The organism is Cytobacillus oceanisediminis (genome assembly GCF_022811925.1).
In the GTDB taxonomy this organism is placed as follows: domain Bacteria; phylum Bacillota; class Bacilli; order Bacillales; family Cytobacillaceae; genus Cytobacillus; species Cytobacillus oceanisediminis_D.
The window spans coordinates 288,357-403,699 of the sequence record NZ_CP065511.1; the positions used below are offsets into that span (position 1 = coordinate 288,357).

Consider the following 115,343-nt stretch of genomic DNA (forward strand, 5'->3'; position numbering starts at 1 on the left):
GAGCTGACGGATGAACTAATGAAAAAAGAAGAATCATCTATCGATATATTGGGGAAAGTCGGCGAGATTAAGGGACTTTTAATAAATTTATATATGTAAGTGAGTGATCGTTGTGGGAAAAACGTGGGAACAGCTGGAGGCCTTACAGCCAGTTGTATTGAAAATGTTTAAAAATAGCATAGTGAAGGATCGGCTGGCCCACGCCTACTTATTTGAAGGGATGAAAGGAACGGGAAAGCGGGAAGCAAGCATGCTTTTGGCGAGAAGCCGATTCTGTCTTGAGCCGCTTGAAGGGTATGTTCCATGTGAAACATGTTCAAACTGTAAGAGGATTAACAGCGGCAATCATCCGGATGTTCATATTCTCGAGCCGGACGGGCTTTCTATCAAAAAGAATCAGATTCAAAGCCTGCAGGAGGAGTTTTCAAAGACCGGGGTTGAATCAAAGCGAAAACTTTATGTGATTGTACATGCTGACAGAATGACAGTTAACGCTGCCAACAGTTTGCTTAAATTTCTGGAGGAACCCCATTCAGAGACGACCGCTGTGTTGACTACCGAGCAGTCTCAGCAGATGCTTCCTACTATTCTATCCCGCTGCCAGACCATTTCTTTTAAACCATTATCTCCTGCGGAAATGATTCAGCAATTAAAAAATAATGGAGTGGATCCTGCCCAGGCACCATTACTTGCACAAATTACCAATAATTTGGATGAAGCTTTGCAATATAGTTCTGATGATTGGTTTGTACAAGCACAAAAAATAGTGTTAAAATTATATGAAGTGGTGAAGAAGAATCCGCTTGAGGCGATGGTTGCCCTTCAGGAGGATTGGTTCTTGCACTTTAAAGAAAAAGAGCAGATTGATCGCGGCTTGGATCTATTACTTCTTATTTTTAAAGATTTACTATATATTCAGCTTGGGAAACAAGACCAGGTTGTCCATCTGAACGAACGAAATCGTTTAGAGCAGTTTGCGCTGCAATCTTCTACAAAGCGTCTGACGGAACAGATGACGGCTGTTTTGGAAGCCAAAAGAAAATTACAGGCAAATATGAATCCGCAGCTGTTGATGGAACAGCTTGTGCTAAAATTGCAGGAGGGATCTTCCTTTGTATGATGTAGTAGGAGTGCGCTTTAAAAAAGCGGGCAAGATTTATTATTTTGATCCCGGAGATCTCTCAATACAAAAGGATGACTTTGTCATTGTCGAAACTGTCCGAGGCGTAGAATACGGAAAAGTGGTAATTGCCCCGAAGCAGGTCGATGAGCATGATGTTGTCCTTCCATTAAAAAAGGTTCTTCGTATTGCAGATCAAAAGGATCGCATGATTGTCGAGGAGAACAAGCAGGCCGCCAAAGAAGCATATGAGGTCTGCTGTGAAAAGGTCCATACACATCAGCTTGATATGAAGCTGGTCGATGTTGAATATACATTTGATCGAAATAAGGTCATTTTCTATTTTACGGCTGATGGCCGGGTTGACTTCCGCGAGCTTGTCAAAGACCTCGCAGCCATCTTCCGGACAAGGATAGAACTTCGCCAGATTGGTGTGAGGGATGAAGCAAAAATGCTGGGCGGAATTGGCCCATGCGGAAGAATGCTCTGCTGTTCCACCTTCCTGGGTGATTTTGATCCTGTATCCATTAAGATGGCAAAGGACCAGAATCTATCGTTGAACCCAACGAAAATATCAGGTTTGTGCGGACGCTTAATGTGCTGCTTGAAGTATGAAAATGATGAGTACGAAGCAGCAAAAGAACAGCTCCCGGACCTTGGGGAATGGATTCAGACCCCTGATGGAGCTGGAAAAGTGGTAGGCTTGAATATATTGGAGCGTGTTCTGCAGGTCGATGTGAAAGAAGCGGAGCGCGTCCTCGAATATACATTGGATGAAATTTTAAAACAAGGTGCTGTATCAGTTCAGTCCACAGATTAAGAGGTGGAAGTCGTGGATAAAAAAGAAATCTTTGACTCAGTGAGTAATATGGAAACCCAAATTGGAGAGTTATATCAGCAGCTTGGTGAGTTAAAGCAGCATTTGGCAGAAATACTTGAAGAGAATAACTCTTTGAAGCTGGAAAATGAACATTTAAGACGCCATTTAGACATATCTGCGGAAAAGGAAAGCACATCGGCGAAAAAAGGCAAATCAGAGCAGTCTGCTGATGCTGCAGATGATGATAAGGTGATTGATATTGGCGAAGGCTATGATAACCTTGCCCGCCTTTATCAGGAAGGCTTTCACATTTGCAATCTCCATTTTGGCAGCCCTCGAAAAGAGGGAGACTGTTTGTTTTGCTTGTCTTTCCTGAATAAGAAGTAAATTTTAGCCTTCCTGATGATAGGAAGGCTATTTTTCCATAGAAGCAAAGAATCAGAGAAGCATGGAGGATCAAGAATGGATTTTTTAAAAGAAGGGGAGCGGCTGGACTATTTGCTGGCTGAAGATATGAGAATTATTCAAAGCCCGGCCGTTTTTTCTTTTTCACTGGATGCTGTCCTGCTGGCCCGGTTTGTATATGTGCCGATTCAAAAAGGCAATCTTATTGATTTGTGCAGCGGAAATGGCGTGATTCCGCTATTTTTAAGCACAAGAACAAAGGGGGTCCTTACAGGCGTTGAAATTCAGGAACGTTTGCATGATATGGCGGTCAGAAGCATTGAATACAATAATCTTCAAGACCGGATTAAGATGATTCACGGAGATATTAAAGAAATACATCAGGTTTTAGGATATGGAAAATTTGATGTTGTCACTTGCAACCCGCCCTATTTTCCTACTCCTTCCCGGGAGGAAATCAATGTGAATGAACATTTGGCGATTGCCCGCCATGAAATACTCTGTACATTGGAAGATGCGATTAAAGCGTCAAGCGGGCTTGCGAGACAGGGCGGCAAGGTGGCATTTGTACACAGGCCGGGAAGGTTCCTGGACATTGTGACGCTCATGCGCAAGTATAAGCTTGAGCCGAAAAGGGTGCAATTCGTCTATCCAAAGGCCGGAAAAGAAGCGAATACCCTGCTGATTGAGGCAGTGAAAAATGGCAATCCGGACCTGAAAATCCTGCCTCCTTTATTTGTATATAATGAAGAAAATGAATACACATCTGAAATGAGAGAGATTTTATATGGAGAATAGCCATTATTTTTACGTTCTCCATTGCCGTGATGGCAGCTTGTACGCGGGCTACACCAATGATCTTGAAAAACGGGTGAAGGCCCATAATGAAGGAAAAGGGGCGAAGTATACAAGAGGCAGAGGGCCGGTGGACCTGGTCTTCTCCCGATCCTTTTCTGAAAAGGGCGAAGCGATGAGAGCCGAATATGAATTTAAGCAATGGCCCCGGAAAAAGAAAGAAGAGTTTTTAATGAAAGAGACTGGTGGTACATATGTGGCAGCAAAAAAGCTTTGAACATGAAGAAACAAAAGGAATCCTTTATTTAGTCCCGACTCCAATCGGCAATCTGGAAGACATGAGCTTCAGAGCAGTTAGGATTCTGAAAGAAGCTGACTTTATTGCGGCGGAGGATACGCGCAATACAAAGAAGCTCTGCAATCATTTTGATATTGCAACACCCATCATCAGCTATCACGAACATAATAAGGAGGCAAGCGGACAGAAGCTGCTTGATAAAGTGGCCAATGGCGCAAAGATTGCCCTTGTCAGTGATGCGGGAATGCCTGCGATTTCAGACCCGGGCTTTGATCTTGTAGTGGCGGCTGCTGAAGAAAAATTGACAGTGGTGCCCCTTCCTGGTGCGAATGCTGCATTAACCGGCCTGATTGCTTCCGGCATTGATACACAGCCCTTTTATTTCTACGGTTTCCTGAACAGGCAGAAGAAAATTAAGAAACAGGAGCTGGAGAATCTCTCGAAGCTGAAAGCAACCATCATCTTATATGAAGCTCCCCACCGCCTGAAGGAAACCCTCTCGCTGATGTCGGATATTATGGGGAACAGGAATATCGCGTTATGCCGCGAACTGACGAAGAAATATGAAGAATTTATCCGGGGAACTGTAGGAGAAGCAATGGAATGGGCCTCAAACGGCGAGGTAAGAGGAGAATTTGTGATTATTATTGAAGGAACTTCCGAGGCTGTGCAGGATGAAGAAACAGCCTGGTGGGAGAATCTTTCGGTTGAAGATCATGTTAGACATTATATAGAAGAAACTGGACTCTCGAGCAAAGAAGCCATTAAGCAAACGGCAAAAGATCGGGGATTAAATAAGCGGGATGTTTATCATGCTTATCATATTGAGGAATAAAAAAAGCTTCTCACACGCGTGAGAAGCTTTTCTTCATTATTATTTTGCTAATTCAAAAGTGTTTTGAATTTCTTTTAACAGCTGTTCTGCACCGTCACGGCTTAGAATTAATTTGCCGTTAGCTAAAGAGATATTTTCATCAGATACTTCCCCAGTAACTTGGCAAGTCATGTTTGGCTTGTACTTTTTAAGGATGATTCTTTCGTCATCTACGTAGATTTCTAAAGCGTCCTTTTCAGCAATTCCAAGTGTACGTCTTAATTCAATAGGGATAACTACGCGGCCAAGCTCATCAACTTTACGAACAATACCTGTGGATTTCATAATAAAAGTCTCCTCTCAAATCTCCAATAATATTTTTCTCTATCTATGTTGTTTCGTCATTATTCGACAAAATCTTTATTACATTTATAATACCAGCCATTCCCATATACGTCAATTACTTTATTTTGAATTCAAATAGAAAATTTTAGGATATCACTTGAAGTGTTGATATGACAACGTTTTTAAGAAATAAAGAAGGTTTAATTAAGAAGAGGAAAGAACCATTCAAAAATTAGCGATATGACTCTTTTCGACATTTCGACAAAATTCTACAATTGTTATACTTTTACTATAATAATATTCGTAAGTTAATTTCCTTTTTTAGGGTAGAAAATAAAAAAATTTAATTTAAGAAGAATCCTGCCATTCCTTTCTGCCTATTGGTTGCACAATTTCAAGTTTTTAGGTATATTTTGATGGTATAAGAGGTTATGCTGACGAATATAACTTCTTGTAAAATATTGATATAGCAGGCCCAATAACGGCACGATTTTCTGATTGATACTCTCGTCCAAATTGGGCGGGATTTTTTTACAGAGATAAGAAAGTATAACTTTGAACTTCGATAACTGTCTAGCTCCAGCGCCTACCCCCTCGAGGTCACAAGCCAAGCCTCCCAAAAAGGTAAAGAACACCTTTCCGTGAGGCTCGTCTTGTGCTTGAGGCCCCCAGGATGGGGGTCATGCAGACGTTGCCACAGGACGTGGCGCTTTTAGTCTGCGTTCCATCGTGACCAAGGCGCTTGCGCTTTTCTTAGTATCCATTATGAGTCAGTCAAAAGCATAGCTGCATATATATATGCACCCCATGCTTTCTTAAAAAATGAGGGAGGGAATCTTGTGGAGAACAAATTAAAGACGTTTTATTTAACCACTCCAATTTATTATCCTAGCGGAAATTTACATATAGGGCATGCCTATACAACTGTTGCCGGTGATGCAATGGCGCGCTACAAGCGCATGCGCGGCTTTGACGTTATGTACCTGACAGGAACGGATGAACATGGACAGAAGATTCAGGAGAAGGCAGAAGAAAAAGGGGTAACACCGCAGCAGTACGTAGATGAAATTGTCGCCGGCATCCAGGATCTCTGGAAGAAGCTCGATATTTCCTATGATGACTTTATCCGTACTACTCAGGACAGACATAAGCAGATCGTAGAAAAAATCTTCGCTCAGCTTGTAGAACAGGGCGATATCTACCTTGGCGAATATGAAGGCTGGTACTGTACACCATGTGAGTCTTATTACACAGAACGCCAGCTTGTAGACGGAAACTGCCCTGACTGCGGACGTCCCGTTCATAAAGTAAAAGAAGAATCCTATTTCTTTAAGGTAAGCAAATATGCTGACAGACTTCTGCAGTATTATGAAGAAAATCCATCTTTCATACAGCCTGAGTCCCGCAAGAATGAAATGATCAATAACTTCATTAAACCGGGCCTTGAAGATTTGGCGGTATCCAGGACCACTTTTGACTGGGGAGTAAAAGTGCCGAATAATCCAAAGCATGTTGTGTATGTATGGATTGATGCACTATCGAATTACATCACAGCGCTTGGCTATGGAACCGATGATGATTCCAAGTATCTGAATTACTGGCCTGCAGATGTTCACCTGGTTGGAAAAGAAATTGTGCGCTTCCATACGATTTACTGGCCAATCATGCTGATGGCATTAGATCTGCCTCTTCCTAAAAAGGTGTTTGCACATGGCTGGCTTTTGATGAAGGACGGCAAAATGTCCAAATCAAAAGGAAATGTAGTGGATCCTGTTACCCTTATCGACCGTTATGGTCTTGATGCACTGCGCTATTACCTGCTTCGCGAAGTGCCATTCGGCGCAGACGGAGTGTTTACGCCAGAAGGTTTTGTGGAAAGAATCAACTTTGATCTTGCCAACGATTTAGGAAACCTTTTAAACCGTACGATTGCGATGGTTAATAAATATTTTGACGGTGTCATTCCGGCATATAAAGATTCAGACGGAGAGTTTGATCAGCAGCTGCTGCAAATGAACCGTGAGACGGTTTCCAAGTATGAGGAAGCTATGGAAAAAATGGAGTTCTCTGTTGCCCTATCTGCAGTCTGGCAGCTTGTCAGCAGAACGAATAAATATATAGATGAAACGCAGCCATGGGCTCTTGCCAAAGAGGAAGAGAAAAGGGAAGAGCTTGCGAGTGTGATGGCCCATCTGGCGGAATCCCTGCGGAGAATCGCGGTGCTTCTGCAGCCATTCCTGACACGTACGCCAAAAGAAATCTCCACACAGCTGAATGTAAATGAAGAAGCATTAACATCCTGGGAAAGCCTTGAGACATTCGGCCTGATTCCGGAAGGCACAAAGGTGTTAAAGGGAGAACCGATTTTCCCTCGCCTGGATATTAATGAAGAAGTCGACTTCATTAAAACCAAAATGCAGGGATCAGCTCCTAAAGAAGAAGCAAAGCCGGAAGCAAAAGCAGAGGAAAAACCGGATAGTGAGGAAATCTCAATCGATGACTTTATGAAGGTCGATTTAAGAGTGGCTCAGGTCATTCAGGCTGAACCGGTGAAAAAAGCTGATAAGCTCTTAAAATTACAGCTGGATCTTGGCTATGAAAAGCGCCAGGTCGTTTCCGGAATTGCCAAATTCTATAAGCCGGAAGACCTGGTCGGCAGAAAAGTCATCTGTGTAACAAACTTGAAGCCTGTGAAACTTCGCGGCGAGCTTTCAGAAGGAATGATTTTAGCAGGAGGAAAAGACGGCGAACTTTCCCTTGCCACAATCGCTGAATCTCTTCCATTGGGTGCAAGGGTAAAATAATATTATTTATTTCTTCTGTTAAACATAAAAACATAGAAGTGTTAAGCGTATACCGTGAGCATTTCTATGTTTTTTATTTTTGGAAAAAATTATTCTTGAAAAGTAATTTCTGGTGAGTTTATTAAATTTGAACCATACTGCCAGCACATTATTTTTGTTACATAGCTGACATAATAGTAATAGAAAAATAATATGAAGAAAAAGGAGTTTTTTGATGTTTTTCGACACACATGCACACCTTAATGCCGAACAATATAACGAAGATTTACAAGAGGTGATTGATCGGGCCCAGAATGAAGGGATTTCCAACATCGTGGTCGTTGGATTTGACCGGCCAACGATTGAAAAAGCGATGGAGCTGACTGAAAAATACGATTTCATCTACGCAAGTGTGGGATGGCATCCGGTTGATGCCATCGATATGACAGAGGATGATCTTCAATGGATCGAAGAGCTTTCCAGCCATCCAAAAGTGGTTGCACTGGGAGAAATGGGCCTGGATTATTATTGGGACAAGTCTCCGAAGGATATTCAACAGGAAGTCTTCCGAAAGCAGATCCGTCTGGCGAAAAAAGTTAAGCTTCCAATCGTTATCCATAACCGTGATGCGACAGCCGATATAGTCGAAATCCTTAAGGAAGAAGGAGCGGGAGAAGTAGGAGGCATCATGCATTGCTTTAGCGGCAGCCATGAAATTGCCAAAGAGTGTGTGGATATGAACTTTTTTATTTCACTTGGAGGCCCGGTGACATTCAAGAATGCAAAAAAGCCAAAAGAAGTAGCCGATGTTATTCCGCTTGAAAAGCTATTAATTGAAACAGACTGTCCATATCTTACCCCTCATCCATTCAGAGGAAAACGGAATGAACCTAGTTATGTCAAGTTAGTTGCAGAGCAGATTGCAGAAATAAAAGGACTTTCGGTAGAAGAAGTTGCACAAGCAACCACAGAAAATGCAAAAAAATTATTCGGCATAAACTGATATCTCTTTTTGTCGAAACCTGTTGGGGCTTGTCCAAATTTTTTCTGATTCTAAAAAGTTCTACATGTCTCCTTCTTCTCATAGGATAACCATGTCGATAAGTCTCTCTTTCCTTTCTCCTGTTTTTTTTGCATAATAGGAAATACGTTTACGAGAGAGCTTGCCATTTACTAGAAAAGCGGAAGCGCCTTGCCCACCCCCGACACCTCGAGAGGGTAGGCTGCTTGCGCTAGACAGTTAGAAAAAGGTGCTGTTCTAGCACCCCCTGCTGATCGAGCGGAGGGCGTTTGCTGCTAGTTGAGGAGCGTGACAGATAAAGAACCGGCAGTCTGAAGGCTTGAGGAACTTCCGGAATCGCTCCCGATTGCTGAACGCCTGGTCGGCAGAAATTAAGGGATTACCAAAAAGACGTAAAAATCCCTAAATCAAAAAAAGAAGGATTTTTCACATGAGTGTGGAAAAGTATAAATCCAAGGCAAGCATCATCGAAAACGGGGCATTTGCAAGAAGGCATGCATAGAGAGGAGCTGTCTTTCATACATAGAGATAGAGTGCAGTTCTATGGATACAGGCAATCATAGCCCGATGCCTGCATTCCGCCAGCCTTTCGGAAGCTGGAAAATTGAAAGAGTTGACAGTCGGCAAGATACTCTATATAATCACTCCGAGAGAAAAGGAGGCGTTTTTCATCGTGATTCAAAACATGAAAAACCTGTTATCCAAGTCTTTGAGTAAAAAGAAATTGGCCATTTTTTCTGCTAGTTTAGTAGTCTTTGCTGCTGCCTGTGGTTTCATTGCATATGAAACGACAAAGAAAACAGTAGCACTGACGATAGATGGCCAAGAGAAAGTCATCAAAACGCATGCATCAACGATTCAAGATATATTCGATGATCTAGATATTTCACTTCGCTCAGAAGATTATGTGTTTCCCTCGGTAAACACAGAGGTTAAGGACAATACAGAAATTGTCTATGAACCGGCTAAACAGGTGAAAGTTGTAACAGATAACGAGAAGAAAACGATTTGGACGGCTGCAAAGACGGTCGGGGACGTTTTAAAAGAACAGAATATTACTCTGACTGAACATGATAAGGTTCAGCCAAAGCCAGAGGATAAAATTAAAAGCAACCTGGAAATTCAAGTAGAGAAAGCATTCGCTTTAACGCTTAATAATGGCGGCAAAGAGAAGCAGGTTTGGTCAACTTCGACTACGGTCGCTGACTTTTTATCACAGCAGGGAATCAAGATCAATGATTTAGACCGTGTTGAACCAAAGTTGGAAGAGACAGTCAAAGCCAATGACAATATAAAAGTCATTCGAGTTGAAAAAGTCACCGATGTAGTGGAAGAACCAATTAATTTCGCAGTTGTGACAAAGAAAGATAATAGCTTGGCTAAAGGCACTGAAAAGGTGATGAATGCTGGAAAAGAAGGCCTAAAGGCGAAAGAATTTGAAGTCGTCCTGGAGAATGGCAAGGAAGTTTCCAGAAAGCTGATCAGTGAAAAGCAAGTGAAAGAGAAGCAGGATAAAGTCGTTGCTGTCGGAACAAAGGTGGCTGCAGCAACACAGGTGGTTTCCCGCGGAACAAGCAGCAAGGCAAGCGGAAAAGAAATATATGTATCGTCAACAGCCTATACGGCCAATTGCAGCGGATGCTCAGGCAGAACCGCTACTGGATTGGATCTGCGTGCCAATCCGGGTGCTAAGGTAATAGCTGTTGATCCAAGTGTCATTCCCCTTGGAACGAAGGTCTATGTTGAAGGCTATGGCTATGCCGTTGCAGCAGATACGGGCGGTGCTATTAAAGGTAACAAAATCGATGTATTCTTCTCTTCCAAATCAGAAGCTTACAAATGGGGAAGAAAGACCGTAAAGATTAAAATACTGAATTAATTTTTGTGATGCAGGGGCTTTCCCCTGCATTTTTTATTTCATTGCAGAGAAGGTTAATAATTAACATTTTTCATTTCTCAGCTGCATCATATATAATAAGAACTATTCTTTATTACTATATTCTTCTTACATCTATTTAGACGAATTACATTACAGAAATGTTTCAATTTTTTTTCAATTTTTTTATATTTTATTTTTTATGGAGGAAACATGAAGATCAAAGAAATTATCGTTGTAGAAGGCAAGGATGATACAGCAGCGATCAAAAGAGCGCTGGATGCTGATACAATTGAAACCAATGGATCTGCCATTAATCAGGAAACCATTGAAAAAATAAAGCTTGCCCAGAAAACCAGAGGGGTAATCGTGTTCACAGACCCGGACTTTCCCGGCCAAAAAATCCGGAATACGATCACTATTGATGTACCTGGATGCAAGCATGCCTTTATAGAAAAAGCGGATGCTCTTCATAAGCACGGCAGAGGAGTGGGCGTTGAGCATGCATCGCCTGAAATGATCCGCCAGGCATTAAAGGACGCCCAGGTTATGCAGGAAACCTATGAAGAAACCATTACCCAGGAAGACCTGGTAACCGCAGGCCTGATTGGCGGAGAGGGCGCCAAGGAAAGAAGAGAAAAGCTTGGCAGACTTCTCAAAATCGGCTACACAAACGGAAAGCAGCTTCATAAGCGCTTAATGATGTTTCAGATCAGCCAGAAAGATTTTGCTGAGGCAATCGAAGCTATTCGCAAGGAGGAACAAAATGCATAAAGATATTGCAACACCAGCCAGAACGCGGGCGATTTTGGATAAATACGGATTTTCTTTTAAGAAAAGCCTGGGACAGAACTTTTTGATCGATACGAATATTCTCCGGAGAATTGTCGATCATGCAGACCTCACGGAAGAGTCGGGCGCCATTGAAATTGGCCCGGGAATTGGGGCATTGACTGAACAGCTGGCCCGGAGAAGCAAAAAGGTGCTTGCATTTGAAATTGACCAGCGGCTGCTTCCCATCTTAGAGGAAACTTTATCGCCATATCCCCATGTATCCATCATCAATGAAGATGTACTGAAGGCAGATGTTAAGACAGCGATTGATCAGGAGTTTGAAGGCGTTGACGATATTATGGTTGTTGCCAACCTTCCGTATTATGTTACAACGCCGATTATCATGAAACTGCTCGAGGACAAGCTTCCGATCAGAGGAATCGTCTGTATGCTCCAGAAAGAGGTAGCAGACAGAATTTCAGCCCGTCCTGGAACGAAAGAGTACGGCTCACTCTCTATTGCTGTCCAGTACTATACAGAGGCTGAAACGGCCATGATCGTGCCGAAGACGGTCTTTGTGCCGCAGCCGAATGTGGATTCAGCCGTCATTAAACTGACAAAGCGCAAAGAGCCTGCGGTGGCGGTGAAAAGTGAATCCTTCTTTTTCCAGGTGACAAAAGCAAGCTTTGCACAAAGACGCAAGACTCTGCTGAATAATTTAACAAGCCAGCTTCCTGGAGGAAAACAAAAGAAGGAACAGATTCTCTCTGCTCTCGAACAAGCCAATGTCGAGCCGGGCAGAAGAGGGGAAACTCTATCCATCGAAGAATTTGCCCGATTGAGCGATGCCCTGCTGCCGCATTTTTCGTAATAAAGGCAAGCCCTGCTGAGAACAGCGGGCTTTTTTTTTTGCCTCAAATTTTGAACGTCGATAACTGGCTGGCACCACAAGGAACACCTCGTCAGCTTCATTATCTCACGACTAAAAGCATAGCTTTTAGGAGGAGCACCTGCCCCCTCGGGAAGTAGGGGGTGGGCAAGGCTTTTCCGCTTTTCTAATTCTACGCACATGTTTATAGACGAATGCATAATTTATGACATAAATAATAAATCACAAACAAGAGACCAGAAGCAGCCCGCGTTTACCCTCGGGCAATTGGAGTGACGACATTGACTATAAATACGATGGATATCGTCGGAAGAATTTCGTATCACTGTGATATTTTATTCCGCGTGATTGATATTAAAGAACAGGGCGGCAAAAAAATGGCCGTATTATTCGGAGAGGATATTCGTCTCGTTGCGGATGCTCCCTGTGAAGATTTAATCGTCATAAACCAGGCGCAGCGGATGAAGTTTGAGCAGGAGTATAGGTCGCTTGAGGAACAGTCTTTCCAGCTATTCAGGCAAGACCTCGCTCTTTTAAGGGAGAAGCAGGAGTATGAGGTGACTGACGGCTACAGCAAGACGCTTAACTATTTTCAGATACCAGGCAGGGTGCTTCACCTGGATGGTGATCCATCTTATTTAAAGAAATGCTTAAGTGTCTATGAAAAAATAGGCATACCCGTAACAGGAATCCATTGCAATGAAAAGGAAATGCCGATGAAAATCGGACAGCTCATCGATCATTACAGGCCTGATATCCTGGTTGTAACAGGTCATGATGCCTATTCAAAGGCAAAGGGGAAGAAATCGGATATCAATGCTTACAGGCACTCCAGGGAGTTTGTGCAGACGGTGAGGGAAGCACGCAAAAAAATACCGCACCTTGATCAGCTTGTCATTTTTGCTGGAGCATGCCAGTCCCATTTCGAATCGCTGATCCATGCAGGCGCCAACTTTGCCAGTTCTCCTTCTAGGGTGAATATCCATGCCCTTGACCCCGTATACATTGTTGCGAAAGTCAGCCTTACTCCATTTATGGAAAGAATCAATTTATGGGATATCTTAAGAAATACATTAACGGGTGAAAAGGGGCTCGGAGGAATAGAAACCCGGGGAGTACTGAGAACAGGAATGCCTTACAATGACGATGATTTAAACGAATCCTAATCAGCAGGCCGTTTGCGATATATAGCGGCTTGTTTTTTTATGCTTTTCCCGGAAAAATAAGAATTTATTAAGCATTTTTCGAGGAATTTCGCGCGGGTGAAATTCGACTATTTCCCAGGTAATGAAGGGCAGTCTGATAAGGCTTTCAAAAACTATACATAATCTTTGCCATTTAAGGCAATCCTAAAATTGTTGAAAATTAGAAGAAAAAGTAGAACAAAACATATTGACATTTATTTTTAAACACTGTTATAATTTATATTTTTGTTTGACAGTATTGTGTCAGTGTGATATACTTAACATAGTGAGGTGGACCGAATGGCAAAAACATTATCAGATATTAAAAAAGCTCTTGATTCAAATCTTGGGAAAAGGCTCCTGCTTAAAGCAAATGGCGGGCGCAGAAAGACCATTGAACGCTCAGGAGTTCTGGCAGAAACGTATCCTTCAGTATTTGTGATTGAGTTAGATCAGGATGAAAATGCATTTGAACGGGTATCTTACAGCTATGCAGATGTTTTAACAGAAACGGTTCAAATTACATTCTATGAAGACACATCAGGACAGGTTGCTTTAAGCTAATATATATGACAGCGGGCGGTGAACAAATTGTTTACTGCTTTTTGTTTGCCTTTTTTCAGAGCCGTCTAGCGTAAGCAGCCTACCTCATCGAGGTGTCGGGGGTCAACACTATGGATGGGCTTCCTTGGATACTCTTCGCACGAACAAGCGGTTTTGGCTTGTTCCGCGAAGTCGCTTTCGCTTTTCTTAATGAATGTAAGGCTCCTTTCACATACTATACATACCGCAGTGCGAAAGGGGATGTTAATGTTGGGCAGAAGACGGGGCGTTATGTCAGATGGTTTAAAAGAAGAAATTGCGAAAGAGCTTGGCTTTTATGATGTGGTCCAAAAGGAAGGCTGGGGCGGCATCCGTGCCAAAGACGCCGGCAATATGGTTAAGCGGGCTATCGAAATTGCGCAGCAGAACCTTCTTAACAAATAGCATTCGCACAGATTATGTTTAAGCATTAATATGCACTGCGTCAGCCGAAGCGTATGCTTCGGCTTTTCTGTTTGTCAAATAGTGATAACTTCTATTCCAAGCCACCTGAGCTTTTATGTTTATTTTGTGGTAAAATAGGACAAAAAATGGAGACGCTCTAGAAGAAAAGCACAATGCTGCCGCTTATTTCCGGTTAAAATAAAGTCAATACTGAATGATGGTATGGCTTTCCCTTCAGAATGAGCCGACAGGCCAAAGTGCTTCGCTTGTGGAGCTGGACAGGAGTCCGATTTATAGGAAAGAAGTAGGTGGAAATGTTGAAGGTCATGGTTAAGGCGCCTGCTAAGATCAATTTGTCATTAGATGTTTTGCATAAACGGAAAGATGGCTATCATGAAGTGGAAATGATAATGACAACGATTGATTTGGCAGACCGCCTGGAATTAACACTTTTAGATAAGGACGAGATAAAGATTATCTCTCATAACCGTTTTGTTCCGGATGATCAGCGGAATTTGGCTTATCAGGCTGCACACCTTCTTAAGGAACGGTTTCAAGTGAAAAAAGGTGTGTCCATTACAATAGAAAAAGCGATTCCGGTTGCTGCGGGACTTGCTGGAGGCAGCAGCGATGCAGCGGCAGCTCTAAGAGGTCTTAACAAGCTGTGGGATTTGGGGCTTTCATTGAATGAGCTTGCCGAAATCGGTACGGAAATCGGTTCAGATGTTTCTTTTTGTGTATACGGAGGAACTGCATTAGCTACAGGAAGAGGAGAAAAGATTCAGGAGCTTCCTGCTCCTCCAACCTGCTGGGTCATACTGGCTAAGCCGTTCATCGGCGTATCGACTGCTGATGTTTATAGAAGACTGGATGTAGAGCAGGTACAGCATCCGAATACTGCAGGAATGATCGAAGCGATAAATGCGGGCAGCTATGATGATGTCTGCCGGAACATGGGGAATGTTCTGGAGGATGTAACACTAAATATGCACCCCGAGGTGCTGCAAATAAAAGACCAGATGAAACGATTTGGTGCGGATGCTGTTCTGATGAGCGGCAGCGGACCGACCGTCTTTGGGCTTGTGCATCATGATTCAAGAATGCATCGGATTTATAATGGCCTTAGAGGGTTTTGCGACCAGGTTTTTGCGGTCAGAATGCTCGGAGAAAGACATAAGCTTGATTAAATCCGTATATTAATGGTATATTATCGTTAAAATATTCGGATTTAAATGGGGGTTCCACAATGAAATTTCGCAGAAGCGAACGGTTGATAGATATGACCAATTATTTATTGAACCATCCGCGTCAGCTGGTATCCTTAACTTTCTTTTCAGAAAGGTATGGTTCTGCCAAGTCTTCGATCAGTGAAGATCTCACAATCATCAAAGAAACATTTGAGCAAAGAGGAATAGGCACGCTGCAAACAGTTTCCGGAGCAGCAGGCGGCGTAAAGTTTCATGTTAAAGTAACCGATGATGAAGCCCGGCCATTTGTAGATGAGCTCTGCAGCTTAATTGCCAGTCCGGAAAGGCTTCTTCCCGGCGGCTATCTTTATATGACAGACATTCTTGGAGATCCTTTAATTGTACAGCGTGCAGGAAGGCTTTTTGCCTCAGCCTTTGCAGATAAGCCTGTTGATGTGGTCATGACGGTAGCTACAAAAGGGATTCCGCTTGCTTATGCTGCCGCTAATTATCTCAATGTGCCTGTTGTCATCGTAAGACGGGACAGCAAGGTGACAGAAGGATCCACGGTAAGCATTAACTATGTGTCAGGTTCCGCCAAAAGGATTCAGACCATGGTTCTTTCAAAAAGAAGCCTGGCAGAGGGATCTAATGTCTTAATCATTGACGATTTTATGAAAGCTGGGGGAACGGTTAATGGCATGGTCAGCATGCTGGAAGAATTCAAAGCAAACCTCGCTGGCATTGCTGTCCTGGTCGAGGCAGAAAAAGCAGAAGAACGGCTGGTTGATGAGTACCTTTCTCTTGTGCGTCTATCCGATGTTGACGTGAGGGAAAAGAAAATCAATGTAAGTGAAGGCAACTATTTTAAAAAATAATCATATTTTTTAGGGGGAGAATTCATGAAAGTCATTCAAACGAATCACGCGCCTGCAGCAATTGGGCCATATTCTCAGGGGATTACTGTAAATAACCTATTCTATAGCTCAGGGCAAATTCCGCTTACGGCAGAAGGCGTTATGGTTGATGGTGATGTAAAAGAACAGACGCATCAGGTATTTAAAAACCTTCAGGCAGTGCTTGAAGAAGCGGGCGCGTCATTAGATACCGTGGTGAAGGCAACGGTATTTATCAAGGACATGAACGAGTTTGCAGCCATCAATGAAGTGTATGGGGAATATTTCAGCACACACAAGCCTGCGCGCTCCTGTGTAGAAGTGGCACGCCTGCCAAAGGATGCATTGGTAGAAATTGAAGTAGTGGCCCTCGTAAATAAATAACCGCGTTTATTTCGCTCGTTCGTGTGAACGGGCGTTTTTTATTACAGAAAAGTGCTTTAGCAGTCAATGTTTTACTTTGAACAAAATATTCAAAAAATATTTTCTATCTAAGAAGGAGATTCAGGAAATATGTTGAATTTATACAATTAGGATTATATCTTCTCGAAAAGGTGGTGAACAGAATGGAAGTGACAGACGTAAGATTACGCCGCGTTAACACGGATGGACGAATGAGGGCAATCGCATCTATTACGCTGGATCATGAATTTGTTGTTCATGATATTCGTGTGATCGATGGGAATAATGGCTTATTTGTAGCTATGCCGAGCAAACGTACTCCGGATGGGGAGTTTAGAGATATCGCGCACCCAATCAATTCAGGAACGCGCGGTAAAATCCAGGAGGCTGTATTAGCCGAGTACCACCGTTTAGGTGAATTAGAAGTGGAATTTGAAGAAGCCGGTGCTTCCTAAGAAAATATATCAACAAGGGCCTACTACATAAGTAAGGCTCTTTTTTATTTTAACTGTGAAAAATTCAAGCTCTGAGACCCCTGTTACTGGCGGTGCTTAGGGCTTTTTTCTTTCTTGTTCATTACCCCTTCTGTAAAAATATTAAACCATTTCTTCAGAAAATACCGTTAATGGTAATGACAAATATATGTACTTTGTCATCATTTCTTGAAATAAGAGCCCATTTAAGATATATTCGTTATGGATAAAAAGGTTAAATTGGAGGCCTGTAAATGTCTAAACGATACGCGGTCATTTTAGCCGCAGGCCAGGGGACAAGAATGAAGTCAAAGCTTTACAAAGTCCTTCACCCTGTTTGCGGCAAACCGATGGTTCAACATGTTGTTGATCAAGTTACAAAGCTTAACATAAAAGAAATTGTCACCATTACTGGACATGGAGCGGAAATGGTGGAGCAGCAGCTTGGCTCAAGCAGCAAATATGCTCTTCAGGAGGAGCAGCTTGGCACCGCTCATGCCGTTATGCAGGCTCGCGATATGCTTGAAGGCAAAGAGGGCGTGACGCTCGTAGTCTGCGGAGATACACCGCTCATCAAACATGAAACAATGGAAGCGCTTTTCAAGCATCATGAAGAGCTATCTGCCAAAGCGACTATTTTAACAGCCCATGCGGAAAACCCATTCGGATATGGACGTGTGATCCGAAATGACATGGGGATGGTTGAAAAAATCGTTGAACAGAAAGATGCTTCCGAGGAAGAACGGAAGATAAAAGAAATCAATACTGGAACCTATTGCTTTGATAATAAGGCCCTGTTTGAAGCCTTAAACAAAGTTACAAATGATAATGTGCAGGGCGAATATTACCTTCCGGATGTGATTGAGATTCTGAAAAATGAAGGGGAAGTCGTTACAGCTTACCAAACGGCTGATTTTGGTGAAACCCTGGGTGTCAATGACCGGGTAGCCTTATCGCAGGCAGAATCCTTCATGAAACAGAGGATTAATGAAGAACATATGCGTAATGGTGTTACCATTATCGATCCGTCCAACACATATATTGGAGCGGATGTGAAAATTGGCTCTGATACAGTTCTTTACCCTGGAACAATCATTTCCGGCAATACAGTCATCGGTTCCGAATGTGTTATCGGACCTCATACAGAGATTTCTGATTGCCATATTGGGGAAGGCACAGTGATCCGCCAGTCTGCGGCACATGACAGCCATATTGGTTCACAAGTGAATATTGGGCCGTTTGCTCACATTCGTCCGCAATCAGATATTCATGATGAAGTGAAAATCGGCAACTTTGTAGAAGTGAAGAAATCTGTTTTCGGAAAAGGAAGCAAAGCCTCTCACCTGAGCTATATTGGCGATGCAGAAGTAGGCAAGGATGTTAACCTGGGCTGCGGCTCAATCACAGTCAATTATGACGGCAAAAATAAGTACCTGACCAAAATCGAAGATGGTGTATTCGTTGGATGCAACTCCAATCTCGTTGCACCGGTAACGATCGGAGAAGGTGCATATGTGGCAGCAGGATCGACGATTACAGAAGATGTGCCGGGAGAAGCCCTATCCATTGCCCGTGCACGCCAGGTGAACAAGGAAAACTACACGCAAAAATTAAACATTAAGAAATAAACCGAACTTTCTATATGTAAGAAATAAATCGATGGAGGCCCAAAATGTCAAACCAGTATTTAGATCCAAACTTAAAGGTGTTCAGTTTAAATTCAAACCGCAAGCTAGCTGCAGAAATCGCCAATGTGATTGGTGTGGAGCTTGGTAAATGTTCCGTAACGCGCTTCAGCGACGGCGAAATCCAAATTAACATTGAAGAAAGCATCCGCGGATGCGATGTATATGTGATCCAGTCAACTAGCTCTCCTGTCAATGAGCATTTAATGGAGCTTTTGATCATGATCGATGCTCTTAAGCGTGCATCTGCCAAGACCATCAACATCGTAATGCCTTATTATGGCTATGCCCGCCAGGACCGCAAAGCAAGAGCGCGTGAGCCGATTACAGCTAAGCTTGCAGCAAACCTTTTGGAAACTGCTGGTGCAACCCGTGTGATTACACTTGACCTGCATGCGCCGCAAATTCAAGGATTCTTCGATATTCCGATCGATCATTTAATGGGTGTGCCAATCCTTTCTGATTACTTTAAGAACAAAATGATGGATGGCGACATCGTAATCGTGTCTCCAGACCACGGCGGTGTAACACGTGCACGTAAAATGGCTGACCGCTTAAAAGCGCCGATTGCCATCATTGACAAGCGCCGTCCAAGGCCAAATGTCGCTGAAGTCATGAACATTGTAGGTAACATCGATGGAAAAACTGCCATCTTAATCGACGATATCATTGATACTGCCGGAACCATTACATTAGCAGCAAATGCCCTGATTGAAAACGGTGCATCAGAAGTCTATGCATGCTGTACGCACCCGGTTTTATCTGGACCTGCCATCGAACGAATTGAAAACTCAACAATCAAAGAATTGGTTGTGACAAACTCAATCACTCTTCCAGAAGAGAAGAAAACAGACAAGATTGTCGAACTTTCCGTAGCACCGCTAATCGGTGAAGCGATCATCCGAGTTCATGAAGAGCAATCTGTCAGCACTCTTTTTGATTGATCGGTAATTAAATAACTTATCCAGGCTTGCTGTAAAGCAAGCCTGGTCTGCGTTTTTTCTGAATAATAATAAACCTGAAAAAACAAAAACGTTTAGACTTCCTCATTTTAGGGCATTTTTTTATATAGACAAGAATTTTTCTAAATGAGGAAGGGGACGTATTTATGACAGCTGTATTGCAAGCAAAAGAAAGAAAAGGTTCACGCAACTCTAATTTAACCTCACTGCGCAGAGAAGGAAATATTCCGGCAGTCGTGTATGGTTCAAAGCTGCAGAGCAAATCCATCTATTTAAGCGAGGCGGATTTTCTTAAAACAATAAAAGAAGTAGGCAGAAACGGCGTGTTTTCATTAGATGTGGATGGCAGCAAACATGAAGTGGTGCTTGGTGACTACCAATCCAATCCGATTAAAAATGAAATTGTCCATGCCGATTTTCTTGCGGTGGATATGAATAAGGAAATGACTGCAGATGTACGCGTCATCTTGACTGGAGATGCAGCAGGAGTAAAAGATGGAGGCGTTATGCAGCAATCCATGCATGAAGTCTCTGTCACAGCGACACCGAATAATATTCCATCTTCTGTTGAAGTGGATGTAACGAATCTGCAGGTGAATGAGACCTTAACAGTCGCTGATATCAAGGCCGATCGAGGCTATGAAATCAATAATGAAGATGACGAGGTTATCGCTTCCATCCTTCCTCCAAGACAGGAAGAAGAAATCAACAGCGGTGAAGAACAGGAAGCAGGCACACCTGAAAATGAAGAAGGCAGAGAAACAACAGCAGATGAAGATAAAACAGGTGAAGAATAAGCTCGAGGGAAGCTATTCTTGCAGGGGCTTGGCAATTATGTCCAGCCCCTGTTTGCTTGGTATTAGAATAAGAAAGCAGTGTAAATGGGGGATTCAATGAGTCTGAACCCGGTACACCTTCCGACAGAAACTTCTTATCGAACAACACACTTTCTACTATAATGAAAAAGAGAATGAAAAAAGTTCAGAGCGCGCGTCTGGTTAATTACTAGACGTCTGCGCTTTTCGAATATGGGGTGAGAAAATGAAATTAATTGTAGGGTTGGGGAATCCCGGCAAGCAATATGATAAGACGAGGCACAATATTGGCTTTGATGTAATTGATGTTTTATCGGACCGGCTGAATATTCCTTTGAATCAGGCCAAGCTGAAGGGAGTATTTGGAACAGGCTATGTGAACGGAGAGAAAGTATTTCTGCTTAAACCTCTTACATATATGAATTTATCCGGAGAGTCCATTCGGGCTGTTATGGATTATTTCGAGATTAATGATGATGAATTTGTGGTCATTTATGATGATCTGGATCTTCCTGTAGGCAAGATACGGCTCCGCCAGAAAGGGAGCGCAGGAGGCCATAATGGGATCAAATCTACAATCGCGCATCTGGGAACACAGGAATTTAACAGAATACGAGTTGGCATCGACCGTCCGCCGAGCGGCATGAAGGTGCCGGACTATGTGCTGAGCCGCTTTACTAAAGAAGAACAGGCCATTATGGACGAAACGGCTAAAAAGTGCGCAGATGCCTGTGAGGAATGGTTCAGAAAACCATTTTTACAGGTAATGAACGATTTTAATCAATAATCTTCATATTTTATCAATCTTATCATAGTATAATGTATCTCTTATTGCCGGCAGCTGCGGGATGCATGAATAAGTTCCCTGCCCGAAGTCCATACTAGAATTATGGACAGTTTAACGGGAGGGACAGGCATGGCTATTCACTATCATTGCCGTCATTGCGGAACAAAGATTGGTTCTATAGAGAACAGCTCTGTTTATTCAGAGCAGCTTGGCTTCCATAAGCTTAACGATCAGGAACGCCAGGAAATGATTTCCTATGATCAAACAGGAGATATGCATGTGAAAGCAATCTGTGAGGATTGCCAGGAATCACTGGAACGCAATCCGGATTATCATCAGCAGGACTTCATTATTCATTAACAAGCTTTGGAGACGATCCAAAGCATTTTTCTATTTCTATTTTGAGGCAATCATTGTTTTTGATAGAAACCGTTCTATAGATTCTTGTTGCATCCATATTTAATTTAGTAAGATTAATGATAGTTAAAATGAATTTTGCAGACTGTCAGTTATCTGGCTCGATGGGCCTGGAATGGCATCTGCTTTTTGGCGGTTGAACTGCCTGAGCGCCATGTGCGCTTTTTAAGATAAAAATCCTTGTAACTTTGAACCTATTTAGCTCCAGCGCCAGTCCCCTTGAGGTGTCGAGGCGCTTGCGCTTTTAAAAGATAAAGGGAAACTTTGAACGTTGAGAACTGTCTAGCTCCAGCGCCTATCCTCTCGAGAAGTCGGGAGTGGCCAGGGCGCTTGCGCTTTTCGTATTAGGAGGGGCTTTCATGTTAGGTCTTAAAGAGATTATTAGCCGGCAGGATGATGTAAGTTCCATCTTGTCTGGCATAGAGGAAGGACTAAGGGAGCAGATGCTTGCCGGATTATCAGGATCGGCACGCACCTTGTTTTTGTCTTCCATATATGAGCAATCGGGAAGGCCGATGCTTGTTGTAACACACAACCTTCTGCAGGCACAGAAGCTATATGATGATATCGTCAATCTGGCAGGAGAAGCGGAAGTGTTTTTGTATCCTGCAAATGAATTGATTGCAGCGGAAATTGGGATTGCAAGCCCGGAGTTAAAAGCCCAGCGGATTGAGGCTTTAAATTATTGGAGCAAACATAAGACGGGAATCATGATTGTCCCAATGGCCGGGTTAAGAAAGATTCTCCCGCCTCCAGGCCACTGGAAGAAATACCAGCTGTCTTTAAAAATTGGCGATGAATTGACTGATGATCAATTAAAAAGATTTGTCCAGATGGGCTATGTCCGTTCTGAAATGGTTTCTTCGCCGGGAGAATTCAGTGTCAGGGGAGGAATCATTGATATCTATCCATTGACTGAGGCTGATCCGGTTAGGATTGAGCTATTTGATACAGAAGTTGATTCGATCCGGACTTTTTCTTTGGAGGACCAGAGATCAAAAGAAAAATTAAACGAGATTTCGATTGGGCCAGCAACCGAAATCCCTCTTGATTCAGAGCACTTCCAGACAATAATTGAAAAACTGGAAAAAGGTTTGGGATCAAGCCTGAAAAAACTGAAAGACGATAAAGCGAAAACACAGCTGGCCCAGAATGTTGGCTATGAATTAGAACAGCTGCGAATGGGAAACAAGCCTGAACAGCTTTTCAAATACCTATCGTTTGCCTTTGAGGAAGGAAGTAGTTTAGTAGACTATCTCCCTGCCAATGGCTTAATTTTCATTGACGAAATCAGCCGTGTTCAGGAAATGAACGACTCCCTTGATAAGGAAGAGGCCGAGTGGTATACAAGTCTTTTAGGTGAGGGCCAGATTATACATGATGTGAAGGTTTCCCACACCTTAAAAGAGTTTCTGCACCGTTCAAAGCATCCGATTACGTATATGTCGCTGTTCCTGAGACATGTACCGAATACAAATCCGCAAAACATCATTAATGTTACCTGCAAACAGATGCAGAATTTCCATGGACAAATGCATGTGCTGAAAAGCGAGCTGGACAGATGGAAAAAAGGCAGATATTCGGTCGTATTCCTGGGTCCAGACGAAGAGCGGATCAAAAAGCTGCAAAGAGTGCTTGAGGACTATGAGATTGAAGCGGCATTTGTGAATGAGGATGATAAGATTTTAACAGGGAAAATCCAAATTACAGAGGGTAGTCTGCAGACCGGCTTTGAGCTTCCAAGCCAAAAGCTGGCAGTTATTACGGAAGAAGAGCTTTTTAATAAACGCACAAAAAAGAAAGCCCGCAGGCAAAAGCTTTCGAATGCAGAAAGGATTAAAAGCTATTCCGAACTGAAGGTTGGAGACTATGTCGTTCATGTTAATCACGGGATCGGAAAATATTTGGGGATTGAAACTCTTGAGATTAACGGGGTCCACAAAGATTATCTCCATATCCGCTACCAGGGCAGCGACAAGCTGTATGTGCCAGTGGAACAGATTGATCTTGTCCAGAAATATGTCGGCTCCGAAGCAAAAGAGCCAAAAATTTATAAGCTGGGCGGAAACGACTGGAAGCGGGTTAAGAAGAAGGTTCAATCCTCTGTTCAGGATATTGCGGATGATCTGATCAAGCTATATGCAGAGCGCGAGGCATCAAAAGGCTATGCCTTCAGTCCGGATGGGGATATGCAAAGAGAGTTTGAAGCGGCCTTCCCTTACCAGGAAACAGAGGACCAGATCCGCTCCATCCATGAAATTAAGAAAGATATGGAGAGGGAGCGCCCGATGGACCGCTTATTATGCGGAGATGTGGGCTATGGGAAGACAGAAGTAGCCATCCGTGCCGCGTTTAAGGCGATTGCGGATGGAAAACAGGTTGCCATCCTCGTTCCGACGACCATCCTGGCTCAGCAGCACTTTGAAACAATGAGAGAACGATTCCAGGATTATCCGATCGAAATTGGGCTTTTAAGCCGATTTAGAACAAAAAAGCAGCAGACCGAAACCCTTAAAGGCTTAAAGGCAGGGACTATTGATGTAGTTGTTGGCACACACCGGATTTTATCAAAGGATATTCAGTATAGAGATTTAGGCCTGCTCATTATTGATGAAGAGCAGCGCTTTGGGGTAACACATAAAGAAAAGATCAAGCAGCTTAAGACAAATGTGGATGTCCTTACCCTGACAGCAACGCCAATCCCGAGAACCCTTCATATGTCAATGCTTGGCGTCAGGGACCTATCGGTCATAGAGACACCGCCTGAGAACCGATTCCCGGTCCAGACTTATGTGATGGAGTATAATGGTGCATTGGTTCGTGAAGCAATTGAAAGGGAACTGGCGAGGGATGGACAGGTCTATTTTCTATATAACCGGGTGGAGGATATAGAACGAAAAGCCGAGGAAATATCCATGCTAGTTCCAGATGCAAGGGTAACATATGCCCATGGGAAAATGACGGAAAATGAGTTAGAATCTGTTATGTTAAGCTTCCTGGAAGGCGAGTCCGATGTTCTCGTCAGCACAACGATCATTGAAACAGGCGTAGATATTCCAAATGTCAACACGCTGATTGTCCATGATGCAGACAAAATGGGTCTGTCCCAGCTTTATCAGCTTAGGGGCCGGGTTGGCCGTTCCAACCGGGTTGCCTACGCGTATTTCACGTATCGAAAAGATAAAGTATTAACGGAAGTAGCTGAAAAGCGGCTTCAGGCCATAAAGGAATTTACGGAGCTCGGTTCAGGTTTCAAAATTGCCATGCGGGATTTATCAATCAGAGGCGCCGGCAATCTGCTTGGAGCCGAACAGCATGGATTTATCGACTCTGTCGGTTTTGATCTGTATTCGCAAATGCTTAAAGAAGCGATTGAAGAACGGAAAGATAAGCTGGATGGTGTCGAGGAAAAACCGGCTAAAATTGAGATTGATCTGGATGTTGATGCCTATATTCCTGATTTCTACTTGTCTGATGGCCATCAGAAAATAGAAATGTATAAGCGCTTCCGCGGCATTTCTTCGCTGGAAGATGTGGAAGAGCTCCAAGATGAGATGATCGACCGTTTTGGCGAGTATCCGGATGAGGTGGGGTATTTATTTCAGATTGCCGAAATGAAGGCTTACGGTGAACTTGCCGGAGTCGAGACAGTTAAGCAATCCAAACAGGAAGTGCTGATTCTTTTATCGGAAAAGGCCAGCGAACATATAGATGGCCAGAAGATTTTCCAGATCACCAGCAAATACGGCAGAATGATCGGCCTGGGCATGGAAGGAAAGAAACTGAAAGCTGTCCTCCATATTAAAAGCGTCAAAACAAATGAATGGCTCAGCATTGCATATGAAGTGATCAAAGGAATGCAGGAAGCTAAAAAAGAACAAGAACATCCAACTGCGTAAATTTATGGAAATACCACTGTCAATAAAATGAAACAATAGAAATGTTTATCTCTTTCTGACGAGGGTAATTTTAAGTTGAAGGATCATTTGGAATGTTTATCCGATTTTGGAATGAATAACATCTATGAGAAAAAGTTTTTGTGCACGTATATAACTTTCCATATGAAAGATACTAAGTTCAAACATGGCGATGCATTCATTTTCTCCCAATTATGGATCATAGCCAAAAGAGGAAAGAGTAAGTGCTGTGCTGGAGAGAGAGTTGTCTAGCTCCAGCGCCTAGCCCCTCGAGTCATAAGCCAAATCACTCCAGAAATCGGGATTTCCTGCGTGATTCGTCTTATGCTTGTCAGGGCTGAGCAAGGCGCTTCCGCTTTTCTATTAAATCATCAGATGAAAGTGAGGCAACGTTGGATGAAAGCAACAGGTATAGTTCGTCGAATCGATGATTTGGGTCGTGTAGTCATTCCTAAAGAAATCCGCAGAACACTGCGTATTCGTGAGGGGGACCCGCTGGAGATTTTCGTAGATCGTGATGGAGAAGTCATCTTAAAGAAATATTCACCAATCAGTGAACTGAGCGATTTTGCAAAAGAATATGCAGAAGCATTATATGACAGCCTGGGAAATCCAGTGTTAATCTGTGACAGAGATACTTACATTGCTGTTGCAGGAGGTTCTAAAAAGGATTACTTAAACAAAAACATAAGCGATCTTGTTGAAAAAACAATGGAAGAGCGCAGTTCAGTCCTTGTTAACCAGTCAGGCGACATCTCGCTTGTTGACGGGAACACAGAATCTTCCTCCGCTTATACAATTGGCCCAATCATTGCAAACGGCGACCCAATTGGAGCAGTTATCATTTTTGCAAAAGAAGATTCACTGGGCGACGTAGAACAAAAAGCAGTTGAAACGGCAGCAGGCTTCCTGGCCAGACAAATGGAATCATAAAAATGGATACTTAATGAAAGGGGTAGCGGAATGCTGCCTTTTTTCTTTGGGCTGGGAGGTGCCGCGCGTAAACTGGGTTGAAGTGCGCGTAAAAGTCCTAGATCAGCGCGTAAACGAAAAATTAACGCGCGAAGACAAAGATTTCCCGCCCACAAGGTTAGGGAGCGCGCACAACCCAAGGATATCCGCGCACAAAAATACGAAAGGCGCGTACCCAAAAAACAACGCGCGCAATCCCGGTAAATCCGCGCACAAACAAAAATATCCGCACCAAACCCAAGCGTTCCCGCGCATATGGCCTCAATATGCTATAATACTGTCGAATTCAATTGGAAGGAGATGGGCAATTGAAGCCCGTTCAGACATCTGGCGATTTGTTTAAGGGTGCGTTTATCCTAACGATTGCTGCCCTGATTACAAAAATTTTAAGTGCTATTTACCGGGTCCCCTTTCAAAATATCGTCGGGGATGTAGGGTTTTATATATATCAGCAGGTTTATCCGTTCTATGGAATCATTATCGTGTTATCTACATATGGATTTCCTGTCATAATTTCTAAGCTCTATGCCGAGCATGCCGCTCTAAAGAAAGAGAAGGATATTCAGAACTTATTTGCCGTTGCTGCCTTTGTTCTTTCCATAATAGGTTTTATCGGGTTTTCCATTCTGTATTGGGGTTCGGACTGGCTGGCTGTCAGGATGGGCGATCCGCAGCTGGCGATTTTACTCAGAGTGGTGGCGGCCGTGTTTCTTCTTTTTCCGATTCTGTCCCTTTTCCGGGGATATTTTCAAGGCAAAGGAGACATGGTTCCAACCGCAGTTTCCCAGGTAGGTGAACAGCTTTGCAGAGTTATTACCATCCTGATTGCCGCTTATTTGCTTGTTAAGGGAGGAAATTCTCTTTACATGGTGGGAGGCGGGGCACTGTTTGGGGCCATAACCGGCGGACTTATTGCCATCCTGATTTTAATCACCTTCTTTTATATAAAAGAAAGAAAAAACCTGCCGTCCGCCATTGCCATCGATTTTAAAAAAAGCGGCAAGCTGGCTAAAACAATTATCATACAGGGATTTGCCATCTGCATCAGCAGTCTCGTGCTTATTTTCATTCAGTTGGCAGATTCGTTCAATTTATACTCGCTTCTATTAACGTCCGGAATTGAAGGGGAGGAAGCGAAGGCGCTGAAAGGTGTGTATGACCGCGGACAGCCGATTGTCCAGCTGGGCATTGTTGTGGCAACATCCATGTCCCTGTCGCTGGTGCCGCTCATTTCCAAAGAAAAAATGAGAAATCAGCCTGCATTCCTTCATAATAAAATCAGACTTGCCCTTCAAATCGGCATTCTTGTTGGAGCTGCAGCAACGGTGGGGCTTTGGAATATCATAAAGCCTGCAAATATTATGCTGTTTGAAAACTCGTCAGGATCGGATGTCCTAGCGATTCTTAGTCTGCTGATTTTGCTGAGCAGCCTGATCATCACAATCACAGGCATCCTGCAGGGACTGGGATTTATCTTTTTCCCGGCAGCGGCCATTCTGATGGGATTTGCAGCAAAACTTAGCCTGAACATCCTATTGGTGCCTAATTACGGCACAGCAGGCGCAGCGGCTGCATCGTGCCTGGCCCTTGCTGCCGTCTTAATTCTTCTTATCGTAAAGCTTCGGGTATATTTGAAAATATCATTGCTTTCTCTGCGCTTTTTATTGGTGGCCGGATTTGCTGCTTTAATGATGTCGATTGTTTTGCAGCTGTACCTTCAGGCCACAGCCATGCTGCCAATACCGGAACCGGGCAGAATGTTTGCCGCATTCCAGGCATTAAGCGGCGTAGCGCTTGGAGGCTTTACGTATTTGTATATTGTGTTTAAAGGCAATACTTTTAAAGAGGAAGAGCTTGCTCTGCTTCCGCTTGGAAGCAAACTCATGTTCTTGCTTCCCAAAAAGACTAGGAGATGAATCGCTTTATGAAAAAAATAACCATTCTCGGGCTTGGAGCAGGAGATTTGGATCAGCTTCCTTTTGGCGTATATCGAAAACTTAAACAGGCAGAGGTCTTGTACCTGCGGACAAAGGAGCATCCGGTTCTGCGTGACCTCGAACAAGAAGGACTGCCGTATCAGTCTTTTGATCATATCTACGAAAAACATGAGAAATTTGAAGAAGTGTATGAGGAAATTTGTGAATTTCTCCTGGAAGAAGCCCTTGCGAAAGAAATTACATATGGAGTTCCAGGCCATCCGCTGGTTGCGGAACGTACGGTGCAGCTTCTCATAGAGCGTGCCCCGCAGAGAGGCATTGAGATTATGATCGGAGGAGGACAAAGCTTCCTTGATCCTCTATTTCAGGCTTTGAAAATTGATCCGATTGAAGGGTTTCAGCTGCTGGATGGAACCGATCTAAAACGAGATGAGATCCAGGTGGCCCAGCACGTTATCATTGGACAGGTTTATGATCAGTTTGTTGCAAGCGACGTTAAGCTGACACTAATGGAAAAACTGCCTTACGATTACGAGGTTTATATTGTAACAGCTGCCGGCAGCAAGGAAGAGGTTATTAAAAAAGTGCAGCTGCATGAACTGGATCATAATATGGAGCTGAATAACTTAACTTCTGTATACGTGCCTCCTGTAAAAGATGATGCAGTTCTCTATAAAGATTTTTCAAAACTGCGGAGCATTATTTCGGAACTGCGGGGGCCAAACGGCTGCCCTTGGGATAAAAAGCAAACTCATGAATCATTGAAGAAATATTTAATTGAAGAAGCCTATGAGCTGATTGAAGCGATCGATAATGAAGATAGCGAGCATATGACAGAAGAACTGGGAGATGTCCTTCTCCAGGTGATGCTTCATGCTCAGATCGGCGAGGATGAGGGCTATTTTAGCATCGATGATGTGATCGAGGGCCTTTCGGAAAAAATGGTCCGCCGCCATCCCCATGTCTTTGGGGATGTCCAGGCTGAAGATGAAGAGGATGTGCTGAAGAATTGGCAGAGCATTAAGCAGGAAGAGAAGGGTGAAAAGCAGGAGTCCATGATGGATTCTGTACCGAAATCATTCCCGAACTTAATGAGAGCGGCAGAAATTCAGAAAAAAGCAGCAAAAGTCGGCTTTGACTGGAAGGAAGTTGAGCCTGCCTGGGAGAAGGTAAAAGAAGAGATTGCCGAATTCGAGAAGGAAGCCGTGAACTCCAGCCCCGAGATGGAGGCGGAATTTGGCGATATCCTGTTTGCACTTGTGAATATTGCACGTTTCTATAAAATTGATGCCGAAGAAGCTGCGAGAAAAACCAATGAAAAATTCATTCGCCGTTTTACATATGTGGAAGAACGGGTAATGATGAGCGGCAGAAATTTTGAAGACTTTACGCTTGAACAGCTCGATGAATTCTGGAATGAGGCAAAATCCAAGGGATACTAATAGAGGAGTGGCAATAGATGAGATTAGATAAATTTTTAAAAGTTTCAAGGCTTATAAAAAGAAGAACACTGGCAAAAGAAGTCTCCGATCAGGGAAGGATCTCCATAAATGGACAGCAGGCCAAAGCGAGTTCAACAGTTAAGGTTGGAGACGAGCTTCAGATCCGTTTCGGCCAGAAGCTGGTAACGGTCAAAGTGGAGCGCCTGCAGGAAACGACCCGCAAGGAAGAGGCAGCGGAAATGTACTCGATTGTTAAGGAAGAGAAAGTGGAGTAGCGGCCTGCACCTATGAAGATTGGCCGTTAAACTATCGGTTTTGGCCGATAAAAGAGCGAAATTGGCCGTAAAATTTCCGTTTTAGGCTGATAAAACCTTCATAATGGCCGTTAAATCTTGATTTAGCGGAATTTCGTCAGTATCATAGTTCCAAATTCAGCAGCACCTCCGCTTTTCCTATTGGCTTGTTCTATTTTAATTCCCCTTTTCATAAACATGTACAAAAAGGTTGTACTATGTTGATTGCGGGGGATGAATAATGAGTCAATATTATGAGTCAAGTTCGAACAAAACCAATACTCAGGAACATGATGTCATTATGAGAGGCAGAAGGCTGCTTGATATTACTGGCGTTAAACAGGTCGAAAGCTTTGATAATGAAGAGTTTTTGCTGGAGACGGTGATGGGCTTCCTGGCGATTAGAGGGCAGAATCTGCAGATGAAGAATCTGGATGTGGACAAGGGAATTGTTTCCATCAAAGGGAAGGTATTTGACCTTGTTTATATTGACGATCAGAATGGAGATAAAGCTAAAGGCTTCTTTAGCAAGTTGTTCCGATGACACTGACCACTCAATTTGTGACCATGCTGGCGATGATCGGCATGGGAAGTGTATTTGGGGCTGCCCTTGATACGTATAATCGTTTCCTGCAAAGGACCAAGCGGAAAAGCTGGCTTGTTTTTATTAATGATATTCTTTTTTGGCTCGTACAGGGCCTGGCAATCTTCTATATTTTATTTCTGGTGAATAAAGGCGAATTAAGGTTTTATATTTTCATTGCTTTGCTGTGCGGTTTTGCCGCTTATCAAAGTTTATTTAAGGAAATGTATCTGCGGGTATTGGAGATATCCATCCGGATGGCGATCTCCATATACCGCTTTTTCGTGAAGACCTTTACTTTACTCATCTATAAACCCATCCAGGGTCTTATTATGGCGTTAATTGCGATAGCCGTTATGCTTGGAAAAGGACTTTATTCCCTTTTAAAAGTCATACTTCGAGTCTTTTGGTTCATCTTGAAAGTGGTTTTTCTGCCTGTCAAATGGATTTTGTCACTTTTGTGGAAATTATTGCCGAAAAAGATTAAAAAAACAGTCGAGAAGTTATATAATAAATTGGCAGGATATTTACAGCAGATAAAGAATTATGTTTTAAAATGGATTGCAAAGTGGAAGAAACCTAAAGAGTAAGGAGGGAGTGCGGAAGTGAGTGTCACCAAGAAGAAAAATGTAGCCAAAATGGAAACCAGCTATGTCAAACAGCAGGAAGCAGCAGAGATCAGTGCGGGCCGTAAGAAAAAGCTATTATTTCGCAGATTAGCGGCATTTTTCACACTGGCAGCCGTCGTTTCATTTTTTATGATCTCCACACTCGTTTCGCAGTCTGCTGCTCTGGAAGAAAAAGTGGAAGAGAAAACCCGGCTGGACCAGGAGCTTTCTGACCTGAAGAAAAAGGAAGTCATGCTCGAAGAAGAGATTGTTAAGCTGAATGATGATGAGTATATCGCGAAGCTTGCCCGTAAAGATTACTTCCTATCTGACAATAATGAAATCATTTTTAACCTCCCTGAAGAAGAGACGGAAAAAGAAAAGAAAAAGGAAAAAAAGGCCGATTGACGCTATATTGACACTCTTTTTTTGATTTCTGTATAATATATAGTAAGTTTTGATTTAAATCTTTCAAGGAGGCAATTTTTTTAATGTCAATCGAAGTAGGCAGCAAGTTAAAAGGAAAGGTCACAGGCATTACAAAATTCGGAGCATTTGTGGAGCTGCCGGAAGGCTCAACGGGTCTGGTGCACATAAGTGAAGTCGCTGACAAGTATGTAAAAGATATTAATGAGCACCTCAAAGTGGGTGACATGGTTGAAGTGAAAGTCATTAATGTCGAAAAGGACGGCAAGATTGGATTATCCATCAAAAAGGCAAAAGACCGGCCTGAGCGTTCTGAAAGACCTGAAAGAGGCGACAGAAAAGAATTCAGACCTAATTCAAACTCTGGCCGACCTCGCCATAACAGATCAAACGACCATCGCCCTAAAGAAAACTTTGAAGCCAAAATGGCTCGTTTCCTAAAGGACAGCGAAGATCGTCTGTCATCGCTAAAACGCCATACTGAATCCAAACGTGGAGGAAGAGGCGCTAAACGAGGATAACTTGCTGCTGATCGATCTATATAGCAGAATGGGAAACAAGTCCGATTGGGCTTGTTTTTTTGTGCTGTTTAACGCTGTAAATTCTGCTGGTAGCTTATTAATAGTGAATTCTTGATATAGCGCGAAGTGACCGATATATCGGAAAAGTAACCGATAAATAAGAATGCTGACCGATAAACCGGAAAAGTAACCGATATATTGAAAATCTGGCCGATAAATCTAACAAAGTGACCGATAAACTGGAAAGCAATTAAAAAAGTTTAATCAATTGCTTGGTAACAGCTCATATTAAGTTCTGAAAGAAGAAAAATTCCTCCAAATCCATCAAAAAAACGCCAGCCTAAGGCTGACGCTCTTTTGAAATGACCCGTACGGGATTCGAACCCGTGTTACCGCCGTGAAAGGGCGGTGTCTTAACCGCTTGACCAACGGGCCGTGGAAAATAACATTCTAAGATGTCCAGCTTCAGCGCCTACCCCCTCGAGGTCACAAGCCGCTCCTCCCAAAAAGGTAAAGAACACCTTTCTGTGAGGATCGTGTTGTGCTTGTCGGGGGTGACCAACGCGCTTCCGCATTCTTTGATAGCGGCGGAGGGGATCGAACCCCCGACCTCACGGGTATGAACCTTACGCTCTAGCCAGCTGAGCTACACCGCCATATTTTAATAGATTTATAGATGTGCTCTGAAGTACAAGATTTATAATACAAATTTTTAAAAAGGAAGTCAATAAGATATTTAAAGAAATATGTCGTAAATCTCCCTTGCCTCTTCGTCAATTTCTTCCATGCTTCTCTTTCCGCAGAAAGCCGTCATTCTAAGGGTTTGTTTACTTTTTTTGTCAGAACCAAGCGGAACTTCAGGAAGCCCAATTTTAAATCTTGTTATCTATCCCCATATATAGTGGAAAACCGTCGAACGAAAAGCCGGGGCTTGTCCGCTATTTTGACAAACTTCTGGAGCGCTGGATTTTATAATTGTCAGCAACGATAAAAATATGGGGAGTGTAGTTTAATGGAAAAGGTAGAAAGGAATGTAATGGAGCCGATCGGGGAAGTACCCTTCAACAAACCGAAACTGGATTTTGCCAAAGGCTTAAAAAAACTCCACTCAGGGTTGGAGAATTTCTTTCTGAAAAAAGGCTATGTTCTGCTGATCATTGGCTTTTTGCTTGGAAGAGCCTTGATATTGGCGAAGCTTACCCCATTTAGCCTTCCGTTTTTTGCAGCGGTTTATTTCATACGTAGGGATAAGGCGCCCCTGGCACTAGTGGGATTAATGGCAGGTGCTGCCACATTGTCCATCTCCAATGCTGTATCCGCTTTTGGAATAACCTTCATCTTTTTATTTGCCTTCCGGGTCTCGAAAAAATGGCTGCATAATGAAATCAGGGCACTGCCTTTTTATGTATTCTTCACTCTTTTAGGAGGCAAGCTCCTGGAGGCATTCATTATGAAGGGCCAGCTGACTTTATATGATGGAATGATGGCCGGTGTTGAGTCAGGTCTTGGCTTCATTCTAACGCTGATTTTTCTGCAGGGGCTGCCGCTGCTTTCGATAAATAAACGCAGACAATCATTGAAAACCGAAGAAATCGTCTGCCTGATCATTATGCTGGCTTCTGTCATGACGGGAACAATTGGCTGGACGGTCTATGATCTTTCAGTCGAGCATATTATGTCACGCTATCTTGTCCTTCTCTTTGCCTTTGTGGCAGGAGCAACAGTCGGTTCTACAGTAGGGGTGGTAACCGGCCTGATCTTCTCCCTTGCGAATATATCGAGCTTTTATCATATGAGTCTGCTCGCCTTCGCGGGTCTTTTAGGCGGTCTTTTAAAAGAAGGCAGGAAGTTCGGTGTGGCATTCGGCCTTCTGATTGCGACACTCCTGATGGGCATGTATGGAGAAGGAAGCGGAAACCTCATGAAAACTCTGTCCGAAACAGGCGCAGCGATTCTCTTATTTTTATTAACTCCGCAGGCTTTAACGATGAAATTGGCCAAACACATCCCGGGAACGCCTGAATATGCCGCTGAGCAGCAGCAATATATGAGAAAAATGCGCGATGTGACAGCACAGCGTGTTGCCCAGTTCTCAAGCGTCTTCCAGGCCCTTTCCAAAAGCTTCTCCTCTCATGATGAGCCTTCTGAATGGGAGGAAGACGGTGACAGGGAAGTGGATTATTTTTTAAGCAATGTAACCGAAAAAACATGCCAGACCTGCTTTAAGAAGGATCATTGCTGGTCAAAGAACTTTAATACAACCTATGACTATATGATGGATATTATGCATGATGTGGACAACAATGAAGGTGCTCTTTCTCCAAAGCTTGCGAGGGATTGGGAAAAGTACTGTACAAGATCGAAAAAAGTGACAGAAGCTGTTCAGCAGGAGCTGACATATTTTAAGGCGAACCAAAGGCTGAAGAAGCAGGTTCAGGAAAGCAGAAGGCTGGTAGCTGATCAGCTGATGGGTGTTTCGGAGGTGATGGGTGATTTTGCCAAAGAAATCCAGCGAGAGCGGGAAAATCATCATAAACAGGAAGAACAGATTCTTGAAGCGCTTCAGGAGTTTGGCATTCATATCGAGCAGGTGGAAATCTACAGCCTGGAGCAGGGAAATGTCGATATTGATATGACCATCCCATTTTGCCAGGGGCATGGAGAATGCGAAAAGCTAATTGCACCGATGCTATCTGATATTTTGGGAGAAACGATATTAGTAAATTCAGAGGAATGCGCCGCGTTCCCGAATGGATATTGCCATGTCACATTCCGGTCAGCCAAGGCATTCGTGGTTGAAACAGGCGTTGCACATGCTGCGAAGGACGGCGGTTTAGTATCAGGGGACAGCTATTCCACTATCGAGCTGGGCTGCGGAAAGTATGCGATTGCCATCAGTGATGGAATGGGCAATGGGGAACGGGCTCATGCGGAAAGCCAGGAAACACTTCAGCTCCTGCAGAAAATTCTTCAATCGGGCATTGAAGAGCAGGTTGCCATTAAATCAGTCAATTCCGTTCTTTCTCTAAGGACCACAGACGAAATTTTCTCCACCTTGGATTTGGCCATGATTGATCTGCAGAATGCTGACGCGAAATTTTTGAAAATTGGATCAACTCCAAGCTTTGTTAAGAGAGGCCATAAAGTGATGAAAATTCAGGCCAGCAACCTCCCGATGGGCATCATCCAGGAATTTGATGTAGATGTGGTCAGTGAGCAGCTTAAAGCGGGAGATTTGCTGATCATGATGAGTGATGGCGTTTTTGAAGGGCCGAAGCATGTTGAGAACTTTGATTTGTGGATGAAGCGCAAGGTATCCGAGTTAAAGACGGACGACCCTCAAGAAGTAGCCGATTTAATTATGGAAGAGGTAATCAGGTCACGATCCGGAAATATTGAAGATGATATGACGGTGGTGGTGTCAAAGGTCAAACACAATACTCCTAAATGGACAAGCATCCCTGTACATGCCATCCGCCAAAAGGCCAACTGATTAATTTGCTCATAGTTAAATTACTCAATAAGGTCTCTGAAGTTAGGTAATTGTCCAGCTCCAGCACCTACCCCCTCGAGGTCACAAGCTTGTCTAGTTGCGGCTCTTAGGGACTCGAGACATAAGCCAATCCCTTTCAGAAGGAAAGAACACCTTCTTGCAGGGCTCGTCTTATGCTTGTCGTCCCTGGGCAGTCGCCTCACATTTCGGGCAACCCTCCCAGAAGGCAAAGAACGCCTTTCCGTGAGGCTAGTCTTGTGCTTGTCGGGGGTGAACAAGGTGCTTCCGCATTTCTTAGGTATAAATCCCCTCCTTTCAGTCGAAAATGCTAACAACTCAAATGTGGAGGGGAGTTTCAAATGAAAACAGGAACACTGAAGCAAATTTTATTGATAACGGATGGCTGTTCAAATCAGGGTGAAGATCCCGTTGCCATGGCGGCTCTGGCCAAGGAGCAGGGAATAACTGTGAATGTAATCGGAGTCATGGAGCAGGATGTCATTGATGAACAGGGAATGAATGAAATTGAAGGAATCGCTATGTCAGGAGGCGGAGTCAGTCAGGTGGTCTACTCTCAGCAGCTGTCCCAGACGGTACAGATGGTGACGAGAAAAGCCATGACCCAGACACTTCAGGGAGTTGTGAACAAAGAGCTCCAGCAGATCCTGGGCGGCTCAAAAACGATGGAAGACCTTCCGCCTGATCAGCGCGGGGAAGTGATGGAGGTCGTGGATGAACTGGGTGAAACGGTTGAACTTGAAGTGCTGGTTCTCGTAGATACCAGTGCAAGCATGAAGCATAAGCTTCCAACCGTTAAGGAAGCCTTGCTGGATCTTTCCCTAAGCCTTAATGCACGATCTGGTGATAACCGTTTTTCCGTATTCGTATTTCCCGGGAAAAAGAAAGATGTCGAAAAACTGCTGGATTGGACACCGAATCTTGAATCGCTGACCAGTATTTTCTCGAAGCTGACAACAGGCGGGATTACGCCTACAGGTCCGGCCATTCATGAGGCACTAAACCATTTTAAGAAAAAACGTTCATTAAGGAGTCTGCTTTCCCGTGATGATGAATCATTCTTTGAAGAGTCAGTGTAAAGTAAACCCTGGTACTGTGATTGAAGGAAAGTGGCACCGAAACCGATATACCATTATAAAGGAATTAGGGTATGGTGCTAATGGGATTGTTTATCTCGCCAAAAACCAAAATCAGCAGGTTGCTTTGAAAATGAGTGATAACGGGATGTCCATCACGTCTGAAGTGAACGTCCTTAAATCCTTTGCAAAGGTCCAAGGCTCTGCCCTCGGGCCTTCTTTGCTTGATGTGGATGATTGGGAAAGAAGGAGCGGAAAGGTTTCGTTCTATGTAATGGAATATATACAGGGCCCTGATTTGCTGACATTTATCCAGCAAAAAGGATCCTCCTGGACTGGTGTTTTAATCGTACAGATGCTGAACGATCTGGATTCATTGCATAAAGCGGGCTGGGTTTTCGGTGATTTAAAGCCGGATAATTTGATCGTAACAGGCCCTCCCTCAAAAATACGCACCATTGATGTGGGCGGAACCACCATTCAAGGCAGGGCGATAAAAGAATTTACCGAGTTTTATGATCGCGGCTATTGGGGATTGGGGACCAGAAAGGCTGATCCGGCCTACGATCTTTTTGCTGCAGCCATGATTTTAATCAATACGGCATACCCAAAAAGGTTTGCCAAGACAACAGGTGACCTCAAACAGCTCAAAATGATGGTCCGCCAAAAGAAAGAACTGCTGAAATACGAAGATGTTATTCTAACTGCCCTGCAAGGCAACTATAGCTCTGCTGGTGAAATGAGAAATGACATGCTCCAGCTCACTCGTTCAAATCCAGCGCTAAGGAGCACAGTAAACAGGAATGCCGGACAAACAGCCAGTCCTCAGCCTGCCAGCAGGCAAGTGTACAGGCAAAAAAAACAGAAAGGGAGCATCTTTGAAACCCTGCTGATTACCCTTATCGTGACGCTTCTTTATTTCATATATATTTATGGGCAGCTGCTTTAAATTTGAGAAAAATGAAACTTTCTTCTCCCTGATCCGTATAGTAAGCTTAATCCCTTTTGATATTTACCCTTTAAAAATGATATGCTTTTCTATATGAAGGATTATGCTGCCCTTTGCAGGGGTAGTATAAAGTGAAACTTCAATTAGAGGATAAGGTTTTTCCTCTGATTGTCAGCGATAAATATATTTCTATCGGATAAGGAAGAAGCCTATGCTCCAAGAGAAAGTGAGTGCTTTCCTTAAGAAAAAGGGACTGGATTTAAACAATAAGAAAATAGTAGTCGGTGTATCAGGAGGGCCGGATTCAATCGCCCTGCTCCATTATTTTTGGAGCCGGAAACAGCAGCTTCAAATCGAACTAATCGCCGCGCATGTTGATCATATGTTCAGAGGCGAAGAATCCTTTCAGGACGCCATGTTTGTGAAGGATTACTGCAAAGAGAAAGCCATTCCATTTGAAATGGAAAGAGTGAATGTACCTGAGTATATGGAGAATTCCGGGAAGAGTTCCCAGACAGCTGCAAGGGATTGCCGCTACAGCTTCTATCAAAGAACCGCCACGAAATATGGGGCAGACTTTATAGCGCTGGGACATCATGGCGATGATCAGGTTGAAACCATATTAATGCGGCTTACAAGGGGAAGCGCCGGCAGCGCAAGGGCAGGAATTCCCTTCATGCGTTCATTTAGCGATTATTTTATCATCCGCCCTTTCCTATGCTTGAATAGAGCCGAAATCGAAAGCTACTGCCTAAAAGAACGCTTGAACCCCCGGCGGGATCCAAGCAATGAAAAAGGAATATACAGCCGCAACCGATTCAGGCAGGAAGTGCTCCCATTCCTGAGAAAAGAAAACCCTCAGGTGCATGAGCATTTTCAAAGATTCAGCGAAGATTTGCAAAGTGATGAAGCATATCTGCAGGAATTAACTGTCCATAAAATGAATACAGTAATGAAAAAGAAAGCCAATGAGGAAATTAGTATGGATATCGATGCTTTCGAGGCAATGCCAATGCCTTTACAAAGGAGAGGGATTCAACTAATATTAAACTATCTTTATAAGGAAAGGCCGGCATCGTTATCGGCATCTCATATAGAGAGCATTTTTTCCTTAATGAAAAGTCCTCATCCATCGGGAAATTTAGATTTTCCAGGCGGTTTACACATTGTACGCTCCTACCGGCAATGCCACTTCTTATTCCCGAAGGAACCTGTACAATCCTATCGATATGAAGTCTTCGAACCTGCAAGCATTAAACTCCCAAACGGCGGATCGATTATCCTTGAATATGCTGACTGTCCTGAAGGAATTCTAAACAATGATACCCTGGTATTAGGCAGGGAGGATGCTTCTCTTCCAATCATTATCAGGACAAGAGAAAAGGGAGACCGCATGACGCTTAAAGGAATGCAGGGGTCCCGAAAGATTAAGGACATTTTCATCGACCATAAAGTACCGCTCCATGATCGGAAAACCTGGCCAATTGTGACAGATGCACAAGGCAGGATCCTGTGGGTGCCTGGTTTGAAGAAATCACATGATGATAGGCAGCAGCAATCTTGTACCAGTTATATTATTTTAAAATACATAAAGCAATGATCTTCTAGGGGGCACAATAAATGATGAAAAATGATATTGAAAAAGTACTGATTTCGGAAGAGGAGCTGCAGGATAAGATTAAATCCCTTGCTGCTGAACTTACTGAAGAATACCAGGACCGATTCCCGCTTGCCATTGGGGTTTTAAAAGGGGCAATGCCTTTCATGAGCGATCTTTTAAAGCGCGTGGATACATATCTTGAGATGGACTTCATGGATGTATCAAGCTATGGAAATGCAATGGTTTCTTCGGGAGAAGTGAAAATTCTGAAAGACCTTGATACTTCTGTGGAAGGCAGAGATATTCTAATCATTGAGGATATCATCGACAGCGGCTTGACACTCAGCTACCTTGTTGAGCTGTTCCGCTACAGAAAAGCGAAAAGCATTAAGATTGTAACACTGCTTGACAAGCCAACAGGAAGAAAGGCTGATATCAAAGCTGATTATGTAGGATTTATTGTTCCTGATGAATTCGTAGTCGGCTACGGCTTGGATTACGCGGAAAAGTACCGTAATCTTCCATATATTGGAGTCCTGAAGCCGGAAGTATACAGCAATAACGATTAAGGAAATCCTAAGCATTGATCTTGCATTAAAGCCCTTTACTGAAACAAGAATCACCCGGTTTTAAGAAGTCTAATTCCTTGTATTGGCACGATTTTCTATGATACTATACACTATAGTTTGTTTACCGTGGGAGGAGGTAAGGGATGAATCGGATCTTCCGGAATACCATCTTTTATTTATTAATATTTTTAGTCATTATTGGAGTTGTCAGCTTCTTTAACGGCAACAATGAACCAACGGAGCACATCTCTTATAATAAATTTGTTGATCACTTGGAAAGCGGCGATATTACGTCCATTTCCCTTCAGCCTGAGAGAGGTGTATTTGAAGTAAGGGGTCAGCTAGAAGGATATGAGGAAGGCAAATACTTCCTGACTTATATCATGAACAATGATAATATCCTTGACCGTGTGGATCAATTAGCCCAGTCTTCAGATGTTGAAGTCATGCCGGCTAAGGAAACAAGCGGATGGGTGACATTCTTTACGTCAATCATTCCTTTCATCATCATCTTCATACTATTCTTCTTCCTGCTGAATCAGGCGCAGGGCGGAGGCAGCCGTGTGATGAACTTCGGCAAAAGCAAAGCCAAGCTATATGATGAAAGCAAAAAGAAAGTGCGCTTTAAAGATGTTGCAGGCGCCGATGAAGAAAAGCAGGAGCTTGTTGAGGTCGTTGAGTTCCTTAAAGACCCGCGCAAGTTTGCTGAATTGGGAGCAAGAATTCCTAAAGGGGTTCTTCTTGTAGGACCTCCGGGAACAGGTAAAACCTTGCTTGCACGGGCTGCAGCCGGTGAAGCAGGCGTTCCGTTCTTCTCTATAAGCGGTTCTGATTTCGTTGAAATGTTCGTAGGTGTGGGTGCTTCCCGTGTCCGTGACTTATTCGAAAATGCGAAAAAGAACGCGCCATGTATTATTTTTATCGATGAAATTGATGCAGTAGGACGCCAGCGTGGTGCCGGCCTTGGCGGCGGACACGATGAACGCGAGCAGACCCTTAACCAGCTTTTAGTTGAAATGGATGGGTTTGGAGCAAATGAAGGAATTATCATCATTGCTGCCACAAACCGTCCGGATATTCTTGACCCGGCATTATTGCGTCCGGGACGTTTTGACAGACAAATTACGGTTGACCGCCCAGACGTCAAAGGCCGTGAAGCAGTGCTTAAAGTACATGCCCGCAACAAGCCTTTAGATGAGTCGGTTAACTTAAAGAGCATTGCGATGCGTACACCTGGTTTTTCAGGTGCAGACCTTGAAAATCTATTGAATGAAGCAGCGCTTGTAGCTGCCCGCCGCAATAAGAAAAAAGTCGATATGGAAGATATCGATGAAGCAACAGACCGCGTTATTGCGGGACCAGCTAAGAAAAGCCGTGTTATTTCCCAAAAGGAAAGAAATATCGTTGCTTTCCACGAAGCGGGTCATACGGTCATCGGTTTAGTGCTTGATGAAGCTGAAATGGTTCATAAAGTGACAATCGTGCCGCGCGGCCAGGCTGGCGGATATGCAGTTATGCTCCCGAAAGAAGATCGATACTTCCAGACGAAGCCTGAGCTTCTCGACAAAATTGTCGGCTTGCTTGGGGGGCGTGTTGCGGAGGAAATCGTGTTCGGCGAAGTAAGTACAGGTGCCCATAATGACTTCCAGCGTGCGACAGGTATTGCACGCCGCATGGTAACCGAATTTGGAATGAGCGATAAGCTTGGACCATTGCAGTTCGGACAGTCTCAGGGCGGCCAGGTCTTCCTTGGACGTGACTTCCATAATGAACAGAACTATTCAGATGCAATCGCATATGAAATCGATCTTGAAATCCAGCGCATTATCAAGGAATCTTATGAAAGAGCAAGAAAGCTCTTAACGGAAAACCGAGATAAGCTGAATCTAATCGCCAATACATTGCTTGAAGTCGAAACGCTTGATGCGGAGCAAATCAAGCATCTATCAGAACATGGCAGACTGCCTGACCGTTCAGTGACTTCCATTTCAACTGATGAAGATGTGAAAGTGAACATCAGCATCAAGAAAGAGGATCCTGCTGAAACAGGCGAAATTCCTGAAACCAGGGAAGGCTCAAGCCCTGCAGAAGCGGATGTGCCTCCTGCCATCGATGAAGAACGCAAAGACAAATAATCAAAAAGCGCCTCTAGGGGCGCTTTTTTTGCGGAAAAAATATCAATTGCCAGACTGGGTGGAATTTTCGATTACACGAAACAATAACAGTTGTGATATGATGTTTTCAGTGAAAAAATAAAGCTATTGAGCTTTTTTTAAATAATCATAAAGTGGTGAGAATGTTGATCTTTGTTTTCGACGTGGGAAATACAAATATCGTTCTGGGTGTCTATGACCAAGATGAATTAAAGCATCATTGGCGAATTGAAACCAACCGGAATAAAACAGAAGATGAATACGGAATGATTGTGAAGTCTCTGTTTGAGCATGTGAATCTTTCCTTTTCAGATATAGATGGCATTATCATTTCCTCTGTAGTGCCGCCAATCATGTTTTCGCTTGAAAGAATGTGCCAGAAATACTTCCATGTTAAGCCCCTTGTCGTGGGTCCTGGAATCAAGACAGGCTTAAACATCAAGTACGAAAATCCGAGGGAAGTTGGTGCAGACCGCATCGTCAATGCAATAGCAGCCATTCATGAATATGGCAGCCCGTTAGTCATTGTCGATTTTGGAACAGCCACTACCTATTGCTATATCAATGAAAATAAGCAATATATGGGTGGCGCAATTGCTCCCGGAATCGGAATCTCGACCGAGGCTCTTTACTCCCGTGCAGCCAAGCTTCCAAGAATAGAAATTGCCCGTCCTGATCATATTGTCGGGAAGAATACCGTATCTGCCATGCAGGCTGGGATTTTATATGGTTATGTTGGCCAGGTTGAAGGTATAGTAAAAAGAATGAAAGATCAGGCAGTTCAAAAACCTACTGTCATTGCCACTGGAGGTCTCGCAGGCCTAATTGCGCAGGAATCGGATATTATTGATGTCGTGGATCCATTTTTAACTTTAAAGGGTCTGCAGATTATTTATAAACGAAATATGGAAACCATAAAAAATAGGACGTAAGCTTTTAAAAAGCCGCTGCATTATAAGCGGTTTTCTGGAAGATAAGTATGTGTAAACTTTTTGGACTTCGAAAATTGTCTAGCGCAAGCAGCCTACCCCCTCTAGGGTGTCGGTGGTGGGCAAGGCGCTTGCGCTTTTCGTAGAAAGGAGCAAAAAATGAGCGATTATCTAGTAAAAGCACTTGCATATGATGGACAAGTCCGTGCCTATGCATCCCGCACTACCGAAACAGTTGGGGAGGGCCAGCGCAGGCATTATACATGGCCAACCGCCTCAGCTGCTCTGGGCAGATCTATGACGGCGGGTGTGATGATGGGCGCCATGCTGAAGGGTGATAACAAGCTGACCATTAAAATTGAAGGCGGCGGTCCAATTGGCGCTATCCTGGTAGACAGCAATGCAAAGGGAGAGGTGCGCGGATATGTAACAAATCCGCAGACCCACTTCGATCTTAATGAACAGGGCAAGCTTGATGTGCGCCGTGCGGTCGGAACTGAAGGGACCTTGACTGTCGTGAAGGACATCGGAATGAGAGAACACTTCACAGGACAGGTTCCGCTGATTTCCGGAGAACTTGGAGAAGATTTCACTTATTACTTTGTTACTTCTGAACAGGTGCCTTCTTCCGTTGGAGTGGGTGTTCTCGTTAACCCCGACAACTCCATTCTTGCTGCTGGGGGCTTTATTCTGCAGCTTATGCCGGGAACCGGTGAAGAGACGATTACATTAATTGAAAACAGGCTAAAAGAGATCCCGCCTGTATCAAAATTGATCCAGCAGGGATTAACGCCTGAAGAGCTATTGGAAACGATCCTTGGCAAAGACAATGTGAAGTTCCTTGAGAAGCTTCCTGTATCCTTTACTTGTACATGTTCAAAAGAGCGTTTTGCCAATGCAATTATCAGCCTGGGTGAAGAGGAAATCCAGCAGATGATCGATGAAGACGGCCAGGCTGAAGCTTCCTGTCATTTCTGCAATGAGAAATACCATTACACTAAAGAAGAACTGGAAGAATTAAAGAACGAAGTAAAGTAATAAGCTTGAAATTGATTAAGCGTCTGCCTATAGGTCCCAAATAGCTCCCGAAAAAAAGGTCAAGCTGTTTGGGGGAACGGGAAGCTTATGCTTTTTGTATTAACAAAATTTATATCTTTGAACTTCGAGAACTGTCTAGCTCCATCGCCTATCCCCTCGAGGTGCCGGGGGTGGGCAAGGCGCTTTTCGTAGGGGGAGGAGCACTTGGAAAAGAGACAGCTTTTAATGATCATTGCCGGTTTGGTGTTGCTGAATCTTATCACATTGGCCTTTTTGCTTTTTAAAGGCGATGGCAGCCGGGAAGCAGTAGCAAAAGTCGGCGGAGACAAAATCACTCGCCAGGAATGGATGAGTGAAATGGAAACAAAATACGGGAAAAGCACATTAAGTGAATTAATTGATCAGAAGGTCATTGAAGAAGCAGGGGAAAAATACGGGGTGAAGATCTCTGATAAGGCTGTAGATCTTGAACTGAAAATGGTCAAGACTATGTACGGCGGCAATTTCACCGAAGAGATGAGCGAAGACAAGTGGCGCAGGCAAATCAAGAATAATCTTATTCTTGAAGAACTGCTGACTGCCGATGTCTCCGTCCCGGAAGAAGAAATGAAGAGTTATTATGAACAAAACAGCAGCCAGTTCCAAGTTCCGGACACCTATCACATCTCTCAGATTATCGTTAAAACAAAAGAAGAAGCGGAACAGACATTAAAGGAGCTGGATGAAGGCTCGAGCTTCTCTGTGCTGGCGATGGAACGGTCGATCGATGAATTTACCGCCGGTCTGGGGGGGAATGCAGGGTATGTCAGTGAAGATGATGAACACATACCGGCAGAAGTCCTGGAACAGGTTAAAACCCTTAAGCCCGGCAAGTGGACCAAGCCGATTAAAACGGAAGATGGATATGCCGTTGTAATGCTTCATGAGCATTTAAAGGGAGAAAATTATTCCTTTAAAGAAGTGAAGAGCATGATTCGCCGCCAGATCGCTCTTGAGCAGATGGATGTTCCTGTCTCTGCCAAGCCCTTTTGGAATGAAGCAGAAGTTGAGTGGTTTTACGGTGAGCAGTAAATAAAAAGCACGGAGGGGTTTCCGTGTTTTTTTCTGTATAAATTGCGTATCATGTATAAAAATGGGTAGTTTAAATATAATGACAAAAGTATGAATTTTCTTTTAAATAGCAATCAAATTCATTGACATTCCCATTGGAAATTGGTAAATTTGTATTAAACCAATAAAAATAGTCGGAAATGAGGAGTGGGGAAAATGGTACGTGTAGCAAATTCTATTGCAGACCTTGTTGGCCAGACGCCAATTGTGAAACTAAACCGTTTAGTTGATGATAATAGTGCAGATGTTTATCTAAAATTGGAATACATGAATCCTGGAAGCAGCGTAAAAGACCGTATTGCCCTGGCAATGATCACTGCCGCAGAGAAAGAAGGAAGCCTCAAACCAGGTGATACCATTATTGAACCGACAAGCGGAAATACAGGAATCGGATTAGCGATGATTGCAGCAGCAAAAGGCTATAAAGCGGTTCTGGTCATGCCGGAGACGATGAGTATGGAGCGCCGCAATTTGCTTCGTGCTTACGGTGCCGACCTTGTACTCACACCTGGACCGGAAGGGATGGGCGGGGCGATCCGCAAGGCTCAGGAATTGGCAAAGGAAAATGGCTATTTCGTGCCTCAGCAGTTTGAAAACCCTGCGAACCCTGAAATTCACCGTTTAACAACAGGACCTGAAATCACAGAGCAAATGGGCGACCAGCTGGATGCATTCATATCCGGAATCGGTACAGGCGGAACGATTACAGGTGCAGGCCAAGTGCTTAAAGAAAAATATAAAAACATCAAAATTTACGCAGTTGAACCAACTGATTCACCTGTACTATCAGGCGGAAAGCCGGGCCCTCATAAAATCCAGGGCATTGGAGCAGGATTTGTACCGGATACGCTGGATACAAAGATTTATGATGAAGTGATTCAAATTACAAATGATGAGGCATTTGAATATGCCCGCCGCGCGGCCAAGGAAGAAGGAATCCTAGGAGGAATTTCCTCTGGTGCGGCGATCAGTGCGGCCCTAAAAGTTGCCAAAGAGCTTGGAAAAGGGAAAAAGGTTTTGGCTATTATCCCAAGTAACGGCGAGCGTTATTTAAGTACTCCTTTATACCAATTTGAAGCTGAATAATTGATATGACAGCGGTCTTCGATGGCCGCTGTTTTTTGTCGTATAGGAAACTACAAAATTGAACGATGTAAATAACTCTGTGGAAGAGTGTCTGCATCTAGCTCCAGCGCCTACCCCCTCGAGGTGTCGGGGGTGGGCAAGGCGCTTCCGCTTTTGTTTCGTACAATAAAAATTATGAAAGCATGCCCTACATAATGTATGATGAAAAAAGAGAAAAATATAGGGGTGACACTCATTGAAGCAGCTTCACATCCATGCAAAAAAAATACCTTATACATATAATCGATTTTTCCGCCAATACCGCTCACTGTCGGAGGGATTGGCACATCATATTTTACTTGAAAGCGGACGGGGAGGCAGGTACAGTATCGCAGCTTTTGAGCCGGAAGCCATTTTAACAGGCAAAAATTCAGAACTTGAAATTGTTAGAGACGGCGAAAAACAGGTGCTGGAAGGTAACCCCCTTCACTTAATGCAGGAATGGCTGAATCAATATAAAGCAGATAAGCTCGATGAACTTCCTGACTTTCAGGGAGGAGCAATCGGGTTTATCAGCTATGATTACGCACGTTATATCGAAAAGCTTCCAAATGAAGCTCAAGATGATCTGCAGATACCTGATATTCATTTTTTTATTTATAAAGAATGCTTTGTCTTTGACCATGAAACCGAAGAGCTCTGGCTGATTTTCTTATACGAAAAAGGGGAAGAGCGCGCGATTGAGGAACGGGCAGATAATTGGGAGCAGAGATGGAAGAATGAAAGTAAGGAGCCTTCTGCGAAAGCGGAATACAATCAGGCTGAAAATACACTTGGTGTATCCATGAATGAAGAAGAATTCATGGCTGCCGTCAGGAGTATTCAGGAATATATTTCACAGGGAGATGTCTTTCAGGTAAATCTCTCGGTACGCCAAAGCCGCCCAATTCATATTCAGGCAATGGATGTATACGAACAGCTGAGAGCGTTAAACCCGTCTCCATACATGGGGTATTTCCACACGCCGGGATACCAGCTTGTAAGCGGATCTCCGGAACTGCTGATTAAGAAAAAAGGAAACACCGTCAGTACGCGGCCGATTGCCGGGACAAGATCCCGCGGGAAGGACCATGAGGAGGACCTCAAGCTCGCCAGTGAACTGATTGAAAATGAGAAAGAACGTGCAGAGCACGTAATGCTGGTCGATCTGGAGCGAAATGACCTGGGAAGAGTCTGCAAATATGGCACCGTAACAGTGGATGAGTTCATGGTCATTGAAAAATATTCACATGTGATGCATATTGTCTCCAATGTAAAAGGAGAGCTGACAGAAGGCAAAAGTGCAGTTGATATCATTGACGCTGTATTTCCCGGGGGAACGATTACGGGTGCCCCTAAGGTGCGCACCATGGAGATCATTGAAGAGCTTGAACCGGTCACAAGGGGACCATACACCGGCTCTCTTGGCTGGATCAATTTCAGCGGTGATCTTGAGCTGAATATCATCATCCGCACTATGCTCGTTAAAGATGGACAGGCCCATGTGCAGGCAGGTGCAGGCATTGTCATTGACTCCAATCCGAAAAATGAATACAAAGAGTCACTGAAAAAGGCAATTGCTCTTTGGAAAGCAAAAGAACTCGCAGAACAGGCAAAAGGGGATCAGCTATGATTTATATGATCGATAATTATGATTCTTTTACGTATAATCTCGTACAGTATCTCGGTGAATTAGGCGAAGAGCTGGTTGTCAAAAGAAACGATGAAACATCGATTTCTGAAATAGGCAGTATGCAGCCGAAGTTCCTGATGATCTCTCCGGGTCCGTGCAGCCCGAATGAAGCAGGCATCAGCCTGAAAGCCATTGAAGCTTTTGCGGGCAAAATCCCGGTCTTTGGCGTTTGTCTTGGACATCAGTCAATTGCTCAAGTATTCGGAGGCGATGTGGTGCAGGCAGAGCGTCTGATGCATGGAAAAACCTCTGACATTTTTCATGATGGAAAGTCTATATTTAAAGACCTGCCCAACCCTTTTCCTGCTACCCGCTACCATTCGCTGATTGTCAAAAAGGAAACACTTCCTGAATGTCTTGAGGTTTCAGCATGGACAGCTGAGGGAGAGATTATGGCCATTCGCCATAAGGAATTGCCTGTAGAAGGTGTTCAATTCCACCCTGAGTCAATTATGACCACGGCCGGAAAGGAACTCCTTCAGAATTTTATTCAGCATTACAAAGCGTCACTGCAGGCAGAGGGGCTGTAAACCTTGTATATTTATATGAATGGGGAAATTGTCAGGAAAGAGGAGGCCAGGATCTCTCCTTTTGATCATGGCTTTTTATATGGAATGGGGCTGTTTGAGACGTTCCGTGTCTATAATGGGCATCCCTTTTTATTGGACGATCATCTGGAGAGGCTGAACCGAAGCCTTAAAGCGATAAATATCGAAGCATTTTATACCAGGGAACAGGTGCTCGCAGCGCTGGATATGCTGCTGGGAAAAAACGGATACCATAATGCCTATATCCGGATGAATGTGTCAGCGGGTAACGGGGAGATTGGCCTGCAGACAGATTCGTACAAAAACCCGAATACGATTATTTTCTGCAAACCGCTTCCGCCAAGAAGTGCAAGCGCAGAAAAGCAGGCAGTGATGCTTGAGATTCCCCGCAATACACCTGAAGGGGCCGAACGTCTGAAGTCCCACCATTATTTAAATAACATTCTGGCTAAAAAGGAAGCGGGGGACGATCCAGGCATAGAAGGGATCTTCCTGACCAGGGATGGCTACCTGGCAGAAGGAATCACTTCGAACTTATTCTGGATTCGTGATGGCCATTTATTTACCCCGTCTCTTCATACCGGCATACTAAACGGCATTACCCGGGAATTTGTAATCAGGCTTGCCGGAAAGATGGGGATGAATGTGGAGGAAGGCCTGTACAGACCAGAAGCTGTAAGAGATGCGGATGAAGTTTTTGTCACGAACTCCATCCAGGAAATTGTGCCAATGTTCTCGTTTGACGGCCATTCAATGCCAGGGTTATCCGGGAAGAAAACATCGGAGCTCCAGATGCACTATGAAAACAACTGTGAACACTTATGGAGCAGGAATGAACTGTAGGAGGATTCAGAATGTCTAAAACAACAATTCAGTGTGGGCCATATACGCTAGATTACGGGAAGAAAACCATTGTAATGGGAATTTTAAATGCAACGCCTGACTCCTTTTCGGATGGGGGCAAATACAGTCAGCAGGATCTGGCAGTCAAGCATGCTCTGGAAATGGTTGAAAACGGAGCAGATATCATTGATGTCGGCGGAGAGTCAACCCGTCCGGGATTTGATCCGGTGCCTGCAGACGAAGAGCTGAAGCGTGTTCTTCCTGTTATTGAGGCAATTTCAAAAGAAGTGGATGTTCCGATATCCATTGATACCTATAAAGCCGAGGTCGCCAGGCAGGCCATTGAAGCCGGGGCCCACATTATCAATGATGTGTGGGGAGCCAAAGTGGATCCTGAAATGGCGGCAGCTGCAGCAGAAACAGGAGCGCCGATCATCTTAATGCATAACCGCAAGGATATGGAATACACATCCTTTTTCCGTGATGTCATGAATGACCTGTACGAAAGCATTGCGCTTGTAAAGTCTGCAGGTGTTAAAGACGAGAATATCATCCTTGACCCGGGCATCGGCTTTGCTAAGGACTTGAACTATAATCTGGAAATGATGAGGGATTTGGACAAGCTTGTGGCCATCGGGTATCCTGTGCTGCTTGGCACATCGAAGAAGCGGATGATCGGAACCATCCTGGACCTTCCGGTTGAGGAGCGGACAGAAGGAACGGGAGCGACGGTTTGCTACGGCATCCAAAAGGGCTGCCAGATGATCCGCATTCATGATGTAAAGGAAATGAGCCGAATGGCTAAAATGATGGACGCTTTAATGGGAAAAGGTGAATACAATGGATAAAATTTATGTGAACCGAATGGAGTTTTACGGCTACCATGGTGTTTTCCCGGAAGAAACACGGCTTGGCCAGCGCTTTGCTGTTGACCTTGCTGTCGAAGCAGACCTGAAAAAGGCGGGGGAAACCGATAATCTTGATGACTCCATCAACTATGGCGAGCTGTATGCAGTGTGCAAAGAGGTTGTGGAAGGGGAGCCCTATAAGCTGGTTGAAGCTGTCGCAGAAAAGCTGGCAGCAGAACTTCTTTCCCGGTTCCCGCTTATTCTGCAGCTGACGGTCAAAGTGATCAAGCCTGATCCGCCTATTCCCGGCCACTATCAGTCAGTAGCCGTCGAGATTACGAGAGGCAGATCATGAAGAACACCGCTTTTATTGCGCTTGGCTCAAATATCGGAAGCCGGTTTGACCACTTGAAGAAAGCAGTTGAGATGATTGATCAGCTTCCGCAAACCCAAGTGGTAAATACTTCATCTGTTTATGAAACAGATCCGGTCGGTTATGAAGATCAAGAACAATTTTTGAATATGGCAATCCAAATTTCTACCGGCTTAGATCCTTTTGAATTGCTGGATGCGTGCCTTGATATCGAATTAAAACTTGGGAGAAAAAGGGAAATCCATTGGGGCCCGCGGACAATAGACCTTGACATTTTGCTGTATAGTCACGAAAATATTGAAACAGAGAAGCTAATAGTTCCTCATCCTCGGATGCATGAAAGAGCGTTTGTCCTTGTTCCTCTTTTAGAGGTTGATTCCAGCATCAGGCTTCCGAAGATGGAGCGGCCTTTAATTTCAATACTGGAAGATATACCTGACAGAGAGGGAGTACGGATATGGAAGCAGAAAAATGGGGAAGACGTATTCGCGCTTTTCGAAAGCTAAAAGGATTTACACAAGAAGGATTTGCAAGAGAACTCGGTGTATCGGTTTCAATTTTAGGTGAAATTGAAAGAGGAAACCGGATGCCTGCACCGGCTTTAATCGAGCAGATCGCGCAGGCGCTTAAAGTGACACAGGAAGAATTGGCTCCCAGACAGGAGCAGGATTAATATATAAGTTTGAATAATTACAGAGGGAGGTGCAATTATGTTTAAAATAGGTGATATCGAGCTGAAAAACCGTGTGGTACTGGCTCCAATGGCCGGAGTATGCAATTCCGCTTTCCGTCTGACTGTGAAAGAATTCGGTGCCGGTCTTGTATGTGCTGAGATGGTCAGCGACAAAGGCATTGTCCTCCAGAACGAAAAGACGATGAACATGCTTTATATTGATGAGAGAGAAAAGCCGCTAAGCCTGCAGATTTTCGGAGGCAAAAAAGAGACGCTTGTAGAAGCGGCGAAATTTGTAGATCAAAATACCAATGCGGATATCATCGACATTAACATGGGCTGCCCTGTCCCTAAAATCACCAAATGTGATGCAGGTGCCAAGTGGCTGCTTGACCCGGATAAAATTTATGAAATGGTTTCTGCTGTAACAGCCGCTGTTGAAAAGCCGGTTACCGTAAAAATGCGGATGGGCTGGGATGAAGATCACATCTACGCTGTTAAAAACGCTCAGGCGGTTGAGCGCGCAGGGGGCAAAGCTATAGCCCTTCACGGCCGGACGCGCGTCCAGATGTATGAAGGACAAGCGAACTGGGATATTATTCGCGAAGTAAAGCAGAACATTAACATTCCGCTAATCGGAAATGGTGATGTGGAAACACCTCAGGATGCCAAGCGCATGCTGGATGAAACAGGCTGTGACGGTGTCATGATCGGACGGGCTGCACTGGGGAACCCATGGATGATTTACCGTACAGTCAAATACCTTGAGACGGGTGAATCAATGGGCGAGCCTTCTGTACGAGAGAAGATGGATGTGTGCATCCTCCATTTGGACCGCCTGATTTCATTAAAGGGTGAACATATCGCTGTACTCGAAATGCGAAAGCATGCTGCATGGTACCTGAAAGGAATCCGCGGCAATGCGAAGGTCCGCAATGGAATCAATGAATCCAATACAAGAGAAGAATTGGTGGGCGTTCTTAACGCTCTTGTCATTGATGCAGAAGAAAAAGAAAGAAGCCAGATACAGGCTGTATAACTGCGTAAAGTTTGACAGGCTGACATTCTTTGCCTATAATACTTTTGATAAATGGAAACTGCCAGTGCATGAACTGGCAGTTTTTATTCTATTTAACTATTTAGGATGTCTGATTTGCCAGCATTGTGTAAAATAATAGAGATATACATTTTTGAAGGACCGCAGAATTGTGCGTACATAAAAAGATTTACAAAATGGAGATGATTTCAGTGAGCCAGAGTCATGAAGAATTAAATGACCAGTTGAAAGTAAGACGCGAGAAAATGAGCAGCTTGCGCGAACAGGGAATGGATCCTTTCGGGAAACGTTTCGACCGTTCACACCAAAGCAATGAATTAATTGAGCAATACGGTGAACTTGAGAAGGAAGAAATTGAGGAAAAGGATATTTCTGTTACACTGGCAGGCCGCATTATGACAAAGCGCGGAAAAGGGAAAGCCGGATTCGCCCATGTACAGGATTTATCAGGGCAAATTCAAATCTATGTCCGCAAAGATGCTGTTGGAGAAGAAAGCTACTCCATCTTCGAAACTGCTGACCTGGGAGATATTGTCGGGATCAGCGGCAAGCTCTTTAAAACAAAAGTAGGCGAACTGTCTGTTAAAGCGGAGGAATTTATCCTTCTGACTAAATCCCTGCGTCCGCTGCCGGATAAGTTCCACGGGCTGAAGGACGTTGAGCAGCGCTACCGTCAGCGTTACCTGGATCTCATTATGAGTGAGGAAAGCAAAAAGACTTTCGTCACGAGAAGCCGCATTATCCAATCCATGCGCCGCTACCTTGACAGCCATGGCTACCTTGAAGTTGAAACACCTATGATGCATTCCATTGCAGGGGGAGCATCTGCACGTCCATTTATCACTCATCATAATGCGCTGGATATGGAACTCTATATGCGTATCGCGATTGAGCTTCATCTGAAGCGTCTGATTGTGGGCGGTCTTGAAAAGGTATATGAAATTGGCCGGGTATTCCGTAATGAAGGTGTTTCTACACGGCACAATCCTGAATTCACTATGATTGAATTATACGAAGCATATGCTGACTATAGAGATATCATGAGCCTGACTGAAAACCTTATTGCCCATATCGCTCAAGAGGTGCTTGGAACAACTACTGTGCAATACGGCGAGTACGAAGTGGATTTAAAGCCTGAATGGAAAAGGCTTCATATGGTAGATGCCATTAAGGAATACACTGGGGTAGACTTCTGGAAAGAAACAAGTAAGGAAGAAGCCCATCAGCTTGCGAAGGAGCATGGTGTTGAAATCAAAGACAATATGGAATATGGTCATATTGTTAATGAATTCTTCGAGCAGAAGGTTGAAGAGAAATTAATTCAGCCGACCTTCATCTATGGACATCCTGTTGAAATCTCGCCGCTTGCGAAGAAAAATGACGAAGACTCGCGCTTTACTGATCGTTTTGAATTATTTATTGTAGCACGTGAACATGCAAATGCCTTCACTGAGCTGAATGATCCAATTGATCAGCGCGAACGCTTTGAAGCACAGCTAAAAGAACGTGAAGAGGGCAATGATGAAGCACATATGATGGATGATGATTTTATTGAAGCTCTTGAATACGGCATGCCGCCAACAGGCGGACTGGGCATCGGAATCGATCGAGTTGTCATGCTGCTGACAAATTCACCTTCTATTAGAGATGTACTGTTATTCCCGCTAATGCGTCACCGTTAAAATTTCATAAAATAAGGCAGAGTACAATGCGTGCTCTGTCTTTTTTCTTTTATAGAAGGAATATAAATAATGCGATTTCCGGGGCAGAATAATGGGAATATTTTTTCTTTCTTTTTTACGTATAAAAAAGATAAAAACATATTGCATGTTGTCCTGTGAGGTGATATATTTATATTCGTTGCTGCAAGACAGCGACTTACAAAAAAAGATTTTAAAAAAAGTTATTGACTCAGATAATTGAATCTGATAAGATAATAAAGTCGCCCTTGAGCGACAGATTGATCTTTGAAAACTGAACGAACAATACGTCAACGTTTAAATCATTAGTCTTTTTCGAAAAGACAACTCGAGCTTAATCAACTCTTATATGGAGAGTTTGATCCTGGCTCAGGACGAACGCTGGCGGCGTGCCTAATACATGCAAGTCGAGCGGACGGATGGGAGCTTGCTCCCTGAAGTCAGCGGCGGACGGGTGAGTAACACGTGGGCAACCTGCCTGTAAGACTGGGATAACTCCGGGAAACCGGGGCTAATACCGGATAACTCTTTTCCTCACATGAGGAAAAGCTGAAAGATGGTTTCGGCTATCACTTACAGATGGGCCCGCGGCGCATTAGCTAGTTGGTGAGGTAACGGCTCACCAAGGCCACGATGCGTAGCCGACCTGAGAGGGTGATCGGCCACACTGGGACTGAGACACGGCCCAGACTCCTACGGGAGGCAGCAGTAGGGAATCTTCCGCAATGGACGAAAGTCTGACGGAGCAACGCCGCGTGAGTGATGAAGGTTTTCGGATCGTAAAACTCTGTTGTCAGGGAAGAACAAGTACCGGAGTAACTGCCGGTACCTTGACGGTACCTGACCAGAAAGCCACGGCTAACTACGTGCCAGCAGCCGCGGTAATACGTAGGTGGCAAGCGTTGTCCGGAATTATTGGGCGTAAAGCGCGCGCAGGCGGTTCCTTAAGTCTGATGTGAAAGCCCCCGGCTCAACCGGGGAGGGTCATTGGAAACTGGGGAACTTGAGTGCAGAAGAGAAGAGTGGAATTCCACGTGTAGCGGTGAAATGCGTAGAGATGTGGAGGAACACCAGTGGCGAAGGCGACTCTTTGGTCTGTAACTGACGCTGAGGCGCGAAAGCGTGGGGAGCAAACAGGATTAGATACCCTGGTAGTCCACGCCGTAAACGATGAGTGCTAAGTGTTAGAGGGTTTCCGCCCTTTAGTCTGCGACAAACGCATTAAGCACTCCGCCTGGGAGTACGGCAAGGCTGAAACTCAAAGGAATTGACGGGGGCCCGCACAAGCGGTGGAGCATGTGGTTTAATTCGAAGCAACGCGAAGAACCTTACCAGGTCTTGACATCTCCTGACAACCCTAGAGATAGGGCGTTCCCCTTCGGGGGACAGGATGACAGGTGGTGCATGGTTGTCGTCAGCTCGTGTCGTGAGATGTTGGGTTAAGTCCCGCAACGAGCGCAACCCTTGATCTTAGTTGCCAGCATTCAGTTGGGCACTCTAAGGTGACTGCCGGTGACAAACCGGAGGAAGGTGGGGATGACGTCAAATCATCATGCCCCTTATGACCTGGGCTACACACGTGCTACAATGGATGGTACAAAGGGCTGCAAGACCGCGAGGTTAAGCGAATCCCATAAAACCATTCTCAGTTCGGATTGCAGGCTGCAACTCGCCTGCATGAAGCCGGAATCGCTAGTAATCGCGGATCAGCATGCCGCGGTGAATACGTTCCCGGGCCTTGTACACACCGCCCGTCACACCACGAGAGTTTGTAACACCCGAAGTCGGTGGGGTAACCTTTTGGAGCCAGCCGCCTAAGGTGGGACAGATGATTGGGGTGAAGTCGTAACAAGGTAGCCGTATCGGAAGGTGCGGCTGGATCACCTCCTTTCTAAGGAATATTTACAAGAAACGTGACGTTCTTTGTTCGTTCAGTTTTGAGAGTTCAATCTCTCAATGAAAGATTCGTTCTTTGAAAACTAGATAATGATTATGAAGAAGCAATAACCGAGTAATCGCCATTTTAGTGAATTCTCTCTATGTTAAATAGAGTTAAAAACCTTTGATACTGTTCATCTTCGATGAACCTGTCAAATACGGTTAAGTTAGAAAGGGCGCACGGTGAATGCCTTGGCACTAGGAGCCGATGAAGGACGGTACTAACACCGATATGCTTCGGGGAGCTGTAAGTAAGCTTTGATCCGGAGATTTCCGAATGGGGAAACCCCCTATCCGTAATGGGATAGGATCCTTATCTGAATACATAGGGTATGGAAGGCAGACCCGGGGAACTGAAACATCTAAGTACCCGGAGGAAGAGAAAGCAAACGCGATTCCCTGAGTAGCGGCGAGCGAAACGGGATTAGCCCAAACCAGGAGGCTTGCCTCCTGGGGTTGTAGGACACTCTATACGGAGTTACAAAGGAACGAGGTAAATGAACAGGTCTGGAAAGGCCGGCCAGAGAAGGTAAAAGCCCTGTAGTTGAAACTTCGTTCCCTCCAGAGTGGATCCTGAGTACGGCGGGACACGAGAAATCCCGTCGGAAGCAGGGAGGACCATCTCCCAAGGCTAAATACTCCCTAGTGACCGATAGTGAACCAGTACCGTGAGGGAAAGGTGAAAAGCACCCCGGAAGGGGAGTGAAAGAGATCCTGAAACCGTGTGCCTACAAGTAGTTAGAGCCCGTTAATGGGTGATAGCGTGCCTTTTGTAGAATGAACCGGCGAGTTACGATTACATGCGAGGTTAAGTTGATAAGACGGAGCCGCAGCGAAAGCGAGTCTGAATAGGGCGAATGAGTATGTGGTCGTAGACCCGAAACCAGGTGATCTACCCATGTCCAGGGTGAAGTCCAGGTAACACTGGATGGAGGCCCGAACCCACGCACGTTGAAAAGTGCGGGGATGAGGTGTGGGTAGCGGAGAAATTCCAATCGAACTTGGAGATAGCTGGTTCTCTCCGAAATAGCTTTAGGGCTAGCCTCATGTAGTAAGAGTCTTGGAGGTAGAGCACTGTTTGGACTAGGGGCCCCCATCGGGTTACCGAATTCAGACAAACTCCGAATGCCAAAGACTTATCCATGGGAGTCAGACTGCGAGTGATAAGATCCGTAGTCAAGAGGGAAACAGCCCAGACCACCAGCTAAGGTCCCAAAGTATACGTTAAGTGGAAAAGGATGTGGAGTTGCTTAGACAACCAGGATGTTGGCTTAGAAGCAGCCACCATTTAAAGAGTGCGTAATAGCTCACTGGTCGAGTGACTCCGCGCCGAAAATGTACCGGGGCTAAACGTATCACCGAAGCTGTGGATTGACATCTTACGATGTCAGTGGTAGGAGAGCGTTCTAAGGGCGTTGAAGCCAGACCGCAAGGACTGGTGGAGCGCTTAGAAGTGAGAATGCCGGTATGAGTAGCGAAAGATGGGTGAGAATCCCATCCACCGAATGCCTAAGGTTTCCTGAGGAAGGCTCGTCCGCTCAGGGTTAGTCGGGACCTAAGCCGAGGCTGAAAAGCGTAGGCGATGGACAACAGGTTGATATTCCTGTACCACCTCTTTACCGTTTGAGCAATGGGGGGACGCAGGAGGATAGGGTAAGCGCGCTGGATTAGCGCGTCCAAGCAGTTAGGCCGGTAACGAGGCAAATCCGTTACCACACAGGCTGAGCTGTGACGGCGAGGAAATTTAGTACCGAAGTTCCTGATTCCACACTGCCAAGAAAAGCCTCTAGCGAGGGAAAAGGTGCCCGTACCGCAAACCGACACAGGTAGGCGAGGAGAGAATCCTAAGGTGAGCGAGAGAACTCTCGTTAAGGAACTCGGCAAAATGACCCCGTAACTTCGGGAGAAGGGGTGCTCATTAGGTGCATAGCCCTGATGAGTGCAGTGAATAGGCCCAGGCGACTGTTTAGCAAAAACACAGGTCTCTGCGAAGCAAGGCGAAGTATAGGGCTGACGCCTGCCCGGTGCTGGAAGGTTAAGAGGAGAGGTTAGCGCAAGCGAAGCTTTGAATCGAAGCCCCAGTAAACGGCCGTAACTATAACGGTCCTAAGGTAGCGAAATTCCTTGTCGGGTAAGTTCCGACCCGCACGAAAGGCGTAACGATCTGGGCACTGTCTCAACGAGAGACTCGGTGAAATTATAGTACCTGTGAAGATGCAGGTTACCCGCGACAGGACGGAAAGACCCGTGGAGCTTTACTGTAGCCTGATATTGAATTTTGGTACAGCTTGTACAGGATAGGTAGGAGCCTGAGAAGCCGGAGCGCCAGCTTCGGTGGAGGCGTCGGTGGGATACTACCCTGGCTGTATTGAAATTCTAACCCGCGCCCCTTATCGGGGCGGGAGACAGTGTCAGGTGGGCAGTTTGACTGGGGCGGTCGCCTCCTAAAAAGTAACGGAGGCGCCCAAAGGTTCCCTCAGAATGGTTGGAAATCATTCGCAGAGTGTAAAGGCACAAGGGAGCTTGACTGCGAGACCTACAAGTCGAGCAGGGACGAAAGTCGGGCTTAGTGATCCGGTGGTTCCGCATGGAAGGGCCATCGCTCAACGGATAAAAGCTACCCCGGGGATAACAGGCTTATCTCCCCCAAGAGTCCACATCGACGGGGAGGTTTGGCACCTCGATGTCGGCTCATCGCATCCTGGGGCTGTAGTCGGTCCCAAGGGTTGGGCTGTTCGCCCATTAAAGCGGTACGCGAGCTGGGTTCAGAACGTCGTGAGACAGTTCGGTCCCTATCCGTCGTGGGCGCAGGAAATTTGAGAGGAGCTGTCCTTAGTACGAGAGGACCGGGATGGACGCACCGCTGGTGTACCAGTTGTCTTGCCAAAGGCATCGCTGGGTAGCTATGTGCGGAAGGGATAAGTGCTGAAAGCATCTAAGCATGAAGCCCCCCTCGAGATGAGATTTCCCATAGCGTCAAGCTAGTAAGATCCCTGAAAGATGATCAGGTTGATAGGTCAGAGGTGGAAGCGTGGCGACATGTGGAGCTGACTGATACTAATCGATCGAGGACTTAACCAAGTCATTGGTGAATACTCGGCAAACACTTCTTCATGCATTATCTAGTTTTGAGGGAACGAAGTTTCTTCAAACCAAATAGTCCGGTGGCGATAGCGAGAAGGTCACACCCGTTCCCATACCGAACACGGAAGTTAAGCTTCTCAGCGCCGATGGTAGTTGGGGGCTGTCCCCCTGTGAGAGTAGGACGCTGCCGGGCGTATATAATGGAGGATTAGCTCAGCTGGGAGAGCATCTGCCTTACAAGCAGAGGGTCGGCGGTTCGATCCCGTCATCCTCCACCATATAACATGCCGGTGTAGCTCAATTGGTAGAGCAACTGACTTGTAATCAGTAGGTTGGGGGTTCAAGTCCTCTCGCCGGCACCACTTCAGTTCTTTTTTAGAATATGAGCCATTAGCTCAGTCGGTAGAGCATCTGACTTTTAATCAGAGGGTCGAAGGTTCGAGTCCTTCATGGCTCACCATTTTTAATTTCATATTGCGGGTGTGGCGGAATTGGCAGACGCACCAGACTTAGGATCTGGCGCCGCAAGGCGTGGGGGTTCGACTCCCTTCACCCGCACCATTTTAAGCGGAAGTAGTTCAGTGGTAGAACATCACCTTGCCAAGGTGGGGGTCGCGGGTTCGAATCCCGTCTTCCGCTCCATTTTTATGCCGGGGTGGCGGAACTGGCAGACGCACAGGACTTAAAATCCTGCGGTAGGTGACTACCGTACCGGTTCGATTCCGGTCCTCGGCACCATTTAATTTCATATTGCGCCCGTAGCTCAATTGGATAGAGCGTTTGACTACGGATCAAAAGGTTAGGGGTTCGACTCCTCTCGGGCGCGCCATTTTACGGGGAGTAGCTCAGCTTGGTAGAGCACTTGGTTTGGGACCAAGGGGTCGCAGGTTCGAATCCTGTCTTCCCGACCATTTAAATTGGGGCCTTAGCTCAGCTGGGAGAGCGCCTGCTTTGCACGCAGGAGGTCAGCGGTTCGATCCCGCTAGGCTCCACCAAGAAAACTTTAAAAAAGTTATTGACTCGGGTATTTAAACCTGATAAGATAATAAAGTCGCTTCTGAGCGGCGGATTGATCTTTGAAAACTGAACGAACAAAACGTCAACGTTTAAATCATTAGTCTTTTTTGAAAAGACAAAACGAGCTTAATCAACTCTTATATGGAGAGTTTGATCCTGGCTCAGGACGAACGCTGGCGGCGTGCCTAATACATGCAAGTCGAGCGGACGGATGGGAGCTTGCTCCCTGAAGTCAGCGGCGGACGGGTGAGTAACACGTGGGCAACCTGCCTGTAAGACTGGGATAACTCCGGGAAACCGGGGCTAATACCGGATAACTCTTTTCCTCACATGAGGAAAAGCTGAAAGATGGTTTCGGCTATCACTTACAGATGGGCCCGCGGCGCATTAGCTAGTTGGTGAGGTAACGGCTCACCAAGGCCACGATGCGTAGCCGACCTGAGAGGGTGATCGGCCACACTGGGACTGAGACACGGCCCAGACTCCTACGGGAGGCAGCAGTAGGGAATCTTCCGCAATGGACGAAAGTCTGACGGAGCAACGCCGCGTGAGTGATGAAGGTTTTCGGATCGTAAAACTCTGTTGTCAGGGAAGAACAAGTACCGGAGTAACTGCCGGTACCTTGACGGTACCTGACCAGAAAGCCACGGCTAACTACGTGCCAGCAGCCGCGGTAATACGTAGGTGGCAAGCGTTGTCCGGAATTATTGGGCGTAAAGCGCGCGCAGGCGGTTCCTTAAGTCTGATGTGAAAGCCCCGGCTCAACCGGGAGGGTCATTGGAAACTGGGAACTTGAGTGCAGAAGAGAAGAGTGGAATTCCACGTGTAGCGGTGAAATGCGTAGAGATGTGGAGGAACACCAGTGGCGAAGGCGACTCTTTGGTCTGTAACTGACGCTGAGGCGCGAAAGCGTGGGGAGCAAACAGGATTAGATACCCTGGTAGTCCACGCCGTAAACGATGAGTGCTAAGTGTTAGAGGGTTTCCGCCCTTTAGTCGCAAACGCATTAAGCACTCCGCCTGGGAGTACGGCAAAGGCTGAAACTCAAAGGAATTGACGGGGCCCGCACAAGCGGTGGAGCATGTGGTTTAATTCGAAGCAACGCGAAGAACCTTACCAGGTCTTGACATCTCCTGACAACCCTAGAGATAGGGCGTTCCCCTTCGGGGGACAGGATGACAGGTGGTGCATGGTTGTCGTCAGCTCGTGTCGTGAGATGTTGGGTTAAGTCCCGCAACGAGCGCAACCCTTGATCTTAGTTGCCAGCATTCAGTTGGGCACTCTAAGGTGACTGCCGGTGACAAACCGGAGGAAGGTGGGGATGACGTCAAATCATCATGCCCCTTATGACCTGGGCTACACACGTGCTACAATGGATGGTACAAAGGGCTGCAAGACCGCGAGGTTAAGCGAATCCCATAAAACCATTCTCAGTTCGGATTGCAGGCTGCAACTCGCCTGCATGAAGCCGGAATCGCTAGTAATCGCGGATCAGCATGCGGTGAATACGTTCCGGGCCTTGTACACACCGCCCGTCACACCACGAGAGTTTGTAACACCCGAAGTCGGTGGGGTAACCTTTTGGAGCCAGCCGCCTAAGGTGGGACAGATGATTGGGGTGAAGTCGTAACAAGGTAGCCGTATCGGAAGGTGCGGCTGGATCACCTCCTTTCTAAGGAATATTTACAAGAAACGTGACGTTCTTTGTTCGTTCAGTTTTGAGAGTTCAATCTCTCAATGAAAGATTCGTTCTTTGAAAACTAGATAATGATTATGAAGAAGCAATAACCGAGTAATCGCCATTTTAGTGAATTCTCTCTATGTTAAATAGAGTTAAAACCTTGATACTGTTCATCTTCGATGAACCTGTCAAATACGGTTAAGTTAGAAAGGGCGCACGGTGAATGCCTTGGCACTAGGAGCCGATGAAGGACGGTACTAACACCGATATGCTTCGGGGAGCTGTAAGTAAGCTTTGATCCGGAGATTTCCGAATGGGGAAAACCCCTATCCGTAATGGGATAGGATCCTTATCTGAATACATAGGGTATGGAAGGCAGACCCGGGAACTGAAACATCTAAGTACCCGGAGGAAGAGAAAGCAAACGCGATTCCCTGAGTAGCGAGCGAAACGGATTAGCCCAAACCAGGAGGCTTGCCTCCTGGGGTTGTAGACACTCTATACGGAGTTACAAAGGAACGAGGTAAATGAACAGGTCTGGAAAGGCCGGCCAGAGAAGGTAAAAGCCCTGTAGTTGAAACTTCGTTCCCTCCAGAGTGGATCCTGAGTACGGCGGGACACGAGAAATCCCGTCGGAAGCAGGGAGGACCATCTCCCAAGGCTAAATACTCCCTAGTGACCGATAGTGAACCAGTACCGTGAGGGAAAGGTGAAAAGCACCCCGGAAGGGGAGTGAAAGAGATCCTGAAACCGTGTGCCTACAAGTAGTTAGAGCCCGTTAATGGGTGATAGCGTGCCTTTTGTAGAATGAACCGGCGAGTTACGATTACATGCGAGGTTAAGTTGATAAGACGGAGCCGCAGCGAAAGCGAGTCTGAATAGGGCGAATGAGTATGTGGTCGTAGACCCGAAACCAGGTGATCTACCCATGTCCAGGGTGAAGTCCAGGTAACACTGGATGGAGGCCCGAACCCACGCACGTTGAAAAGTGCGGGGATGAGGTGTGGGTAGCGGAGAAATTCCAATCGAACTTGGAGATAGCTGGTTCTCTCCGAAATAGCTTTAGGGCTAGCCTCATGTAGTAAGAGTCTTGGAGGTAGAGCACTGTTTGGACTAGGGGCCCCATCGGGTTACCGAATTCAGACAAACTCCGAATGCCAAAGACTTATCCATGGGAGTCAGACTGCGAGTGATAAGATCCGTAGTCAAGAGGAAACAGCCCAGACCACCAGCTAAGGTCCCAAAGTATACGTTAAGTGGAAAAGGATGTGGAGTTGCTTAGACAACCAGGATGTTGGCTTAGAAGCGACCACCATTTAAAGAGTGCGTAATAGCTCACTGGTCGAGTGACTCCGCGCCGAAAATGTACCGGGCTAAACGTATCACCGAAGCTGTGGATTGACATCTTACGATGTCAGTGGTAGGAGAGCGTTCTAAGGGCGTTGAAGCCAGACCGCAAGGACTGGTGGAGCGCTTAGAAGTGAGAATGCCGGTATGAGTAGCGAAAGATGGGTGAGAATCCCATCCACCGAATGCCTAAGGTTTCCTGAGGAAGGCTCGTCCGCTCAGGGTTAGTCGGGACCTAAGCCGAGGCTGAAAAGCGTAGGCGATGGACAACAGGTTGATATTCCTGTACCACCTCTTTACCGTTTGAGCAATGGGGGGACGCAGGAGGATAGGGTAAGCGCGCTGCTGGATTAGCGCGTCCAAGCAGTTAGGCCGGTAACGAGGCAAATCCCGTTACCACACAGGCTGAGCTGTGACGGCGAGGGAAATTTAGTACCGAAGTTCCTGATTCCACACTGCCAAGAAAAGCCTCTAGCGAGGGAAAAGGTGCCCGTACCGCAAACCGACACAGGTAGGCGAGGAGAGAATCCTAAGGTGAGCGAGAGAACTCTCGTTAAGGAACTCGGCAAAATGACCCCGTAACTTCGGGAGAAGGGGTGCTCATTAGGGTGCATAGCCCTGATGAGCCGCAGTGAATAGGCCCAGGCGACTGTTTAGCAAAAACACAGGTCTCTGCGAAGCCGCAAGGCGAAGTATAGGGGCTGACGCCTGCCCGGTGCTGGAAGGTTAAGAGGAGAGGTTAGCGCAAGCGAAGCTTTGAATCGAAGCCCCAGTAAACGGCGGCCGTAACTATAACGGTCCTAAGGTAGCGAAATTCCTTGTCGGGTAAGTTCCGACCCGCACGAAAGGCGTAACGATCTGGGCACTGTCTCAACGAGAGACTCGGTGAAATTATAGTACCTGTGAAGATGCAGGTTACCCGCGACAGGACGGAAAGACCCCGTGGAGCTTTACTGTAGCCTGATATTGAATTTTGGTACAGCTTGTACAGGATAGGTAGGAGCCTGAGAAGCCGGAGCGCCAGCTTCGGTGGAGGCGTCGGTGGGATACTACCCTGGCTGTATTGAAATTCTAACCCGCGCCCTTATCGGGGCGGGAGACAGTGTCAGGTGGGCAGTTTGACTGGGGCGGTCGCCTCCTAAAAGTAACGGAGGCGCCCAAAGGTTCCCTCAGAATGGTTGGAAATCATTCGCAGAGTGTAAAGGCACAAGGGAGCTTGACTGCGAGACCTACAAGTCGAGCAGGGACGAAAGTCGGGCTTAGTGATCCGGTGGTTCCGCATGGAAGGGCCATCGCTCAACGGATAAAAGCTACCCGGGATAACAGGCTTATCTCCCCAAGAGTCCACATCGACGGGAGGTTTGGCACCTCGATGTCGGCTCATCGCATCCTGGGGCTGTAGTCGGTCCCAAGGGTTGGGCTGTTCGCCCATTAAAGCGGTACGCGAGCTGGGTTCAGAACGTCGTGAGACAGTTCGGTCCCTATCCGTCGTGGGCGCAGGAAATTTGAGAGGAGCTGTCCTTAGTACGAGAGGACCGGGATGGACGCACCGCTGGTGTACCAGTTGTCTTGCCAAAGGCATCGCTGGGTAGCTATGTGCGGAAGGGATAAGTGCTGAAAGCATCTAAGCATGAAGCCCCCCTCGAGATGAGATTTCCCATAGCGTCAAGCTAGTAAGATCCCTGAAAGATGATCAGGTTGATAGGTCAGAGGTGGAAGCGTGGCGACATGTGGAGCTGACTGATACTAATCGATCGAGGACTTAACCAAGTCATTGGTGAATACTCGGCAAACACTTCTTCATGCATTATCTAGTTTTGAGGGAACGAAGTTTCTTCAAACCAAATAGTCCGGTGGCGATAGCGAGAAGGTCACACCCGTTCCCATATCGAACACGGAAGTTAAGCTTCTCAGCGCCGATGGTAGTTGGGGGCTGTCCCCCTGTGAGAGTAGGACGCTGCCGGGCATATGAAAGAGCACCTGATGGGTGCTCTTTTTTGTGTGTTTTGGATGATTTACTGAATCTAAATATCTTATTTGGACTCTCCTTTTTAAGGGAAAATAATATATACGTCACTTCGGCAAAAATATGTGCCACTTTCACTCAGATATGCGCCACTCCTTTTCTGCGGCCTGTTTTAAAAGTCAAATCCGTTCTCTGGAAAGCTAAATTATGCCTAATTATTCCGTCCGAACAACAAGTCAGGACAGCTAACCCGTATCACCTGTCCATCTGGTAATCAAGCACAAACACACCATCCCTCCAAAGAAAATTCTTCCACCCAAGCACAAACCCGCCCAATCAAAAATATATTGTTATCGACATTAACTTCCATTTTCAGGTTTGGGAAGTCAAAAAATGGGGGAAAATTATTAATACCCGCCAATTGCAAGAAATTACATAAATCATGTATAATTAATGTCAAATATAGTCAAAGTCAGATAGGGGGAGGCCTGGTGAGGAATATATCCGACATAATTGAAAATTACCTAAAACAGGTTTTAGAGAAGAGCGAAAGGGAAATTGTGGAAATTAAAAGAAGTGAAATTGCTGATAAGTTCCAGTGTGTTCCTTCTCAGATCAATTATGTGATCAACACCCGTTTCACGATTGAGAAAGGCTATGCAGTAGAAAGTAAGCGGGGAGGCGGGGGCTTCATTCGGATTATGAAAGTCCAGTCCTATGACCATGCTGATTTAATTGACCAGTTAATTTCATTGGTGCAGAGCAGGATTGCCCAGAGCAGTGCAGAGAATGTCATTTACCGTCTGGTAGAAGAAGAGATAATAACACATAGGGAAGCTAAAATAATGCTTAGTGTTATAGACCGTTCTGTCCTGTATATTGATCTTCCATTCAGGGATGAGCTGAGGGCAAGAATGCTTAAGGCAATGTTAACCACATTGAAATATAAATAGTAGGGAGCTGGAGAGGTGAAGTCATGATTTGTCAGGAATGTAATCAAAGGCCGGCCACACTGCACTTTACAAAAGTTGTAAATGGCGAGAAAGCAGAGTTTCATCTTTGCGAGAAATGCGCACAGGAAAAAGGTGAAATGTTTATGCTGGGCAGCGGGTCTGGTTTTTCAATAAATAACTTGCTTGCTGGCCTTCTGAATATCCAGCCTGCCTTTCAGGAATCGGGTCAGGATCCTTTTCAGCAGGAGAAAGTCCTGCAGTGTGAGCAATGTTCCTTGACCTTTCAGCAGTTTATTAAAGTAGGCCGCTTTGGATGCGCCAACTGCTATGAGACTTTTAAAGATCAATTGAACCCTATTCTTAGAAGGCTTCACAGCGGGAATTTCTCACACAGCGGAAAAATTCCTGCACGAATCGGGGGAACCATTCACTTGCGAAGGAATATTGATGATTTAAAAAATAATTTAAAAGAAATGATTGCCAAAGAAGAGTTTGAAAGAGCGGCAGAATTGAGGGACGAAATAAGGAAACTGGAAAAGCAGCTCAATGCCGATCAAAAGGGAGGGGAGTAAGCTTGTCGCTGGAACGTTTCATGAATCAAGCTATTAGCTCCTGGATGAGTGCGGAAGGCCCTGATTCCGATATTGTTTTAAGTTCACGAATCAGGCTCGCCCGCAATATGAAGCAATATAAATTCCCTACTGTATTTTCAAATGAAGAAGCAGAAGCGGTCATTGAAAAAATAAAGGCGAGGGTGGAGCATTATTCTTTTTCAAAACTTGGGGAAATGGAGCTTTTATTAATGGATCGCCTTCAGCCGCTTCAAAAAAGAGTGCTGATGGAAAAGCATCTGATCAGTCCCCATCTTGCTGAGAATTCAACTTATGGTGCCTGCCTTCTTTCTGAAAATGAAGAAGTCAGCATCATGATTAATGAAGAAGACCATATAAGAATTCAATGCCTGTTTCCAGGGTTTCAGCTTTCTGAAGCCTTAAGTATGGCGAATGAAATTGATGATTGGCTGGAGGAAGAAGCCGATTATGCATTTGATGAAAACATTGGCTTTTTAACAAGCTGTCCAACAAATGTAGGAACAGGGCTCAGGGCATCGGTTATGATGCATTTGCCGGGCCTAGTTCTCACACAGCAAATGAACCGGATTATTCCGGCAATTAGCCAGCTTGGTTTAGTTGTTAGAGGAATTTACGGGGAAGGCAGCGAAGCTTTAGGTAATATCTTTCAAGTTTCAAACCAGATCACTCTCGGAAAATCAGAAGAGGATATCGCTGAGGATCTGAAAAGTGTTGTCAGTCAGCTGATTTCTCAGGAAAGATCGGCAAGGGAAGCATTAGCAAAGACTTCTAACATACAATTAGAAGACAGAGTCTTCCGCTCTTATGGCATTTTATCAAATAGCCGGATCATTGAATCAAAGGAAGCAGCACAATGCTTGTCTGATGTTCGCCTGGGGATTGATATGCAGTACATCAAAAACATATCAAAAAATATTTTGAATGAGCTGATGATCCTGACACAGCCCGGATTCCTGCAGCAATATGCAGGCGGGCCGCTCAGGCCGCATGAACGCGATATCCGCAGGGCTTCATTAATTAGGGAAAGATTAAAAATGGAAGATCAAGAGTTGGGAGGATGAAAACATGATGTTCGGACGATTTACGGAAAGAGCTCAAAAAGTATTGGCTTTAGCACAGGAGGAAGCAATCCGTTTAGGACATAACAACATCGGGACAGAGCATATTCTGCTGGGACTTGTACGCGAAGGTGAAGGCATTGCAGCAAAAGCTCTCTATGCTTTAGGCCTCGGCTCTGATAAGATCCAAAAAGAGGTTGAGAATTTAATAGGCAGGGGGCAGGATGCTTCCCAGACCATTCATTATACACCACGTGCCAAGAAAGTCATTGAACTTTCCATGGACGAAGCAAGAAAGCTTGGCCATTCCTATGTAGGAACAGAGCATATCCTGCTTGGCCTGATCCGTGAGGGTGAAGGAGTTGCAGCGAGAGTCCTGAATAATCTTGGAGTCAGCCTCAATAAAGCTCGCCAGCAAGTGCTTCAGCTATTAGGAAGCAATGAGTCCGGCAGTCATCAGGGTGGCTCCGCAGCCAATGCGAACACACCGACACTGGATGGATTGGCACGTGACTTGACTGCTATTGCCAGAGAAGGAAGCTTGGATCCGGTTATTGGACGAAGCAAAGAAATTCAGCGTGTAATCGAAGTATTAAGCCGCAGGACGAAAAATAACCCAGTTCTTATCGGTGAGCCTGGGGTAGGTAAAACAGCCATCGCAGAGGGCTTGGCACAGCAGATCATTAATAATGAAGTGCCTGAGACTCTTCGTGATAAAAGGGTTATGACGCTTGATATGGGTACAGTAGTTGCCGGAACAAAGTATCGCGGTGAATTTGAAGACCGCTTGAAGAAGGTAATGGATGAAATCAGGCAGGCCGGAAACATCATTTTATTTATTGACGAGCTTCATACATTAATAGGTGCAGGCGGAGCAGAAGGTGCGATCGATGCTTCCAACATCTTAAAGCCTTCTCTGGCCCGCGGTGAACTTCAGTGTATTGGTGCAACAACTCTTGATGAGTACAGAAAATACATTGAAAAGGATGCGGCACTTGAAAGAAGATTCCAGCCTATTACGGTTGATGAGCCGACTGCGGAAGAATCGGTACAGATTCTTGAAGGTCTTCGTGACCGTTATGAGGCACACCATCGCGTGACGATTACGGATGCAGCCATTCAAGCCGCTGTAAAACTATCAGACCGCTACATCTCAGACCGCTTCCTTCCGGATAAAGCGATTGATTTAATTGACGAAGCGGGTTCAAAGGTAAGACTTCGCTCTTACACTACACCTCCAAACCTGAAAGAACTGGAGGTTAAGCTGGAGGATGTAAGGAAAGAAAAAGACGCTGCCGTTCAAAGCCAGGAGTTTGAAAAGGCGGCTTCCTTAAGAGATACAGAGCAGCGCCTGCGCGAACAGCTTGAAGAAACGAAGAAGACATGGAAAGAAAAGCAGGGCAAAGAGAACAGTGAAGTGACGGTTGAGGATATCGCCAATGTGGTGGCCAGCTGGACTGGAATCCCTGTATCGAAGCTGGCCCAAACAGAAACAGAAAAGCTTCTGAACCTGGAAGAAATTCTTCATTCCCGTGTAATCGGACAGGAAGAAGCGGTTAAAGCCATTTCGAAGGCTGTCCGCCGTGCCCGTGCAGGCCTTAAAGATCCGAAGCGCCCTATTGGCTCATTTGTATTCCTTGGGCCGACTGGGGTAGGTAAAACAGAGTTAGCCCGTGCATTAGCAGAAGCGATGTTCGGTGACGAGGATGCGATGATCCGCATCGATATGTCAGAATACATGGAGAAGCACTCCACATCCCGTCTGGTAGGTTCGCCTCCGGGTTATGTAGGATATGAAGAAGGCGGGCAGTTAACCGAAAAGGTCCGCAGAAAGCCATATTCTGTTGTGCTGCTGGATGAAATTGAAAAGGCACATCCTGATGTATTTAACATCCTTTTACAGGTATTGGAAGACGGAAGATTAACAGATTCTAAAGGGAGAACCGTTGATTTCCGCAATACCGTTCTGATTATGACATCCAATGTAGGCGCTGAAGCACTTAAGCGAAACAAATATGTTGGATTTAACATCCAGGATGGGGAACAGGATTACAAAGATATGAAAGGGAAAGTAATGGAAGAGATGAAGAAGTCCTTCCGTCCGGAATTCCTGAACCGTATTGATGAAATCATCGTTTTCCATGCATTGGAGAAAAAGCATCTTCAGGAAATCGTTACACTTATGTCTGACACCTTAACGAAACGATTGAAGGAACAGGACATTACATTGGAATTGACGGATGCAGCCAAAGAAAAAATCTCGGTAGAAGGCTACGACCCAGAGTACGGAGCACGTCCGCTCCGCAGGGCGATTCAAAAGCATATTGAAGATCGCTTATCCGAGGAACTGTTAAAAGGAACGGTACTAACCGGGCAAAGCGTGGTAATCGATGTGAAAGATGGAGAGTTTGTAGTGAAAACGGCTGAACCAAGCGGGGCGCCAAATCTTCAGAAATAAGATGACTTCAATCAGTGGGGACTTAATTCCCGCTGATTGTTTGATTAAGCCTGCAGGACGTGACGTTCAGACTTTGTTCTGCTCGATGGCTTTCCCCGCTAAAATAGCATCAAAAGATTTTACACAGCAAAAAGGTACACGTCCCTGTTATACGTGTACCTTTTTGCACTCTTTCAGTCATATCATGCTGGCAGCCTTTAAAGAGGTTTATTCTGCCGATTTATGTTAATTTTAAGATAGAAAAAGATAACAGGACAAAAACATTTTAAGACCCGTTAAAAAAGGGAATAGGAAGTTAACCGTACTTCTGTCATCGCTGGTTCTTTCACGCAAGGCCGGTAATATTTAAGATTTCCCTTAAAGCGGCTGGATGAAGTTACAGAGAGGGGAAGAAGTATGGCTAAAAGAAAAACGAAATTCATGTGCCAGGAATGCGGCTATGAATCACCTAAATGGATGGGAAAATGTCCGGGGTGCGGACAATGGAATACGATGGTGGAAGAGGTGGAGAAGCCTGCTTCAACGAGAAGAGGCGCTTTTGCTCATTCACAGGGTTCGGCCATAGCGGCGAAAGCCACACCGATTACATCCATTGAAACAGTCAGCGAACCCCGCATACATACTGATTTAATAGAATTAAACCGTGTCCTTGGGGGCGGAATTGTAAGAGGCTCCCTTGTTCTTATTGGAGGAGATCCGGGCATCGGGAAATCAACGCTTCTTCTTCAAGTGTCATCACAGCTGGCGAACAGGAAGCATTCTGTTCTCTATATATCAGGGGAAGAATCCATGCGCCAGACGAAGCTGAGGGCTGACCGTTTAGGTGTTTCTTCAGACAGTCTGCTCGTTTATTCGGAAACCAGCCTTGATGAAATCAGCAGAACGATTGATTCAGTGAATCCTGACTTTGTCATTATTGACTCCATTCAGACGATCTTTCACCCGGAAGTGACATCGGCGCCGGGCAGCGTTTCTCAGGTTCGGGAATGTACTGCTGAGCTAATGCGCATCGGCAAAACGAAGGGAATTGCCATTTTTATCGTAGGGCATGTTACAAAGGAAGGCTCCATTGCGGGTCCAAGACTGCTCGAGCATATGGTAGATACCGTTTTGTATTTTGAAGGTGAACGCCATCATACATACAGGATTTTGCGTGCGGTTAAAAACAGGTTCGGATCAACAAACGAAATGGGCATTTTTGAAATGAAGGAATTTGGGCTTGAGGAAGTGGCAAACCCGTCAGAAATTTTCCTGGAAGAGCGGTCACAGGGAGCTGCGGGTTCAACAGTCGTGGCATCCATGGAAGGAACAAGGCCAGTTCTGGTTGAAATTCAGGCGCTGATTTCCCCGACAAGCTTTGGAAATCCAAGACGAATGGCGACAGGAATTGATCATAACCGGGTTCCGCTCCTGATGGCGGTATTGGAAAAACGGGTCGGGATGCTCCTGCAAAATCAAGATGCCTACCTAAAAGTCGCTGGCGGAGTGAAGCTTGATGAACCGGCAATTGATTTGGCCATTGCTGTGAGCATTGCGTCAAGCTTTCGGGATAAGCCAACAAAGGCAACAGACTGCATCATCGGAGAAGTAGGACTCACAGGCGAGGTCAGGAGAGTATCAAGAATAGAACAAAGAGTGCAGGAGGCAGCCAAGCTGGGCTTTGAGCGTGTTATCCTGCCGGCTAACAATCTTGGCGGCTGGAGCGCACCGGGAGGAATTGAACTAATCGGAGTAAGCTCGGTCGGTGAAGCATTAAAGGCTGCGTTAGGGGGATAAAGATGGAGACTAAAAAAATGGGCGAAAAAACGATGAGTGAAATCCTTCGGTTCATGGCTCCGGGTACGCCTATCAGGGAAGGGATTGATAATGTTCTTCGCGCCAATACAGGCGGGCTGATTGTTTTAGGATCAAAAGAAAAGCTTAGTAACCTTGTTGATGGAGGATTCCAAATTAATTGCCCATTCTCGCCTAGCTATTTGTATGAGCTGGCCAAGATGGATGGAGCCATTATTTTAAATGAAGAAGGTAACAAGATTCTAATAGCTAATGCCCAGCTGGCTCCTGATCCTGGTGTGCCTTCTACCGAAACGGGTATGCGGCACCGGACGGCAGAACGGGTTGCCCGGCAAACAGGTGCATTAGTGATTGCCATTTCCCAGAGGCGCAATGTCATTACACTGTATAAAGGGCATTCCCGCTATGCTCTGCGTGATATTGGCGTCATTTTAACCAAGGCGAATGTTGCCGTGCAGACGCTTGAAAAATATAAGGTCGTTCTTGAACAGAGCATCGGCAACCTGAGCATCCTGGAATTTGAAGAGCTTGTTACATACAGTGATATTCTTCATGTTTTTCATAATATCGAAATGGTTCTGCGCATTAAAAATGAGCTCCTTACCTATTTAAGTGAACTGGGTACTGAAGGAAGGCTGATCCGCCTCCAGATGAATGAGCTGCTGATGGAGCTTGAGCGGGAAGCGGAATGGATAATAAAAGACTATGCTCATTCAAGGGACATCGATTCCAGAGCAGTGCTTGTTAAGCTTCAGGAGCTTTCAAAAGGGGAAATGCTCGAAGACTCTGTTATTCTTAAGCTTCTTGGCTATAACGGGTATATTCATACCGAGGAATTCAAATGCCCCCGCGGCTACCGCATGCTGAATAAAGTTCCCCGCCTTCCGCCGATCATTATTGATAATCTGATTAATCGATTTGAAGAATTTCCGAATATCATCACGGCGACAGTAGAGGAGCTCGATGAGGTAGAAGGAATAGGAGAAGTAAGGGCCAGAAAAATTAAAGAAGGGCTTAAGCTCATAAAAGAGCAGGTTTTTGCGGACCGTCAGCTATAAAGAGACCATTGAACTATGTAATTGGTTATGCTAAAATGGTAAGTTAATTATTTGACAGTTTATTGCCAATGGTGCTACCCTTAAAGTGTGTAAAAGTAAAAATTTAAGCAGGTATAAAGGCGTTACTTTACTATCGTGAAATAATTATTAGGGATAAAATTGAAAATCCCCCGGATTCAGGGTTTCAATTTTGTGAATTTGTTTATAATGATTAAAAGGAGGTGAAGGAATGTTAAAACGTATTGTACAGGCATGCTTCCTTATTATTGGGGTAACGCTGGGTATATTTTTGATTCCTGACTTATTAAAATTAATCAGTTTAGATGACATTCCTCTTTTAAATAATCCATATGTGTCCGCCATTTTAGGTGCTATTATTTTTTATCTTTTAACTTTTTGGGCGGTTGATCATGTCGTCAATTTCGTGAGATGGGCAGAAGAATCACTGGTAAAAGTACCTATAACAGATATTATTTTTGGAAGTGTCGGCCTGGTTTTTGGATTAGTCATTGCTTTTTTAATCGGATATGCCCTAAATGCGATTGAGGTCCCGATTCTGAATACCGTAGCTCCGATTGTGCTGACGCTGCTGTTCGGCTATCTTGGATTTCAGGTTGGCTTTAAAAAGCGGGATGAACTTTTAATTCTATTTTCAAGCAAGAAGAAGAAGAGCAGTGAAGAAGAGATTGAGCCTGAAGCTGCACCTAAAAAATCACTCAAGATCCTTGATACAAGCGTTATCATCGATGGCCGCATTGCTGATATTTGCCAGACGGGCTTTTTGGAAGGCACGATTGTCATTCCGCAGTTTGTACTGGAAGAACTGCAGCATATTGCTGATTCATCAGATGTATTAAAGCGCAACCGCGGCAGAAGAGGATTGGATATTTTAAATCGGATTCAAAAAGAACTTTCCATTAATGTAGAAATCTATGAAGGCGATTTTGAAGAAATCCAAGAGGTGGACAGCAAGCTGGTGAAGCTGGCTAAGCTAACGAATGGCGTCGTTGTGACCAATGATTTTAACTTAAACAAGGTTTGTGAACTGCAAAAAGTAGCAGTCCTTAATATTAATGACCTGGCCAACGCCGTCAAACCCGTTGTGCTTCCAGGAGAAGAAATGAAGGTACAGGTTATTAAGGACGGCAAGGAACAGAATCAGGGGATTGCTTATCTGGATGACGGCACGATGATCGTGGTGGAAGAAGGCAGAAATTATATTGGCAAACATATTGATGTTCTTGTCACAAGTGTATTGCAGACTTCAGCCGGAAGAATGATTTTTGCAAAACCTAAGCTTCTGGAAAAAGCCTTATAATGTATGATAGAAAGTGGGACAGAGCGTGCAGGGAGATTGTTTTCCCTGCCTTTTTCCTGCTTTTTTAGGAAGGTAAGAAATAACATTGAACTTCGAGAATTGTCTAGCTCCAGCGCCTGCCCCCTCGAGGTCACAAGCCGATCCTCCCAAAAAGGCAAAGGTCGACTTTTCAAAAGTCTCGTCTTGTGCTTGTCGGGGGTGGACAAGGCGCTTGCGCTTTTCTTAGGAGATAGGAGCCATAATATGAATTATCAAGTGATTCTCCCGGCGGCCGGGCAGGGGAAAAGAATGGGAGCGGGAAAGAATAAGCTTCTCCTGGAAATCGGGAATGTCCCTGTGTTTATACATACGTTAAGAGTTTTTGAAAGTGACCCGGAGTGCACGGGCATTTTTTTGGCGATTAATCCTCAGGATGAGGAGGAAATGCGCGTTCTGTTAAAAAAGCATCATATTACGAAAGTGGCTGCTATGGTAGAAGGCGGGAAGGAAAGGCAGCATAGCGTCTATAATGCGGCCAAAGCATCTTCAGGTGAGGATGTGGTGCTGGTTCATGACGCTGCCCGCCCTTTTATTACCCGGGAGTTACTGCAGCCGCTAGTGAAAGCAGCCAAGGAAAAAGGAGCGGCTGTTCTGGCAGTGCCGCTGAAGGATACCGTAAAAAAAGCTGACGGAAATTTGATTACAGAAACACTTGAACGTTCCTGCCTCTGGGCTGTTCAAACTCCACAGGCCTTTCGTATTTCTTCCCTGCTTGACGCCCATCGCAAGGCCGAGGAGGACGGTTTTTTAGGAACAGATGATGCCAGCCTCATTGAGCGGTTAGGCAAAGAAGTGATGATTGTTGAGGGAAGTTACGATAATATTAAGCTGACTACGCCAGAAGATATTTATTTTGCGGAAGCAATAATAAAGAAAAGAAGTAATATGTAAAGGAGATTATACAATGTTTCGGATTGGACAGGGTTTTGATGTTCATCAGTTTGCTGAAGGACGCCCGTTAATTATTGGAGGAATTGAAATACCATATGAGAAAGGGCTGCTGGGGCATTCAGATGCAGATGTCCTGCTTCATACGGTGGCTGATGCCTGCCTTGGGGCAATTGGAGAAGGAGATATTGGACGGCATTTTCCTGATACCGATCCTGAATTCAAGGATGCCGATTCGGCGAAGCTGCTTGCGCATGTGTGGGGAATCGTAAAAGAAAAAGGGTATGAGCTGGTCAATGCAGACTGTACCATCATTGCCCAAAAGCCGAAGATGGCTCCTCATATCGGGAAAATGCAGGAGCGGATTGCAGAGCTTCTGGAAACCGAAAAAGAAAATATTAATGTGAAAGCAACAACTACAGAAAAGCTTGGCTTTACAGGACGGGGAGAGGGAATCGCCTCCCAGGCCGCTGTTTTGCTGAAAAAGAAAGAGAACCGTTAAAATTACCTTTCAGAAGAAAAACCTGAGTGTTAAAATATAGCTTATGCAGTCTACTGGTGAGACGAAAAACTCAACAGATTTAGATTTTAAGGAGGCAGTTAGTATGTCAAATGAAATCCGCGTCCGCTACGCTCCGAGTCCGACTGGGCATTTACATATCGGAAATGCGAGAACGGCGCTTTTCAACTATTTGTTTGCAAGAAGCAAAGGCGGAAAATTCATCATCCGCATTGAGGATACAGATAAGAAACGGAATATTGAAGGCGGCGAAGAAAGCCAGCTTCACTATTTAAAGTGGCTTGGGATGGATTGGGACGAAAGCATCGACCAGGAAGGCGAATATGGCCCATACCGCCAATCTGAAAGAAATCATATCTATGAAACATACTACAAGGAATTGCTTGACAAAGGGCATGCCTATAAGTGCTATTGTACGGAAGAGGAACTGGAAGCAGAGCGTGAAGCTCAATCTGCAAAAGGTGATACCCCTGCTTATTCAGGAAAATGCCGCCATCTGACAGCGGAAGATAGAGCTGCACTGGAAGCAGAAGGCAGAAAGCCGAGCATCCGTTTCTTAGTGCCAAAAGGCAGGGAATTAAAATTCAATGATATGGTAAAAGGCGAAGTGTCATTCGAATCTGAAGGCTTTGGCGATTTTGTCATTGTCAAAAAGGACGGTACTCCTACCTATAACTTTGCGGTAACAGTGGATGACCACCTTATGAAAATTTCTCATGTCCTGCGCGGTGATGACCATATTTCCAATACTCCTAAGCAGCAGATGATTTACGAAGCATTGGGCTGGGACATTCCGACGTTTGGCCATATGACGCTGATTGTCAATGAAAGCCGCAAAAAACTGAGCAAGCGTGACGAGACGATTATCCAGTTCATTGAACAGTATGAAGAGCTCGGCTACTTGCCGGAAGCGCTCTTTAACTTTATTGCTTTGCTTGGCTGGTCTCCTGCAGGCGAGGAAGAAATCTTCTCCAAAGAAGAATTCATTGATATTTTTGATGAAAGCAGATTATCAAAATCTCCTGCCCTTTTCGATAAGCAGAAGCTTGAATGGATGAATAACCAGTACATGAAAAAGCTTGATCAGGACCGCTTAGTGGCCATTTCAGCCCCTCACCTGGTAAAGTCAGGAAAGATCAGTGAAAACTGGCAGCAGGAAAATGAAGATTGGGTTAGAAGCCTGATCACTCTTTATCAGGAAAAAATGAGCTTTGGCGCTCAAATTGCAGAGCTTTCAGAACTGTTCTTTACAGAAGAAATGACAGTTGATGAAGAAGCGAAGGAAGTTCTGGCTGAAGAGCAGGTTCCTGAAGTGCTGTCTGCTTTCCTGCAGGAAATTGACAATATGGCAGAGTTCAAAGCGGATGAAATTAAAGCGGCCATGAAGGCTGTGCAAAAATCAACAGGCCACAAGGGCAAGAAACTGTTCATGCCAATCCGTTCAGCTACTACTGGCCAAACCCATGGGCCGGATCTGCCGCAGGCCATCGAGCTTTTAGGAAAAGAAAAAGTAAAAACTCGATTAATGAGCATTATTGGTTAACATCTTGGAGAAAATGTAATATAGTATTAAGTAAATTATTCTATATCGAAAAGTGTTGAAGAGGAAAAGTAAGAAAAAAGATGCTTTTTAGAGAGAACCATCACCGGCTGAAAGTGGTTTAAGCCTCTCCTTTTTCTGAAGTGCGCCTCAGAGCCTCAATTTGAACGGATGCCCCCTGCTTCCTAGTAGATTTGAGCGGAACTTATCCGTTAACAAGTTAAAGTTGAGGCTTCTGAAGCCTAAACAGAGTGGAACCGCGCATAAAGCGTCTCTGTCCGATTGTGGCAGAGGCGCTTTTTTATATTTTTAACCTGCTTCCACGGGCAGTGAAATATTATAGGGGAAAAGCTTTAGAGAAATAAAAATAGAGATCGAGACCTATGTCAGGAGGGGAAATGAACAATGTTTGCAAGAATGAAGGAAGATATCGAAGTGGTATTTGAACAGGATCCGGCAGCAAGAAGTTATTTGGAAGTAGTATTAACGTACTCAGGATTGCATGCTGTCTGGTCGCACCGCATGGCCCACGCACTTTTTAAGAGGAAGTTTTATTTTCTTGCAAGAGTTGTTTCCCAGGTCAGCCGCTTTTTCACAGGAATTGAAATTCACCCGGGAGCAAAGATCGGCAGACGCTTTTTTATCGACCATGGCATGGGGGTTGTCATCGGGGAAACATGTGAGATCGGCGATAACGTAACTGTTTTCCAGGGTGTGACACTTGGAGGAACCGGGAAGGAAAAAGGCAAGCGGCATCCTACTATTAAGGACAACGCGCTGATTGCAACCGGTGCGAAGGTTTTGGGATCCATTACAATTGGGGAGAATTCTAAGATAGGTGCAGGCTCTGTTGTTCTTCATGAGGTTCCGCCGAACTCAACTGTGGTCGGCATTCCAGGAAGAGTGAAAGTCCGGGATGGTGTGAAAATTAGCAAGGATTTAAATCATTGTGATCTTCCCGATCCAATTGCAGACCGGTTTAAGGAACTGGAGAAGGAGCTGCAGGAATTAAAAGGCGAAGTCGAAACGTTGAGGAAAGAAAGGAGCCAGATTCATGGCCATTCAAATCTATAATACACTTACTCGTCAAAAAGAAGATTTTATTCCCATAGAAGAGGGAAAAGTGAAAATGTATGTGTGCGGGCCGACCGTTTATAACTATATCCATATAGGGAATGCGCGCCCGCCAATTGTATTTGATACAGTGCGCAGATATCTTGAATTCCGCGGCTTCGATGTTCAGTATGTCTCCAACTTTACTGATGTAGATGATAAGCTGATCCGCGTAGCTAATGAACTTGGAACGGATGTTCCAAGCATAGCGGAACGATTCATTAATGCCTACTTCGAAGACGTTTCTGCACTGGGCTGCAGAAAGGCTGATGTCCACCCTAGAGTGACAGAAAGCATCGATATCATTATTGAGTTTATCCAGACATTGATTGATAAAGGCTTCGCGTATGAATCAGAAGGGGATGTCTATTATCATACCCGTAAGTTTGATGAGTACGGTAAGCTGTCCCATCAGTCCATTGATGAGCTGCGGGTTGGCGCCCGCATTGCCGTCGGCGAAAAGAAACAGGATTCTCTTGACTTTGTTCTTTGGAAAGCAGCGAAAAAAGGGGAAATCGCGTGGGAGAGCCCTTGGGGGCAAGGAAGGCCAGGATGGCATATTGAATGCTCGGCTATGGCAAAGAAATACCTGGGGGACACGATTGATATTCATGCCGGCGGACAGGATCTGGCTTTCCCGCATCATGAAAATGAGATCGCCCAGTCGGAAGCTTTGACAGGCAAAACCTTTGCCCGCTATTGGATGCACAATGGCTATATTAATATCGACAACGAAAAAATGTCAAAATCACTAGGGAATTTCGTCCTGGTTCATGACATTATCCAAAAGCATGACCCGCAGGTTCTAAGATTTTTCATGCTGTCCGTACATTACAGACATCCGATCAACTATAGTGATGAGCTTCTGGAAAATACCCGTACAGGGCTGGAGCGCATTAAAACATCTTATCACAATTTGCAGCACCGCAAAGAAGCAAGTGTGAACCTGACTGATAATAATCAGGAGTGGCTGGATAAAATAACCGTTCTTCATGAACAGTTCATTCATGATATGGATGATGATTTCAATACAGCCAATGCCGTATCTATTTTGTTCGAACTGTCTAAGCTTGCGAATTATTATCTGATGGAGAAAAACACAGCTGTGGAAGTCATCGATGCTTTCACGAAAGAATTTGAAACGCTGTTTGATGTATTAGGCCTTTCTCTTGAAGAAACAAATGCTGACCTTCTGGATGAGGAAATCGAAAAGCTGATTGAGCAGAGGCAGCAGGCCAGAAAAGAGCGCAATTTTGAACTGGCAGACAAAATCCGCGATCAGCTGAAAGAAATGAACATTATCCTTGAAGATACACCGCAGGGAATCAGATGGAAAAGAGGCTAAGCAATGCTTCACTATGAAAACAAAATAGATGAAAAACAATTGAATAGTCTTGCCATGGCGTATATGGGGGATGCGGTATTTGAAACCTATATACGCCACCATCTCCTTCAAAATGGACGGGTTCGGCCCCATTTCCTCCATAAGGAGGCAACCCGGTATGTTTCTGCAAAAGCCCAGTCCATAATCATTCATGAATTAATTGATTCTGAACGGCTGACGGAGGAAGAACTGGCCGTAGTCCGCAGGGGACGAAACGCAAAGTCCGGTTCGGTGCCGAAAAATACCGATGTCCAAACATACAGATACAGCACAGCTTTTGAATCTCTCATCGGCTATCTGTTTTTGTCAAAAAGACAGGAGCGGATGGAAGAACTGATTCTGGAATCCATACATTTAGTTGAGAAAAGGAAAGGAGGAGCGGCAAAATGAGCCAGGATTTTATCATCGGGAAGAATCCCGTTATTGAAGCATTAAAGTCAGAGAGGGATATTAATAAGATTTTTATTGCAGAAGGTTCGCAGAGCGGGCAGATGCAGCAGGTAATCGGTTTGGCGAAGTCAGCCGGGGTACTGGTCCAGTTCGTTCCCAAGAAAAAAATAGATGGGATGGCAGAGGGGAATCATCAGGGTGTCATCGCACAGGTTGCTGCCTATCAATACGCAGAAATCGATGATTTGTTTGCTGCCGCAGAAAAGAAAAATGAAGCAGCATTTTTCTTGCTTCTGGATGAAATTGAAGATCCGCATAATCTAGGGTCCATCATGAGAACGGCTGATGCAGTCGGGGCACATGGGATCATTATTCCGAAAAGGAGAGCTGTCGGGCTGACGGCAACAGTAGCTAAAGCATCAACAGGAGCGATCGAGTATATCCCGGTTGTCCGTGTTACCAATATGGCCAGGACGATTGATGAATTAAAGGAAAGAGGCGTCTGGATCGCCGGTACGGATGCAAAGGGGAAACAAGACTACCGCCAGATGGATGGGACGATGCCTATAGGTCTTGTAATTGGAAGCGAAGGTAAAGGGATGGGCCGCCTGATTCGGGATAAATGTGATTTCCTCATTAACCTGCCGATGGCTGGACACGTTACTTCCCTTAACGCATCAGTGGCTGCTGCGCTGCTCATGTATGAGGTTTATCGGAAACGGCATCCGCTTGAGGGATAGAAATGGACATCCTTCTTGTTGACGGATACAACATAATTGGTGCTTGGCCAGAACTCAGGGAGCTCAAAAACAAGGATTTATCGTCAGCCAGAGACCGCCTGATTGAAAAAATGGCCGAGTACCAGGGATATTCCGGGTACAGAGTGATTGTCGTGTTTGATGCCCATTATGTAAAGGGCACGGAAAAAAAGTTTAAGGATTCAAAGATCGAAGTTATTTTTACAAGAAATAATGAAACGGCCGATGAACGCATTGAAAAATTGGCTATCGATCTCAGCAATATTAAAACCCAAATTCATGTGGCAACCTCCGATTTCACAGAGCAATGGGTCATATTTGGCCAGGGAGCCCTAAGGAAATCAGCAAGGGAGCTGCTTAATGAAATGAATTTGATTGAAAGCAGCATCGAAAAAAAAGTAAAAAAAATTCAGCAGAAAAAGCCTGTATCCAAGATACCTCTCAGTGATGAAGTGGCAGAAATTTTTGAAAAATGGCGCAGAGGAGGCCAATGAGCGGTTGACGCTTGAAAAAACCGTGCTGTATAATGTTTCTAACCATGCTTGTACGGTCGGGGGGATCCTAGTGAGTGCTGACTTCAAGACAATCGACGAAAATCTTATAGACTTTATCCAGCTTGAGGACGAAGAAATAGTTGAGCTCGTGCATAAGGGCGAGAGTGAGGCGCTGGATTATCTGATTCATAAGTACCGCAATTTTGTCCGGGCAAAAGCAAGATCCTATTTTTTGATTGGTGCAGATAAAGAAGATATTGTACAAGAGGGAATGATCGGCTTGTACAAGGCGATCCGCGATTTTAAAGAGGACAAGCTGTCCTCGTTTAAAGCGTTTGCCGAGCTGTGCATCACCAGGCAAATCATTACCGCCATCAAGACAGCGACCCGCCAAAAGCATATTCCGCTGAACTCTTATGTGTCCTTGGACAAGCCCATTTATGATGAGGAATCGGACAGGACGCTTATGGACGTAATCTCTGGGGCGAAGGTTATGGACCCTGAAGAGCTGATTATCAACCAGGAAGAATTTGATCACATTGAAGTGAAAATGTCCGAGCTTCTGAGTGACCTTGAACGAAAGGTGCTTGCCCTTTATTTGGATGGGCAGTCCTATCAGGAAATTTCCGAAGAACTGAACCGCCATGTTAAATCGATTGACAATGCCCTGCAGCGGGTGAAAAGAAAGCTGGAAAGATATTTGGAAGTGCGTGAATTTTCCCTGTAGACAGAATTTCCCAACACCTTGCTTTTTTTGCAGTTATTGACATGTTTTGGGGTGCGTGTTAAAGTTTTAAGGGCGTAATGTGACTTAGTAGGTGGAAATATGACTAAAAAGGTAATTTTGGCTTGCTCTGTATGTGGTTCCAGGAATTATTCCACTGCAGGCAAAAATGATTCTGCAAGGCTGGAACTGAAGAAGTTCTGCAGCACATGCAGTGCTCATACGATCCATAAAGAAACAAAGTGATTATATAGATAAGAAGTTTGCTCTTTTAATAGCCTGAAGCCTGAGCGTTTTATGCAGACAGGAAGATTGGTCTGATTTTGAAGCCGCTTTCGCTTCTTGTTAAAGGATATATCTCTTGAAAGTTGGGGGTTACGAAATGCAGCGCATCGTGAATTTTTTCCGTGAAGTTGGCCGAGAAATGAGAAAGGTCAGCTGGCCTAAACGCAAAGAGCTGACAAACTATACTGTTACCGTTCTTGCTACAGTTACGTTCTTCGCTCTGTTTTTTGCAGTGATTGACCTGGGAATTTCTGAATTGATTCGTTTAATTCTTGAATAACCCCTGAGTTTCCATGGTATAATGGAGAATAACACAGGAAACATTTGCAAAGCCCGGAAACGGGTTTTTTAATTTGGTCAAAAATAATAAATTGTTGAATACAGGGAGGGAAGGACGAACAAGTCCTCATAAATGGAAAAGAATTGGTATGTTGTTCATACGTACTCCGGCTATGAAAATAAAGTCAAAGCCAATCTGGAGAAACGTGTTGAATCGATGGGAATGCAAGATAAGATCTTCCGCGTGGTAGTTCCGGAAGAAGAAGAAACAGAATTTAAAAACGGCAAGAAAAAAGTAGTGAAGCGCAAAGTCTTCCCTGGTTATGTACTAGTAGAAATCGTGATGACGGATGATTCCTGGTATGTAGTAAGAAATACTCCGGGTGTAACTGGATTCGTAGGTTCAGCAGGTTCAGGCTCAAAGCCGACTCCGCTATTGCCGGAAGAAGTTACGAACATTCTTAAGCATATGGGTGTTGAAGAAGCCCGCTTTGATATCAACTTTGAGATCGGTGAAACAGTTCAGGTGAAAGAAGGTCCGTTTGCGAACTTCACAGGCAGCATTGAAGATATTGATAAAGATAAAGCGAAGATTAAAGTGCTTGTTAACATGTTTGGCCGTGACACTCCAGTTGAACTTGATTTTTCACAGATTGAAAAACTGTAAGAAGCAGCCTGCTGTGAAAGTACTTTTATATATCTTTGTAAAAAAACTTGAAATTGCCTTTGAAAAGTGATAATATTTCAAAGGTCAGTATGTCTCGGCCAAAGAGACTGGACAATAGTTAAAAGTTCTTTATCTTAATATAAAGACTATAAGTTGAGTGGGAGGGAATTTTCCCTATTACCACATCACGGACTTTAAGGAGGTGTGTCTCGTGGCTAAAAAAGTAATCAAACTTGTAAAGCTGCAAATCCCTGCAGGTAAAGCAAACCCTGCACCACCAGTAGGACCGGCACTAGGTCAAGCAGGTGTTAACATCATGGGATTCTGTAAGGAATTTAACGCTCGCACAGCTGAACAAGCTGGCTTAATCATTCCTGTTGAAATCACGGTTTTTGAAGACCGTTCATTTACATTTATTACGAAAACTCCTCCTGCTGCAGTTCTTCTTAAGAAAGCGGCTGGAATCGAGTCTGGTTCTGGTGAACCAAACCGTAATAAAGTAGCAACAGTCAAGCGTGACAAGGTACGCGAGATTGCTGAAACAAAGATGCCTGATCTAAACGCTGCAAGCGTAGAAGCTGCAATGCGTATGGTTGAAGGTACTGCACGCAGCATGGGTATCGTTATCGAAGACTAATCCATGCATGAAGCAGATTTAGGGATGAGGTTGCGACGCTGAATTTGTTTCACTCGCAACCTTTGTTCTGTCTAGCGCAGGCGCCTTATGGGCGCCTCCGCTTTTCGGTATCTAGCTGCGGCGCCTTTGACCGAGGCGCCTCCGCTTTTACTCGTGGGAGGTTATTCCGCTAAAACCACAATCAAGGAGGAAATAAAAAATGGCTAAAAAAGGTAAGAAGTACGCAGAAGCTGCGAAGCTTGTCGATTCTTCAAAAGCTTACCCAATTGCTGAAGCAATTGAACTTGCGAAGAAAACTAATTTTGCAAAATTTGATGCAACTGTTGAGGTAGCATTCCGACTAGGCGTTGACCCTAAGAAAGCTGACCAGCAAATCCGTGGAGCGGTTGTTCTTCCAAACGGAACTGGTAAAACTCAGCGCGTTCTTGTTTTCGCTAAGGGTGAAAAGGCGAAAGAAGCAGAAGCTGCTGGAGCAGATTTCGTAGGTGATTCTGAATACATCAACAAAATCAGCCAAGGCTGGTTCGACTTTGATGTAATCGTTGCTACACCTGACATGATGGGTGAAGTTGGTAAACTTGGCCGCGTATTAGGACCTAAAGGCTTAATGCCAAACCCTAAGACTGGCACAGTTACTTTTGACGTTCAAAAAGCAGTTAACGAAATCAAAGCAGGTAAAGTTGAATACCGTGTTGACAAAGCTGGTAACATCCACGTGCCAATTGGTAAAGTATCTTTCGAAGACGAAAAGCTTGTTGAAAACTTCAACACTATTTTCGATACAATGATGAAAGTGAAGCCTGCTGCTGCTAAAGGAACTTACATGAAGAACGTTTCTGTTACTTCTACTATGGGACCTGGCGTAAAAGTAGATCCTTCATCTGTTGCAGTAAAATAATTACAATTGACATTCTAAAATACATGCTGTAATATGTATTTTGTTGTTAAAAATATAATAACATTTGTGCCGTAGACAGCAGGTGCTTGATTGCTTAATTTCCTGCCGAGGTATTACGATAGAATTGCTTTTTCTTGCTATTGTATACTTCCTCCATGTCTGCAAAGTCGTGGGGGTTTTTTATTGGACGGTATGAATGTAGAAATTCTACAGGAGGTGTAAGGATGAGCAGTGTTATCGAACAAAAGAAACAAATCGTAGAAGAGATTGCTGATAAGCTTAAATCAAGTTTATCAACAGTTGTTGTTGACTACCGTGGTCTTACTGTTGCTGAAGTTACTGAACTTCGTAAACAGCTTCGTGAAGCTGGCGTAGAATTCAAAGTATACAAGAATTCAATGACTCGCCGTGCTGCTGAAGCTGCTGAACTTTCCGGTTTAAACGAAGCTTTAACTGGACCTAACGCAATCGCGTTCAGCACAGAAGATGTAGTTGCTCCAGCGAAAATCATTAATGATTTCGCGAAAAAGCATGAAGCACTTGAAATTAAAGCAGGTGTAATCGAAGGGAATATCGCTTCGGTAGAAGATGTCAAAGCTCTTGCTGAACTACCATCACGCGAAGGCTTGCTATCTATGCTACTCAGCGTACTTCAAGCACCTATCCGCAATCTTGCTCTTGCTGCAAAAGCTGTTGCAGATCAAAAAGAAGAACAAGGCGCGTAAGTTAATTCTAGCGTTAAACTAATAGATTCAAACCAAAAATAAGGAGGAAACATTATCATGACTAAAGAACAAATCATTGAAGCAGTTAAATCTATGACTGTTTTAGAACTAAACGACTTAGTAAAAGCAATTGAAGAAGAATTTGGTGTAACTGCTGCTGCTCCTGTAGCAATGGCTGGTGGAGCTGCTGCTGGCGGCGCTGCTGAAGAACAAACTGAATTTGACGTTGTTCTTGCTTCTGCAGGCGACCAAAAAATCAAAGTTATCAAAGTGGTACGTGAAATCACAGGTCTTGGACTTAAAGAAGCAAAAGAACTTGTTGACAACACTCCAAAAGCTCTTAAAGAAGGCGTTTCTAAAGAGGAAGCTGAAGAAGTTAAAGCTAAGCTTGAAGAAGTTGGAGCTGGCGTTGAAGTTAAGTAATAGCCTTTATGAAAAGCCCGCTGCTTAAGCGGGCTTTTTATTTTGGGATTAAATATACATTGCACTTTAACTTTTTGCTTTTTAGTGGGCAATCCTATATAATTCCTTCGAAACCACTTAATTGTGATTCTCCTATTTTCTTCTTATATATTCTCCCTGGAGGTGATTTCATGTCTGAACACTACTATTCCCAAACGCAAAAAGTTGAAAGCAGTCCTAAAACCTGGAGTTATACTCTGAAGGAGTATCCATTCCGCTTTAAAACCGATAATGGTGTTTTTTCAAAGGGTGAAGTGGATTTCGGTTCAAGATTATTAATTGAGACTTTTGAACAGCCGGAAGCTGAAGGGAACATTCTTGATGTCGGCTGCGGATACGGGCCTATTGGGCTGACTGCAGCAAAGCTAATGCCTGAACGGACAGTTCATATGGTTGATGTGAATGAGAGGGCGCTTGATCTTGCGAAGGAAAATGCTGAAATGAATGGCATTAAAAATGTGCAAATCTATGAAAGTGACCGCCTTGAAAATACAAAAGGTAATAAGTTTGCGGCCATTCTGACAAACCCGCCAATCCGAGCCGGGAAAATGGTTGTTCATGATATTTTTGAACAAAGTTTTAATTCGCTGATTTCTGGAGGAGAGCTATGGGTTGTCATCCAGAAAAAGCAGGGTGCACCATCTGCCATCGATAAACTGACAGAGTTATTCGGCGAAGTGGAGACGGCAGAAAAGAAAAAAGGCTATTTTATTTTAAGAGCAAAAAAAGATTGACTTGACTTTTTTGCTATGATAGTATTGTAAAATGCCAACATATTATATTTCTATTTATAACTAAATTTATCTAATAGTTGTATAAATTTGGTTTTAATGGGAATGCTAACAAAATAATAGTCGTATTGTGAAAATGTGGTTTTTGAAGTGAAAACCCTTTTTCTTTTTGTCTTATAAGAATGGAGGCTTGGCTTATGTCCCTCTGCATTCTCGGGAAAAGCCCAGCTTCTAAGCCAGTTCGCTGGCTGCTCTTTGCGCCATCGGTTTCGGGTCTAAAGCTTGTCGCCGATAGGCAGGCGCTCTCTAGCTTTTCTTATAAGATGATATAAATTGCTATTAGCAACAATAACGCTTGATTTGAGGGGTGAATCAGTTGACAGGTCAACTAGTTCAGTATGGACGACACCGCCAACGTAGAAGTTACGCACGAATCAGTGAAGTTTTAGAATTACCAAATCTAATCGAAATCCAAACCTCTTCTTATCAATGGTTTCTTGATGAGGGTTTACGAGAAATGTTCCATGATATTTCTCCGATTGAAGACTTTACTGGTAATTTGTCGCTTGAATTTATTGATTACAGCCTTGGCGAACCAAAATATTCCGTTGAGGAATCGAAAGAACGAGATGTTACATATTCTGCACCTTTACGTGTGAAAGTGCGTCTTGTAAACAAAGAAACAGGCGAAGTTAAAGACCAGGATGTCTTTATGGGTGACTTCCCGCTTATGACAGAGACAGGTACGTTCGTTATTAACGGAGCGGAGCGTGTCATTGTATCCCAGTTAGTACGTTCACCGAGCGTATATTTCAGTGGAAAGCTTGATAAAAACGGGAAAAAAGGCTTTACAGCAACCGTAATCCCGAACCGCGGCGCATGGCTTGAGTATGAAACAGATGCCAAAGACGTCGTATACGTCAGAATAGATCGTACTCGGAAACTGCCCGTTACGGTTCTTTTGCGTGCACTTGGGTTCGGCTCTGATCAAGAGATCATCGATTTGATTGGAGACAACGAGTACATTCGCAACACTCTTGAAAAAGATAATACTGAAAGTACAGAGAAAGCGCTACTTGAAATTTATGAGCGCCTTCGTCCGGGCGAACCGCCAACGGTCGAAAATGCGAAAAGCTTGCTTGTCTCAAGATTTTTCGATCCAAAGCGCTATGACCTGGCGAATGTTGGACGCTATAAGATCAATAAGAAGCTTCATATCAAAAATCGCCTGTTCGGTCAAAAACTGGCTGAAACGCTTGTGGATCCAGAAACAGGCGAAATTATTGCGGAAAAAGGCGTTACGCTTGACCGCCGCACATTAGACCGGATCCTTCCTAACCTGGAGAAGGATATCGGCTTTAAAACCGTAAGCCTTTTGGGCGGAGTAGTAGATGATGAAGTATTGCTTCAGTCTATTAAGATTTACGCGCCTAATGAAGATGGCGAAAAAGTCATCAATGTAATCGGCAATGCCTACGTTGAAGAAGCAGTGAAAAACATTTCACCTTCTGACATCATTGCATCAATCAGTTATTTCTTTAACCTTCTGCATTCTGTAGGAGATACAGATGATATCGACCATCTTGGAAACAGACGTCTTCGTTCAGTCGGAGAACTATTGCAGAACCAGTTCCGAATCGGTCTTTCCCGTATGGAGCGTGTGGTCCGCGAGAGAATGTCCATCCAAGATACAAATACCATTACACCTCAGCAGCTGATTAATATCCGTCCTGTTATTGCGTCAATTAAAGAGTTCTTTGGAAGCTCACAGTTGTCCCAGTTCATGGATCAGACAAATCCGCTTGCTGAACTGACACATAAACGCCGTCTTTCTGCGTTAGGACCTGGTGGTCTGACACGTGAACGTGCCGGCTTCGAAGTACGTGACGTTCACTACTCTCACTATGGGCGTATGTGTCCGATTGAAACGCCGGAGGGACCAAACATCGGTTTGATTAACTCCCTATCTTCATTTGCGAAGGTAAACCGTTTCGGATTTATCGAAACACCATATCGCCGAATTGACCCTGAAACAGGGAAAGTTACATCCCGCATCGACTATCTGACAGCTGATGAAGAGGATAACTATGTAGTGGCCCAGGCGAACGCACTTCTTGGTGACGATGGTTCATTCCTTGACGAAGAAGTAGTAGCCCGTTTCAAAGGGGAAAACACAGTTGTGAAACGCGACCGTGTTGACTACATGGATGTATCGCCTAAACAGGTAGTTTCTGCTGCGACGGCATGTATTCCATTCTTGGAAAATGATGACTCCAACCGTGCCCTAATGGGAGCGAACATGCAGCGTCAGGCTGTGCCTTTGATGCAGCCGGAAGCGCCAAGAGTTGGTACTGGTATGGAATATGTATCAGGTAAAGACTCGGGTGCTGCAGTTATCTGTAAGCATGAGGGAATTGTTGAGCATGTAGAAGCGCGCGAAGTTTGGGTTCGCCGCATTCAAAACGTGGATGGGCAGGAAGTTAAAGGCGATCTTGATAAATACAGAATGCTTAAATTCATCCGTTCCAACCAGGGAACTTGCTACAACCAGCGCCCAATCGTTGCTGTAGGCAACCGTGTAACAAAAGGAGAAATCCTTGCTGACGGACCTTCCATGGAACTTGGTGAACTGGCGCTTGGACGCAACGTTCTTGTCGCGTTCATGACATGGGATGGATATAACTACGAGGATGCGATCATTATGAGTGAGCGCCTTGTAAAAGATGATGTTTATACATCTATCCATATTGAAGAATATGAATCAGAATCACGCGATACAAAGCTTGGACCTGAAGAGATCACAAGAGATATCCCTAACGTTGGGGAAGATGCACTGCGCAATCTGGACGAACGCGGAATTATCCGCACAGGTGCGGAAGTAAAAGATGGCGACCTTCTTGTTGGTAAAGTGACTCCTAAAGGGGTAACGGAACTGACAGCTGAAGAAAGGCTATTGCACGCAATCTTTGGTGAAAAAGCACGTGAAGTCCGCGATACTTCCCTTCGTGTGCCACACGGCGGCGGCGGTATCGTACTGGATGTTAAAGTGTTTAACAGGGAAGACGGAGATGAGCTTCCTCCAGGTGTAAACCAGCTTGTACGTGTATATATCGTTCAGAAGCGTAAAATCTCTGAAGGGGACAAGATGGCCGGACGCCACGGTAATAAAGGTGTTATCTCCCGTATTTTACCGGAAGAAGACATGCCTTACCTGCCGGATGGCACTCCAGTAGACATCATGTTAAACCCTCTTGGGGTACCATCGCGTATGAACATTGGACAGGTGCTTGAGCTTCACCTTGGTATGGCTGCCAGAGCACTGGGCATTCACGTAGCATCTCCTGTATTCGATGGTGCCCGCGAGGAAGATGTGTGGGCAACGATCGAAGAAGCAGGCATGGCGCGTGATGCAAAAACTGTTCTTTATGATGGACGTTCAGGCGAGCCGTTTGACAACCGTGTATCAGTTGGTGTCATGTATATGATCAAACTGGCGCACATGGTTGACGATAAGCTCCATGCCCGTTCAACAGGACCTTACTCTCTTGTTACGCAGCAGCCATTGGGCGGTAAAGCTCAGTTTGGCGGACAGCGTTTCGGTGAGATGGAGGTTTGGGCACTTGAAGCATATGGTGCTGCCTATACACTTCAGGAAATTTTAACAGTTAAGTCCGATGACGTCGTTGGACGTGTTAAGACTTATGAATCAATCGTCAAAGGCGAGAATGTTCCTGAACCAGGCGTACCGGAGTCATTCAAGGTACTAATCAAAGAACTTCAAAGTTTAGGTATGGATGTTAAGATCCTTTCTGGCGATGAAGAAGAAATTGAAATGCGCGACATGGAAGACGAAGATGATGTTCAGCAGGCTGAATCATTGACAATCGCTCCGGAAACGCAAAACGAAGAGCAAGCAGTTACGAAAGAATAATTTAATATAAATTCCTTAATCCCTGGGCGCTCCGCCAAATGGCGGAGGCTGCTGGGGATATTATTGGCACTTTTGCTGTTTGAGCAATAAGGGTAAAACCCGGAGATCAAAAGGGAGGTAGGCCCCTTGCTAGATGTAAACAATTTCGAGTATATGAAAATAGGTCTTGCTTCACCGGATAAGATACGCTCTTGGTCACATGGTGAGGTTAAGAAGCCTGAAACGATCAACTATCGTACATTAAAACCAGAAAAGGACGGTCTATTCTGCGAACGCATTTTCGGACCGACGAAAGACTGGGAATGTCACTGCGGAAAGTATAAGCGTGTTCGATACAAAGGCGTTGTCTGTGATCGATGCGGCGTTGAAGTAACACGTGCAAAAGTGCGCCGTGAAAGAATGGGCCACATTGAACTTGCAGCCCCTGTATCCCACATTTGGTACTTCAAAGGCATCCCAAGCCGTATGGGTCTTGTGCTGGACATGTCTCCGCGTGCACTTGAGGAAGTTATTTACTTCGCTTCTTATGTTGTAACGGATCCAGGCGATACGGCTCTTGAAAAGAAGCAGCTGCTTTCTGAAAAAGAATACCGTGCATACCGCGAAAAGTACGGAAACAAGTTCCAGGCATCCATGGGTGCTGAATCCATTAAGAAACTTCTTTCTGACATAGACCTCAACAAAGAAGTAGATACCCTTAAAGAGGAACTGAAAACTGCCCAGGGCCAGCGACGCACTCGTGCAATCAAGCGCCTGGAAGTTCTTGAAGCTTTCCGTGGCTCAGGAAATGAACCATCTTGGATGATTCTGGATGTTCTTCCGGTTATTCCTCCGGAGCTTCGCCCGATGGTACAGCTGGATGGCGGACGTTTTGCCACTTCCGACTTAAATGATCTGTACCGCCGTGTAATCAACCGCAACAACCGCTTAAAGCGTTTATTGGACCTTGGTGCTCCAAGCATTATCGTTCAAAACGAAAAGCGCATGCTTCAGGAAGCTGTAGATGCGCTAATCGATAACGGCCGCCGCGGAAGACCGGTAACAGGACCAGGAAACCGTCCATTAAAATCACTGTCTCATATGCTTAAAGGGAAACAGGGCCGTTTCCGCCAAAACTTGCTTGGTAAGCGTGTTGACTATTCCGGACGTTCGGTTATCGTCGTAGGACCAAACTTAAAAATGTACCAGTGCGGACTTCCAAAAGAAATGGCATTGGAATTATTCAAGCCATTCGTTATGAAGGAATTGGTGGAAAAGGGCTTAGCTCACAACATCAAGTCTGCAAAACGCAAGATCGAAAGAGTGCAGCCGGAAGTTTGGGATGTTCTTGAAAGTGTTATTAAAGAGCACCCTGTATTGCTAAACCGTGCCCCAACTCTACACAGACTCGGTATTCAGGCATTCGAACCGACATTGGTGGAAGGACGCGCTATTCGTCTTCACCCGCTTGTATGTACTGCTTACAATGCAGACTTTGACGGTGACCAAATGGCTGTTCACGTACCTCTTTCAGCAGAAGCACAGGCAGAAGCCCGCTTGCTGATGCTGGCAGCACAGAACATCCTGAACCCGAAAGACGGTAAGCCAGTTGTTACTCCTTCACAGGATATGGTATTAGGTAACTACTACCTGACCCTTGAAAGAGCGGGCGCTGTTGGCGAAGGCATGATTTTTAAAGATACAAGCGAAGCACTGCTTGCCTATCAGAATGGCTATGTGCACTTGCATACAAGAGTAGCTGTCCATGCTGGATCCTTAAATAATCAGACGTTTACTGAAGAACAAAATAAAAAGCTTTTATTAACTACGGTTGGTAAGCTTATTTTCAACGAAATTCTGCCTGAGACATTCCCGTTTATTAACGAGCCTACAAAAGAAAACCTTGAGATTGAAACTCCTGCGAAATATTTTGTAGAGCCTGCTACTGATGTAGCTGCTGTTATCAAGGAAATGCCTCTAGTAGATCCGTTTAAGAAAAAAATCCTTGGAAACATCATTGCGGAAGTCTTTAAACGCTTCAAAATCACTGAAACGTCCAAAATGCTTGACCGCATGAAAAACCTTGGATTCAGGCACTCCACAAAAGCCGGTATCACAGTCGGTGTTGCTGATATCGTAGTATTAAGGGAGAAGCAGGAAATTATCCAGGAAGCACAGGGCAAGGTTGATAATGTCATGAAACAGTTCAGACGCGGTCTTATTACCGAAGACGAGCGTTATGATCGTGTTATTTCAATCTGGAGTGCAGCGAAAGATAATATCCAGGCAAAATTGATGAAGTCATTGGATAAATCCAACCCAATCTTCATGATGAGTGACTCCGGTGCCCGTGGTAACGCGTCCAACTTCACTCAGTTAGCTGGTATGCGCGGACTCATGGCCAACCCGGCTGGACGCATCATTGAATTGCCGATTAAATCAAGTTTCCGTGAAGGCTTAACAGTACTCGAGTACTTTATTTCTACACACGGTGCCCGTAAAGGTCTTGCTGATACAGCTCTTAAAACGGCTGACTCGGGTTACCTGACTCGCCGCCTTGTTGACGTTGCGCAGGATGTCATTGTTCGTGATGATGATTGCGGAACTGACCGCGGATTGCTGATCGCATCCCTTAAAGATGGTACTGAAGTCATTGAAGCGCTGGAAGAGCGTCTGATTGGCCGTTATGCAAGAAGAAATATCAAACACCCTGAAACAAAAGAAGTGATTGTACCTGAAAATGGCCTGATCACTGAAGATATCGCCACTGAGATTGTCTCATCCGGCATTGAAGAAGTGTGGATCCGTTCTGCATTCACTTGTAACACACGTCATGGTGTATGCAAGAAATGCTACGGCCGTAACTTAGCTACTGGTCAAGAGGTTGAAGTTGGTGAAGCAGTAGGTATCATCGCTGCCCAGTCCATCGGTGAACCAGGTACACAGTTAACGATGCGTACGTTCCATACCGGTGGGGTAGCAGGAGATGATATCACTCAAGGTTTACCGCGTATCCAGGAAATTTTCGAAGCGCGTAACCCTAAAGGCCAGGCGGTTATTTCTGAAATTGACGGTGTGGTAGTTGGCATCAATGAAGGCCGCGACCGTCAGCATGAAATTGTTGTTCAGGGTGAAGTGGAGTCCAAGACTTATACAGCACCTTATACAGCCCGCTTAAAAGTAGCTGTAAACGACGAAGTAGTGCGTGGACAGGAACTAACTGAAGGTTCTATTGACCCTAAAGAGTTAATTAAAGTGAAAGATGTAACAGCTGTTCAAGAATACTTGCTGCGTGAAGTTCAGAAGGTATACCGCATGCAGGGTGTTGAAATTGGCGATAAGCACATCGAGGTAATGGTCCGCCAGATGCTTCGTAAAGTGCGTGTAATTGATGCGGCAGAAACAGATGTACTTCCAGGTACTCTGCTTGATATCCATCAATTTACGGATGCCAATGAGAAAGCCCTTCTTGCTGGAAAAATGCCTGCAACAGGACGTCCGGTTCTGCTTGGTATCACAAAAGCATCTCTTGAAACAGATTCATTCTTATCAGCAGCATCCTTCCAGGAGACGACAAGAGTTCTTACCGATGCTGCGATTAAAGGCAAGCGCGATGAGCTTCTTGGCCTAAAAGAGAATGTAATTATTGGTAAACTTGTCCCAGCCGGAACAGGTATGCAGCGATACAGAAGGGCAGAGCCTTATACAAACGAGGAAACTGCTGAAGATACTGTTACTGTAGAATAATGTAATCATTGCGGTGCTTGCTTATTTACCAGCAAGTACCGCATTTTAAAGTGAATAAATGAAATAAAAATCATTTTGCTTGTTGACATCGAAAAATGAAGATGGTACTATAGCAAAGGTGCTCCTATTCACCGGATACTTTGGAGGATGTCGTAAATGTCTTATGATAAAGTATTGCAGGCAAAAAGTTTTATTGTAGGAACAAAGCAAACAGTCAAAGCTCTTAAACTGGGAACCATCGATGAAGTCGTAGTCGCCAGTGATGCTGATCCTAGGGTTACAGCTAAAGTGGTTAGTACAGCGAATCAGATGAACGTTCCGATTGTGTATGTGGATTCGATGAAAAAGCTCGGTAAAGCATGCGGAATCGAAGTTGGGGCAGCAGCTGTTGCCATATCTTTTTAAAAACTGTTTTTGTAGATTGCTATCTGCAAGAACTTTGTTTTTGCATCAAAATGAACCACCTGGATGTGTGGGCTTAAACAAATTCGAAGGGAGGAAAAATCAAATGCCTACTATTAACCAATTAGTGCGCAAGCCTCGTCAAACTAAGTCAGAGAAGTCAAATTCACCAGCTCTTAACAAAGGCTACAACAGCTTCAAGAAAGCTCAAACAAACGTAGCTTCACCTCAAAAGCGTGGTGTTTGTACTCGTGTTGGTACTATGACTCCAAAGAAACCGAACTCTGCATTACGTAAATATGCTCGTGTTCGTTTAACAAACGGTATCGAGGTTAATGCTTACATCCCTGGTATCGGACACAACCTTCAAGAGCACAGTGTTGTTCTTATCCGTGGAGGACGTGTAAAAGACTTACCGGGTGTGCGTTACCACATCGTGCGCGGCGCTTTAGATACTGCTGGTGTTAACAACCGTATGCAAGGCCGTTCTAAATACGGTGCTAAGCGACCAAAAGCAGCTAAAAAATAATTCTAAACAATAGACAACCATCTTTGAAAGGAGGAACAATCCATGCCACGTAAAGGTCCTGTAGCAAAAAGAGACGTATTGCCGGATCCGATTTACAACTCAAAGCTAGTTAGCCGTCTGATCAACAAAATGATGATCGATGGTAAGAGAGGTAAATCTCAAGCTATTCTTTACTCTGCGTTCGATATCATCAGCGAGCGCACTGGCAAAGAGCCAATGGAAGTTTTCGATCAGGCGCTTAAAAACATCATGCCTGTACTTGAAGTAAGAGCACGCCGTGTAGGTGGAGCTAACTACCAAGTACCAGTTGAGGTGCGTCCTGACCGCCGTACTACTCTTGGTCTTCGCTGGTTAGTAAACTATGCGCGTCTTCGCGGAGAAAAGACTATGGAAGAGCGTTTAGCTAACGAAATCCTTGATGCAGCTAACAACACTGGTGCATCTGTTAAGAAGCGTGAAGATACACACAAAATGGCAGAAGCGAACAAAGCGTTTGCTCACTACCGCTGGTAAGATATACAGCTTAACTAAAATAACACTCATACTAGGAAGGAGAAAGACCCAATGGCTAGAGAGTTCTCCTTAGAAAATACTCGCAATATCGGTATCATGGCTCACATTGATGCCGGTAAAACAACAACAACTGAGCGTGTACTTTACTACACTGGCCGTATCCACAAAATCGGTGAAACACACGAAGGTGCTTCACAGATGGACTGGATGGAGCAGGAGCAGGAGCGTGGAATCACAATCACTTCTGCTGCGACAACTGCACAGTGGAAAGGCCATCGCGTAAACATCATTGACACTCCTGGACACGTAGACTTCACAGTTGAAGTTGAGCGTTCACTTCGTGTTCTTGATGGTGCGGTTGCTGTACTTGATGCACAATCAGGCGTTGAGCCTCAAACTGAAACAGTTTGGCGACAGGCTACTACTTACGGAGTACCACGTGTGGTATTCGTAAACAAAATGGATAAAATCGGTGCTGACTTCTTGTACTCATTGAAGACTCTTCATGATCGTCTGCAAGCTAATGCAGCAGCTATCCAATTACCTATCGGTGCTGAAGATCAGTTCGAAGGCATCATTGATCTTATCACAATGAAAGCTACGTTCTACGGTAACGACCTTGGTACTGATATCGAAGAGCGTGATATCCCAGAAGAATACATGGATCAAGCTGAAGAATACCGTGAAAAGTTAATTGAAGCGGTTGCTGAACTTGATGAAGAATTAATGGAGAAATACCTTGGTGGTGAAGAAATCACTAACGAAGAGCTAAAAGCAGCTATTCGTCAAGGTACAGTAAACGTTGAGTTCTATCCTGTAATCTGTGGTTCTGCTTTCAAAAATAAAGGTGTTCAAAAGATGCTGGATGCAGTAATCGACTATCTTCCTTCTCCACTAGATGTACCAGCTATTAAAGGTACACTTCCTGATTCGGAAGAAGAGGTTACACGTCCTTCTAGCGATGATGCGCCTTTCTCAGCTCTTGCGTTTAAAGTTATGACTGACCCTTATGTCGGTAAACTTACATTCTTCCGTGTTTACTCTGGTACATTGAACTCAGGTTCTTATGTACAGAACTCTACTAAAGGGAAGCGTGAGCGTGTAGGTCGTATCCTGCAAATGCACGCCAACTCTCGTGAAGAGATCTCAGTAGTTCACGCTGGAGATATCGCAGCAGCTGTTGGTCTTAAAGATACTAGTACTGGAGATACACTATGTGATGAAAAGAATCTAGTTATTCTTGAGTCTATGGAGTTCCCAGAACCAGTTATCTCATTATCTATCGAGCCGAAATCTAAGGCTGACCAAGATAAGATGACTACTGCTCTGCAAAAACTTCAAGAAGAAGATCCTACATTCCGCGCGCATACTGACCAGGAAACTGGACAGGTTATTATCGCTGGTATGGGTGAGCTTCACCTTGATATTCTAGTTGATCGTATGAGACGTGAATTTAAAGTGGAAGCAAACGTAGGTGCACCTCAGGTTGCATACCGCGAAACTTTCCGTTCTTCAGCGCAGGTTGAAGGTAAATTTGCCCGTCAATCCGGTGGACGCGGACAATTCGGTCATGTATGGATCGAATTTGCTCCAAATGAAGAAGGTAAAGGCTTCGAATTCGAAAACGGCATTGTCGGTGGTGTTGTTCCGCGTGAATACATCCCTGCAGTTCAAGCTGGTCTTGAAGATGCTCTCGACAGAGGAGTACTTGCTGGATTCCCATTAGTAGATATCAAAGCTAGACTATTTGATGGTTCTTACCATGATGTCGACTCTTCTGAAATGGCATTTAAAATTGCTGCCTCTATGGCACTTAAAAATGCTGCGTCAAAATGTAATCCTGTAATTCTTGAGCCGGTTATGAAAGTTGAAGTAGTAATCCCTGAAGAATACATGGGTGACATCATGGGTGATGTTACATCACGCCGTGGACGCGTTGAAGGTATGGAAGCACGCGGTAATGCACAAGTAGTTCGTGCAATGGTTCCTCTTTCAGAAATGTTTGGCTACGCAACTGCATTGCGTTCTAATACGCAAGGTCGCGGTACATTCTCAATGCACTTTGACCACTATGAAGAAGTACCAAAATCAATTTCTGAAGAAATCATTAAAAAAAATAAAGGTGAATAATTGATTTTACCTTTTTAATAAAGTATAACTACTATTGTAGGCAAAAAGCGCTGTGGGAAGGGATACCTCTCCACAGCATAAAATACTTAACTTTTATAATCTAAAGGAGGATTTTTCAAATGGCAAAAGCTAAATTTGACCGTTCAAAACCCCATGTTAACATCGGTACTATCGGACACGTTGACCATGGTAAAACTACTTTAACTGCAGCTATCACAACAGTTCTTTCTAAGAAGGGCGGCGGTGAAGCACGCGGATACGATCAAATCGACGCGGCTCCTGAAGAGCGCGAGCGTGGAATCACAATTTCAACTGCACACGTTGAGTATGAAACTGAAAGCCGTCACTATGCACACGTTGACTGCCCAGGTCACGCTGACTATGTTAAGAACATGATCACTGGTGCTGCTCAAATGGACGGCGGAATCCTAGTTGTTTCTGCTGCTGACGGCCCAATGCCACAAACTCGTGAGCACATCCTGCTTTCTCGTCAGGTTGGTGTTCCATTCCTTGTTGTATTCATGAACAAGTGTGACATGGTTGACGACGAAGAGCTTCTTGAGCTAGTTGAAATGGAAGTTCGCGATCTTCTTTCTGAGTATGAATTCCCTGGCGATGATATCCCAGTTGTTAAAGGTTCTGCTCTTAAAGCTCTTGAAGGAGAGCCTGAGTGGGAAGCGAAAATCGAAGAGCTTATGGCTGCTGTTGATGAGTACATCCCAACTCCAACTCGTGACACTGACAAGCCATTTATGATGCCTGTTGAGGACGTATTCTCAATCACTGGCCGTGGTACTGTTGCTACAGGACGTGTTGAGCGTGGACAAGTTAAAGTCGGTGACGTTATTGAAATCATCGGTCTTGCTGAAGAGCCAAAATCAACAACTGTAACTGGTGTAGAAATGTTCCGTAAGCTTCTTGACTATGCTGAAGCTGGAGACAACATTGGTGCCCTTCTTCGTGGTGTAGCACGTGAAGATATCCAACGTGGACAAGTACTTGCTAAGCCAGGTTCAATCACTCCACACACTAAGTTCAAAGCTGAAGTATACGTTCTTTCAAAAGAAGAAGGCGGACGTCACACTCCATTCTTCACAAACTACCGTCCTCAGTTCTACTTCCGTACAACTGATGTAACTGGTATCTGTAATCTTCCTGAAGGCGTAGAAATGGTTATGCCTGGAGATAACATCGAAATGACTGTAGAACTAATCGCTCCAATCGCTATCGAAGAAGGTACTAAGTTCTCTATCCGTGAGGGTGGACGTACTGTAGGTGCTGGCGTAGTTGCTACAATTCAAGAGTAATTGCAGTAGATAAAAACAGATGGGTGACGACCCATCTGTTTTTTTGTCTTTTAGTGCTGAGCGCAGAGGTGTATTTCTGCAGCTGAACCAATAAAATTTCATCAAAAATATCTTATTGTAAACTACTTTCTTCTATAATATAATCACCTTTTTTAACAATCCTTCCTCTGCAGATCCCAAGTACCTAAAGCAAATATTTAGACTTCTTCCTATACTATTGAAAACTTCATAATCAGCAGTTATAATAGTAAAAGTGTGCGAAACATAAAGAAATAACATATACATGTTGCATTTCATTTATTGTTTCTGTATAATAGACAATGTTGGTCTTTGACTGCGATGATGTGAAAGGTTGCTGACACACCCGGCCGCTTTGCCATGGCGAGTGTGTGGGAAATTTTCACGGAGAATGTCTATATTAAAATAGGCGAAAAGGAGGGAAAATAATGGCAAAACAAAAAATTCGTATTCGTTTAAAAGCGTATGATCACAGAATTCTTGATCAATCAGCAGAAAAGATTGTTGAGACTGCAAAACGTTCTGGTGCGGCTGTTTCAGGTCCGATTCCATTACCAACTGAAAAGTCTATTTACACAATCCTACGTGCGGTTCATAAGTACAAAGACTCTCGTGAACAGTTCGAAATGCGTACGCATAAACGTCTAATCGACATCGTTAACCCAACACCACAAACGGTTGATTCTCTAATGCGTTTAGACTTACCGTCCGGTGTAGATATCGAAATCAAACTTTAATCAATAAATAATTATAAGAAACTTAGGAGGTGTGACTGAAATGACCAAAGGAATCTTAGGAAGAAAGATTGGTATGACTCAAGTATTTGCTGAAAACGGTGATCTTATCCCGGTAACAGTTGTTGAGGCAGCAGCTAACGTTGTTCTTCAAAAGAAGTCAGTTGAAACTGATGGATATGAAGCAATCCAGCTTGGATTTGAAGATAAGCGCGACAAGCTATCCAACAAACCTGAAAAAGGGCATGTTGCTAAAGCAAACACTGCTCCTAAGCGCTTCGTACGCGAATTCCGCGGAGCTGATTTAGGACAATATGAAGTTGGTCAAGAAGTCAAAGTTGATATATTCGCAGAAGGCGAAACTGTTGATGTAACAGGAATCTCAAAGGGTAAAGGTTTCCAGGGTGCCATCAAGCGCCACGGACAATCTCGCGGGCCTATGGCTCACGGTTCTCGTTACCACCGTCGCCCTGGTTCAATGGGTCCTGTAGCTCCAAACCGTGTATTTAAAGGTAAATTATTACCTGGACGTATGGGCGGAGAGCAAATCACTGTACAAAACCTTGAAATAGTAAAAGTTGATGCTGAGCGTAACTTGCTATTGATCAAAGGTAACGTACCTGGTGCTAGAAAAGCATTAGTAAAAATCAAAAGTGCGGTAAAAGCATAATAATTAAACCGGAAAGGAGGAAAACAGAATGCCGAAAGTAGCATTGTTTAACCAAAGCGGATCTAAAGTTGGTGATATCGAACTTAATGATGCGATCTTTGGTATCGAGCCTAACCAGCACGTATTATTCGAAGCCATTGTTATGCAAAGAGCTTCATTACGTCAAGGGACTCATAAAACTAAAATTCGTTCTGAAGTAGCGGGCGGAGGACGCAAGCCATGGCGCCAAAAAGGCACAGGCCGTGCACGTCAAGGTTCAATCCGTTCACCACAATGGCGCGGAGGCGGTACTGTATTTGGTCCTGTACCACGCAGCTACAGCTACAAACTACCTAAAAAGGTTCGCCGTCTGGCAATCAAATCTGCGTTATCTTCTAAAGTGTTAGAAGAAAACATCCTAGTATTAGAAGGCCTTGCTTTCGAAATTCCTAAAACAAAAGACTTCAAAGGTGTATTAACTGGTCTTTCTGTTGATTCAAAAGCACTTATCGTAACTGCTGACCTAGATGAAAACGTAGCATTGTCTGCTCGCAACATCCCTGGTGTAACAGTTGTGTCTGCTTCTGGAATCACTGTTTTAGATGTTTTAAACCATGATAAGCTTATCATGACGAAAGCAGCGGTTGAAAAAGTAGAGGAGGTGCTTGCATAATGGATGCACGCGAAATCATTAAGCGCCCCGTAATCACTGAACGTTCTACTGATATTATGGCTGATAAAAAATATACGTTCGAAGTTGACGTACGAGCTAACAAAACTCAAGTTAAGGACGCTGTAGAGCAAATCTTTGGCGTTAAAGTTGAGAAAGTTAACATCATGAACTACAAAGGTAAGTTCAAGCGTATGGGCAAATTTGGCGGTTACACTAACAAACGCCGTAAAGCGATCGTTAAATTAACGGCTGAAAGCCAAGAAATCGAGCTATTTGAAGCTTAAAACTACTATAACTAGAAGAGGAGGGAAACGAAATGGCGATTAAAAAGTATAAACCTACCTCTAATGGTCGTCGCGGCATGACGGTATCTGATTTCGCAGAAATCACGACTAACCAACCAGAAAAGTCTTTACTTGCTCCTATTAAGAGAAAAGGCGGCCGTAACAACCAAGGTAAGTTGACAGTTCGTCATCAAGGCGGCGGTCATAAACGTCAATATCGTATCATCGATTTCAAACGTAACAAAGATGGCATTCCAGGACGCGTTGCTACAATCGAGTATGATCCAAACCGCTCTGCAAATATTGCACTAATTAACTATGTGGATGGAGAAAAGCGTTACATCCTTGCACCTAAGAATTTACAAGTGGGCATGGAAGTAATGTCTGGTCCGGAAGCAGACATCAAAGTGGGTAATGCACTTCCACTAGCTAATATTCCAGTGGGTACTGTAATCCACAACATCGAATTAAAACCTGGTAAAGGCGGACAATTAGTACGTTCAGCTGGTACTTCTGCACAAGTTCTTGGTAAAGAAGGCAAGTACGTATTAGTTCGTTTAAACTCTGGTGAAGTTCGCATGATTCTTGCTGAGTGCCGTGCAACTGTAGGTCAGGTTGGCAACGAGCAGCACGAGCTTATTAATATTGGTAAAGCAGGTCGTTCACGCTGGTTAGGCAAGCGCCCAACTGTACGTGGATCTGTAATGAACCCTAACGATCACCCACACGGTGGTGGTGAAGGACGTGCGCCAATCGGACGTAAGTCTCCAATGACTCCTTGGGGCAAACCAACACTTGGTTACAAGACACGCAAGAAAAACAACAAATCAGACAAATTTATCGTACGTCGTCGTAAAAAATAACGGGATTGTACTACGGTTCCAAATAAGAACCGTAGAGCAATCACGAAGGGAGGTTCAATCATGGGTCGCAGCTTAAAAAAAGGACCTTTTGTTGATGAACATTTAATGACAAAGATCGAAAAGCTTAACGAAACAGAAAGCAAGCAAGTTACTAAAACTTGGTCTCGCCGTTCTACGATCTTCCCACAATTCATCGGACACACTATCGCAGTTTATGATGGTCGTAAACATGTGCCTGTATACATCACTGAAGACATGGTAGGCCACAAGCTTGGAGAATTTGCTCCAACTCGTGCGTACAAAGGCCATGGCAATGATGATAAGAAAACAAGACGTTAATGAGAGGAGGGCATTCTAATGCAAGCTAAAGCTGTTGCAAGAACAGTTCGTATTGCTCCTCGTAAAGCTCGTTTAGTCGTAGATTTAATTCGAGGAAAGCAAGTAGGCGAAGCAGTAGCGATTTTAAACCTTACACCTAAAGCTGCTTCTCCAATCGTAGAGAAAGTTTTAAAATCTGCACTAGCTAACGCTGAGCACAACTACGAAATGGACGTTAACAATCTGGTAGTTGCTCAAGCATTCGTAGACGAAGGACCAACTTTAAAACGTTTCCGTCCTCGCGCTATGGGCCGTGCAAGCCAAATCAACAAGCGCACTAGCCATATTACTATCGTTTTATCAGAAAAGAAGGAGGGATAATCAGTGGGTCAAAAAGTAAATCCAGTCGGTTTGCGTGTCGGTGTCATCCGTGATTGGGAGTCAAAATGGTACGCAGGCAAAGACTATGCTGATCTTTTACACGAAGACCTTAAGGTTCGTGAGTACATCACAAAGCGCTTAAGCGATGCTTCTGTTTCTAAAGTAGAAATTGAACGTGCTGCTAATCGCCTGAACATCACTATCCACACTGCGAAACCAGGAATGGTTATCGGTAAAGGTGGTACTGAGGTTGAAGCACTTCGCAAGTCACTTAACTCATTAACTGGCAAGCGTGTTCATATCAACATTCTTGAAATTAAAAGAGCAGATATTGATGCGAAATTGGTTGCGGAAAACATTGCTCGTCAATTAGAAAATCGCGTATCTTTCCGTCGTGCTCAAAAACAAACTATTCAACGTGCAATGCGCGCTGGCGCTAAGGGTATCAAAACAATGGTATCTGGTCGTTTAGGCGGTGCTGATATCGCTCGTTCAGAATCATACAGCGAAGGAACAGTTCCACTTCATACTCTTCGTGCTGATATCGATTATGCTACAGCTGAAGCTGATACAACTTACGGTAAATTGGGCGTAAAAGTATGGATCTATCGTGGAGAGGTCCTTCCTACTAAGAAGAAAACTGGGGAAGGAGGCAAATAATATGTTATTGCCAAAGCGCGTTAAATATCGTCGTGTACACCGCGGAAAAATGCGTGGTCAATCAAAAGGCGGAACTGAAGTAAACTTCGGTGAATATGGCCTTCAAGCTCTTGAAGCTTCTTGGATCACTAACCGTCAAATTGAATCTGCACGTATTGCAATGACTCGTTACATGAAACGTGGCGGTAAGGTTTGGATTCAAATTTTCCCGCATAAGCCTTACACTGCAAAGCCTCTAGAAGTCCGCATGGGTTCCGGTAAAGGTGCTCCAGAAGGATGGGTTGCAGTTGTTAAGCCTGGTAAAGTAATGTTCGAAATCGCTGGTGTATCTGAAGAGATCGCTCGTGAAGCATTACGTCTTGCATCACACAAACTTCCAGTTAAGTGCAAGTTTGTAAAACGAGAAGAAATTGGTGGTGAATCAAATGAAAGCTAATGAAATTCGTGACCTTACCACTGCCGAAATTGAACAAAAAGTTAAATCATTAAAAGAAGAGCTTTTCAACCTTCGCTTTCAATTGGCGACTGGACAACTTGAAAACACAGCTCGCATTCGTGAAGTACGCAAAGCGATTGCCCGCATGAAAACTGTTATTCGTGAAAGAGAAATCGGCTTTAGCAAGTGATATTGAGAGGAGGTTCGCACAATGAGTGAACGCAACCAACGCAAAGTTTACACTGGACGCGTCGTTTCTGACAAAATGGATAAGACAGTAACGGTTCTTGTCGAAACTTACAAAAAGCATCCACTTTACGGTAAACGCGTTAAGTACTCTAAAAAGTTCAAAGCTCATGATGAGCAAAACCAAGCAAAAACTGGCGATATCGTTCGTATTATGGAAACTCGTCCACTATCTGCGACTAAACGCTTCCGTCTTGTAGAAGTAGTTGAAAAAGCAGTTATAATCTAATTGTTCGGAATAAGGTTTATCCCGAAGGGAGGTTACACACATGATTCAACAAGAATCACGTTTAAAAGTTGCTGACAACTCTGGTGCTCGTGAAGTACTAACAATTAAAGTTCTTGGTGGCTCTGGCCGCAAGACTGCTAACATCGGTGATGTTATCGTTTGTACAGTGAAACAAGCAACACCAGGTGGCGTTGTTAAAAAAGGTGATGTTGTTAAAGCGGTAGTTGTTCGTACTAAGAGCGGTGTACGCCGTAATGACGGTACTTACATTCGTTTCGATGAAAACGCATGTGTAATTATTCGTGATGACAAAGGACCACGCGGAACTCGTATCTTCGGACCGGTTGCCCGTGAACTACGTGAAAACAACTTCATGAAAATTGTATCTTTAGCTCCAGAAGTATTATAAATAACAAATCAAATTGCCTTTAAGGAGGTGCGCACAGATGCATGTGAAAAAAGGTGACAAAGTTATGGTCATCTCTGGTAAGGATAAAGGCAAAACGGGCGTTATTCTTGCAGCGTTCCCTAAACAAAGCCGAGTGCTTGTTGAAGGAGTTAACATTGTAAAGAAACACTCTAAGCCTTCTCAGATGAACCCGCAGGGCGGAATCATCAGCCAAGAGGCACCTGTTCATGTATCAAACGTTATGCCTGTCGATCCTAAATCTGGTGAACCAACTCGTGTAGGCTATAAAACGGTTGATGGCAAAAAAGTACGTGTTGCAAAAAAATCCGGTGAAGTTCTAGATAAATAGTTCAAAGAAGAAGGGAGGTACAATGAATGAACCGCCTAAAAGAAAAGCATTCAAAAGAAATTACTCCTGCTCTAATGAGCAAGTTTAACTATAAATCAGTTATGCAAGCACCTAAGCTTGAAAAAATCGTTATCAACATGGGTGTTGGTGACGCTGTTCAAAACGCTAAAGCACTAGATAAAGCTGTTGAGGAATTAACATTGATCACTGGTCAAAAGCCGGTTATCACTCGCGCTAAGAAATCTATCGCTGGCTTCCGTCTACGTGAAGGTATGCCAATCGGTGCGAAAGTTACTCTTCGTGGAGAGCGCATGTATGAGTTCTTTGATAAGTTAGTATCTGTATCTCTTCCACGTGTACGTGACTTCCGCGGTATCTCTAAGAAGTCATTTGACGGCCGTGGTAACTATACTCTAGGTGTCAAAGAACAGTTGATCTTCCCTGAGATTGATTACGATAAAGTAAGCAAAGTTCGTGGTATGGATATCGTTATCGTAACTACAGCTAACACTGATGAAGAAGCTCGTGAACTTTTAACTCAATTTGGAATGCCATTCCAAAAGTAATCGCTAAATAGAGGGAGGCGAAAACGTGGCTAAAAAGTCAATGATTGCGAAGCAAAAACGCACGCCTAAACACAAGGTACAGGAGTACACTCGCTGCGAACGATGCGGACGTCCACATTCTGTATACCGTAAATTTAAGCTTTGTCGTATTTGTTTCCGTGAATTAGCATATAAAGGACAAATTCCTGGCGTGAAAAAAGCTAGCTGGTAAACCCCAAGTATGGGAAGGAGGTAAAAACAATGGTCATGACAGATCCAATTGCAGACTTGCTAACTCGCATCCGTAATGCGAACATGGTTCGTCACGAAAAATTAGAAGTTCCTGCTTCTAACATCAAGAAGGAAATTGCTGAGATCTTAAAGCGTGAAGGTTTTGTACGTGATGTTGAGCTTATCGAGGATAACAAGCAAGGCATCATCCGCATTTTCTTAAAATACGGTTCAAACAACGAACGCGTAATCACTGGTCTTAAGCGTATCAGTAAGCCTGGTCTTCGTGTATACGCAAAGGCTGATGAAGTACCTCGCGTACTTAACGGTCTTGGAATCGCACTAGTTTCTACTTCTCAAGGAGTTCTTACAGACAAAGAAGCTCGCGCTAAACAAGTCGGCGGAGAAGTTTTAGCATACGTTTGGTAATAGAGTTTTTCATGAATGGAGGTGCAATTAAATGTCTCGTATAGGTAAAAAACCAATCGAAATTCCATCTGGTGTTACTGTTACTAATGACAATAACACTGTTACTGTGAAGGGTCCTAAAGGTGAACTTTCCCGTTCATTCAACCAGGATATCGAAATCAAGGTGGAGGAGAACGTAATCAACGTTTCCCGTCCATCTGATGCGAAAGAACACCGCGCATTGCACGGAACTACTCGCGCACTTCTAGCTAACATGGTTGAAGGTGTGTCAAAAGGATTCGAAAGAGGACTAGAGCTTATCGGTGTCGGTTACCGTGCTCAAAAACAAGGCAAAAAGCTTGTTTTAAACGTTGGTTACTCTCATCCTGTTGAAATCGAACCTGAAGAAGGTATTGAAGTTGAAGTGCCATCTAACACAAAGATCATTGTTAAAGGTACTAGCAAAGAGCGTGTTGGCGCATTGGCTGCCAACATCCGTGATGTTCGTCCTCCAGAGCCTTACAAAGGTAAAGGTATCCGCTATGAAGGTGAATATGTTCGTCGTAAAGAAGGTAAAACTGGTAAGTAATGCCGCTTAGGTAAACGAAAGGAGTGACCGAAATGATTACGAAGGCTGATAAAAATGCAGTTCGTAAGAAAAGACATGCTCGTGTGCGTGCGAAACTTTCTGGAACTGCGGCTCGTCCTCGTTTAAATGTGTATCGTTCAAACAAGCACATTTATGCTCAACTTATTGATGATGTAAACGGAGTTACTGTAGCAAGTGCTTCTACACAAGATAAAGAAGTAAACCTTGATGCGACTGGCAACGTTGATGCAGCAGTTAAGGTCGGAGAATTAGTTGCAAAGCGCGCAGTCGAAAAAGGCGTTAAAGCTGTCGTTTTCGATCGTGGTGGCTATCTATATCATGGACGTGTTCAAGCATTAGCTGATGCAGCACGTGAAAATGGTTTAGAATTTTAATAGACAAAGGAGGGACACAAAAAGATGCGTCGTATTGATCCAAACAAACTTGAACTTGAAGAGCGCGTAGTTACGGTTAATCGTGTAGCAAAGGTTGTTAAAGGTGGACGTCGTTTTCGTTTCTCTGCTCTTGTAGTAGTAGGTGACAAAAACGGTCACGTTGGCTTTGGTACAGGTAAAGCACAGGAAGTTCCTGAAGCAATCCGCAAAGCTATTGAAGATGCTAAGAAAAACTTAGTCGAAGTACCTATGGTTGGAACTACAATTCCTCACCAGGTAATCGGTCACTTCGGTGCTGGAGAAATCCTTCTTAAGCCTGCTTCTGAAGGTACTGGAGTAATCGCCGGAGGTCCTGTTCGTGCGGTTCTGGAATTAGCTGGTGTTGGTGATATCTTATCTAAATCTTTAGGTACTAACACACCAATCAACATGGTTCGCGCCACTTTGAACGGTTTAACTCAATTAAAACGTGCTGAGGACGTAGCGAAATTACGTGGTAAATCAGTAGAAGAACTGTTAGGATAAGGAGGGATATCAAATGGCGAATAAACTAGAAGTAACCCTCACTCGCAGCGTGATTGGTCGCCCGCAAGACCAGCGCGAAACAGTTAAGGCTCTTGGCTTACGCAAAATGCACCAAACAGTTGAGCATCAAGATAATCCTGCTATCCGCGGAATGATCAACAAAGTTGCTCACCTTGTTGTGGTAAAAGAAAAATAATTCTATTCTTCTACAAATAAGGAGGTGCCAACATGAAACTTCATGAATTAAAGCCTGCAGAAGGTTCTCGTCAAGAACGCAAACGCAAAGGCCGTGGTATCGGTTCCGGTAATGGTAAAACTGCTGGTAAGGGTCATAAAGGTCAAAACGCTCGTTCTGGCGGCGGTGTCCGTCCTGGATTCGAGGGTGGTCAAACACCTTTATTCCAACGCTTGCCTAAGCGCGGTTTCACTAACATCAACCGTAAAGAATACGCGGTTGTGAACCTTGATGCTTTAAACCGTTTCGAAGATGGAGCAGAAGTAACTCCTGAGCTTCTTATCGAAACTGGTGTAGTAAGCAATGAAAAAGCAGGAATCAAGATTCTTGCAAAAGGCAAAGTTGAGAAAAAGCTTACAGTTAAAGCTCATAAATTCTCCTCTGCTGCAAAGGAAGCTATCGAAGCTGCCGGCGGTCAAACTGAGGTGATTTAATGTTTCAGACAATCTCCAATTTTATGCGTGTGGGTGATATAAGACGAAAGATTATTTTCACCCTTTTAATGCTGATTGTATTTCGCATCGGTACATTTATCCCTGTACCGGGCGTAAATGCAGATCTATTAAAAGCCCAGGATGAACTTAATGTATTCGGTGTTCTGAATACATTCGGCGGCGGGGCGCTCCTAAACTTCTCGATCCTTGCGATGGGCATTATGCCGTACATTACGGCATCCATCATTGTGCAGCTTCTGCAGATGGATGTTGTTCCTAAGTTTACGGAATGGTCTAAGCAGGGTGAGGTTGGACGCCGTAAGTTAGCTCAGTTTACCCGTTACTTTACTATCGTGCTTGGTTTTATCCAGGCTCTCGGTATGTCTTATGGGTTTAATAACCTAGCAGGCGGAATGCTGATTCAAAATCCGGGAATTACCTCTTATCTATTGATTGCTGTAGTATTGACTGCCGGGACTGCTTTTCTAATGTGGCTTGGTGAGCAGATTACATCAAAAGGTGTAGGCAATGGTATTTCCATCATTATCTTTGCGGGTATCGCAGCTGGTATTCCTTCAACGGTTAACCAGATCTATGCTCAGCAGTTTGAAAATGCTGGAGAGCAGCTATTCCTTCGCATTGTGACAGTCGTGCTTATACTGGTTGCAGTCATTGCTATTGTAGTGGGAACGATCTTCATCCAACAGGCATTAAGAAAAATTCCTATTCAATACGCTAAGCGTGTAACAGCAGGAAAAAATTCTGCTGGCGGACAATCGACTCATCTTCCGTTAAAAGTTAATGCAGCTGGTGTAATTCCAGTAATCTTTGCGATTTCATTCATCATCACGCCAAGAACCATTGCAGGTTTCTTTGAGCAGAATGATGTGACACTATGGATTCAAAGAATATTTGACTACACGTCTCCAATCGGAATGGTCATTTATAGTGCATTAATCATTGCTTTTACTTATTTCTATGCTTTCATTCAGGTAAATCCGGAACAAGTTGCGGAAAACCTGAAGAAGCAGGGCGGTTATATCCCGGGCATCCGTCCAGGAAATAACACGCAGGAATATTTGACTCGCGTCTTATACCGTTTAACATTGGTCGGTGCGCTCTTCCTGACAGTCATTTCAATCCTGCCGGTATTCTTCATTAATATCGCTGGATTGCCTGAATCTGCGCAAATTGGAGGCACAAGCCTGCTGATCGTTGTCGGTGTTGCACTTGAAACGATGAAGCAGCTTGAAGCACAGCTTGTTAAGCGTCATTATAAAGGTTTCATTAAATAATTTGGTTGTAGGGGGCGTCTCGTTCCCTTATACCATTTAGAGACTAGGGGGAAATTGACGTGAATTTAGTTTTAATGGGGCTCCCTGGTGCCGGAAAAGGTACACAAGCCGAGAAGATCGTCCAAAAATACGGCATCCCTCATATCTCTACTGGAGATATGTTCCGTGCGGCTATTAAAGACGAAACGGACCTAGGCCTTAAAGCAAAATCATTCATGGATAAAGGCGAGCTTGTTCCTGATGAAGTAACAATCGGCATTGTCCGTGAACGTTTAAGCAAGGATGATTGCGAAAAAGGCTTTTTGCTGGATGGCTTCCCAAGAACGGTTGCCCAAGCAGATGCCCTTGAAAACATCCTTTCTGATTTGAATAAGAAAATTGATTATGTCATTAATATTGATGTTGATCAGAGCATTCTAATGGAACGTCTTACCGGACGCCGCATCTGTAAAGACTGCGGAGCTACTTATCACCTAGTATTCAATCCCCCAGCGAAGGACGGAGTGTGCGATCGCTGCGGCGGTGAGCTGTATCAGCGTGCTGATGATAATGAAGCTACTGTTCAGAATAGACTTGACGTTAATATTAAACAGACAAAGCCGTTGCTTGATTTCTACGAAACGAAAGGATATCTGCGCAATATTGATGGTCAGCAAGATATTAATAAAGTATTTTCTGATCTTGATGCTTTGCTCGGGGGCTTACAATGATCATTTGCAAAACCCCGCGTGAACTTGATATAATGCGTGAGGCCGGCAGGATCGTAGCACTTACACACCAGGAACTGAAGAAACATATTGTACCCGGCATCACAACCCGCGAACTGGATGATATTGCTGATCAGTTTATCCGTAAACACGATGCAATCCCGTCTTTTAAAGGGTATAATGGTTTCCGTGGCAGCATTTGTGCTTCAGTTAATGATGAACTTGTTCATGGGATTCCTGGTGATCGAGTTTTAAATAACGGTGATATAATCAGCATTGATATCGGTGCTAAATATAACGGTTATCATGGTGACTCAGCCTGGACTTATGCTATTGGCCAAATTGATGAGGAATCCGAGCGTCTGATGGATGTGACAGAGGAATCATTATATAAGGGTCTTGAAGAAGCAAAACCGGGTGAGCGCTTGTCGAACATCTCCCATGCTATCCAAACGTATGCGGAATCTAATGGCTTTTCCATTGTACGCGAGTATGTCGGCCATGGAGTAGGGCAAGACTTACATGAGGATCCTCAAATTCCTCATTATGGACCGCCTAACAGAGGGCCGCGCTTAAAGCCGGGTATGGTACTTGCTATTGAACCTATGGTGAATGCAGGAAGTCGTTATGTTAAAACCTTAACCGATAACTGGACAGTTGTGACGGTTGACGGTAATAGGTGTGCCCATTTTGAGCATACAATAGCGATCACTGAATCCGGTTATGAAATATTAACAAAAGCCTAAGGTGCAGGTGATTCCATTGGTTGGTTCTGATACGAATCCGCAGCCTGGTCAAATTGTTTTGATCAAAAGCGGGCGCGATGCTGGTCAATATGCTATAATTATAAGGTTGATGGATGAAAGGTTTGTTATGCTTGCTGACGGCGGCAGGAAGAAATTCGATTGCCCGAAGAAAAAGAACATTCAGCATCTGCAATTGCTTAATTATATCTCTCCAGAAGTTCAGACCAGTCTCGAGGAGACCGGCCGTGTAACAAACGGAAAGTTGCGCTTTGCGCTTGCAAAGTATGCAAATGAATTCGTATATGACATGAAGAAGGGAGAATCGTTCAATGGCGAAAGACGATGTAATTGAAATAGAAGGCACAGTTGTTGATACTTTGCCAAATGCAATGTTTAAGGTAGAATTAGAAAATGGTCATACAGTGCTAGCTCATGTATCCGGTAAGATCCGTATGCACTTCATCCGCATTTTACCTGGAGATAAAGTAACAGTTGAGCTATCTCCATATGATTTAACACGCGGTAGAATCACATATCGTTTTAAATAATCATTGCACTCCGTACTATTAAGGAGGTTAGGATAATGAAAGTAAGACCATCAGTTAAACCAATCTGCGAAAAGTGTAAAGTTATCCGCAGACGTGGAAAAGTAATGGTTATCTGTGAAAACCCTAAACATAAACAAAAACAAGGTTAATTTGAAGGAGGTGCGCTTATACAATGGCACGTATTGCTGGTGTAGATGTTCCACGTGAAAAACGTGTAGTAATCTCATTAACTTATATCTTTGGTATTGGTAAATCTACAGCTCAAAAAGTTTTGGCTGAAGCTGGTGTTTCTGAAGACACTCGTGTTCGTGATCTTACGGAAGATGAACTTAACAAAATCCGTGACATCATCGACAAATTGAAAGTTGAAGGTGACCTTCGCCGTGAGGTATCACTTAACATCAAACGTCTAATGGAGATCGGAAGCTATCGCGGTCTACGTCATCGCCGTGGTTTACCGGTTCGCGGACAAAACACAAAAAACAACGCTCGTACTCGCAAAGGTCCTCGTAAGACTGTAGCGAACAAGAAGAAATAATCGGTAAAGGAGGTAACTTTAAATGGCTCGTAAAACTAATACACGTAAGCGTCGTGTGAAAAAGAATATTGAACAAGGTATTGCACATATCCGTTCTACTTTCAATAACACAATCGTAACTATCACTGATGTTCATGGAAATGCTGTTTCCTGGTCAAGTGCTGGAGCTCTTGGATTCAAAGGTTCTCGTAAATCTACTCCATTCGCAGCGCAAATGGCAGCTGAAACTGCAGCTAAAACTTCTCAGGAACACGGTATGAAAACCCTTGAAGTAACTGTTAAAGGACCTGGTGCAGGACGTGAAGCTGCTATCCGTGCTCTTCAAGCTGCTGGTCTAGAAGTTACTGCTATCAGAGACGTAACTCCAGTTCCTCATAACGGATGTCGTCCACCAAAACGCCGCCGTGTATAATTTTTCTGTATAGAATTTGTATCCTTGTCTATAATGGGATATGATACTAATTTTTTAGTTATACAGAACAATTATTCCAGTTGTTGTGCACAAAACGGGAACGTATACATGGGGGAATTTCGGTTAGAGATTGCTAGCCGGGGTTTCGACGTTTTGAAGGAGGGTATATTTTGATGATCGAAATAGAAAAACCAAAAATCGAAACGGTTGAGATCAGCGATGATGCCAAGTACGGCAAGTTCGTCGTCGAGCCACTTGAGCGTGGATATGGTACAACTTTGGGTAACTCCTTACGTCGTATCCTTTTATCCTCACTCCCAGGTGCCGCTGTCACATCGATCCAAATTGATGGGGTACTTCATGAGTTCTCAACAATTGAAGGCGTCGTAGAAGATGTAACATCTATCATTTTAAACATTAAAAAACTAGCACTTAAAATCTACTCTGATGAAGAAAAAACATTGGAAATCGATGTTCAGGGTGAAGGTGTAGTGAAGGCAGCTGACGTAACTCATGACAGCGATGTTGAAATCCTTAATCCGGATCTTCATATTGCTACTCTAGGTTCGAATGCCCACCTGCGCATGCGTTTAACTGCAAGACGCGGACGAGGCTATACACCAGCTGACCAAAACAAGAGAGAAGATCAGCCAATCGGTGTGATTCCTATCGATTCCATCTACACTCCAGTATCTCGCATTTCTTATCAGGTAGAGAATACACGTGTGGGTCAAATGACTAACTATGATAAGTTAACATTCGATGTTTGGACTGACGGAAGTACAGGTCCTCAAGATGCGGTTGCACTTGGAGCGAAGATCTTAACTGAGCATTTGAATATCTTTGTCGGTTTAACTGATGAAGCTCAAAATGCCGAAATCATGGTTGAAAAAGAAGAAGACCAAAAAGAGAAAGTACTTGAGATGACAATTGAAGAACTTGACTTATCTGTACGTTCTTACAACTGCTTAAAGCGTGCTGGCATCAATACTGTTCAGGAATTAGCCAATAAGACTGAAGAGGATATGATGAAGGTCCGTAACTTGGGCAGAAAGTCACTTGAGGAAGTAAAACATAAATTAGAAGATCTTGGACTGGGCTTACGCAAAGACGATTGATTGATGTGAATTGATTCATCATCTTTATATGTTAGCTTTCAGCAGATTGAATGACTTCAACAAAGGAGGGAAACTTTCATGGGATACAGAAAGTTAGGACGCACTAGCTCACAACGTAAAGCTATGCTGCGTGACTTAGCAACAGATCTAATCATCAATGAGCGCATCGAAACAACTGAAGCTCGTGCAAAAGAACTTCGTTCAGTTGTTGAGAAAATGATCACTCTTGGAAAGCGCGGCGACTTGCATGCACGCCGTCAAGCAGCTGCTTTTGTTCGCAATGAGGTAGCTAACGCTGAAACTGACCAGGATGCAGTTCAAAAATTATTCAGCGACATCGCAACTCGTTATGAAGAGCGCCAAGGCGGATACACTCGTATTATGAAACTTGGACCTCGTCGTGGAGACGGTGCGCCAATGGTAATCATCGAGTTAGTATAATTTTTAAGGAAAGGGCGCGGGACGGTTTCATTGAACTTGTTCTTTGCCCTTTTTCTATAAAAGCGGCTGTTTCCTTAATATGTTAGGAACGCCCACATCAGGCCAAAAACGAGCGTTACGATGAGCATGTACAGCTATTAAATAGGGATGGTTGAGTAATAGATTCCGCACCACCTGGTACACTGTCTTGTCTAGCTCATGCACCTCTTCCGGAAAGAAGATTTGCGCCCGGCAGTTTACTGCCTGACGGAAAGAGGTGCAGGCTTTTTTAAATTTCTTTTGTTCATAAACCATAAGGAAATCGAGGTCTCTGAACAGTCATAGAATAGCAAGAACCAACCACCATACTGCGTCAGTATGAGCTTTTAATAGGGAGGCATAA

The 115,343-nt window shown here is 44.4% G+C and carries 115 protein-coding genes, 11 tRNA genes, 6 rRNA genes and 2 other annotated features (1 of these 134 only partly in view); of the genes, 129 read left to right on the plus strand and 3 right to left on the minus strand.

All coding sequences use genetic code 11. From position 1 onward, the window contains the following. The 7 genes from IRB79_RS01435 to rsmI form a co-directional block, all read left to right on the plus strand. A protein-coding gene (locus IRB79_RS01435) for a YaaR family protein (RefSeq protein ID WP_221878788.1) crosses the window boundary here: on the plus strand, positions 1 to 99 show its end. It extends 342 nt beyond the left edge of the window; only the last 99 of its 441 coding nucleotides appear in the window; its start codon lies off the left edge, out of view; its stop codon occupies positions 97 to 99. Between the two features lie 13 nt (positions 100 to 112). Next, entirely contained in the window at positions 113 to 1,120 is a 1,008-nt protein-coding gene (holB, locus tag IRB79_RS01440) for a DNA polymerase III subunit delta' (protein WP_243506442.1), read from the plus strand. Beyond that, positions 1,113 to 1,940, plus strand: coding sequence for a PSP1 domain-containing protein (locus tag IRB79_RS01445; protein WP_009336679.1), 828 nt, complete (start codon positions 1,113 to 1,115; stop codon positions 1,938 to 1,940). Before holB ends, IRB79_RS01445 begins: the two co-directional genes overlap by 8 nt. Before the next feature lie 12 nt (positions 1,941 to 1,952). After that, on the plus strand, positions 1,953 to 2,327 hold the full coding sequence (yabA, locus tag IRB79_RS01450) for a DNA replication initiation control protein YabA (protein WP_061794161.1): 375 nt from the start codon (positions 1,953 to 1,955) through the stop codon (positions 2,325 to 2,327). Between the two features lie 75 nt (positions 2,328 to 2,402). After that, complete coding sequence (locus IRB79_RS01455; protein ID WP_243506443.1) at positions 2,403 to 3,143, plus strand: tRNA1(Val) (adenine(37)-N6)-methyltransferase; 741 nt, start codon at positions 2,403 to 2,405, stop codon at positions 3,141 to 3,143. After that, entirely contained in the window at positions 3,133 to 3,417 is a 285-nt protein-coding gene (locus IRB79_RS01460) for a GIY-YIG nuclease family protein (protein ID WP_243506444.1), read from the plus strand. The genes IRB79_RS01455 and IRB79_RS01460 overlap by 11 nt, the downstream gene beginning before the upstream one ends. Further along, positions 3,395 to 4,273, plus strand: a complete 879-nt coding sequence (gene rsmI, locus IRB79_RS01465; protein ID WP_243506446.1) for a 16S rRNA (cytidine(1402)-2'-O)-methyltransferase — start codon at positions 3,395 to 3,397, stop codon at positions 4,271 to 4,273. Before IRB79_RS01460 ends, rsmI begins: the two co-directional genes overlap by 23 nt. 39 nt (positions 4,274 to 4,312) lie before the next feature. Here the strand turns inward: rsmI and IRB79_RS01470 are convergent, their stop codons facing one another. Beyond that, positions 4,313 to 4,597, minus strand: coding sequence for a transition state genes transcriptional regulator AbrB (locus IRB79_RS01470; RefSeq protein WP_009336674.1), 285 nt, complete (start codon positions 4,595 to 4,597; stop codon positions 4,313 to 4,315). An 839-nt stretch (positions 4,598 to 5,436) separates the two neighbouring features. On the opposite strand from IRB79_RS01470, the gene metG reads away from it, so the two are divergent. The 26 genes from metG (at position 5,437) to IRB79_RS01600 (ending at position 32,434) form a co-directional block, all read left to right on the plus strand. Continuing rightward, positions 5,437 to 7,401: a methionine--tRNA ligase gene (gene metG, locus IRB79_RS01475; protein ID WP_243506447.1), complete on the plus strand. Its 1,965-nt coding sequence runs from the start codon at positions 5,437 to 5,439 to the stop codon at positions 7,399 to 7,401. Between the two features lie 214 nt (positions 7,402 to 7,615). Next, positions 7,616 to 8,383, plus strand: a complete 768-nt coding sequence (locus IRB79_RS01480) for a TatD family hydrolase (RefSeq protein WP_243506448.1) — start codon at positions 7,616 to 7,618, stop codon at positions 8,381 to 8,383. Between the two features lie 703 nt (positions 8,384 to 9,086). Further along, positions 9,087 to 10,280 (plus strand): G5 and 3D domain-containing protein, encoded by a 1,194-nt coding sequence (locus tag IRB79_RS01485; RefSeq protein WP_243509142.1) that lies wholly within the window; start codon positions 9,087 to 9,089, stop codon positions 10,278 to 10,280. A gap of 210 nt (positions 10,281 to 10,490) precedes the next feature. After that, positions 10,491 to 11,051, plus strand: coding sequence for a ribonuclease M5 (rnmV, locus tag IRB79_RS01490; protein WP_243506449.1), 561 nt, complete (start codon positions 10,491 to 10,493; stop codon positions 11,049 to 11,051). Then, positions 11,044 to 11,922, plus strand: a complete 879-nt coding sequence (gene rsmA, locus IRB79_RS01495) for a 16S rRNA (adenine(1518)-N(6)/adenine(1519)-N(6))-dimethyltransferase RsmA (protein WP_243506450.1) — start codon at positions 11,044 to 11,046, stop codon at positions 11,920 to 11,922. Before rnmV ends, rsmA begins: the two co-directional genes overlap by 8 nt. 299 nt (positions 11,923 to 12,221) lie before the next feature. Next, entirely contained in the window at positions 12,222 to 13,106 is an 885-nt protein-coding gene (gene yabG / locus IRB79_RS01500; protein WP_275721227.1) for a sporulation peptidase YabG, read from the plus strand. Between the two features lie 318 nt (positions 13,107 to 13,424). Beyond that, positions 13,425 to 13,688, plus strand: a complete 264-nt coding sequence (gene veg / locus IRB79_RS01505) for a biofilm formation stimulator Veg (RefSeq protein ID WP_009336667.1) — start codon at positions 13,425 to 13,427, stop codon at positions 13,686 to 13,688. A 249-nt stretch (positions 13,689 to 13,937) separates the two neighbouring features. Beyond that, entirely contained in the window at positions 13,938 to 14,111 is a 174-nt protein-coding gene (locus IRB79_RS01510) for a small, acid-soluble spore protein, alpha/beta type (RefSeq protein WP_026041722.1), read from the plus strand. A 317-nt stretch (positions 14,112 to 14,428) separates the two neighbouring features. Next, entirely contained in the window at positions 14,429 to 15,298 is an 870-nt protein-coding gene (gene ispE / locus IRB79_RS01515) for a 4-(cytidine 5'-diphospho)-2-C-methyl-D-erythritol kinase (RefSeq protein ID WP_243509149.1), read from the plus strand. A gap of 59 nt (positions 15,299 to 15,357) precedes the next feature. Continuing rightward, positions 15,358 to 16,176: a pur operon repressor gene (gene purR, locus IRB79_RS01520; RefSeq protein WP_009336664.1), complete on the plus strand. Its 819-nt coding sequence runs from the start codon at positions 15,358 to 15,360 to the stop codon at positions 16,174 to 16,176. Positions 16,177 to 16,200: 24 nt separating this feature from the next. Continuing rightward, positions 16,201 to 16,578: a 2-iminobutanoate/2-iminopropanoate deaminase gene (gene ridA, locus IRB79_RS01525; RefSeq protein ID WP_243506451.1), complete on the plus strand. Its 378-nt coding sequence runs from the start codon at positions 16,201 to 16,203 to the stop codon at positions 16,576 to 16,578. 182 nt (positions 16,579 to 16,760) lie between these two features. Then, positions 16,761 to 17,051 (plus strand): septation regulator SpoVG, encoded by a 291-nt coding sequence (gene spoVG, locus IRB79_RS01530; RefSeq protein ID WP_009336662.1) that lies wholly within the window; start codon positions 16,761 to 16,763, stop codon positions 17,049 to 17,051. Between the two features lie 272 nt (positions 17,052 to 17,323). Next, the gene (glmU, locus tag IRB79_RS01535; RefSeq protein ID WP_243506452.1) at positions 17,324 to 18,697 is read left to right on the plus strand and encodes a bifunctional UDP-N-acetylglucosamine diphosphorylase/glucosamine-1-phosphate N-acetyltransferase GlmU; all 1,374 of its coding nucleotides are present in this window, start codon (positions 17,324 to 17,326) and stop codon (positions 18,695 to 18,697) included. Positions 18,698 to 18,741: 44 nt separating this feature from the next. Further along, a complete protein-coding gene (locus IRB79_RS01540) occupies positions 18,742 to 19,698 on the plus strand; it encodes a ribose-phosphate diphosphokinase (protein WP_035332965.1) in 957 nt (318 codons plus the stop codon). A gap of 164 nt (positions 19,699 to 19,862) precedes the next feature. Then, complete coding sequence (locus IRB79_RS01545; protein WP_243506453.1) at positions 19,863 to 20,513, plus strand: 50S ribosomal protein L25/general stress protein Ctc; 651 nt, start codon at positions 19,863 to 19,865, stop codon at positions 20,511 to 20,513. A gap of 244 nt (positions 20,514 to 20,757) precedes the next feature. Further along, entirely contained in the window at positions 20,758 to 21,318 is a 561-nt protein-coding gene (pth, locus tag IRB79_RS01550) for an aminoacyl-tRNA hydrolase (RefSeq protein WP_243506454.1), read from the plus strand. Between the two features lie 129 nt (positions 21,319 to 21,447). Further along, entirely contained in the window at positions 21,448 to 21,678 is a 231-nt protein-coding gene (locus IRB79_RS01555; RefSeq protein ID WP_243506455.1) for an anti-sigma-F factor Fin, read from the plus strand. Between the two features lie 416 nt (positions 21,679 to 22,094). Continuing rightward, the gene (gene mfd / locus IRB79_RS01560; protein ID WP_243506456.1) at positions 22,095 to 25,634 is read left to right on the plus strand and encodes a transcription-repair coupling factor; all 3,540 of its coding nucleotides are present in this window, start codon (positions 22,095 to 22,097) and stop codon (positions 25,632 to 25,634) included. 414 nt (positions 25,635 to 26,048) lie between these two features. Further along, the gene (gene spoVT, locus IRB79_RS01565) at positions 26,049 to 26,585 is read left to right on the plus strand and encodes a stage V sporulation protein T (protein ID WP_009336655.1); all 537 of its coding nucleotides are present in this window, start codon (positions 26,049 to 26,051) and stop codon (positions 26,583 to 26,585) included. A gap of 347 nt (positions 26,586 to 26,932) precedes the next feature. Continuing rightward, a complete protein-coding gene (locus tag IRB79_RS01570) occupies positions 26,933 to 28,540 on the plus strand; it encodes a putative polysaccharide biosynthesis protein (protein ID WP_243506457.1) in 1,608 nt (535 codons plus the stop codon). A gap of 8 nt (positions 28,541 to 28,548) precedes the next feature. Next, on the plus strand, positions 28,549 to 30,003 hold the full coding sequence (gene mazG, locus IRB79_RS01575) for a bifunctional methyltransferase/pyrophosphohydrolase YabN (RefSeq protein ID WP_243506458.1): 1,455 nt from the start codon (positions 28,549 to 28,551) through the stop codon (positions 30,001 to 30,003). 17 nt (positions 30,004 to 30,020) lie between these two features. Beyond that, positions 30,021 to 30,278 carry an RNA-binding S4 domain-containing protein gene (locus IRB79_RS01580; RefSeq protein WP_113885333.1) on the plus strand — a complete coding sequence of 86 codons (258 nt, stop codon included), beginning with the start codon at positions 30,021 to 30,023 and terminating at the stop codon, positions 30,276 to 30,278. A gap of 259 nt (positions 30,279 to 30,537) precedes the next feature. Then, entirely contained in the window at positions 30,538 to 30,840 is a 303-nt protein-coding gene (yabP, locus tag IRB79_RS01585; RefSeq protein ID WP_009336651.1) for a sporulation protein YabP, read from the plus strand. Continuing rightward, positions 30,837 to 31,469 (plus strand): spore cortex biosynthesis protein YabQ, encoded by a 633-nt coding sequence (yabQ, locus tag IRB79_RS01590; RefSeq protein WP_243506459.1) that lies wholly within the window; start codon positions 30,837 to 30,839, stop codon positions 31,467 to 31,469. The genes yabP and yabQ overlap by 4 nt, the downstream gene beginning before the upstream one ends. Before the next feature lie 15 nt (positions 31,470 to 31,484). Next, entirely contained in the window at positions 31,485 to 31,895 is a 411-nt protein-coding gene (locus IRB79_RS01595) for an FtsB family cell division protein (RefSeq protein ID WP_113885331.1), read from the plus strand. An 83-nt stretch (positions 31,896 to 31,978) separates the two neighbouring features. Beyond that, complete coding sequence (locus IRB79_RS01600; protein WP_009336648.1) at positions 31,979 to 32,434, plus strand: S1 domain-containing RNA-binding protein; 456 nt, start codon at positions 31,979 to 31,981, stop codon at positions 32,432 to 32,434. Positions 32,435 to 32,797: 363 nt separating this feature from the next. Here the strand turns inward: IRB79_RS01600 and IRB79_RS01605 are convergent. Together IRB79_RS01605 and IRB79_RS01610 are read right to left on the minus strand one after the other, a co-directional pair. Next, positions 32,798 to 32,869, minus strand: a tRNA-Glu gene (locus tag IRB79_RS01605). 147 nt (positions 32,870 to 33,016) lie between these two features. Continuing rightward, positions 33,017 to 33,090, minus strand: a tRNA-Met gene (locus tag IRB79_RS01610). A 356-nt stretch (positions 33,091 to 33,446) separates the two neighbouring features. On the opposite strand from IRB79_RS01610, the gene spoIIE reads away from it, so the two are divergent. From spoIIE to rplQ, 96 genes are all read left to right on the plus strand, one after another. Next, on the plus strand, positions 33,447 to 35,927 hold the full coding sequence (spoIIE, locus tag IRB79_RS01615) for a stage II sporulation protein E (RefSeq protein ID WP_243506460.1): 2,481 nt from the start codon (positions 33,447 to 33,449) through the stop codon (positions 35,925 to 35,927). A gap of 359 nt (positions 35,928 to 36,286) precedes the next feature. Further along, positions 36,287 to 37,024, plus strand: coding sequence for a VWA domain-containing protein (locus tag IRB79_RS01620; RefSeq protein WP_206845852.1), 738 nt, complete (start codon positions 36,287 to 36,289; stop codon positions 37,022 to 37,024). Further along, entirely contained in the window at positions 36,993 to 37,970 is a 978-nt protein-coding gene (locus tag IRB79_RS01625; RefSeq protein ID WP_243509152.1) for a serine/threonine protein kinase, read from the plus strand. The genes IRB79_RS01620 and IRB79_RS01625 overlap by 32 nt, the downstream gene beginning before the upstream one ends. A gap of 211 nt (positions 37,971 to 38,181) precedes the next feature. Further along, positions 38,182 to 39,570, plus strand: coding sequence for a tRNA lysidine(34) synthetase TilS (gene tilS / locus IRB79_RS01630; protein ID WP_243506461.1), 1,389 nt, complete (start codon positions 38,182 to 38,184; stop codon positions 39,568 to 39,570). Between the two features lie 23 nt (positions 39,571 to 39,593). Then, positions 39,594 to 40,139 (plus strand): hypoxanthine phosphoribosyltransferase, encoded by a 546-nt coding sequence (gene hpt / locus IRB79_RS01635; RefSeq protein ID WP_221878799.1) that lies wholly within the window; start codon positions 39,594 to 39,596, stop codon positions 40,137 to 40,139. 143 nt (positions 40,140 to 40,282) lie between these two features. Continuing rightward, on the plus strand, positions 40,283 to 42,274 hold the full coding sequence (gene ftsH, locus IRB79_RS01640) for an ATP-dependent zinc metalloprotease FtsH (protein WP_206845845.1): 1,992 nt from the start codon (positions 40,283 to 40,285) through the stop codon (positions 42,272 to 42,274). A 164-nt stretch (positions 42,275 to 42,438) separates the two neighbouring features. Beyond that, on the plus strand, positions 42,439 to 43,224 hold the full coding sequence (locus IRB79_RS01645; protein ID WP_221878798.1) for a type III pantothenate kinase: 786 nt from the start codon (positions 42,439 to 42,441) through the stop codon (positions 43,222 to 43,224). A 156-nt stretch (positions 43,225 to 43,380) separates the two neighbouring features. Further along, on the plus strand, positions 43,381 to 44,259 hold the full coding sequence (gene hslO / locus IRB79_RS01650; protein ID WP_243506462.1) for an Hsp33 family molecular chaperone HslO: 879 nt from the start codon (positions 43,381 to 43,383) through the stop codon (positions 44,257 to 44,259). A 204-nt stretch (positions 44,260 to 44,463) separates the two neighbouring features. After that, the gene (locus tag IRB79_RS01655; protein ID WP_243506463.1) at positions 44,464 to 45,330 is read left to right on the plus strand and encodes a peptidyl-prolyl cis-trans isomerase; all 867 of its coding nucleotides are present in this window, start codon (positions 44,464 to 44,466) and stop codon (positions 45,328 to 45,330) included. Between the two features lie 195 nt (positions 45,331 to 45,525). Further along, on the plus strand, positions 45,526 to 46,455 hold the full coding sequence (gene cysK / locus IRB79_RS01660) for a cysteine synthase A (RefSeq protein ID WP_243506464.1): 930 nt from the start codon (positions 45,526 to 45,528) through the stop codon (positions 46,453 to 46,455). 235 nt (positions 46,456 to 46,690) lie between these two features. Then, positions 46,691 to 48,106 carry an aminodeoxychorismate synthase, component I gene (pabB, locus tag IRB79_RS01665; protein WP_243506465.1) on the plus strand — a complete coding sequence of 472 codons (1,416 nt, stop codon included), beginning with the start codon at positions 46,691 to 46,693 and terminating at the stop codon, positions 48,104 to 48,106. Continuing rightward, positions 48,103 to 48,696: an aminodeoxychorismate/anthranilate synthase component II gene (gene pabA, locus IRB79_RS01670; protein WP_048008791.1), complete on the plus strand. Its 594-nt coding sequence runs from the start codon at positions 48,103 to 48,105 to the stop codon at positions 48,694 to 48,696. The genes pabB and pabA overlap by 4 nt, the downstream gene beginning before the upstream one ends. A gap of 3 nt (positions 48,697 to 48,699) precedes the next feature. After that, a complete protein-coding gene (gene pabC / locus IRB79_RS01675; RefSeq protein WP_243506466.1) occupies positions 48,700 to 49,557 on the plus strand; it encodes an aminodeoxychorismate lyase in 858 nt (285 codons plus the stop codon). Positions 49,558 to 49,568: 11 nt separating this feature from the next. Further along, the gene (gene folP / locus IRB79_RS01680; protein ID WP_243506467.1) at positions 49,569 to 50,405 is read left to right on the plus strand and encodes a dihydropteroate synthase; all 837 of its coding nucleotides are present in this window, start codon (positions 49,569 to 49,571) and stop codon (positions 50,403 to 50,405) included. Beyond that, entirely contained in the window at positions 50,398 to 50,760 is a 363-nt protein-coding gene (gene folB / locus IRB79_RS01685) for a dihydroneopterin aldolase (RefSeq protein ID WP_197204236.1), read from the plus strand. Before folP ends, folB begins: the two co-directional genes overlap by 8 nt. Further along, positions 50,757 to 51,284 (plus strand): 2-amino-4-hydroxy-6-hydroxymethyldihydropteridine diphosphokinase, encoded by a 528-nt coding sequence (gene folK / locus IRB79_RS01690; protein WP_197204235.1) that lies wholly within the window; start codon positions 50,757 to 50,759, stop codon positions 51,282 to 51,284. The genes folB and folK overlap by 4 nt, the downstream gene beginning before the upstream one ends. Further along, positions 51,236 to 51,451, plus strand: a complete 216-nt coding sequence (locus tag IRB79_RS01695; protein ID WP_048008796.1) for a helix-turn-helix domain-containing protein — start codon at positions 51,236 to 51,238, stop codon at positions 51,449 to 51,451. The genes folK and IRB79_RS01695 overlap by 49 nt, the downstream gene beginning before the upstream one ends. 37 nt (positions 51,452 to 51,488) lie before the next feature. Continuing rightward, positions 51,489 to 52,490, plus strand: a complete 1,002-nt coding sequence (gene dusB, locus IRB79_RS01700; protein ID WP_243506468.1) for a tRNA dihydrouridine synthase DusB — start codon at positions 51,489 to 51,491, stop codon at positions 52,488 to 52,490. 200 nt (positions 52,491 to 52,690) lie between these two features. After that, positions 52,691 to 54,190, plus strand: coding sequence for a lysine--tRNA ligase (gene lysS, locus IRB79_RS01705; protein ID WP_243509154.1), 1,500 nt, complete (start codon positions 52,691 to 52,693; stop codon positions 54,188 to 54,190). 364 nt (positions 54,191 to 54,554) lie between these two features. Continuing rightward, positions 54,555 to 56,099, plus strand: a 16S ribosomal RNA gene (locus IRB79_RS01710). A gap of 207 nt (positions 56,100 to 56,306) precedes the next feature. Then, a 23S ribosomal RNA gene (locus tag IRB79_RS01715) occupies positions 56,307 to 59,227 on the plus strand. Positions 59,228 to 59,306: 79 nt separating this feature from the next. Further along, positions 59,307 to 59,423: ribosomal RNA gene (gene rrf / locus IRB79_RS01720) — 5S ribosomal RNA — on the plus strand. Between the two features lie 9 nt (positions 59,424 to 59,432). After that, positions 59,433 to 59,508, plus strand: a tRNA-Val gene (locus IRB79_RS01725). Positions 59,509 to 59,516: 8 nt separating this feature from the next. Further along, positions 59,517 to 59,592: transfer RNA gene (locus IRB79_RS01730), tRNA-Thr, on the plus strand. Between the two features lie 22 nt (positions 59,593 to 59,614). Then, positions 59,615 to 59,690 (plus strand) — tRNA-Lys (locus IRB79_RS01735). Between the two features lie 16 nt (positions 59,691 to 59,706). After that, positions 59,707 to 59,791, plus strand: a tRNA-Leu gene (locus IRB79_RS01740). 6 nt (positions 59,792 to 59,797) lie between these two features. Further along, a tRNA-Gly gene (locus IRB79_RS01745) sits at positions 59,798 to 59,872 on the plus strand. A gap of 7 nt (positions 59,873 to 59,879) precedes the next feature. Further along, positions 59,880 to 59,968: transfer RNA gene (locus tag IRB79_RS01750), tRNA-Leu, on the plus strand. Between the two features lie 14 nt (positions 59,969 to 59,982). Beyond that, a tRNA-Arg gene (locus IRB79_RS01755) sits at positions 59,983 to 60,059 on the plus strand. 5 nt (positions 60,060 to 60,064) lie between these two features. Next, positions 60,065 to 60,141: transfer RNA gene (locus IRB79_RS01760), tRNA-Pro, on the plus strand. 8 nt (positions 60,142 to 60,149) lie between these two features. Further along, positions 60,150 to 60,225: transfer RNA gene (locus tag IRB79_RS01765), tRNA-Ala, on the plus strand. 160 nt (positions 60,226 to 60,385) lie between these two features. Continuing rightward, positions 60,386 to 61,919 (plus strand): 16S ribosomal RNA (locus IRB79_RS01770). Positions 61,920 to 62,124: 205 nt separating this feature from the next. Further along, positions 62,125 to 65,045, plus strand: a 23S ribosomal RNA gene (locus tag IRB79_RS01775). A 79-nt stretch (positions 65,046 to 65,124) separates the two neighbouring features. Next, positions 65,125 to 65,241, plus strand: a 5S ribosomal RNA gene (gene rrf, locus IRB79_RS01780). Together the 16S, 23S and 5S rRNA genes with 9 tRNA genes alongside form the textbook arrangement of a ribosomal RNA operon. Positions 65,242 to 65,732: 491 nt before the next feature. Beyond that, a complete protein-coding gene (locus IRB79_RS01785) occupies positions 65,733 to 66,194 on the plus strand; it encodes a CtsR family transcriptional regulator (protein WP_009336509.1) in 462 nt (153 codons plus the stop codon). A 23-nt stretch (positions 66,195 to 66,217) separates the two neighbouring features. Beyond that, entirely contained in the window at positions 66,218 to 66,766 is a 549-nt protein-coding gene (locus IRB79_RS01790; protein WP_243506469.1) for a protein-arginine kinase activator protein McsA, read from the plus strand. A 2-nt stretch (positions 66,767 to 66,768) separates the two neighbouring features. Continuing rightward, positions 66,769 to 67,848 (plus strand): protein-arginine kinase McsB, encoded by a 1,080-nt coding sequence (locus IRB79_RS01795; RefSeq protein ID WP_243506470.1) that lies wholly within the window; start codon positions 66,769 to 66,771, stop codon positions 67,846 to 67,848. A 4-nt stretch (positions 67,849 to 67,852) separates the two neighbouring features. Next, on the plus strand, positions 67,853 to 70,303 hold the full coding sequence (gene clpC, locus IRB79_RS01800; protein ID WP_243506471.1) for an ATP-dependent protease ATP-binding subunit ClpC: 2,451 nt from the start codon (positions 67,853 to 67,855) through the stop codon (positions 70,301 to 70,303). A 396-nt stretch (positions 70,304 to 70,699) separates the two neighbouring features. Next, positions 70,700 to 72,079: a DNA repair protein RadA gene (gene radA, locus IRB79_RS01805; RefSeq protein WP_221876809.1), complete on the plus strand. Its 1,380-nt coding sequence runs from the start codon at positions 70,700 to 70,702 to the stop codon at positions 72,077 to 72,079. A gap of 2 nt (positions 72,080 to 72,081) precedes the next feature. After that, positions 72,082 to 73,155 carry a DNA integrity scanning diadenylate cyclase DisA gene (disA, locus tag IRB79_RS01810; protein ID WP_243506472.1) on the plus strand — a complete coding sequence of 358 codons (1,074 nt, stop codon included), beginning with the start codon at positions 72,082 to 72,084 and terminating at the stop codon, positions 73,153 to 73,155. A 229-nt stretch (positions 73,156 to 73,384) separates the two neighbouring features. Next, positions 73,385 to 74,473, plus strand: coding sequence for a PIN/TRAM domain-containing protein (locus IRB79_RS01815; protein WP_243506473.1), 1,089 nt, complete (start codon positions 73,385 to 73,387; stop codon positions 74,471 to 74,473). Between the two features lie 243 nt (positions 74,474 to 74,716). Then, complete coding sequence (gene ispD / locus IRB79_RS01820) at positions 74,717 to 75,403, plus strand: 2-C-methyl-D-erythritol 4-phosphate cytidylyltransferase (RefSeq protein WP_243506474.1); 687 nt, start codon at positions 74,717 to 74,719, stop codon at positions 75,401 to 75,403. A 13-nt stretch (positions 75,404 to 75,416) separates the two neighbouring features. Next, positions 75,417 to 75,902: a 2-C-methyl-D-erythritol 2,4-cyclodiphosphate synthase gene (gene ispF / locus IRB79_RS01825; RefSeq protein ID WP_243506475.1), complete on the plus strand. Its 486-nt coding sequence runs from the start codon at positions 75,417 to 75,419 to the stop codon at positions 75,900 to 75,902. 103 nt (positions 75,903 to 76,005) lie between these two features. After that, positions 76,006 to 77,463 (plus strand): glutamate--tRNA ligase, encoded by a 1,458-nt coding sequence (gene gltX / locus IRB79_RS01830; protein ID WP_243506476.1) that lies wholly within the window; start codon positions 76,006 to 76,008, stop codon positions 77,461 to 77,463. 46 nt (positions 77,464 to 77,509) lie between these two features. After that, positions 77,510 to 77,739 (plus strand) — a binding site (T-box leader). 126 nt (positions 77,740 to 77,865) lie between these two features. After that, positions 77,866 to 78,534, plus strand: a complete 669-nt coding sequence (gene cysE / locus IRB79_RS01835; RefSeq protein ID WP_243506477.1) for a serine O-acetyltransferase — start codon at positions 77,866 to 77,868, stop codon at positions 78,532 to 78,534. Continuing rightward, a complete protein-coding gene (gene cysS / locus IRB79_RS01840) occupies positions 78,515 to 79,918 on the plus strand; it encodes a cysteine--tRNA ligase (RefSeq protein ID WP_243506478.1) in 1,404 nt (467 codons plus the stop codon). The genes cysE and cysS overlap by 20 nt, the downstream gene beginning before the upstream one ends. A gap of 3 nt (positions 79,919 to 79,921) precedes the next feature. Next, positions 79,922 to 80,347, plus strand: coding sequence for a Mini-ribonuclease 3 (locus tag IRB79_RS01845; RefSeq protein WP_243506479.1), 426 nt, complete (start codon positions 79,922 to 79,924; stop codon positions 80,345 to 80,347). Beyond that, complete coding sequence (gene rlmB / locus IRB79_RS01850) at positions 80,344 to 81,087, plus strand: 23S rRNA (guanosine(2251)-2'-O)-methyltransferase RlmB (protein ID WP_243506480.1); 744 nt, start codon at positions 80,344 to 80,346, stop codon at positions 81,085 to 81,087. Before IRB79_RS01845 ends, rlmB begins: the two co-directional genes overlap by 4 nt. A 2-nt stretch (positions 81,088 to 81,089) precedes the next feature. After that, positions 81,090 to 81,599 carry an NYN domain-containing protein gene (locus IRB79_RS01855; RefSeq protein ID WP_221876818.1) on the plus strand — a complete coding sequence of 170 codons (510 nt, stop codon included), beginning with the start codon at positions 81,090 to 81,092 and terminating at the stop codon, positions 81,597 to 81,599. A 70-nt stretch (positions 81,600 to 81,669) separates the two neighbouring features. Continuing rightward, entirely contained in the window at positions 81,670 to 82,326 is a 657-nt protein-coding gene (sigH, locus tag IRB79_RS01860) for an RNA polymerase sporulation sigma factor SigH (protein WP_009336536.1), read from the plus strand. Positions 82,327 to 82,425: 99 nt separating this feature from the next. Continuing rightward, a complete protein-coding gene (gene rpmG, locus IRB79_RS01865) occupies positions 82,426 to 82,569 on the plus strand; it encodes a 50S ribosomal protein L33 (RefSeq protein ID WP_009336538.1) in 144 nt (47 codons plus the stop codon). A gap of 136 nt (positions 82,570 to 82,705) precedes the next feature. Then, positions 82,706 to 82,888 carry a preprotein translocase subunit SecE gene (secE, locus tag IRB79_RS01870; protein ID WP_113885251.1) on the plus strand — a complete coding sequence of 61 codons (183 nt, stop codon included), beginning with the start codon at positions 82,706 to 82,708 and terminating at the stop codon, positions 82,886 to 82,888. A 132-nt stretch (positions 82,889 to 83,020) separates the two neighbouring features. Then, a complete protein-coding gene (nusG, locus tag IRB79_RS01875) occupies positions 83,021 to 83,554 on the plus strand; it encodes a transcription termination/antitermination protein NusG (protein WP_243506481.1) in 534 nt (177 codons plus the stop codon). Between the two features lie 211 nt (positions 83,555 to 83,765). Then, positions 83,766 to 84,191: a 50S ribosomal protein L11 gene (gene rplK, locus IRB79_RS01880; protein ID WP_009336545.1), complete on the plus strand. Its 426-nt coding sequence runs from the start codon at positions 83,766 to 83,768 to the stop codon at positions 84,189 to 84,191. Positions 84,192 to 84,390: 199 nt separating this feature from the next. Further along, positions 84,391 to 85,089, plus strand: coding sequence for a 50S ribosomal protein L1 (gene rplA / locus IRB79_RS01885; RefSeq protein WP_113885250.1), 699 nt, complete (start codon positions 84,391 to 84,393; stop codon positions 85,087 to 85,089). Between the two features lie 51 nt (positions 85,090 to 85,140). Then, positions 85,141 to 85,280, plus strand: a sequence feature (ribosomal protein L10 leader region). A gap of 33 nt (positions 85,281 to 85,313) precedes the next feature. Beyond that, entirely contained in the window at positions 85,314 to 85,814 is a 501-nt protein-coding gene (gene rplJ, locus IRB79_RS01890; protein ID WP_243506482.1) for a 50S ribosomal protein L10, read from the plus strand. A gap of 57 nt (positions 85,815 to 85,871) precedes the next feature. Further along, a complete protein-coding gene (gene rplL / locus IRB79_RS01895; RefSeq protein WP_221876820.1) occupies positions 85,872 to 86,237 on the plus strand; it encodes a 50S ribosomal protein L7/L12 in 366 nt (121 codons plus the stop codon). Between the two features lie 170 nt (positions 86,238 to 86,407). Then, entirely contained in the window at positions 86,408 to 87,010 is a 603-nt protein-coding gene (locus IRB79_RS01900; RefSeq protein ID WP_243506483.1) for a class I SAM-dependent methyltransferase, read from the plus strand. Between the two features lie 373 nt (positions 87,011 to 87,383). Beyond that, positions 87,384 to 90,938, plus strand: coding sequence for a DNA-directed RNA polymerase subunit beta (gene rpoB / locus IRB79_RS01905; RefSeq protein ID WP_221876822.1), 3,555 nt, complete (start codon positions 87,384 to 87,386; stop codon positions 90,936 to 90,938). A gap of 126 nt (positions 90,939 to 91,064) precedes the next feature. Beyond that, positions 91,065 to 94,664 (plus strand): DNA-directed RNA polymerase subunit beta', encoded by a 3,600-nt coding sequence (gene rpoC / locus IRB79_RS01910; RefSeq protein ID WP_243506484.1) that lies wholly within the window; start codon positions 91,065 to 91,067, stop codon positions 94,662 to 94,664. 156 nt (positions 94,665 to 94,820) lie between these two features. Continuing rightward, positions 94,821 to 95,069: a 50S ribosomal protein L7ae-like protein gene (locus tag IRB79_RS01915; RefSeq protein WP_243506485.1), complete on the plus strand. Its 249-nt coding sequence runs from the start codon at positions 94,821 to 94,823 to the stop codon at positions 95,067 to 95,069. Between the two features lie 103 nt (positions 95,070 to 95,172). Beyond that, a complete protein-coding gene (gene rpsL, locus IRB79_RS01920) occupies positions 95,173 to 95,595 on the plus strand; it encodes a 30S ribosomal protein S12 (RefSeq protein ID WP_009336562.1) in 423 nt (140 codons plus the stop codon). 42 nt (positions 95,596 to 95,637) lie between these two features. Continuing rightward, positions 95,638 to 96,108 (plus strand): 30S ribosomal protein S7, encoded by a 471-nt coding sequence (gene rpsG / locus IRB79_RS01925; RefSeq protein WP_009336565.1) that lies wholly within the window; start codon positions 95,638 to 95,640, stop codon positions 96,106 to 96,108. Between the two features lie 51 nt (positions 96,109 to 96,159). Then, positions 96,160 to 98,238 (plus strand): elongation factor G, encoded by a 2,079-nt coding sequence (gene fusA, locus IRB79_RS01930; protein ID WP_206845693.1) that lies wholly within the window; start codon positions 96,160 to 96,162, stop codon positions 98,236 to 98,238. A 119-nt stretch (positions 98,239 to 98,357) separates the two neighbouring features. Beyond that, positions 98,358 to 99,545: an elongation factor Tu gene (gene tuf / locus IRB79_RS01935; protein WP_206845692.1), complete on the plus strand. Its 1,188-nt coding sequence runs from the start codon at positions 98,358 to 98,360 to the stop codon at positions 99,543 to 99,545. A 446-nt stretch (positions 99,546 to 99,991) separates the two neighbouring features. Continuing rightward, complete coding sequence (gene rpsJ / locus IRB79_RS01940) at positions 99,992 to 100,300, plus strand: 30S ribosomal protein S10 (RefSeq protein ID WP_009336571.1); 309 nt, start codon at positions 99,992 to 99,994, stop codon at positions 100,298 to 100,300. A 40-nt stretch (positions 100,301 to 100,340) separates the two neighbouring features. Then, positions 100,341 to 100,967 carry a 50S ribosomal protein L3 gene (gene rplC, locus IRB79_RS01945; protein WP_243506486.1) on the plus strand — a complete coding sequence of 209 codons (627 nt, stop codon included), beginning with the start codon at positions 100,341 to 100,343 and terminating at the stop codon, positions 100,965 to 100,967. A gap of 28 nt (positions 100,968 to 100,995) precedes the next feature. After that, a complete protein-coding gene (gene rplD / locus IRB79_RS01950; protein ID WP_243506487.1) occupies positions 100,996 to 101,619 on the plus strand; it encodes a 50S ribosomal protein L4 in 624 nt (207 codons plus the stop codon). Next, positions 101,619 to 101,903, plus strand: coding sequence for a 50S ribosomal protein L23 (gene rplW / locus IRB79_RS01955; protein ID WP_009336576.1), 285 nt, complete (start codon positions 101,619 to 101,621; stop codon positions 101,901 to 101,903). The genes rplD and rplW overlap by 1 nt, the downstream gene beginning before the upstream one ends. A 32-nt stretch (positions 101,904 to 101,935) precedes the next feature. Then, the gene (gene rplB / locus IRB79_RS01960) at positions 101,936 to 102,766 is read left to right on the plus strand and encodes a 50S ribosomal protein L2 (RefSeq protein ID WP_053433184.1); all 831 of its coding nucleotides are present in this window, start codon (positions 101,936 to 101,938) and stop codon (positions 102,764 to 102,766) included. Between the two features lie 60 nt (positions 102,767 to 102,826). Further along, positions 102,827 to 103,105, plus strand: coding sequence for a 30S ribosomal protein S19 (gene rpsS, locus IRB79_RS01965; RefSeq protein WP_009336580.1), 279 nt, complete (start codon positions 102,827 to 102,829; stop codon positions 103,103 to 103,105). Between the two features lie 18 nt (positions 103,106 to 103,123). Continuing rightward, the gene (gene rplV / locus IRB79_RS01970) at positions 103,124 to 103,465 is read left to right on the plus strand and encodes a 50S ribosomal protein L22 (RefSeq protein ID WP_009336582.1); all 342 of its coding nucleotides are present in this window, start codon (positions 103,124 to 103,126) and stop codon (positions 103,463 to 103,465) included. A 3-nt stretch (positions 103,466 to 103,468) separates the two neighbouring features. Further along, positions 103,469 to 104,125, plus strand: coding sequence for a 30S ribosomal protein S3 (gene rpsC / locus IRB79_RS01975; RefSeq protein ID WP_009336585.1), 657 nt, complete (start codon positions 103,469 to 103,471; stop codon positions 104,123 to 104,125). Position 104,126: 1 nt separating this feature from the next. After that, a complete protein-coding gene (rplP, locus tag IRB79_RS01980) occupies positions 104,127 to 104,561 on the plus strand; it encodes a 50S ribosomal protein L16 (RefSeq protein WP_009336587.1) in 435 nt (144 codons plus the stop codon). Further along, a complete protein-coding gene (rpmC, locus tag IRB79_RS01985) occupies positions 104,551 to 104,751 on the plus strand; it encodes a 50S ribosomal protein L29 (protein ID WP_009336588.1) in 201 nt (66 codons plus the stop codon). Before rplP ends, rpmC begins: the two co-directional genes overlap by 11 nt. A gap of 21 nt (positions 104,752 to 104,772) precedes the next feature. Further along, the gene (gene rpsQ, locus IRB79_RS01990; RefSeq protein ID WP_009336589.1) at positions 104,773 to 105,036 is read left to right on the plus strand and encodes a 30S ribosomal protein S17; all 264 of its coding nucleotides are present in this window, start codon (positions 104,773 to 104,775) and stop codon (positions 105,034 to 105,036) included. 40 nt (positions 105,037 to 105,076) lie between these two features. Further along, positions 105,077 to 105,445 (plus strand): 50S ribosomal protein L14, encoded by a 369-nt coding sequence (gene rplN / locus IRB79_RS01995; protein ID WP_009336590.1) that lies wholly within the window; start codon positions 105,077 to 105,079, stop codon positions 105,443 to 105,445. A gap of 37 nt (positions 105,446 to 105,482) precedes the next feature. Continuing rightward, entirely contained in the window at positions 105,483 to 105,794 is a 312-nt protein-coding gene (gene rplX / locus IRB79_RS02000) for a 50S ribosomal protein L24 (RefSeq protein WP_009336591.1), read from the plus strand. A gap of 26 nt (positions 105,795 to 105,820) precedes the next feature. Then, complete coding sequence (gene rplE, locus IRB79_RS02005) at positions 105,821 to 106,360, plus strand: 50S ribosomal protein L5 (protein WP_009336592.1); 540 nt, start codon at positions 105,821 to 105,823, stop codon at positions 106,358 to 106,360. A 25-nt stretch (positions 106,361 to 106,385) separates the two neighbouring features. Continuing rightward, positions 106,386 to 106,571, plus strand: a complete 186-nt coding sequence (gene rpsN, locus IRB79_RS02010; RefSeq protein ID WP_009336593.1) for a 30S ribosomal protein S14 — start codon at positions 106,386 to 106,388, stop codon at positions 106,569 to 106,571. Between the two features lie 29 nt (positions 106,572 to 106,600). Beyond that, positions 106,601 to 106,999: a 30S ribosomal protein S8 gene (gene rpsH / locus IRB79_RS02015; protein ID WP_009336594.1), complete on the plus strand. Its 399-nt coding sequence runs from the start codon at positions 106,601 to 106,603 to the stop codon at positions 106,997 to 106,999. Positions 107,000 to 107,030: 31 nt separating this feature from the next. Then, the gene (rplF, locus tag IRB79_RS02020) at positions 107,031 to 107,567 is read left to right on the plus strand and encodes a 50S ribosomal protein L6 (protein WP_206845689.1); all 537 of its coding nucleotides are present in this window, start codon (positions 107,031 to 107,033) and stop codon (positions 107,565 to 107,567) included. A 32-nt stretch (positions 107,568 to 107,599) separates the two neighbouring features. Next, positions 107,600 to 107,962: a 50S ribosomal protein L18 gene (gene rplR / locus IRB79_RS02025; RefSeq protein WP_035332285.1), complete on the plus strand. Its 363-nt coding sequence runs from the start codon at positions 107,600 to 107,602 to the stop codon at positions 107,960 to 107,962. Between the two features lie 24 nt (positions 107,963 to 107,986). Then, positions 107,987 to 108,487, plus strand: a complete 501-nt coding sequence (gene rpsE / locus IRB79_RS02030; protein ID WP_009336597.1) for a 30S ribosomal protein S5 — start codon at positions 107,987 to 107,989, stop codon at positions 108,485 to 108,487. 13 nt (positions 108,488 to 108,500) lie between these two features. Next, a complete protein-coding gene (gene rpmD / locus IRB79_RS02035) occupies positions 108,501 to 108,683 on the plus strand; it encodes a 50S ribosomal protein L30 (protein ID WP_009336598.1) in 183 nt (60 codons plus the stop codon). A gap of 32 nt (positions 108,684 to 108,715) precedes the next feature. Next, positions 108,716 to 109,156: a 50S ribosomal protein L15 gene (rplO, locus tag IRB79_RS02040; protein ID WP_009336599.1), complete on the plus strand. Its 441-nt coding sequence runs from the start codon at positions 108,716 to 108,718 to the stop codon at positions 109,154 to 109,156. After that, a complete protein-coding gene (gene secY / locus IRB79_RS02045) occupies positions 109,156 to 110,451 on the plus strand; it encodes a preprotein translocase subunit SecY (RefSeq protein WP_243506488.1) in 1,296 nt (431 codons plus the stop codon). The genes rplO and secY overlap by 1 nt, the downstream gene beginning before the upstream one ends. Before the next feature lie 59 nt (positions 110,452 to 110,510). Then, on the plus strand, positions 110,511 to 111,161 hold the full coding sequence (locus IRB79_RS02050) for an adenylate kinase (RefSeq protein ID WP_009336601.1): 651 nt from the start codon (positions 110,511 to 110,513) through the stop codon (positions 111,159 to 111,161). Continuing rightward, the gene (gene map, locus IRB79_RS02055) at positions 111,158 to 111,904 is read left to right on the plus strand and encodes a type I methionyl aminopeptidase (protein WP_243506490.1); all 747 of its coding nucleotides are present in this window, start codon (positions 111,158 to 111,160) and stop codon (positions 111,902 to 111,904) included. The genes IRB79_RS02050 and map overlap by 4 nt, the downstream gene beginning before the upstream one ends. 16 nt (positions 111,905 to 111,920) lie before the next feature. Further along, on the plus strand, positions 111,921 to 112,256 hold the full coding sequence (locus IRB79_RS02060) for a KOW domain-containing RNA-binding protein (RefSeq protein ID WP_243506491.1): 336 nt from the start codon (positions 111,921 to 111,923) through the stop codon (positions 112,254 to 112,256). Continuing rightward, a complete protein-coding gene (gene infA, locus IRB79_RS02065) occupies positions 112,234 to 112,452 on the plus strand; it encodes a translation initiation factor IF-1 (protein ID WP_009336604.1) in 219 nt (72 codons plus the stop codon). Before IRB79_RS02060 ends, infA begins: the two co-directional genes overlap by 23 nt. 35 nt (positions 112,453 to 112,487) lie before the next feature. Next, positions 112,488 to 112,601, plus strand: a complete 114-nt coding sequence (rpmJ, locus tag IRB79_RS02070) for a 50S ribosomal protein L36 (protein WP_000868344.1) — start codon at positions 112,488 to 112,490, stop codon at positions 112,599 to 112,601. Positions 112,602 to 112,624: 23 nt separating this feature from the next. Then, positions 112,625 to 112,990 (plus strand): 30S ribosomal protein S13, encoded by a 366-nt coding sequence (rpsM, locus tag IRB79_RS02075; protein ID WP_009336605.1) that lies wholly within the window; start codon positions 112,625 to 112,627, stop codon positions 112,988 to 112,990. A 22-nt stretch (positions 112,991 to 113,012) separates the two neighbouring features. Continuing rightward, positions 113,013 to 113,402: a 30S ribosomal protein S11 gene (rpsK, locus tag IRB79_RS02080; RefSeq protein WP_053433176.1), complete on the plus strand. Its 390-nt coding sequence runs from the start codon at positions 113,013 to 113,015 to the stop codon at positions 113,400 to 113,402. Positions 113,403 to 113,575: 173 nt separating this feature from the next. Then, complete coding sequence (locus IRB79_RS02085; protein ID WP_009336607.1) at positions 113,576 to 114,520, plus strand: DNA-directed RNA polymerase subunit alpha; 945 nt, start codon at positions 113,576 to 113,578, stop codon at positions 114,518 to 114,520. A 78-nt stretch (positions 114,521 to 114,598) separates the two neighbouring features. Continuing rightward, a complete protein-coding gene (rplQ, locus tag IRB79_RS02090) occupies positions 114,599 to 114,961 on the plus strand; it encodes a 50S ribosomal protein L17 (protein ID WP_009336608.1) in 363 nt (120 codons plus the stop codon). Positions 114,962 to 115,343: the final 382 nt, after the last annotated feature.

What these genes read in the sequence shown, in the direction of transcription:
- rplO (WP_009336599.1), top strand. Translation starts at nt 108,716, where the DNA reads ATGAAACTTCATGAATTAAAGCCTGCAGAAGGTTCTCGTCAAGAACGC.
- spoVG (WP_009336662.1), top strand. Translation starts at nt 16,761, where the DNA reads ATGGAAGTGACAGACGTAAGATTACGCCGCGTTAACACGGATGGACGA.
- rpsH (WP_009336594.1), top strand. Translation starts at nt 106,601, where the DNA reads ATGGTCATGACAGATCCAATTGCAGACTTGCTAACTCGCATCCGTAAT.
- IRB79_RS01855 (WP_221876818.1), top strand. Translation starts at nt 81,090, where the DNA reads ATGGACATCCTTCTTGTTGACGGATACAACATAATTGGTGCTTGGCCA.
- rpmJ (WP_000868344.1), top strand. Translation starts at nt 112,488, where the DNA reads ATGAAAGTAAGACCATCAGTTAAACCAATCTGCGAAAAGTGTAAAGTT.
- pth (WP_243506454.1), top strand. Translation starts at nt 20,758, where the DNA reads ATGAAATTAATTGTAGGGTTGGGGAATCCCGGCAAGCAATATGATAAG.
- tilS (WP_243506461.1), top strand. Translation starts at nt 38,182, where the DNA reads ATGCTCCAAGAGAAAGTGAGTGCTTTCCTTAAGAAAAAGGGACTGGAT.
- rplB (WP_053433184.1), top strand. Translation starts at nt 101,936, where the DNA reads ATGGCGATTAAAAAGTATAAACCTACCTCTAATGGTCGTCGCGGCATG.
- spoVT (WP_009336655.1), top strand. Translation starts at nt 26,049, where the DNA reads ATGAAAGCAACAGGTATAGTTCGTCGAATCGATGATTTGGGTCGTGTA.
- spoIIE (WP_243506460.1), top strand. Translation starts at nt 33,447, where the DNA reads ATGGAAAAGGTAGAAAGGAATGTAATGGAGCCGATCGGGGAAGTACCC.
- IRB79_RS01545 (WP_243506453.1), top strand. Translation starts at nt 19,863, where the DNA reads ATGACAGCTGTATTGCAAGCAAAAGAAAGAAAAGGTTCACGCAACTCT.
- IRB79_RS01600 (WP_009336648.1), top strand. Translation starts at nt 31,979, where the DNA reads ATGTCAATCGAAGTAGGCAGCAAGTTAAAAGGAAAGGTCACAGGCATT.
- rnmV (WP_243506449.1), top strand. Translation starts at nt 10,491, where the DNA reads ATGAAGATCAAAGAAATTATCGTTGTAGAAGGCAAGGATGATACAGCA.
- folB (WP_197204236.1), top strand. Translation starts at nt 50,398, where the DNA reads ATGGATAAAATTTATGTGAACCGAATGGAGTTTTACGGCTACCATGGT.
- disA (WP_243506472.1), top strand. Translation starts at nt 72,082, where the DNA reads ATGGAGACTAAAAAAATGGGCGAAAAAACGATGAGTGAAATCCTTCGG.
- hslO (WP_243506462.1), top strand. Translation starts at nt 43,381, where the DNA reads ATGAGCGATTATCTAGTAAAAGCACTTGCATATGATGGACAAGTCCGT.
- purR (WP_009336664.1), top strand. Translation starts at nt 15,358, where the DNA reads ATGAAATTTCGCAGAAGCGAACGGTTGATAGATATGACCAATTATTTA.
- IRB79_RS01485 (WP_243509142.1), top strand. Translation starts at nt 9,087, where the DNA reads ATGAAAAACCTGTTATCCAAGTCTTTGAGTAAAAAGAAATTGGCCATT.
- IRB79_RS01900 (WP_243506483.1), top strand. Translation starts at nt 86,408, where the DNA reads ATGTCTGAACACTACTATTCCCAAACGCAAAAAGTTGAAAGCAGTCCT.
- folP (WP_243506467.1), top strand. Translation starts at nt 49,569, where the DNA reads ATGTCTAAAACAACAATTCAGTGTGGGCCATATACGCTAGATTACGGG.
- IRB79_RS01845 (WP_243506479.1), top strand. Translation starts at nt 79,922, where the DNA reads ATGCTTCACTATGAAAACAAAATAGATGAAAAACAATTGAATAGTCTT.
- rplF (WP_206845689.1), top strand. Translation starts at nt 107,031, where the DNA reads ATGTCTCGTATAGGTAAAAAACCAATCGAAATTCCATCTGGTGTTACT.
- cysK (WP_243506464.1), top strand. Translation starts at nt 45,526, where the DNA reads ATGGTACGTGTAGCAAATTCTATTGCAGACCTTGTTGGCCAGACGCCA.
- IRB79_RS01620 (WP_206845852.1), top strand. Translation starts at nt 36,287, where the DNA reads ATGAAAACAGGAACACTGAAGCAAATTTTATTGATAACGGATGGCTGT.
- IRB79_RS01915 (WP_243506485.1), top strand. Translation starts at nt 94,821, where the DNA reads ATGTCTTATGATAAAGTATTGCAGGCAAAAAGTTTTATTGTAGGAACA.
- infA (WP_009336604.1), top strand. Translation starts at nt 112,234, where the DNA reads ATGGCGAAAGACGATGTAATTGAAATAGAAGGCACAGTTGTTGATACT.
- IRB79_RS01555 (WP_243506455.1), top strand. Translation starts at nt 21,448, where the DNA reads ATGGCTATTCACTATCATTGCCGTCATTGCGGAACAAAGATTGGTTCT.
- rpsE (WP_009336597.1), top strand. Translation starts at nt 107,987, where the DNA reads ATGCGTCGTATTGATCCAAACAAACTTGAACTTGAAGAGCGCGTAGTT.
- IRB79_RS01790 (WP_243506469.1), top strand. Translation starts at nt 66,218, where the DNA reads ATGATTTGTCAGGAATGTAATCAAAGGCCGGCCACACTGCACTTTACA.
- tuf (WP_206845692.1), top strand. Translation starts at nt 98,358, where the DNA reads ATGGCAAAAGCTAAATTTGACCGTTCAAAACCCCATGTTAACATCGGT.
- rplQ (WP_009336608.1), top strand. Translation starts at nt 114,599, where the DNA reads ATGGGATACAGAAAGTTAGGACGCACTAGCTCACAACGTAAAGCTATG.
- IRB79_RS01480 (WP_243506448.1), top strand. Translation starts at nt 7,616, where the DNA reads ATGTTTTTCGACACACATGCACACCTTAATGCCGAACAATATAACGAA.
- lysS (WP_243509154.1), top strand. Translation starts at nt 52,691, where the DNA reads ATGATTTCAGTGAGCCAGAGTCATGAAGAATTAAATGACCAGTTGAAA.
- secY (WP_243506488.1), top strand. Translation starts at nt 109,156, where the DNA reads ATGTTTCAGACAATCTCCAATTTTATGCGTGTGGGTGATATAAGACGA.
- rplV (WP_009336582.1), top strand. Translation starts at nt 103,124, where the DNA reads ATGCAAGCTAAAGCTGTTGCAAGAACAGTTCGTATTGCTCCTCGTAAA.
- rpsK (WP_053433176.1), top strand. Translation starts at nt 113,013, where the DNA reads ATGGCTCGTAAAACTAATACACGTAAGCGTCGTGTGAAAAAGAATATT.
- rplA (WP_113885250.1), top strand. Translation starts at nt 84,391, where the DNA reads ATGGCTAAAAAAGGTAAGAAGTACGCAGAAGCTGCGAAGCTTGTCGAT.
- IRB79_RS01815 (WP_243506473.1), top strand. Translation starts at nt 73,385, where the DNA reads ATGTTAAAACGTATTGTACAGGCATGCTTCCTTATTATTGGGGTAACG.
- dusB (WP_243506468.1), top strand. Translation starts at nt 51,489, where the DNA reads ATGTTTAAAATAGGTGATATCGAGCTGAAAAACCGTGTGGTACTGGCT.
- rplC (WP_243506486.1), top strand. Translation starts at nt 100,341, where the DNA reads ATGACCAAAGGAATCTTAGGAAGAAAGATTGGTATGACTCAAGTATTT.
- rpsM (WP_009336605.1), top strand. Translation starts at nt 112,625, where the DNA reads ATGGCACGTATTGCTGGTGTAGATGTTCCACGTGAAAAACGTGTAGTA.
- hpt (WP_221878799.1), top strand. Translation starts at nt 39,594, where the DNA reads ATGAAAAATGATATTGAAAAAGTACTGATTTCGGAAGAGGAGCTGCAG.
- IRB79_RS01540 (WP_035332965.1), top strand. Translation starts at nt 18,742, where the DNA reads ATGTCAAACCAGTATTTAGATCCAAACTTAAAGGTGTTCAGTTTAAAT.
- mfd (WP_243506456.1), top strand. Translation starts at nt 22,095, where the DNA reads ATGTTAGGTCTTAAAGAGATTATTAGCCGGCAGGATGATGTAAGTTCC.
- rpmG (WP_009336538.1), top strand. Translation starts at nt 82,426, where the DNA reads ATGACTAAAAAGGTAATTTTGGCTTGCTCTGTATGTGGTTCCAGGAAT.
- clpC (WP_243506471.1), top strand. Translation starts at nt 67,853, where the DNA reads ATGATGTTCGGACGATTTACGGAAAGAGCTCAAAAAGTATTGGCTTTA.
- veg (WP_009336667.1), top strand. Translation starts at nt 13,425, where the DNA reads ATGGCAAAAACATTATCAGATATTAAAAAAGCTCTTGATTCAAATCTT.
- secE (WP_113885251.1), top strand. Translation starts at nt 82,706, where the DNA reads ATGCAGCGCATCGTGAATTTTTTCCGTGAAGTTGGCCGAGAAATGAGA.
- rplW (WP_009336576.1), top strand. Translation starts at nt 101,619, where the DNA reads ATGGATGCACGCGAAATCATTAAGCGCCCCGTAATCACTGAACGTTCT.
- IRB79_RS01470 (WP_009336674.1), bottom strand. Translation starts at nt 4,597, where the DNA reads ATGAAATCCACAGGTATTGTTCGTAAAGTTGATGAGCTTGGCCGCGTA.
- cysS (WP_243506478.1), top strand. Translation starts at nt 78,515, where the DNA reads ATGGCCATTCAAATCTATAATACACTTACTCGTCAAAAAGAAGATTTT.
- ftsH (WP_206845845.1), top strand. Translation starts at nt 40,283, where the DNA reads ATGAATCGGATCTTCCGGAATACCATCTTTTATTTATTAATATTTTTA.
- rlmB (WP_243506480.1), top strand. Translation starts at nt 80,344, where the DNA reads ATGAGCCAGGATTTTATCATCGGGAAGAATCCCGTTATTGAAGCATTA.
- IRB79_RS01695 (WP_048008796.1), top strand. Translation starts at nt 51,236, where the DNA reads ATGGAAGCAGAAAAATGGGGAAGACGTATTCGCGCTTTTCGAAAGCTA.
- rpsL (WP_009336562.1), top strand. Translation starts at nt 95,173, where the DNA reads ATGCCTACTATTAACCAATTAGTGCGCAAGCCTCGTCAAACTAAGTCA.
- rpsQ (WP_009336589.1), top strand. Translation starts at nt 104,773, where the DNA reads ATGAGTGAACGCAACCAACGCAAAGTTTACACTGGACGCGTCGTTTCT.
- cysE (WP_243506477.1), top strand. Translation starts at nt 77,866, where the DNA reads ATGTTTGCAAGAATGAAGGAAGATATCGAAGTGGTATTTGAACAGGAT.
- rpsG (WP_009336565.1), top strand. Translation starts at nt 95,638, where the DNA reads ATGCCACGTAAAGGTCCTGTAGCAAAAAGAGACGTATTGCCGGATCCG.
- glmU (WP_243506452.1), top strand. Translation starts at nt 17,324, where the DNA reads ATGTCTAAACGATACGCGGTCATTTTAGCCGCAGGCCAGGGGACAAGA.
- rplJ (WP_243506482.1), top strand. Translation starts at nt 85,314, where the DNA reads ATGAGCAGTGTTATCGAACAAAAGAAACAAATCGTAGAAGAGATTGCT.
- rplN (WP_009336590.1), top strand. Translation starts at nt 105,077, where the DNA reads ATGATTCAACAAGAATCACGTTTAAAAGTTGCTGACAACTCTGGTGCT.
- pabA (WP_048008791.1), top strand. Translation starts at nt 48,103, where the DNA reads ATGATTTATATGATCGATAATTATGATTCTTTTACGTATAATCTCGTA.
- fusA (WP_206845693.1), top strand. Translation starts at nt 96,160, where the DNA reads ATGGCTAGAGAGTTCTCCTTAGAAAATACTCGCAATATCGGTATCATG.
- IRB79_RS01455 (WP_243506443.1), top strand. Translation starts at nt 2,403, where the DNA reads ATGGATTTTTTAAAAGAAGGGGAGCGGCTGGACTATTTGCTGGCTGAA.
- rsmI (WP_243506446.1), top strand. Translation starts at nt 3,395, where the DNA reads ATGTGGCAGCAAAAAAGCTTTGAACATGAAGAAACAAAAGGAATCCTT.
- mazG (WP_243506458.1), top strand. Translation starts at nt 28,549, where the DNA reads ATGAAAAAAATAACCATTCTCGGGCTTGGAGCAGGAGATTTGGATCAG.
- rplD (WP_243506487.1), top strand. Translation starts at nt 100,996, where the DNA reads ATGCCGAAAGTAGCATTGTTTAACCAAAGCGGATCTAAAGTTGGTGAT.
- nusG (WP_243506481.1), top strand. Translation starts at nt 83,021, where the DNA reads ATGGAAAAGAATTGGTATGTTGTTCATACGTACTCCGGCTATGAAAAT.
- rpsJ (WP_009336571.1), top strand. Translation starts at nt 99,992, where the DNA reads ATGGCAAAACAAAAAATTCGTATTCGTTTAAAAGCGTATGATCACAGA.
- IRB79_RS01580 (WP_113885333.1), top strand. Translation starts at nt 30,021, where the DNA reads ATGAGATTAGATAAATTTTTAAAAGTTTCAAGGCTTATAAAAAGAAGA.
- rpsS (WP_009336580.1), top strand. Translation starts at nt 102,827, where the DNA reads ATGGGTCGCAGCTTAAAAAAAGGACCTTTTGTTGATGAACATTTAATG.
- ispD (WP_243506474.1), top strand. Translation starts at nt 74,717, where the DNA reads ATGAATTATCAAGTGATTCTCCCGGCGGCCGGGCAGGGGAAAAGAATG.
- rsmA (WP_243506450.1), top strand. Translation starts at nt 11,044, where the DNA reads ATGCATAAAGATATTGCAACACCAGCCAGAACGCGGGCGATTTTGGAT.
- IRB79_RS02085 (WP_009336607.1), top strand. Translation starts at nt 113,576, where the DNA reads ATGATCGAAATAGAAAAACCAAAAATCGAAACGGTTGAGATCAGCGAT.
- rplP (WP_009336587.1), top strand. Translation starts at nt 104,127, where the DNA reads ATGTTATTGCCAAAGCGCGTTAAATATCGTCGTGTACACCGCGGAAAA.
- IRB79_RS01625 (WP_243509152.1), top strand. Translation starts at nt 36,993, where the DNA reads ATGATGAATCATTCTTTGAAGAGTCAGTGTAAAGTAAACCCTGGTACT.
- ridA (WP_243506451.1), top strand. Translation starts at nt 16,201, where the DNA reads ATGAAAGTCATTCAAACGAATCACGCGCCTGCAGCAATTGGGCCATAT.
- ispF (WP_243506475.1), top strand. Translation starts at nt 75,417, where the DNA reads ATGTTTCGGATTGGACAGGGTTTTGATGTTCATCAGTTTGCTGAAGGA.
- rplR (WP_035332285.1), top strand. Translation starts at nt 107,600, where the DNA reads ATGATTACGAAGGCTGATAAAAATGCAGTTCGTAAGAAAAGACATGCT.
- yabP (WP_009336651.1), top strand. Translation starts at nt 30,538, where the DNA reads ATGAGTCAATATTATGAGTCAAGTTCGAACAAAACCAATACTCAGGAA.
- IRB79_RS01460 (WP_243506444.1), top strand. Translation starts at nt 3,133, where the DNA reads ATGGAGAATAGCCATTATTTTTACGTTCTCCATTGCCGTGATGGCAGC.
- map (WP_243506490.1), top strand. Translation starts at nt 111,158, where the DNA reads ATGATCATTTGCAAAACCCCGCGTGAACTTGATATAATGCGTGAGGCC.
- rpmC (WP_009336588.1), top strand. Translation starts at nt 104,551, where the DNA reads ATGAAAGCTAATGAAATTCGTGACCTTACCACTGCCGAAATTGAACAA.
- gltX (WP_243506476.1), top strand. Translation starts at nt 76,006, where the DNA reads ATGTCAAATGAAATCCGCGTCCGCTACGCTCCGAGTCCGACTGGGCAT.
- rplL (WP_221876820.1), top strand. Translation starts at nt 85,872, where the DNA reads ATGACTAAAGAACAAATCATTGAAGCAGTTAAATCTATGACTGTTTTA.
- rplX (WP_009336591.1), top strand. Translation starts at nt 105,483, where the DNA reads ATGCATGTGAAAAAAGGTGACAAAGTTATGGTCATCTCTGGTAAGGAT.
- folK (WP_197204235.1), top strand. Translation starts at nt 50,757, where the DNA reads ATGAAGAACACCGCTTTTATTGCGCTTGGCTCAAATATCGGAAGCCGG.
- yabQ (WP_243506459.1), top strand. Translation starts at nt 30,837, where the DNA reads ATGACACTGACCACTCAATTTGTGACCATGCTGGCGATGATCGGCATG.
- radA (WP_221876809.1), top strand. Translation starts at nt 70,700, where the DNA reads ATGGCTAAAAGAAAAACGAAATTCATGTGCCAGGAATGCGGCTATGAA.
- rplE (WP_009336592.1), top strand. Translation starts at nt 105,821, where the DNA reads ATGAACCGCCTAAAAGAAAAGCATTCAAAAGAAATTACTCCTGCTCTA.
- rpmD (WP_009336598.1), top strand. Translation starts at nt 108,501, where the DNA reads ATGGCGAATAAACTAGAAGTAACCCTCACTCGCAGCGTGATTGGTCGC.